Origin of the sequence: Pseudomonas sp. Irchel 3H7 (assembly GCF_900187605.1) — a bacterium.
Classification (GTDB): Bacteria; Pseudomonadota; Gammaproteobacteria; order Pseudomonadales; family Pseudomonadaceae; genus Aquipseudomonas.
This window is the reverse complement of record NZ_FYEA01000010.1, coordinates 224,038-319,554: the sequence shown is the minus strand read 5'-3', so window position 1 is coordinate 319,554 and position 95,517 is coordinate 224,038. Positions and strand designations below refer to the sequence as shown.

At 60.0% G+C, this 95,517-nt stretch carries 79 protein-coding genes and 1 pseudogene (1 of these 80 only partly in view); 42 read left to right on the top strand and 38 right to left on the bottom strand.

Features of this window, described 5'->3' with window-relative positions; all coding sequences use genetic code 11:
* A pseudogene (locus CKW38_RS30415) lies at nt 1–170 on the top strand (IS110 family transposase); the annotation flags it as partial.
* 151 nt (nt 171–321) lie between these two features.
* Nucleotides 322–1,248 (top strand): 1-aminocyclopropane-1-carboxylate deaminase/D-cysteine desulfhydrase, encoded by a 927-nt coding sequence (locus CKW38_RS20655; protein ID WP_095113726.1) that lies wholly within the window; start codon nt 322–324, stop codon nt 1,246–1,248.
* A 3-nt stretch (nt 1,249–1,251) separates the two neighbouring features.
* Here CKW38_RS20655 and CKW38_RS20650 read toward each other — a convergent pair whose 3' ends face one another.
* The 3 genes from CKW38_RS20650 to CKW38_RS20640 all read right to left on the bottom strand — a co-directional run bounded on the left by CKW38_RS20650 (nt 1,252) and on the right by CKW38_RS20640 (nt 4,072).
* Nucleotides 1,252–1,800 (bottom strand): cytochrome b, encoded by a 549-nt coding sequence (locus tag CKW38_RS20650; protein ID WP_007917296.1) that lies wholly within the window; start codon nt 1,798–1,800, stop codon nt 1,252–1,254.
* Nucleotides 1,801–1,989: 189 nt separating this feature from the next.
* On the bottom strand, nt 1,990–2,817 hold the full coding sequence (gene phnX / locus CKW38_RS20645; RefSeq protein WP_095113725.1) for a phosphonoacetaldehyde hydrolase: 828 nt from the start codon (nt 2,815–2,817) through the stop codon (nt 1,990–1,992).
* Between the two features lie 145 nt (nt 2,818–2,962).
* Entirely contained in the window at nt 2,963–4,072 is a 1,110-nt protein-coding gene (locus CKW38_RS20640) for a 2-aminoethylphosphonate--pyruvate transaminase (protein WP_095113724.1), read from the bottom strand.
* Nucleotides 4,073–4,184: 112 nt separating this feature from the next.
* On the opposite strand from CKW38_RS20640, the gene CKW38_RS20635 reads away from it, so the two are divergent.
* The gene (locus tag CKW38_RS20635; RefSeq protein WP_095113723.1) at nt 4,185–5,045 is read left to right on the top strand and encodes a LysR substrate-binding domain-containing protein; all 861 of its coding nucleotides are present in this window, start codon (nt 4,185–4,187) and stop codon (nt 5,043–5,045) included.
* A gap of 118 nt (nt 5,046–5,163) precedes the next feature.
* On the opposite strand, the gene CKW38_RS20630 is transcribed toward CKW38_RS20635, so the two are convergent.
* Entirely contained in the window at nt 5,164–6,036 is an 873-nt protein-coding gene (locus CKW38_RS20630) for a LysR family transcriptional regulator (RefSeq protein ID WP_095113722.1), read from the bottom strand.
* Nucleotides 6,037–6,317: 281 nt separating this feature from the next.
* On the opposite strand from CKW38_RS20630, the gene CKW38_RS20625 reads away from it, so the two are divergent.
* Nucleotides 6,318–7,643 (top strand): MFS transporter, encoded by a 1,326-nt coding sequence (locus CKW38_RS20625; RefSeq protein ID WP_007917286.1) that lies wholly within the window; start codon nt 6,318–6,320, stop codon nt 7,641–7,643.
* A gap of 74 nt (nt 7,644–7,717) precedes the next feature.
* Nucleotides 7,718–9,109: an FAD-dependent oxidoreductase gene (locus tag CKW38_RS20620; RefSeq protein ID WP_095113721.1), complete on the top strand. Its 1,392-nt coding sequence runs from the start codon at nt 7,718–7,720 to the stop codon at nt 9,107–9,109.
* 25 nt (nt 9,110–9,134) lie between these two features.
* On the opposite strand, the gene CKW38_RS20615 is transcribed toward CKW38_RS20620, so the two are convergent.
* Nucleotides 9,135–10,532 (bottom strand): type VI secretion system Vgr family protein, encoded by a 1,398-nt coding sequence (locus CKW38_RS20615; RefSeq protein WP_095113720.1) that lies wholly within the window; start codon nt 10,530–10,532, stop codon nt 9,135–9,137.
* Nucleotides 10,533–10,753: 221 nt separating this feature from the next.
* Between CKW38_RS20615 and CKW38_RS20610 the strand changes: the two genes are divergently transcribed.
* Nucleotides 10,754–11,458 (top strand): YebC/PmpR family DNA-binding transcriptional regulator, encoded by a 705-nt coding sequence (locus tag CKW38_RS20610; RefSeq protein ID WP_007917279.1) that lies wholly within the window; start codon nt 10,754–10,756, stop codon nt 11,456–11,458.
* 126 nt (nt 11,459–11,584) lie between these two features.
* Here the strand turns inward: CKW38_RS20610 and CKW38_RS20605 are convergent, their stop codons facing one another.
* Nucleotides 11,585–12,898, bottom strand: a complete 1,314-nt coding sequence (locus tag CKW38_RS20605; protein WP_095113719.1) for a leucine-rich repeat-containing protein kinase family protein — start codon at nt 12,896–12,898, stop codon at nt 11,585–11,587.
* 216 nt (nt 12,899–13,114) lie between these two features.
* Nucleotides 13,115–14,245 (bottom strand): cell division protein ZapE, encoded by a 1,131-nt coding sequence (gene zapE, locus CKW38_RS20600; RefSeq protein WP_095113718.1) that lies wholly within the window; start codon nt 14,243–14,245, stop codon nt 13,115–13,117.
* 305 nt (nt 14,246–14,550) lie between these two features.
* Here zapE and CKW38_RS20595 point away from each other — a divergent pair, with 305 nt between their 5' ends.
* The 7 genes from CKW38_RS20595 (at nt 14,551) to CKW38_RS20565 (ending at nt 20,976) form a co-directional block, all read left to right on the top strand.
* The gene (locus CKW38_RS20595) at nt 14,551–15,054 is read left to right on the top strand and encodes a spore coat U domain-containing protein (RefSeq protein WP_095113717.1); all 504 of its coding nucleotides are present in this window, start codon (nt 14,551–14,553) and stop codon (nt 15,052–15,054) included.
* 99 nt (nt 15,055–15,153) lie between these two features.
* Nucleotides 15,154–15,687 (top strand): spore coat U domain-containing protein, encoded by a 534-nt coding sequence (locus CKW38_RS20590; protein WP_007917274.1) that lies wholly within the window; start codon nt 15,154–15,156, stop codon nt 15,685–15,687.
* Nucleotides 15,688–15,707: 20 nt separating this feature from the next.
* Nucleotides 15,708–16,244 (top strand): spore coat protein U domain-containing protein, encoded by a 537-nt coding sequence (locus tag CKW38_RS20585; RefSeq protein ID WP_007949687.1) that lies wholly within the window; start codon nt 15,708–15,710, stop codon nt 16,242–16,244.
* A gap of 4 nt (nt 16,245–16,248) precedes the next feature.
* Nucleotides 16,249–16,749 (top strand): spore coat U domain-containing protein, encoded by a 501-nt coding sequence (locus CKW38_RS20580; protein ID WP_007917272.1) that lies wholly within the window; start codon nt 16,249–16,251, stop codon nt 16,747–16,749.
* 33 nt (nt 16,750–16,782) lie between these two features.
* On the top strand, nt 16,783–17,571 hold the full coding sequence (locus CKW38_RS20575; RefSeq protein ID WP_095113716.1) for a molecular chaperone: 789 nt from the start codon (nt 16,783–16,785) through the stop codon (nt 17,569–17,571).
* A 79-nt stretch (nt 17,572–17,650) separates the two neighbouring features.
* Nucleotides 17,651–20,008, top strand: coding sequence for a fimbria/pilus outer membrane usher protein (locus CKW38_RS20570; RefSeq protein WP_007917269.1), 2,358 nt, complete (start codon nt 17,651–17,653; stop codon nt 20,006–20,008).
* Nucleotides 20,005–20,976, top strand: a complete 972-nt coding sequence (locus tag CKW38_RS20565; protein ID WP_007917267.1) for a spore coat U domain-containing protein — start codon at nt 20,005–20,007, stop codon at nt 20,974–20,976. The genes CKW38_RS20570 and CKW38_RS20565 overlap by 4 nt, the downstream gene beginning before the upstream one ends.
* A 123-nt stretch (nt 20,977–21,099) precedes the next feature.
* Here the strand turns inward: CKW38_RS20565 and CKW38_RS20560 are convergent, their stop codons facing one another.
* Both CKW38_RS20560 and CKW38_RS20555 read right to left on the bottom strand, forming a co-directional pair.
* Complete coding sequence (locus tag CKW38_RS20560; protein ID WP_095113715.1) at nt 21,100–21,855, bottom strand: anti-sigma factor; 756 nt, start codon at nt 21,853–21,855, stop codon at nt 21,100–21,102.
* On the bottom strand, nt 21,852–22,358 hold the full coding sequence (locus CKW38_RS20555; RefSeq protein ID WP_007917263.1) for a sigma-70 family RNA polymerase sigma factor: 507 nt from the start codon (nt 22,356–22,358) through the stop codon (nt 21,852–21,854). Before CKW38_RS20555 ends, CKW38_RS20560 begins: the two co-directional genes overlap by 4 nt.
* A 157-nt stretch (nt 22,359–22,515) precedes the next feature.
* Between CKW38_RS20555 and CKW38_RS20550 the strand changes: the two genes are divergently transcribed.
* Together CKW38_RS20550 and CKW38_RS20545 are read left to right on the top strand one after the other, a co-directional pair.
* Nucleotides 22,516–23,622 (top strand): catalase family peroxidase, encoded by a 1,107-nt coding sequence (locus CKW38_RS20550; RefSeq protein WP_007917260.1) that lies wholly within the window; start codon nt 22,516–22,518, stop codon nt 23,620–23,622.
* Nucleotides 23,619–24,164, top strand: coding sequence for a cytochrome b (locus tag CKW38_RS20545; protein WP_095113714.1), 546 nt, complete (start codon nt 23,619–23,621; stop codon nt 24,162–24,164). The genes CKW38_RS20550 and CKW38_RS20545 overlap by 4 nt, the downstream gene beginning before the upstream one ends.
* On the opposite strand, the gene CKW38_RS20540 is transcribed toward CKW38_RS20545, so the two are convergent.
* Nucleotides 24,161–25,354, bottom strand: coding sequence for an MFS transporter (locus CKW38_RS20540; protein ID WP_095113713.1), 1,194 nt, complete (start codon nt 25,352–25,354; stop codon nt 24,161–24,163). The two genes, CKW38_RS20545 and CKW38_RS20540, sit on opposite strands and share 4 nt — an antisense overlap.
* A 148-nt stretch (nt 25,355–25,502) precedes the next feature.
* The gene (locus CKW38_RS20535; protein WP_095113712.1) at nt 25,503–26,654 is read right to left on the bottom strand and encodes a M14-type cytosolic carboxypeptidase; all 1,152 of its coding nucleotides are present in this window, start codon (nt 26,652–26,654) and stop codon (nt 25,503–25,505) included.
* A gap of 96 nt (nt 26,655–26,750) precedes the next feature.
* Between CKW38_RS20535 and CKW38_RS30220 the strand changes: the two genes are divergently transcribed.
* Nucleotides 26,751–26,915, top strand: a complete 165-nt coding sequence (locus CKW38_RS30220) for a hypothetical protein (protein ID WP_157279732.1) — start codon at nt 26,751–26,753, stop codon at nt 26,913–26,915.
* 220 nt (nt 26,916–27,135) lie between these two features.
* On the opposite strand, the gene CKW38_RS20525 is transcribed toward CKW38_RS30220, so the two are convergent.
* Complete coding sequence (locus tag CKW38_RS20525; RefSeq protein ID WP_007917252.1) at nt 27,136–27,474, bottom strand: DUF6124 family protein; 339 nt, start codon at nt 27,472–27,474, stop codon at nt 27,136–27,138.
* Nucleotides 27,475–27,604: 130 nt separating this feature from the next.
* On the opposite strand from CKW38_RS20525, the gene CKW38_RS20520 reads away from it, so the two are divergent.
* The gene (locus CKW38_RS20520; RefSeq protein ID WP_007917250.1) at nt 27,605–28,264 is read left to right on the top strand and encodes a LexA family transcriptional regulator; all 660 of its coding nucleotides are present in this window, start codon (nt 27,605–27,607) and stop codon (nt 28,262–28,264) included.
* Nucleotides 28,265–28,304: 40 nt separating this feature from the next.
* Here the strand turns inward: CKW38_RS20520 and CKW38_RS20515 are convergent, their stop codons facing one another.
* From CKW38_RS20515 to CKW38_RS20500, 4 genes are read right to left on the bottom strand one after another with little or no spacing between them, the layout of a single operon-like run.
* Nucleotides 28,305–30,254, bottom strand: a complete 1,950-nt coding sequence (locus CKW38_RS20515; RefSeq protein WP_095113710.1) for an acetyl/propionyl/methylcrotonyl-CoA carboxylase subunit alpha — start codon at nt 30,252–30,254, stop codon at nt 28,305–28,307.
* Nucleotides 30,254–31,069, bottom strand: a complete 816-nt coding sequence (locus tag CKW38_RS20510) for a gamma-carboxygeranoyl-CoA hydratase (RefSeq protein WP_095113709.1) — start codon at nt 31,067–31,069, stop codon at nt 30,254–30,256. The genes CKW38_RS20515 and CKW38_RS20510 overlap by 1 nt, the downstream gene beginning before the upstream one ends.
* A gap of 13 nt (nt 31,070–31,082) precedes the next feature.
* A complete protein-coding gene (locus tag CKW38_RS20505) occupies nt 31,083–32,690 on the bottom strand; it encodes a carboxyl transferase domain-containing protein (RefSeq protein WP_095113708.1) in 1,608 nt (535 codons plus the stop codon).
* A gap of 12 nt (nt 32,691–32,702) precedes the next feature.
* Nucleotides 32,703–33,866, bottom strand: coding sequence for an isovaleryl-CoA dehydrogenase (locus CKW38_RS20500; RefSeq protein ID WP_007917237.1), 1,164 nt, complete (start codon nt 33,864–33,866; stop codon nt 32,703–32,705).
* Between the two features lie 294 nt (nt 33,867–34,160).
* On the opposite strand from CKW38_RS20500, the gene CKW38_RS20495 reads away from it, so the two are divergent.
* A complete protein-coding gene (locus tag CKW38_RS20495; protein ID WP_095113707.1) occupies nt 34,161–35,858 on the top strand; it encodes an AMP-binding protein in 1,698 nt (565 codons plus the stop codon).
* Nucleotides 35,859–36,462: 604 nt separating this feature from the next.
* Here the strand turns inward: CKW38_RS20495 and CKW38_RS20490 are convergent.
* From CKW38_RS20490 to CKW38_RS20480, 3 genes are all read right to left on the bottom strand, one after another.
* Nucleotides 36,463–37,362, bottom strand: a complete 900-nt coding sequence (locus CKW38_RS20490) for a hydroxymethylglutaryl-CoA lyase (protein ID WP_095113706.1) — start codon at nt 37,360–37,362, stop codon at nt 36,463–36,465.
* A gap of 144 nt (nt 37,363–37,506) precedes the next feature.
* A complete protein-coding gene (locus CKW38_RS20485; protein ID WP_007917234.1) occupies nt 37,507–37,905 on the bottom strand; it encodes a MerR family DNA-binding transcriptional regulator in 399 nt (132 codons plus the stop codon).
* A gap of 152 nt (nt 37,906–38,057) precedes the next feature.
* Nucleotides 38,058–38,993: a LysR family transcriptional regulator gene (locus tag CKW38_RS20480; RefSeq protein WP_007917233.1), complete on the bottom strand. Its 936-nt coding sequence runs from the start codon at nt 38,991–38,993 to the stop codon at nt 38,058–38,060.
* A 157-nt stretch (nt 38,994–39,150) separates the two neighbouring features.
* Between CKW38_RS20480 and CKW38_RS20475 the strand changes: the two genes are divergently transcribed.
* Entirely contained in the window at nt 39,151–40,380 is a 1,230-nt protein-coding gene (locus tag CKW38_RS20475) for an acyl-CoA dehydrogenase (RefSeq protein ID WP_007917231.1), read from the top strand.
* A 138-nt stretch (nt 40,381–40,518) separates the two neighbouring features.
* Here CKW38_RS20475 and CKW38_RS20470 read toward each other — a convergent pair whose 3' ends face one another.
* Nucleotides 40,519–41,853 carry a substrate-binding domain-containing protein gene (locus CKW38_RS20470; protein ID WP_007917229.1) on the bottom strand — a complete coding sequence of 445 codons (1,335 nt, stop codon included), beginning with the start codon at nt 41,851–41,853 and terminating at the stop codon, nt 40,519–40,521.
* 188 nt (nt 41,854–42,041) lie between these two features.
* Entirely contained in the window at nt 42,042–42,854 is an 813-nt protein-coding gene (gene xthA, locus CKW38_RS20465; protein ID WP_007917227.1) for an exodeoxyribonuclease III, read from the bottom strand.
* A gap of 320 nt (nt 42,855–43,174) precedes the next feature.
* Between xthA and CKW38_RS20455 the strand changes: the two genes are divergently transcribed.
* The 8 genes from CKW38_RS20455 to CKW38_RS20420 all read left to right on the top strand — a co-directional run bounded on the left by CKW38_RS20455 (nt 43,175) and on the right by CKW38_RS20420 (nt 55,787).
* Nucleotides 43,175–43,825: an N-acetyltransferase gene (locus tag CKW38_RS20455; RefSeq protein ID WP_007912451.1), complete on the top strand. Its 651-nt coding sequence runs from the start codon at nt 43,175–43,177 to the stop codon at nt 43,823–43,825.
* Between the two features lie 66 nt (nt 43,826–43,891).
* Nucleotides 43,892–45,619 carry an autotransporter assembly complex family protein gene (locus CKW38_RS20450; protein WP_095113704.1) on the top strand — a complete coding sequence of 576 codons (1,728 nt, stop codon included), beginning with the start codon at nt 43,892–43,894 and terminating at the stop codon, nt 45,617–45,619.
* Nucleotides 45,616–49,290: a translocation/assembly module TamB domain-containing protein gene (locus CKW38_RS20445; RefSeq protein WP_095113703.1), complete on the top strand. Its 3,675-nt coding sequence runs from the start codon at nt 45,616–45,618 to the stop codon at nt 49,288–49,290. The genes CKW38_RS20450 and CKW38_RS20445 overlap by 4 nt, the downstream gene beginning before the upstream one ends.
* Before the next feature lie 118 nt (nt 49,291–49,408).
* Nucleotides 49,409–50,737, top strand: a complete 1,329-nt coding sequence (locus CKW38_RS20440; RefSeq protein WP_095113702.1) for a DUF308 domain-containing protein — start codon at nt 49,409–49,411, stop codon at nt 50,735–50,737.
* 223 nt (nt 50,738–50,960) lie between these two features.
* Nucleotides 50,961–51,443 carry a MarR family winged helix-turn-helix transcriptional regulator gene (locus CKW38_RS20435; protein WP_077573642.1) on the top strand — a complete coding sequence of 161 codons (483 nt, stop codon included), beginning with the start codon at nt 50,961–50,963 and terminating at the stop codon, nt 51,441–51,443.
* Nucleotides 51,433–52,902: an efflux transporter outer membrane subunit gene (locus CKW38_RS20430; RefSeq protein ID WP_095113701.1), complete on the top strand. Its 1,470-nt coding sequence runs from the start codon at nt 51,433–51,435 to the stop codon at nt 52,900–52,902. The genes CKW38_RS20435 and CKW38_RS20430 overlap by 11 nt, the downstream gene beginning before the upstream one ends.
* Before the next feature lie 15 nt (nt 52,903–52,917).
* On the top strand, nt 52,918–54,120 hold the full coding sequence (locus CKW38_RS20425) for an efflux RND transporter periplasmic adaptor subunit (protein WP_008082123.1): 1,203 nt from the start codon (nt 52,918–52,920) through the stop codon (nt 54,118–54,120).
* Between the two features lie 137 nt (nt 54,121–54,257).
* The gene (locus CKW38_RS20420) at nt 54,258–55,787 is read left to right on the top strand and encodes a DHA2 family efflux MFS transporter permease subunit (protein WP_007912465.1); all 1,530 of its coding nucleotides are present in this window, start codon (nt 54,258–54,260) and stop codon (nt 55,785–55,787) included.
* A gap of 291 nt (nt 55,788–56,078) precedes the next feature.
* Here CKW38_RS20420 and lpxH read toward each other — a convergent pair whose 3' ends face one another.
* Nucleotides 56,079–56,825 carry a UDP-2,3-diacylglucosamine diphosphatase gene (gene lpxH, locus CKW38_RS20415; RefSeq protein ID WP_095113700.1) on the bottom strand — a complete coding sequence of 249 codons (747 nt, stop codon included), beginning with the start codon at nt 56,823–56,825 and terminating at the stop codon, nt 56,079–56,081.
* On the bottom strand, nt 56,822–57,328 hold the full coding sequence (locus CKW38_RS20410) for a peptidylprolyl isomerase (RefSeq protein ID WP_007912469.1): 507 nt from the start codon (nt 57,326–57,328) through the stop codon (nt 56,822–56,824). Before CKW38_RS20410 ends, lpxH begins: the two co-directional genes overlap by 4 nt.
* A gap of 250 nt (nt 57,329–57,578) precedes the next feature.
* Between CKW38_RS20410 and CKW38_RS20405 the strand changes: the two genes are divergently transcribed.
* The 3 genes from CKW38_RS20405 to CKW38_RS20395 all read left to right on the top strand — a co-directional run bounded on the left by CKW38_RS20405 (nt 57,579) and on the right by CKW38_RS20395 (nt 62,356).
* The gene (locus CKW38_RS20405; protein WP_095113699.1) at nt 57,579–59,276 is read left to right on the top strand and encodes a glutamine--tRNA ligase/YqeY domain fusion protein; all 1,698 of its coding nucleotides are present in this window, start codon (nt 57,579–57,581) and stop codon (nt 59,274–59,276) included.
* A gap of 21 nt (nt 59,277–59,297) precedes the next feature.
* Nucleotides 59,298–60,680 (top strand): cysteine--tRNA ligase, encoded by a 1,383-nt coding sequence (gene cysS / locus CKW38_RS20400; RefSeq protein WP_077573639.1) that lies wholly within the window; start codon nt 59,298–59,300, stop codon nt 60,678–60,680.
* A gap of 458 nt (nt 60,681–61,138) precedes the next feature.
* On the top strand, nt 61,139–62,356 hold the full coding sequence (locus CKW38_RS20395) for an MFS transporter (protein WP_095113698.1): 1,218 nt from the start codon (nt 61,139–61,141) through the stop codon (nt 62,354–62,356).
* Between the two features lie 189 nt (nt 62,357–62,545).
* Here CKW38_RS20395 and CKW38_RS20390 read toward each other — a convergent pair whose 3' ends face one another.
* Nucleotides 62,546–64,384 (bottom strand): sigma-54-dependent Fis family transcriptional regulator, encoded by a 1,839-nt coding sequence (locus tag CKW38_RS20390; protein WP_095113733.1) that lies wholly within the window; start codon nt 64,382–64,384, stop codon nt 62,546–62,548.
* A 257-nt stretch (nt 64,385–64,641) separates the two neighbouring features.
* Here CKW38_RS20390 and CKW38_RS20385 point away from each other — a divergent pair, with 257 nt between their 5' ends.
* The 6 genes from CKW38_RS20385 to CKW38_RS20360 are packed head-to-tail and all read left to right on the top strand — an operon-like array spanning nt 64,642 to nt 70,591.
* Nucleotides 64,642–65,736, top strand: a complete 1,095-nt coding sequence (locus CKW38_RS20385; protein ID WP_095113697.1) for an ABC transporter ATP-binding protein — start codon at nt 64,642–64,644, stop codon at nt 65,734–65,736.
* Nucleotides 65,736–66,845: an ABC transporter ATP-binding protein gene (locus CKW38_RS20380; protein WP_007912482.1), complete on the top strand. Its 1,110-nt coding sequence runs from the start codon at nt 65,736–65,738 to the stop codon at nt 66,843–66,845. The genes CKW38_RS20385 and CKW38_RS20380 overlap by 1 nt, the downstream gene beginning before the upstream one ends.
* On the top strand, nt 66,842–67,708 hold the full coding sequence (locus CKW38_RS20375) for a carbohydrate ABC transporter permease (protein WP_007912484.1): 867 nt from the start codon (nt 66,842–66,844) through the stop codon (nt 67,706–67,708). The genes CKW38_RS20380 and CKW38_RS20375 overlap by 4 nt, the downstream gene beginning before the upstream one ends.
* A 9-nt stretch (nt 67,709–67,717) precedes the next feature.
* Nucleotides 67,718–68,518 carry a carbohydrate ABC transporter permease gene (locus CKW38_RS20370; protein ID WP_003192012.1) on the top strand — a complete coding sequence of 267 codons (801 nt, stop codon included), beginning with the start codon at nt 67,718–67,720 and terminating at the stop codon, nt 68,516–68,518.
* A gap of 10 nt (nt 68,519–68,528) precedes the next feature.
* A complete protein-coding gene (locus CKW38_RS20365) occupies nt 68,529–68,801 on the top strand; it encodes a DUF2160 domain-containing protein (protein ID WP_007912485.1) in 273 nt (90 codons plus the stop codon).
* A gap of 47 nt (nt 68,802–68,848) precedes the next feature.
* Entirely contained in the window at nt 68,849–70,591 is a 1,743-nt protein-coding gene (locus tag CKW38_RS20360) for an ABC transporter substrate-binding protein (protein WP_064389298.1), read from the top strand.
* Between the two features lie 1,327 nt (nt 70,592–71,918).
* Here the strand turns inward: CKW38_RS20360 and CKW38_RS20355 are convergent.
* Nucleotides 71,919–73,352: a heavy metal sensor histidine kinase gene (locus CKW38_RS20355; RefSeq protein ID WP_095113696.1), complete on the bottom strand. Its 1,434-nt coding sequence runs from the start codon at nt 73,350–73,352 to the stop codon at nt 71,919–71,921.
* On the bottom strand, nt 73,349–74,023 hold the full coding sequence (locus CKW38_RS20350; RefSeq protein WP_095113695.1) for a heavy metal response regulator transcription factor: 675 nt from the start codon (nt 74,021–74,023) through the stop codon (nt 73,349–73,351). The genes CKW38_RS20355 and CKW38_RS20350 overlap by 4 nt, the downstream gene beginning before the upstream one ends.
* Nucleotides 74,024–74,559: 536 nt before the next feature.
* On the opposite strand from CKW38_RS20350, the gene CKW38_RS20345 reads away from it, so the two are divergent.
* The 6 genes from CKW38_RS20345 to CKW38_RS20320 all read left to right on the top strand — a co-directional run bounded on the left by CKW38_RS20345 (nt 74,560) and on the right by CKW38_RS20320 (nt 81,913).
* Nucleotides 74,560–75,807: a TolC family protein gene (locus tag CKW38_RS20345; RefSeq protein WP_095113694.1), complete on the top strand. Its 1,248-nt coding sequence runs from the start codon at nt 74,560–74,562 to the stop codon at nt 75,805–75,807.
* A 49-nt stretch (nt 75,808–75,856) separates the two neighbouring features.
* Nucleotides 75,857–77,044 carry an efflux RND transporter periplasmic adaptor subunit gene (locus CKW38_RS20340; protein WP_095113693.1) on the top strand — a complete coding sequence of 396 codons (1,188 nt, stop codon included), beginning with the start codon at nt 75,857–75,859 and terminating at the stop codon, nt 77,042–77,044.
* Between the two features lie 14 nt (nt 77,045–77,058).
* Nucleotides 77,059–80,208 carry a CusA/CzcA family heavy metal efflux RND transporter gene (locus CKW38_RS20335; protein WP_095113692.1) on the top strand — a complete coding sequence of 1,050 codons (3,150 nt, stop codon included), beginning with the start codon at nt 77,059–77,061 and terminating at the stop codon, nt 80,206–80,208.
* A gap of 223 nt (nt 80,209–80,431) precedes the next feature.
* Nucleotides 80,432–80,635 carry a co-regulatory protein PtrA N-terminal domain-containing protein gene (locus tag CKW38_RS20330; protein ID WP_095113691.1) on the top strand — a complete coding sequence of 68 codons (204 nt, stop codon included), beginning with the start codon at nt 80,432–80,434 and terminating at the stop codon, nt 80,633–80,635.
* Nucleotides 80,636–80,713: 78 nt separating this feature from the next.
* Nucleotides 80,714–81,046 (top strand): DUF2790 domain-containing protein, encoded by a 333-nt coding sequence (locus tag CKW38_RS20325; protein WP_095113690.1) that lies wholly within the window; start codon nt 80,714–80,716, stop codon nt 81,044–81,046.
* 486 nt (nt 81,047–81,532) lie between these two features.
* Nucleotides 81,533–81,913: a DUF6124 family protein gene (locus CKW38_RS20320; RefSeq protein WP_007920171.1), complete on the top strand. Its 381-nt coding sequence runs from the start codon at nt 81,533–81,535 to the stop codon at nt 81,911–81,913.
* A gap of 459 nt (nt 81,914–82,372) precedes the next feature.
* On the opposite strand, the gene CKW38_RS20315 is transcribed toward CKW38_RS20320, so the two are convergent.
* The 12 genes from CKW38_RS20315 to nuoF form a co-directional block, all read right to left on the bottom strand.
* Nucleotides 82,373–83,698, bottom strand: coding sequence for an OprD family porin (locus tag CKW38_RS20315; RefSeq protein WP_095113689.1), 1,326 nt, complete (start codon nt 83,696–83,698; stop codon nt 82,373–82,375).
* Between the two features lie 173 nt (nt 83,699–83,871).
* Nucleotides 83,872–84,186 (bottom strand): DNA-binding transcriptional regulator, encoded by a 315-nt coding sequence (locus tag CKW38_RS20310; RefSeq protein ID WP_027614657.1) that lies wholly within the window; start codon nt 84,184–84,186, stop codon nt 83,872–83,874.
* Nucleotides 84,176–84,526 (bottom strand): toxin, encoded by a 351-nt coding sequence (locus tag CKW38_RS20305; RefSeq protein ID WP_093434372.1) that lies wholly within the window; start codon nt 84,524–84,526, stop codon nt 84,176–84,178. Before CKW38_RS20305 ends, CKW38_RS20310 begins: the two co-directional genes overlap by 11 nt.
* A 427-nt stretch (nt 84,527–84,953) precedes the next feature.
* On the bottom strand, nt 84,954–86,417 hold the full coding sequence (gene nuoN / locus CKW38_RS20300) for an NADH-quinone oxidoreductase subunit NuoN (RefSeq protein ID WP_007920173.1): 1,464 nt from the start codon (nt 86,415–86,417) through the stop codon (nt 84,954–84,956).
* A gap of 7 nt (nt 86,418–86,424) precedes the next feature.
* Complete coding sequence (nuoM, locus tag CKW38_RS20295; RefSeq protein ID WP_007920174.1) at nt 86,425–87,957, bottom strand: NADH-quinone oxidoreductase subunit M; 1,533 nt, start codon at nt 87,955–87,957, stop codon at nt 86,425–86,427.
* A 39-nt stretch (nt 87,958–87,996) separates the two neighbouring features.
* Nucleotides 87,997–89,850, bottom strand: a complete 1,854-nt coding sequence (gene nuoL, locus CKW38_RS20290; RefSeq protein WP_007920175.1) for an NADH-quinone oxidoreductase subunit L — start codon at nt 89,848–89,850, stop codon at nt 87,997–87,999.
* Nucleotides 89,847–90,155 (bottom strand): NADH-quinone oxidoreductase subunit NuoK, encoded by a 309-nt coding sequence (gene nuoK / locus CKW38_RS20285; RefSeq protein ID WP_003223790.1) that lies wholly within the window; start codon nt 90,153–90,155, stop codon nt 89,847–89,849. The genes nuoL and nuoK overlap by 4 nt, the downstream gene beginning before the upstream one ends.
* A 3-nt stretch (nt 90,156–90,158) precedes the next feature.
* Nucleotides 90,159–90,659 (bottom strand): NADH-quinone oxidoreductase subunit J, encoded by a 501-nt coding sequence (nuoJ, locus tag CKW38_RS20280; RefSeq protein WP_007920176.1) that lies wholly within the window; start codon nt 90,657–90,659, stop codon nt 90,159–90,161.
* A 9-nt stretch (nt 90,660–90,668) separates the two neighbouring features.
* Nucleotides 90,669–91,217: an NADH-quinone oxidoreductase subunit NuoI gene (nuoI, locus tag CKW38_RS20275; RefSeq protein WP_007920177.1), complete on the bottom strand. Its 549-nt coding sequence runs from the start codon at nt 91,215–91,217 to the stop codon at nt 90,669–90,671.
* Between the two features lie 11 nt (nt 91,218–91,228).
* Nucleotides 91,229–92,236 (bottom strand): NADH-quinone oxidoreductase subunit NuoH, encoded by a 1,008-nt coding sequence (nuoH, locus tag CKW38_RS20270; RefSeq protein WP_007920179.1) that lies wholly within the window; start codon nt 92,234–92,236, stop codon nt 91,229–91,231.
* A complete protein-coding gene (nuoG, locus tag CKW38_RS20265; RefSeq protein ID WP_095113688.1) occupies nt 92,233–94,947 on the bottom strand; it encodes an NADH-quinone oxidoreductase subunit NuoG in 2,715 nt (904 codons plus the stop codon). Before nuoG ends, nuoH begins: the two co-directional genes overlap by 4 nt.
* 136 nt (nt 94,948–95,083) lie before the next feature.
* Nucleotides 95,084–95,517: the 3' portion of an NADH-quinone oxidoreductase subunit NuoF gene (nuoF, locus tag CKW38_RS20260; RefSeq protein WP_007920184.1), read on the bottom strand. 922 nt of this gene lie beyond the right edge of the window; only the last 434 of its 1,356 coding nucleotides appear in the window; the start codon falls outside the window, past its right edge; its stop codon occupies nt 95,084–95,086.

Below are 95,517 nucleotides of genomic sequence, written 5' to 3'. Positions count from 1 at the left end.
ACGCAGCGATGTCGGCTAGCCGTACGAAAGCCTGGAAAGGGTTTTACGAAGCCCAAAGAGCACGGGGTTTCAGCACCACGCAGGCGTTGGTGATGCTGGCTCGCAAACTTGCTCGGGTGGTATTCGCCTTGCTGAAAAGGCAAAGCGAATATCAGACAAAAGTCAGTTGAGGGCTTCCCCTCAACCATAGAATCTCCCACAGGATTTGTGTTGTTCACAGATGCAGTGAGCACCACCAAACCAATGTAGGAGTGAGCCTGCTCGCGATGGCGGCTTGTGAGCGACTAGAATGCCGGCTCTGTCCAGATCGAATCGCCGCCCATGCTTTTGCCTCCCTCCAACTGGCTCCCCCAAGCCCCGCTACAACCGCTTCAACTCGACTGGCTCGCAACCGCCGGCATTGAAGTCGCCATCCTGCGCCTCGACCAGATCGACCCGCTGATCAGCGGCAACAAATGGTTCAAACTCGTCGAACACCTCAAGGCCGCTGATCGCGTGGGTGCCGAAGGCATCATCAGTCTCGGTGGGGCTCACTCTAATCATCTGCATGCGTTGGCGGCGGCGGGAAAACGGCTGGGATTCAAAACCGTGGGGCTGCTGCGTGGACATGCGCAGGAAACACCGACGGTGCTGGATCTGCAGGCATTCGACATGCAGTTGCATTGGTTGGGTTATGGTGGCTATCGCGCACGCAATGAACCGGGATTCTGGGAGCCTTGGCGCGCGCAGTATCCGCAGTTGTATGCGGTGCCCGAGGGCGGTGGCAGCTTAACGGGGGCGCTCGGTTGTGCGGCCATCAAACAGCAGGTGCAAGCGCAATTGCACACGCTGGGCTGGAGTGATTTTCACGCTTGGTGGCTGGCTTGCGGCACCGGCACGACATTGGCGGGATTGGTGCTCGCCGAAGCAGGGGCCCACCCGGTCTATGGCGCGCTGGCTGTGCCAGATGATCACGGCGTGGCGCCGCAAGTCGAGTCGATCCTGCAAGCCGCAGGGCAGGGCAACGGGCGCTATGAACTGATCGACGCCAGCCGCGGCGGTTTCGCCAAGGTTGATCCGGCGTTGCTTGAGTTCATCGAACAAACCGAACAGGCCAGCGGCGTTCCTCTGGAGCCGCTGTACACCGGCAAGGCGTTGCTGGCGCTCAAACTGCAAGTCGAGGCGGGCAGGTTCGCAGCCGGCACACGGCTGATCTTCATTCATACCGGAGGTTTGCAGGGGCGGCGCGGGTTTATCGCCAGCCCCTGACGCTCAACCGCGCTTGGGCATCATCCGCAGCAGGGTGTTATCGCGCACCACATAATGGTGATAGATCCCCGCCAGCGCGTGCAGGCCGATCAGCCAGTAGCCGATCGTGGCAATGAGCACATGCCAGTACTCGACCTGTTTGGCGAAATCCTTGTTCTCCGCGACCAGCAGCGGCAGATCAAAACCATAGAACATCACCTGATGCCCTTCGGCGCTGGTGATCAGCCAGCCGAGAATCGGCATGCTGATCATGAACAGGTACAACGCCCAGTGCATCAGCCGCGCCAGCACGGTTTGCCATTGCGGCGAGGCGGGGAAGATTTTCGGCGCCGGGCCAATGCTGCGCGCGAGCAGGCGAAACCACACCAGCACAAACACGGTCAGGCCGAGCATGTAGTGCACTTCGCGGATCAGCGTGCGCCCGCCACTGCCTTTGGGAAACAGGCCGCGCAACTCCATGCTGGCGTACACCAGCACCAACAGGACCAGCATCAGCCAGTGCAACAGGACCGAGACGGTGCTGTAGCGCGATTCGGAACTTGTCCACGGCATACGGTGTTTCCTCACAGATCAGGGTCAAAACGGCCGTTCTTGGGCGACGGCATGCTTTAACTGTAATCCGCTTTGGCGGATTTGCCTGAGGCTGATCGGACTTTCAATGCTCTGAATGGGGGCTTTGCCAATAAAAAACGCCAGCGTCGTGCAGACGCTGGCGTTTTTGTTTGCAGCCAGCGCCAGGAATCAGCTCGATTGAGGCATCTCGCCGTTGGCCAGGCGCTTGTTGATGTCAGCAATCACTTCCGGCAAATCGGTGATGGTGTCGATCATGTAGTGCGGGCGCGAACCTTCGAACAGCGCGTGAATGCGCTTGCGTTCGCTGGCCAGTTCATCGCTGCCCAAGGCGCGGAAACCGGCGTAATCCAGACCCAGCGCGTTGCCCGAGCAGATCAGTGCCACGGTCCACATCCCGGCGCGGCGGCCTTCGAGAATGCCCGGCACGGTGTCATCGATCTTCACGCACGCCGCGACATCGTCGATGCCCAGCGCGATGACGTTGGCCAGGGCCTGTGCCGGCCATGGGCGACCATTCGGCACTTCGTCGGTGGCAACCACGTGGTCGGCGACGTAGCCGTTGGTGGCAGCCAGTTCGACGACCTTGTCCATCACTTGCTTCGGATAACCGGAGCAGGAACCGATCTTGATCCCTTGCTGACGCAGATTGGCGATGGTTTCCAGTGCGCCGGGAATCAGCGCCGAGTGCTCGGCGATCTTCTCGATCTGCAGCGGCATGAAGCGCTTGTAGATCGCAGTGACGTCGTCATCGGTCGGCGTGCGGCCGAATGCCTTGCGATAACGCTCGGCCACTTGTGGCTGATCGCAGAGGGTGCGGATGTGGTCCCACTTGCCCATGCCCATCGGGCCGCGGGCTTCTTCGATGGAGACCTGCACGTCGAACTCGGCGAAGGCTTCGACGAAGATCTGCGTGGGTGCGAACGAGCCGAAATCGACCACGGTGCCGGCCCAGTCGAGGATCGCGGCTTGCAGCTTGTTTGGATTGATGTAGTTCATGTTGATCAAATTCCTGAGTTGGCAATGCAATTCAAACTGTAGGAATGAGCCTGCTCGCGATAGCGGTTGATTACTCAACAGCTTCGTCGACTGACACGGCCTCATCGCGAGCAGGCTCACTCCTACAAGGGATTGGTGGTGTGGCTCAGATTTCGAGGACTTCCATCTCGCGCAGCACTTCGCCGACCGCCGCGACGGCCTGGCGCATTTCGTCCGGGCTGACATGGCCGATGCAACCGACGCGGAAGGTTTCGACCTGGGTCAATTTGCCCGGATAGAGGATGTAACCCTTGGCCTTGACCCGCTCGTAGAAATCCTTGAACTGATAACGCGGATCTTGCGGCGCATGGAACGTGGCAATGATCGGCGCCTGAATCGCCGCCGGCAGGAAGCTGCGCAAACCGAGTTTGCCCATCTCATCCATCAATGCCTGACAGTTGGCGGCATAGCGCGCATGCCGCGCCGGCAGGCCACCTTCTTCGTTGTATTGCAGCAGCGCTTCGTGCAGCGCCGCGACCACGTGGGTCGGCGGGGTGAAGCGCCATTGCCCGGTTTTCATCATGTAAGCGTGCTGGTCGTACAGGTCCATTGCCAGCGAATGCGAGTTACCGGCGGCAGCGGCCAGTGACTCTTTGCGAGCAAACACGAAGCCCATTCCCGGTACGCCTTCCAGGCATTTGCCGGACGCGGCGATCAGTGCGTCGAACGGCACTTGCTGCGCATCCACCGGCAGTGCGCCGAAGGAGCTCATGGCGTCGATGATCAGGCGTTTGCCGTGTTGCGCGACGACCTGGGCAATCTCCGCCAGCGGGTTGAGAATGCCGGTGCTGGTTTCGCAGTGGATCAGCGCAACGTGGGTAATGTTGCTATCGGCGCGCAACAGGCGATCGACGTCAGCGGCGGTGGTCGGCTCATCTTCAGCGGTTTCAAAGGTGCTGAACGAGCGGCCGAGCACTTCGCAAATCTTCGCCAGGCGCTTGCCGTAGGCACCGTTGATCAGCACCAGCACTTTGCCGTCACGCGGCACCAGGGTGCCGATGGCCGCTTCAACAGCGAAGGTGCCGCTGCCCTGCAATGGCACGCAGTGGTGAGTGGCGGCGCCGTTGAGGATCGCCAGCAGTTGTTCGCACAGGCTGGCGGTCAGTTGATTGAAGCGGTCATCCCATGACCCCCAGTCGACCATCATCGCCTGGCGGGTGCGGGCCGAAGTGGTCAACGGGCCGGGAGTGAGCAGGATGGGTTCGGCGATACTCATTCGTGTGTCCTCGGATAGCGCTGTGGGATGAAGCTACGGGGCATACGTTGCAATTCGCCGTTGCATCAATCAAATTGTTTGTTGTTATGCCAGCCATCAGCGAGAGTTATTCATGAACCTGTTCCAGCTCCGCGCCTTCGACGCCGTGGCCCGTGAAGGCAGCTTCACCCGCGCCGCCGCACGGTTGTTCATCAGTCAGCCGGCGGTTACCGGGCACATCAAGGCGTTGGAGGAGCACTACCAGATCACTCTGTTGCGGCGCACCGCGCGTCGGGTGGAACTGACCGAGGAGGGCACCAAACTCGCGGCGATTACGCGCGCAATGTTTGGCCTGGCGGAAGAGGCGCAGACGATGCTTGAGGCCAACCGGCAGTTGCTCACGGGACGGCTGGAAGTGGCGGCGGACGGGCCGCATATGGTCATGCCGATGCTGGCCAGCCTGCGTGCACGCTATCCGGGAATCACGGTGAATCTGCGCTTGGGCAATGCTCAGGAAACCCTCGCGGCGTTGTTGTCGGAACACGCCGATGTGGCGGTGTTGACCGAAGTGGAGCCGCGCAAAGGCTTGCATCTGCAAGCGTTGAGCGAATCACGGATCTGCGCCTTGGTACCGGCAGGGCATGCGTGGGCGATGCGCACCGGGGAAGTGAAGCTCAAGGAGCTGGATCAAGTGATCATGGTGTTGCGCGAGCCGAGTTCGATCACCCGGCGCACGTTTGATGAGGCTTGCACGCAGGCATCGATCCATCCGCGGGTGTTGCTGGAACTGGACAGCCGTGAGGCGGTGACCGAAGCCGTTGCCGCTGAGTTGGGCGTTGGTGTGGTGTCCTCGGTGGAGGTCAGTCATGACCCGAGGGTGGTGGCGATTCCGATTGTCGGGGGCGGATTGGTCAATCGGCACATGATCGGCTGCATGGAGCGGCGCCGGGATTTGCGCTTGATTCAGGCGTTCTTTGGCTTGGCGCCGGCCTGATACACCGAGTCGCCCCAATCGCTGGCAAGCCAGCTCCCACAGTGATCTCGGTCGTTCAAAGGTGCTGTGTACAGCCAAGAAACCTGTGGGAGCTGGCTTGCCAGCGATGGGGCCGGTATTACACAAGGCTGTCGCGAACCATATCGAGGAAGGTCGCCACCACCCGTCGATTGCTTTGCTCACGCAAACACACCAGCGTCTCCGTCAGCCGCCGGGTGCAATCGACAATCGGCAACGCACACACTCGCGAATCCGCACCAAACTCCGCCGCCGAAACAACGCCAACACCAATCCCGACCACCACCGCCTCGCGTGCCGCTTCCCGGCCTTCCACCTGAATCGCCGGGCGAATGCGAAACCCCGCCCGGGCCATTTCCTCTTCCAGCGTCTGCCGGGTCACCGAACCGTGCTCACGCAAAACCAGCGGGGTGTCATTCAGGTCTTCCAGACAGATCGATTCACGCTCGGCCCACGGATGATTGCGCGACACGAACGCCACCATCGGATCATTGCGCAGCGGCACACACAGCAAGCGTTCATCACTGACATCACGCCCAAGCAACGCCAGATCGGCCTGATAGTTGAACAGGCGAAACAGCGATTCATCGGTATTGCCGGTCTCGATCTTCACGCTGATGCCCGGATAGCGCTCACAGAACCGCGCGATCTGCGGCAACACGTGCACCGGTGCATCCACCGCCAGAATCAGGCTGCCGGTCTGCAGGGCCTGGGATTCCTGCAGCAGTTCCTGCGCTTCGGCTTCAATTACAAACAGGCGCTGGGTGATCGCCAGTAAGCGCTCGCCCAGGTCGGTCAGGCGCACGGAACGTTTATTGCGGTGAAACAGCAAAACGCCGAAACGCTCTTCGAGTTTGCGCACTTGGTCGGATATCGCCGGTTGCGTGAGAAAAAGGCGCTCGGCGGCTTTGGTGAAGCTTCCATGCACGGCCACGGCGTGGAAGGCTTTGAGTTGGGCGTGGGACACCGACATGCAGTCACCTGATCGATAAGTCAGTAACAAGCTGAGCTTATGTGTGAAATACGATAAATCGATTTTATTTATTAAACAGTAATTGCTTTGATCGGCTCACGCCATCGCTGACTGCCCGCTCGGGCCGCACGGTGGCCATGAGCCTGTGCGTGCAACAGCAGGACTCATCTGACCGATATCGCCTTAGGGACGGGGTGATATCGCAGTGCTCAACAATAAAAACACAGGCGTTTTGCTTAACGATTCTGCCGGCACACTCACACCCTGAGGTCAGAACCACCATGAACAAGCACATCGGCACCATTGCGCGTTGGCGCGTGCAGATTTTCGCGATTACCTGGCTGGCGTACGCCGCTTTCTACTTCACCCGCAAAGCGTTTTCGGTGGCCAAACTGGGCATCGCCGAAGACCCCACCTTCATGCTCGACAAAATGGCCATGGCCAACCTCGATGCGATTTATCTGGCGGCTTATGCCCTCGGCCAGTTCACCTGGGGCATGCTCGCTGACCGCTTTGGCCCACGGGTCGTGGTGCTCGGCGGTTTGCTGATTTCCGCAGCGGCGGCGTTGGTGATGGGCAGTTTCGCCACGTTGCCGATCTTCGCTACCTGCATGCTGATTCAGGGCCTGGCGCAATCCACCGGATGGTCGGGATTGTGCAAAAACCTCGGCAGTTTTTTCCCTTCCCAACAACGCGGGCGAGTGCTCGGGTTATGGAGTTCCTGCTACGCGTTTGGTGGTCTGGTAGCGTCGCCGTTCGCCGGTTGGTGGGCTTATACCTTGATGGGCACCTGGCACGCGGCATTCATTTCCAGTGCGGTGGTGGTTGCCGTGGTGGCGGTGTTGTTCTTTATCTTCCAGCGCAATAAACCCGAAGACGTCGGCTTGCCGGCGGTCGAGCCGGAGCCTGAACTGACGGCGGAAGAAACCGAAGCCAACAGCAAGCTCAGTGTCTGGGAGCCGCTGAAGGAAATCCTGCGTAACCGCACGGTGCTGGTGCTGGGCCTGGCGTATTTCATGTTGAAGCCGGCGCGTTACGCGATTCTGTTGTGGGGCCCGGTGATTGTCTTTGAACAGATGCCCAGTGTCGGCAAGGTCGGCGCGGCGATCATTCCCACTTCGTTCGAACTGGCCGGGTTGCTCGGGCCGATTCTGATCGGCCTGGCTTCGGACAAACTCTTTGGCGCCCGGCGTATGCCGGCCTGCGTATTGAGCTTGTTGGCGCTGACCGTGACGCTGGCGCTGTTCATGGCTGCGTTGCAGAGCGGCAGTGTGTTGCTGGTGGTCGCCTTGTTGTTTGTCATGGGCCTGACCCTCTACGGCCCGGATTCAATGATCAGCGGTGCCGCCGCGATCGACTTCGGCAAAGCCAAGGCCGGCGCCACGGCGGCCGGTTTCGTCAACGGCTGCGGCTCGGTCGGCGCGGTACTCGGCGGTTTGCTGCCAGGCTACTTCGACTCGGTGACGGTGTTCATCGTCTTCGCCGGTTGTGCGCTGTTCTCGGCGCTGGTGCTGATTCCGCACTGGAACAGCCGTCCGGTCGGCGTGATGGAGCCGCGTGCCTCAATCCCCAATTGCCCGCTGACGATCAAACCCCTGCGTTCCTGAAACCCTTTGCCTCGCGGCCTGCTGCGGCGCTCGCGGCAGGCTGGGTCGTGGCCATCTGACTTGGAGAACCCCACATGAGACCGTTTTGGCTGGAGCAGGCCTTGCAGGCCGACAGCTCTGAAACCTGCCCGCCGTTGCACGGCGAAGTCCGCGCCGATGTGTGCATCGTCGGCGGTGGCTACACCGGGTTGTGGACGGCGATCATGCTCAAGCAACAGAACCCCGAACTCGATGTGTTGCTGATCGAAGCGGACATCTGCGGCGCTGGCGCCAGTGGGCGTAATGGCGGGTGTGCGCTGTCGTGGTCGGCGAAGTATTTCACCCTTGAGCGCTTGTTTGGCGTCGAGGAAGCGGTACGTCTGGTCAAGGAATCGGAACGCAGTATCCACGCGATCGGCGAGTTCTGTGAGCAGTACGGTGTCGACGCCGATTACCGTCTGGACGGCACGCTGTACACCGCGACCAACCGCGCGCAAGTCGGTTCGACCGACGCGGTGATTGCCGCACTGGAGCGCAACGGCATCAACTCGTTCACCCAGCGTCCGCTGGCCGATGTGCAGCGCATGGCCGGTTCGAGCAAACATCTGGAGGGCTGGTTCTCGCCGGCAGCGGCCAGTGTGCAGCCGGGCAAATTGGTGCGTGGCTTGCGTCGGGTGGCATTGCAGTTGGGTGTGAAGATTCACGAAAACACGGCAATGACCGGGCTGGAGGAGGGACGCCCGGCGCGGTTGCAGACGCCGAATGGCACGGTGATCGCTGATCGCGTGGTGCTGGCGATGAACGCGTGGATGGCCCGTGCCTTCCCGCAGTTCGAACGTAGCGTGGCGATTGTTTCCAGCGACATGCTGATCACCGAACCGCGCCCGGATCTGTTACAGGAGATCGGTTTGACCAGTGGCGTCACCGTGCTTGATTCGCGGATTTTCGTGCACTACTACCACAACACCCCGGACGGCCGGATCATGCTCGGCAAGGGCGGCAATACCTTCGCGTTTGGCGGGCGCATGCTGCCAGTATTCGATCAGCCATCGCCCTATGCCGGCCTGCTGAAAAACAGCCTCGCCGACTTCTTCCCGGCATTTGCCGATGTCAAAGTCGAGGCCACCTGGAACGGCCCGTCGGATCGCTCGGTCACCGGTTTGCCGTTCTTCGGCCAGATGAGCAGCGCCGGCAATGTGTTTTACGGTTTCGGCTATTCGGGCAGCGGTGTCGGCCCATGTCACATGGGCGGGCAGATTCTCGCTTCGCTGGTGCAAGGCCTGGACAATCCATGGACGCGTTCGCCGCTGGTCAACGGGCCGCTGGGCTACTTCCCGCCGGAGCCGATCCGTTACCTCGGCTCGCTGATGGTGCGCAACGCCATCCGCCGCAAGGAGCGCGCCGAGGATCACGGCCGGCGGCCTCGGCATCTCGATGTGCGCCTGGCCAAATTTGCCGCAGCGGCGGGCAAGGCTGACAAAGGTTGAAGCACGGCGTGTTGATGTAGCGTGATCAGCGGGCGTTGCTGTTGAGCAACCAGTCGAGCAACAAGTCGTTGTCGCGTGCGGTCGGTGGTTCGCGAGGCGTCGGGTTGGGTGAGTTGCCCAGACAGAGAATTGGCCGGTCCGGGTCGCTGTCGAGGAAACTCACCCACACTTCACTGCCGGCGCAGGGCAGTTCGTCCCGTGCGAATCGACCATTGGCTCGCGTCATGGCGATGGGCAGCCAGACCGCGTCGCTATCAAGTGTTTGCGATTGTTCCGAGGGCCACAGCCTGACGGCGACTCGACCTTGCTCATCGAGCTGCGCCGGTTGCCCGATGGGTCCGACCACCTGTGCCAGGTGATACCCAGCGATGGCCGGGCGGGTTTGTTTGAGCGCTGGACGGTAGTCGGTCGACCAGGGCTGGGCGGTGAAATCGTTGTGGTAGCGGTGCCGCGGCGGTGTCGGATCCAGAATCGACGGATGTTGCCCATGATGGCGTATTGAAGTGAGTCGCCATTGTTCGTTGAAGTGGCTGATCGGATGCGCCGACACTTGCAGCAGATGCCCACTGAGCAAGCCCACCCGGTCAGAGCGGCCGTTGATCGTGCGATGCTGGCAGCGTTGCCGTTCCAGATGTCGACGGCTGCGTTGTTCGTGGTGACGTTGTTCGAGAGAGGGTATCGGCGGCAGGGGATTGGCTGTGATGTGGTTGGCGGCATCGTCGCTGAGCGCTTGCTGCCCTCGATTACGCACCGCATGCAGTGTGGCGATGGGGGCAGCGTGATGATGCTGGTACAGCGCACTGACGCAGGGGGAGGGCGTTTGCTCGCAAGCCTTGAATGCAACCAGAACCGGCATTTGCGGCAAGCTCAGGCTGTCATCGGCAAACACGACAATGTGCCCGTCCACCCGGTGTTCGAAGTGATAGTGAATGCCTTCCTCTTCGCAAAGCCTGTCCAGCAGCGCCAGATCGCTTTCTTCGTACTGGATGCAAAACGGCCGGATCGGGTATTGCCCGACGCTCATTTCAATCCGGTAGCCGTCAGCGGGCAAGGCATTTTCCGTGAGCAATTGCTCAAGGATCTGCGGCACGCTCAGTTGCACGAACACGCGCCGTTTGCTCGGCTGGGCCAGCCTCTGCAGGCGCGGCACAACCGTCAGTCGATAGCCGATCCGGTGTGTGCCTCGATGTTCGCAACTGGCACTGTCGATCACGCCGTGAATCCCATGATGGTCGTCCAGGCGCAGAAATGCCGGTTGATGCAGAAATGTACCCGGCGCCATGGCGGGGGCCAGGCCGATCAGTTCGATGTCGAAACGGTAGGGCTGGTTGAGCGCTTCCTCGCCGTGAAAGCGCACCACTGGCAGGCACAGACCGCTGTCGGTCAGGGTCAGGGTAAAAGGACTTTCCTTGTCATTGAGCATTCGAACGGGCTCTGTCAGGCAATACGGGCCTGAGAGGGTACGAAACCGCAGCGTTGAATGGTCATGTCAAATCCGTTTTTCAGAATCGCCCTACACGCTTTGGTGAAGATGTCGATTCCACATTGCGTTTTTTTGGTCGATTGCCGACTTTAGGCCGTATAAACTTGGCGCCACGCGTCGGCCAATAGATGTCTCGGCGCCACAGATCAAGAGAGTGAGTAATGGGCGCACAGTGGAAGGTTAAACACAAAGAAGCGGCAGCCAACGCCAAAGGCAAGATCTTCGGCAAATTGGTGAAGGAAATCACCATCGCTGCCCGCAACGGTGCCGATACCACCACCAACGCACACCTGCGTCTGGTGGTCGAACAGGCCAAGAAAGCCTCGATGCCAAAAGAAACCCTGGACCGCGCGATCAAGAAAGGCGCCGGTCTGCTGGGTGAAACCGTGCAGTACCATCGCGTGACCTACGAAGGGTTCGCCCCGCACCAGGTGCCGCTGATCGTCGAGTGCGTGACCGACAACATCAACCGTACCGTCGCGGAAATCCGCGTGGCGTTCCGCAAGGGCCAACTGGGGGCTTCCGGCTCTGTGGCCTGGGACTTCAACCACGTCGGCATGATCGAAGCCTCGCCGGACACCCCGGACGCCGATCCGGAAATGGCCGCCATCGAAGCCGGCGCGCAGGATTTCGAGCCAGGCGAAGAGGGCGCGACGCTGTTCCTGACCGACCCTACCGATCTGGATGCGGTGCAGAAAGCACTGCCAGAGCAAGGTTTCACCGTGTTGTCGGCCAAACTCGGTTACCAGCCGAAGAACCCGGTGAGCGGTTTGAGCGACGAGCAGATGGCTGAGGTTGAAGCGTTCCTCGAAGGCCTCGACAACCATGATGACGTGCAGGACATGTTTGTTGGCCTGGCGGGCTGATCTGTTTCTCCGGTGATGGCCTCATCGCGGGCAAGCCCGCTCCCACAGGTTCAGAGGTGTCCACACATTTTGTGAGCGACTCGGACACTGTGGGAGCGGGCTTGCCCGCGATTGACTGCGCAGCAGTCAGCTTTGCCGCAGAACCGCATTAACTTCAGCAAACCCCGGCCGCGCCAGCACCTCCGCCTGACAGCAACGCCGCTCCAGCTCTTCGAGCACCGCACGCAATTCATCACTCAACCCCGAGTCGATGCGTGCCAGCAATTCCCCCAGCAAAATCCCGAACGCGCGCACTTCAATACGTTGTAACGCCCGTGTTTCTGCTGTGTCGGCAACCGCGTGAAACGACGCCCCACCAAAATCCCCGAGCAGGCAATCGCCGCGTTCATTCAACAGAATGTTGTGCGCGTAGAGATCGCCGTGGGTAATGCCTTGCCGATGCAAGTGTTCTGCCGCCGAGGCAATGCCTTTGGCAACGTTCAGCGCAACCTCGGCGCTGAACCGGCAATCATCGGCGTAAACATCTCGCGAGCAGGATGCCAGGCTTGGCAGGTCGGCGAGGTTGCGGAAAGACGGATCGATCAACTGCATCACCAAGCCTTGCTGGCCGTCGGGATGGCCATTGATGCGCCCCTCGATGCGGATCAGATTGGGATGCAGACCGGCGGTGATACAGGCATTCATTTCGTGCAGCGGTGAACCGTCGCTGGTCATTTCACCTTTGTACAGTTTCACCGCGACCGGCGTCACTGAGCCATCGTCGCGTTGCCAGCTCGCCCGGGAAATCACCCCCGAAGCGCCTTCACCCAGCCGTTGCTCCAGGCGCAGCGCTGACCAAGGGATGTGCGGCGTCGCTTCCAGCGCGGCGGCGTTTGCCTCGGTTTCCAGCGGATTACCGGCGTAGGCCAGCCACGTCAGGCTCGGCAGCGCGAGCAGCCACTGCGGCAGTTCGGTCAGGCGGTTGGCGGCAATGCGCAGCAGCTCCAGTCGATGGCAGTTGCTCAGCGAGAACGGCAGCGCTTGCAGGCGATTGCCGGACAGCATGAGTTTTTGCAGGGCCGGGCGCTCACCGAGTTCGCTTGGCAGGCTTTCGATGCAGTTGTCGGTCAGGATCAGCCAGCGCAACTGAGGCGGCAGCGCTTGAGCGGGGACGTTGACGATGCGATTGGCCCTGAAACCGATCATCGTCAGCGCCGCGCACTGGCCGAGACAGGCTGGCAGTTCGGTGAACGGGTTATCGGAGCAGAACAGCACGCGCAGGCGCGTCAGACGATGCAAGTCATCCGGCAGGCTGCTCAATTGGTTGCCGCTGAGGTTGAGGATTTCCAGGGTGTCGGCCAGGTCGAAAATCTCGCGCGGGAACTCGGTCAGTCCACAAGACAGATCCAGACGCGTAATGCCCGACAACTCGCCGGCGCGCAATTGAGCAAGGGTGTGCATGTTGGTGTTCGCTATTGTTCAGTGGAGCGACGCTGGGGCGCTGGGAATGGGCAGCATGATAACGGCAAAGCCCGGGTTTGAATTGGACAGATGGCGAAACTTCAGTAGCCCTTGGTGGGAGCGCGCCTGCTCGCGAAGGCGGAGTGTCAGAAGCTGATGTTTTGACTGATAGGGCGCTTTCGCGAGCAGGCTCGCTCCCACAGGGGAATAGCGTGCTCAGATCGTCCCGTGCACTTCTTGCAACTGCCCCAAGCGGCTGCGCGTGCGCGCCAGGTCGATGACATGGCCGTCCATGCTTTCGCGCAAGGGCAGTCGACCGAGCAGCGTCAGGTGCTTATCCTGGTCGTACAGCACGTCGATCAGGTTGATGAAACGCTGTTGCGCGGCGATCGAGCATTGCGCCAGTTCTGGCAGATCATCAATGATCCAGCGGTCGAAACGTCGACACAGTTCCAGGTAATCCATGACCGCCGTTGGCTGTTCACACAGGTCGTTGAAGGTGAAACCGACCCGCCGCTCCTGACAAAACCGCGCCTGAAACTGCCGGGTGCCGACTGTTAGCGTGACGGTTGGTGCGTCGGCAGGTGGCAAATCGAGGGCGGCGCGCTGTGCTGGCGTCGCCGGCCACACGTAATGCCCTTGGGTGAAGATCTGATGTGCAGAATGGCGCGTCTGGCTGCGGTAATCGTGCGGGCCGCCGACCTCCATCACCTGCATGCGCGTATTGATCAGTTCGATCACCGGTTTGAAGCGGGCGTGATAGAGCGGATTGGGCAGCAGGCCTTCAGGCGCGTAGTTGGAGGTGACCAGCAGCAGGATCCGCCGCTTGAACAGTGCCTTGAACAGCCGGGTGATGAGCATGGCATCGCCGATGTCATGCACATGAAACTCGTCGAAACACAGCACCCGGCAATCTTGCAGCAATTCGTCGAGGCAGACTTCGAGAGCATCGTCGTGCTCGCGATGACTGAACATGGCCTGATGCAATTGCGCGAAGAACTGATGGAAATGCAGACGCCGTTTCTGGGTGATCGGCAAGGCTTGAAAGAAACCGTCGAGCAGCCAGCTCTTGCCTCGCCCGACAGCGCCGAACAAATAGAGGCTCTGGGGTGTGCGAGCGCTTGCGCCGAGCAAAAGACTCGCCTGCTGCGCCATGCAATCGATGACGCACTGCTGGCTGTGGCTGAGGGTGTAGCCCTGACCACTGGCCTTTTGCCGAAAGTAATCGCGGATCGACTGGGCACTGGCATCATGGCCGGCACTGGCCGGAAAACCTTTGCCGAACCAGCGGCGCAACGCCGGCCAGCGCTGGATCAGTCGTGATCGTTTCGGCGGTTGGGCAGGCACTGTGGGCGTCTCCGTGTTCGTCAAGACCGGCTCCCGGGAGCGCGGCAACGTAGTGTAACCAGACGCCGACTTGGCCAGCCACCGCGACGATCCGAGAGTGGGCGGTTATTGGACAAATTCGTGCGGCATGTACAGCTATTTTTAGCGACATGGCTCGAGGTGTTGCCAACCTTTCGAAACATATCTCGGGCGATCCCTGGATCCAATCGACTGGCGGAATCGTCGACCATTGCTAACCTCAATCACAGAAACGACGTCGCAAGCGATCGCTGACAAGGAACGGCGCAGTGAATGTACAGGTAGTCATGGGCTTGCTGGTTGTACTCGTTGCGCCTGTTCATGCGGCGGATCTTCAAGTCGAAGTGCGCGTTGACGTGCAGCGCGGCTGCCAGTTGATCGGCCAGCAGCGTGGCGCCGGCATTGAGCAACTGGGTGTGCTCGACTTCGGCAGCACCGCACGCCTCGATGACCCCGCCGGGCCATTGGCTGCCGCATTGACCAATCAGCGCCTGCCACGGCTGGAGTGCAACCCGGACACGCCGTACCAGATGCGCGTCGATGGCGGCTTGCATGGCGGTGTCGGTGAAGTCCGCTACATGGCCGGTTCGTTCGGCAGCAAACCGATTCCGTATCGTTTGTATCAGGACGCGGCGCGCCGGGTACCGCTGGTGGTGGATGTGCCAGTCAGCGGGCGGGTGCCGGACAGTGGCACGGTAGAACTGCCGCTGTATGCGCGGATCGAACGCCTGGCTGGGGTGCCGCAGGTCAGTCGTTATTCGGATCTGGTCAAGGTGACGGTTACCTGGTGATCGCGGTATCAAGGCAACCGCTGGACGCGGGTGCACAAGGAAGGCGTTCAATCATGAGCGCGGTGATCGATTCAGCGTGAAGGAGCAGGGACGGGCGCAATGACAGGCAAACACTGGATGGTGGTGGCGGCAGGTACGCTGGCATTGCTCGCAGATGACGCGCAAGCGGCGATGAGCGGGCAGATCAATGCGCGGCTGATCCTGATTGCCGGCTGCGAAGTCACCAATACCAGCACGCCCGAGAGCCCGGTCAGTGCCCTCGGCACCCTCGATTTCGGCCTTCAGGGGCCCACCTGGAACGCACCGATCAAGGCCAGTCTCGACGGTGACAGCAGCGGTACACTCAACGTTGCCTGCAATCCTTCGGTCACCGGCTTCACCGTCACTATCGATGGCGGTACCCACGGTGACGGCAACACCCGGCGCCTGAGCAACGGCCGCCAAACCCTTCCCTATCAGCTGTTTGTCGATCCCTCCGGCGCCCGGAGCTACAGCATCGGCCAGCAACACAATTTCGCTGTCACCAGCGGTGCGCAGATACCCATTCCGGTATTTGGCTCGGTGGTGGCGAATACCCGCGCGGTGCCGGCAGGGGTCTATACCGACACCCTGACGGTGACGCTCGACTGGTAAACCCGTAGAGGACGGACACCATGCGTACGTTTGCATCAAGGATAGGTTTGTCGTTACTCGGCCTGGCGCTGGTTTCCAGTGCCAACGCCGCCACCACGGTCACCGGCCAGATCACCTCCAGCCTGATCCTGATCAGCAGTTGTCAGGTCAACGGCGCCGGCGGTTCCACCGGGCTGAACTTCGGTGCGTTGAATTTCGGCACCGCCAACAGCCTGTTCACCACCGCCACCGGGCAGGTGTTGGGCGGTGGTGGCGGGGCGCTGTCGATTCTCTGCTCCAGTGGCACCACGCCGACGGTCAAGGTGCGCGCGGGTTCCCATGACGGCATGTCGCCGGGCGGCACGCGAGCGTTGTATGACGGGGTGGCCAATTACGTGCCGTACGACTTGTACACCGATGCCGGGCACTCGCAACTGCTGGCGATCGACGGGACCATCAACCTTGCGGCCAGCACCGGTGTCGCGCAGACGGTGAACCTCTACGGTCAGGCGGTGGGCAAGGCCGGTTTGCCGGCGGGGACTTACACCGACACCGTCGCTGTTGAACTGACGTTCTGATGCCATGCGCTGCCATGGCTGCGCCGCGTTGCTCCTGCTTTGTGCGGGCAGTGCACCGCTGCCGCTGACCGCCGCGACCAGCCAGAGCTTTCAGGTCAGCGCCACGGTCACTGCCGGGTGTCTGGTGGTGGGCGGGGTATCGAATTATGGCGGGCTGAATTTCGGTTCACGTTCGGCACTGGCCACCGGCACCGTACAGGTCGCGCTGACCGGCGGGGTGCAATTGCAATGCACGCCGGGCGTAACGCTGAACATGAGCGTCGATGGCGGCCAGTACAACAGCAGCGGCCGGCATATGCAGGTCAACAGCGGCAGCGCGCGGGTGGCGTATGCACTGTTTCGTGATGCGGCTTACAGCCAGAGCCTGGGTATTGGCCAGAGTGTGGCGGTGGCTTACAGCGATGCGAACAACATCAGCCTGCCGATTTACGGTCAGGTGCAATTGCCGGGCAATCAGCCTGGGGGGACGTACAGCGACGTGTTGCAGGTGCAACTGTCGTGGTAAGGCGAAGTTGAATGGCCGACAAGGAGCAGGTTTATGGGGGCAGTTACGTCACGGCATTCGCTCGTGTGTTGCGCGATGTGCGCGGTGGTCATGTTCGGGGCAAGCAACGCACACGCTGCCAGTTCGGTGCTGATCTGGCCGATCGATCCGGTGCTGGAGGCTGATCAGCAGGCCAGTGCGCTGTGGCTGGAGAACCGCGGCAGCGAAACCGCCAATCTGCAGATCCGCGTGTTCGGCTGGAGCCAGAGTGGGTTCGCCGAGCAATACCAGAACCAGCGTGACGTGATCGGCAGCCCACCGGTGGCGAAAATCGAACCAGGGCAGAAACAATTGGTGCGTCTGACCCGGACCAAGGAAGTGCCGCCGGGGCAGGAACTGGCCTATCGAATCATCATCGACGAAATTCCCACTGCGCAACCAGCGACTACCGACGGCGGCAAAACCGCCGCCGCGATCCGCTTCCAGATGCGTTATTCGGTACCGCTGTTTGCCTATGGCGCCGGGCTATGGAGCAAGGAAGACAGCAGCCGCGCGCGGGATCCCAAAGGTGTCGGCCTGCCGCAGTTGAGCTGGCGCACGGTGGCGGTGGACGGCAAGCCCTATGTCGAAGTGCGCAATCAGGGCGCGGTGCATGCCCGGCTGACCGACGTGGCCATCAAACAGGCCGGGCAGAGCAAGCCATTGGCCGAAGGGTTGTTGGGTTATGTGCTGCCCGGTGCGGTGATGCGCTGGCCGGCACCGACGCCGCTGACCAGTGATTCAGCGTTGCAGGTACGAGTAAATGGCGCGGCACAGGTGCAGAGCATCACGCCAGCCAAGTGAGTGAGTCGTAGCGCAGGCATCTGGCGTCGACGCAAGCGGTATCAGGAGGATTGAGTCCATTGACGGACGTAAAGCGCGTATGAGCCCAGGACGGGTTCGCCGTATTCAGCGTCCGTTGTGGCTCATCACCGGCGCGTGTTGCCTGATGTTCATTCAACCATCCGGGGCCGGCGATCTGCCGCCGCCACCCAGCGGCATGGAGGCCGTGAGTGATGCACAGTTGTTTCTGGAACTGGTGGTCAACCAGATGAATACCGGGCGCGTAGTGGCGGTGCAGCAGCGCGACGGGCGCTTGTTTGTCCCGGCGACGGCGTTGCGTGAAACCGGCATGAAACTGCCCGACAGTCTCGGCGCCGAGGTCGATCTCGACAGTCTGGCGGGGCTGCACTCTGACTACGACAGTGTTGGTCAACGCCTGCTGCTGGACGTGCCGCCGGACTGGCTGCCGGAACAGTTCATCGGTAATCGACAAGCCTATCCGCGCACCCCGGCGCTGAGCAGTTTCGGCGCGCTGTTCAACTATGACCTGTACCTCAACGACACTGACGATGCCGGCACTTACCTGGCGGCGTGGAACGAAGTGCGGCTGTTCGACAGTTGGGGCACGTTGTCCAATACCGGGCAATACCGGCGCACCTTGTCCGGTGATTCGCTCAACACGCTGGACAACGGCTACTTGCGATACGACACCACCTGGCGTTACTCCGACGACGAGCGAATGCTTACCTATGAGGCCGGCGACGTGATCAGCGGCGCTTTGCCGTGGAGCAGTTCGGTGCGTCTGGGCGGCGTGCAGTTCTCGCGGGATTTCGCGGTGCGCCCGGATCTGGTGACCTATCCGTTGCCGCAATTTGCCGGTGAAGCAGCGGTGCCGTCCTCGGTGGATCTGTTCATCAATGGCTACAAGTCCAGCAGTGCAGACTTGCAGCCCGGGCCGTACACACTGACCAATATTCCGTTCATCAACGGCGCTGGCGAAGCTGTCGTTGTGACCACTGATGCGCTCGGTCGGCAGGTCTCGACCACGGTGCCGTTCTATGTCACCAGCACCTTGCTGCAAAAAGGCTTGAGCGACTTTTCCGTGGCCGCCGGTACGTTGCGTCGCGACTACGGCTTGAAGGATTTCAGTTACGGGCCGGGTGTCACCTCAGGCAGCCTGCGTTACGGCATCAGCGACAGTTTCACTCTGGAAAGCCATGCCGAAGCGGCCGATTCGCTGACACTGGGCGGCCTCGGCGGCAACCTGCGTCTGGGCAATTTCGGCGTACTCAACAGCGCGATGAGTCAAAGCCGCTTCGACGGCGAGGGCGGGCAGCAATTAAGCCTGGGCTATCAGTACAGCAACCAGCGTTTCAGCTTTTCTTATCAGCGGCTGCAACGTCACGCTCAATACGCCGATCTGACCGTGGTCGACAGCCCGTACATCAGTCTTAGCCGGCGTAGCGAGCAAGCGACCCTGAGCCTCAACCTAGACCGCTGGGGCAGTCTCGGCGCCGGTTATTTCGATGTGCGCGCGGCGGACGATTCGCGCACGCGGCTGCTCAACCTCAGCTGGAGCAAGCCGCTGTGGCGCAACAGCAGTTTCTACCTCTCGGCCAACCGTGAGATCGGCGACAGCAACTGGGCGGTGCAGGCGCAACTGGTGATTCCATTCGATCTGCGCGGCAGCCTGGCGATCAGCAGCGATCGCAGTAAAACCGGGCAGAGCCAGCAGCGGGTCAACTATAGCCGCGCGGTGCCGACTGAGGGCGGCGTGGGTTTCAATCTGGGCTACGCCAAGGGTGATGGTGCTGATTATCGTCAGGCCGACGTCACCTGGCGTCTGCAATCGGTGCAGTTGCAGGCCGGCGTCTACGGTACTTCCGACGCCGAAACCCGTTGGGCCGATGCCAGTGGTTCGCTGGTGTGGATGGACCGTCAGGTGTTCGCCGCCAACCGCATCGACGATGCATTTGTGGTGGTCAGTACTGAGGGTTTTGCCGACATTCCGGTGCGCTACGAAAATCAGCAGGTCGGCCAGACTGACAAGAATGGGCATCTGCTGGTGCCATGGAGCAGTGCCTATTACCGCGGCAAGTATGAAATCGATCCACTGAATCTGCCGGCCAACGTGCGCAGCCCCAACGTCGAACAGCGTATCGCTGTGCGGCGTGGCAGCGGTTATCTGCTGGAATTTCCGCTGACCCGAGTGATTGCCGCGAGCATCGTGCTGGTCGACGCGCAGCAGCGCGAGTTGCCGCTGGGCGCGGGTGTGCTGCATGAGCAGAGCGGGACGCGGACGGTGGTCGGTTGGGATGGGCTGGTGTATCTGGAAAACCTGCAGGCGCAGAACTCGTTGCAAGTGACGCTGGCCGACGGCAAGACCTGTCAGGCGCAGTTCAGTGTCGATCTGAATCAGGATCAGGTGCCGTTGATTGGCCCGTTGGTGTGCCAATGATGTTCCGGCGATGGCTGTTATGTCTGGCACTGCTTATACCCGGGGCGGTGCAGGCCGCGTGCTCGGTGGTCAGCACCACGCCAGCGGCGTTTGGCACGCTCAGTTCGATTGCCGTGCGCACAACTTCGCAACCCAGTTCCACGTTGAATGCGGGTTTGAGTTGCACCGGTTCGCTGCTGTCCCTGCTGACCAGCAACGACCACTTCTGGGGCACCGTTTCATCGACTCAAAGTGGTCTGGTCGGGCCGACCGGCGATGTCATCAATTACACGATCTACGCCAACAACAGCACCAGCTATCCGCTGACTCGCGGCACTGCCTATGACTTTGCGCGCAACGGCATCATCGATGCTCTGGGCCTGCTCAACGGTACGACGCCGAAAACGGTGCCGCTGTATCTCGGTACCACCATTGGCAGCAACGTCGCCGCCGGGGTGTATACCGAAACCCTGAGTATTTTCTGGAACTGGAATTACTGTTCGGGCATCGGCATCGGTGCTATTTGCCTCGGGCGTGATATCGCCAACGGCACGACGTCGTTGACGGTGAACTTGACGGTGTCCAACGACTGTACGATTACCGCACCGAACATTGCCTTCGGCAGCGCGCCGGTGGTCAGCGCGTTCACCCCGGTGACCGGACAGACGATCAATCTGGCCTGCACCAAGGGCAGTGCCTACACCGTGGGGCTGAGCGACGGGCAGAACGCGGTGAGTGTCGGTGGCCGGCGCCGGATGATTTCCGGAAGCAATTATCTGGCCTACGACATTTTCAAAAGTGCCGGCACCACGCGTTGGGGCAGTGTCGGCGCGGCACGGCGGGCGAGTACCGACGCCGAGGTCAATCCGGGAAACGGCTTGGGCACGGGCAGTCAGATCTTCAACTACAACGCGAAGATCTACACCGACCAGACCACGCCGCCGGCGGGCACGTATCTGGACAATGTGGTTTTGGACGTGGGTTTCTGAGCTGACACGATCCTTTGTAGGAGCTGTCGAGTGAAACGAGGCTGCGATCTGTTGATCTTGCCCTTAAGAACAAGATCAAAAGATCGCAGCGTGCCGCAGCTCCTACATAGAACAGCGGTGTTTTCAGAATTGCAGTGATTGCTTGAGCTGTTGCGCCGCTGGTGTATCGACCGGGCTGACCATCGCATAGTTGTAGCCACCACCCGACCAGTATTCGGCCTGCAAGTCGCCATCACTGCGGCTTCCACGCGGCAAAAAAGTGTTCTTCGGCCCCGGCGGGCGCACGTAGAAACTCACCTTGTGGCCACTGCCATCCTCATACATCACCATCGCTGCCGGGCCTTCGTCGGTGCTGAGCAGGCGTCCGCTGACCGGTTCAAACCCGGCCGCCTTCAGATCCGGTAAACGACTGGCCCGGTTGAAATAACGGTCGAGCCAGCGCTGCATGTCGCCATCACTGTCGACCTTGTAATCAGCCGGCAGCATGCCTTGCTGGGCAATCAGGCGATAGGCTTGCAAGGCGTCGGTCATCGGCAACATGGACGGGCGCACCAGGGTCATTTCCCGAGCCTGCCAACCACTGAATCCGCCGACGCTGACCGCTATCAGCAACACCGCTGCGCTGGCCAGATGGCGACGCGATTGACGCTGGCGGCGCTGGCGAATCATCGCCGGATCAAGCGCCGGGTTGGCCGGTTGCTGCAATGCGCCGCTGAGTGCCGCGCGCAATTGCTGGGCATCCTGTTGCCAGGCGCGAACCTGCGCCGCTTCATCCGGGTGACTGGCCAGCCAGGTCTCCAGCACACGCCGGTCGGCGTCGCTGAGCTGGTGGTCGACATAGGCGTGCAGGTCACGCTCGTTGGGAGGCAGGCTGATCATTTGAGTATCCGCAAAGAAGGGCTGCTGATTTCGCCGTCGCTGAGTTGGCGCAAGGCCTGGCGGGCGCGGGACAGGCGCGACATCACGGTGCCGATCGGGGCGCCGAGAATCTCGGCGACCTCTTTATAGGAAAGGCCTTCCACTGAGACCATCAGCAACAGGGCGCGCTGTTCGCTGGGCAGGCGATCGAAGGCTTGCAGGGTCGACTGGGCGATGACGGTGCGCTCGACCGAGGGTTCGGCATCGTCGCGGCCGGTGAAGAATTCGAGCATGCGCGCATAGCGTCGGGAGCGCCGATGGGCGTCGAGAAACTGCCGATAGAGGATCGCAAACAGCCAGGCGCGCAAGTCGCCGTCGGCGCGTTTATCGCCCCAACTCGACAGTGCCCGCTCGAGGCAAGCCTGTACCAGATCGTCGGCACTGCTGCTGTTGCGTGTCAGTGACACGGCAAAGCGGCGCAATCTGGGAATGATTTCTCTCAACTGTTCGTCGAATTCGCTCATGAAATTCTGCTAGTCACTACGCTGTGGACTAGGGAGACGCCCGTCGTTGGAGGTTATTCCACGTTCGGAAAAATAAATACCGTCGCGTGGAATAAATCCGGACGAGGCGCGTCTTGCTGATTCTTCCTACTTGTGGCCGATGGCCCTGGAGTTTTTCATGGTTGATCGTTCATCACCCGATGCTGCACCGCCCGGCGGGCCGCAGCGTCCGCCACTGAGTGCGGCGAGCCTGGTTCTGCGTCTGGGCGGCATTGCTGTGGTAGTCGCCGCAGTGGCCGGAGCATTCGCCTACGTTCACGGCAACTTTGACCCACAACGCCTGACGCCAAAAGCGTTGGTCGATGTGCTGGAGAAGAACAACGGCGTGCACCCCGGGTTTCGCCGTAACCACGCCAAAGGCGTGTGCGTGATCGGGCATTTCGAGAGCAGTGGTGAGGCACGGGCGTTTTCTACCGCGCAGGTGTTCAACGAGCCGCAGACCCCGGTAGTCGGGCGATTCGCCTTGCCAGCCGGCAATCCGTATGCACCGGACAGCAGCGTGCCGATTCGCAGTCTGGCGTTGCGATTCACCCAGGCCAACGGGCAGCAGTGGCGCACCGGGATGAACAGCATGCCGGTGTTCCCGGTCGGTACGCCTGAAGCGTTTTATCAATTGCAGCAGGCACAGTCGCCAGATCCGGCCACCGGTAAACCGGATCCGAGCAAGGTGCCAGCGTTCTTCGCATCGCATCCGGAAGCCGTGCCGTTTCTGACCTGGGTGAAGACCGCCAAACCCTCGGCCAGTTACGCCACCGAAACCTACAACAGCGTCAACGCGTTTTATCTGGTCGACGCCAGCGGTAAAAAACAGGCCGTGCGCTGGAGCATGACGCCGTTGGCGCGAGACGCTGCGGGCGCCACTGCGCCTGAGGGCGGCGATTTTCTCGAGAAGGATCTGGTGCAGCGGTTGGCGTCTGCGCCGTTGCGTTTTCAGTTGAACATCACCCTGGCCAATCCTGAGGACCCGGTGAACGATGCCAGCAAGACCTGGCCCGACGGCCGCAAAGTGTTGAACGCCGGCACACTGGTGCTGGAAAAAACCCAGCCACAACTGAGCGGCGAATGCCGTGATATCAACTACGACCCGCTGGTGCTGCCGGCCGGGATTCAAGGCTCCGACGACCCGTTGCTCGCGGCGCGTTCCGCCGGTTACGCCAATTCCTATCTGCGTCGCACCAGCGAAGTCAGCCAGTTGCCCGCTGCCAAACAGGAGGCTCGTCCATGAGCACTCAACCGACGCATTTCGCCCTGTTGGCGCGCCTGCTGCACTGGCTGATGGCAATCATGATCATCGCCATGCTGTTTATTGGTGCCGGCATGGTCACCTCGGTTTCCGAGCGGCATGAATGGTTGATCCATCTGCACAAACCGCTGGGCATTGCGATTCTGGCGCTGGTGATTGTCCGTTTGCTGGTGCGGTTCACTACGCGCCAACCGCCGCTGCCGGCGGATTTGCCAAGTTGGCAAGTGATGGCGGCGAAGGCTTCGCATCTGCTGCTGTACGCGTTGATGCTGGTGTTGCCGTTGCTGGGCTGGGCGATGATCAGTGCTTCGGGTGAACCGGTCATGCTCAGCACAACGTTGCAGTTGCCAGCCATTGTTCCGGCTGATGCGCAGTTGTTCGCGATTTTGCGCAAGGCTCACGGGTATCTGGCCTATCTGTTGTTTCTGACGGTGCTGCTGCACCTGGCGGCGGCGCTGTTTCATGGCTGGATCCGCCGCGACGAGGTGCTCGACAGTATGTTGCGCGGTCGCGACCGCGGTTAACTCGCTTGAGTGGCGCAGCGTGCCGGTGCGCCGCTTTTCAGGGTCAGCCACCAGTACGCGAGCGCCACGGCGTTGATGCCCGCGCCGAGCAGGCACACGCCGATCCATCCGGCCCACGCGTACATCGCGGTCGAGCCGATGGAGCCGAGCGCGCTGCCGATCGAGTAGAACAGCATGTAACCGGCGGTGAGACGGCTTTGCGCTTCGGGGCGCACGCTGTAGATCATGCTCTGGCTGGTGACGTGCACCGCTTGCAGACCCAGATCCAGAGTGATCACGCCGAGTAGCAATGCCCACAGCGAAGATTGGGTGAGGGCGATTGGTAGCCATGAAGCGAGCATCAGCAACAGCGAAAGACTGCTGACCCATTGTCCGAGGCCGCGATCAGCCAAGTGTCCGGCCCGTGCGGCGGCCAGCGCACCTGCGGCACCGGCCAGCCCGAACAGTCCGATTTCACTGTGTGACAAAGAAAGTGGCGGCGCGGCCAGCGGCAACACCATCGGCGTCCACAGCACCATTGCGCTGGCAAAGGTCAGCAGCGCGAGGATCGCGCGTTGACGCAGTACCGGTTCCTCTTTGAACAGACCGAATACCGAAGCAATCAGTGCGGTGTAGCCAGTCGCCGGTTGTGGGGCTTCATGCTTGGGCAGGACGCGAAACAGCAGCAGCGCCATCAACAATGTCAGCCCCGCTGACAGGAAATAAATCGCTCGCCACCCAGCCAGATCGGCCATGCCGCCGGCAACCGTGCGTGCCAGCAGAATTCCTACCACGATACCGCTGGTGACCACCCCGACCACGCGCCCGCGCTGGGCCGGGAGCGCCAGCGTGGCGGCGTAAGCCACCAGCACCTGCGTCACTACCGCGAGCAGCCCTGTCAAGGTCATGCCAAGCAGCAGCCACGCACTGTTGGGCGCCAGCGCGATCATCAACAATGCCGCTGCCGATAGCAGCGTTTGAGTGACGATCAATCGGCGCCGGTTGAGCAGATCACCGAGGGGCACCAGTAGTACCAGACCGATGCCGTAGCCGATTTGCGTCAGGGTGATGACGATGCCGATGGTCGCCGGCGACAGGGCAAACGCCTCGGCCATGGCGTCCAGCAATGGCTGTGCGTAATACACGTTGCCCACGGCCAGACCGCAGGCCACAGAGAAAAGCAAAACGGCGCTGCTTTTGAGAGGTTTCATATCCCGCATCCTTTTAGGTTTCAAAATAAAACCTTGATCACGGTATGGGTGCGGGTTTTATTTTGCAACCTGTTTGCGCGAGTGTGTGAACGGCAAAAAGCAAAAGATCGCAGACAAGCTGCGATCTTCTAAGGGACGGAGGAGGGGATCAGCGCAGGGTATCAACCATGTCAGCGATGGTGGTCAGCACATCTTTGCCCAACTGTTTTGAGCGCTTGCCCGACCAGCCGGTTGCTTTGTCGGGATGGTCGTCGTGATCCTTGAACGGCATTTCCAGGGTCAGCGACAAGCAGTCGTATTTCTGCCCTACGCTGTTGCACGCCAGGGTCATGTTGGCCTGGCCCGGTTCGTCGCGGGTGTAGCCGTGCTTGGTCTGGAAATCTTTGGTGGTGTGTTTAAGGTGGCTGCGAAAGTGCTCTTCGAGCTTCTCGATTCGTGGCGTGTAGCCCGGATTGCCTTCGCAACCGGCGGTGAACACATGGGGGATTTCTTCATCGCCGTGTACGTCGAGGAACAGGTCGACGCCATACTTTTCCATCTGTTGTTGTACGAAAAGTACTTCGGGGCTGACGTCCTGACTGGCGTTCTGCCAAGCGCGGTTCAAGTCCTGGCCCATCGCATTGGTGCGCAGGTGACCGTGGAAGGCACCGTCCGGATTCATGTTCGGCACCAGGTACAGATCGGCACTCGCCAGCAGCTTGTTCAGCACCGGATCGTCATGTCTTTCCAGGCGTTCGATCACGCCTTCCATGAACCATTCGGCCATGTGTTCGCCCGGATGCTGCTGAGCAATGATCCAGACTTTGCGCTGGCCTTCGGCACCGGTGCCTTTGCGCAGCAGCTGAATGTCGCGACCTTCGACGCTCTTGCCGGTTGCCAGCAATTCGGTGCCGGCCTTGCTCAGTGCCTGATCGATCAACCAGTCGTGACGGCCACGGCTGTAGGGTTCGAAGTAGGCGAACCATGCATGGGTTTGCTCGGCTTCGAGGCAAAAGCGCAGGCTGTCACCTTCAAAACTGGTTGGAATGCGGAACCAGTTGACGTGGTCGTAGGACGCGACTGCCTGATAGCCGGTCCAGGCTTTGTTATAGGAAGACTGGCTGGCGTTGACCAGGCGAAACCAGTGTTCCTGATGAACATGCAGGCCGCTGGCCTTGAAGTGGAACCACTGAAAGTGAGCGCTGCGGGTGTCCGGGCGAATGGCCAGAACCGGATTGAGCGGGTTGCTGATGTCGATGACTTGGATATTGCCGCTGTCGAAGTTGGCGCTGATGTCGAACGAAGATTTGGCCACGGTCATAATCGATTCCTGAATATGATTTTTATGGCCGTTACTTTACACGCAGGCAGGGCTGAAACCGAGGGGAATTGCGGGGTGTGGCGGGGGGCGTCCTCCATGACGCGCAAGCAGCTTAGAGACTGTGCGATTGATTCTCAAGTGCTAATTGTCATTAGTTTGCCCCAATCTGGCCGGGCCTCGCTTGCCAAGCGATATTCTTTTGATATTATCCGCGCCATCGAATTTGCAGCACTTAAAGACTTCATTAGCCTGAAGCCATAAGCCCGAAAAACGGGCAAAAAAAGACCCGGCAAAAAGCCGGGTCAAAAACCGTGATTAGCCTGATGAGGAGATAGTCCAGAAGACCGACCTAAGGTCTCTGGTCCATCGACTGATCTCGCGACCAGCTGCATGCAATAATAATCATTATCATTTGCAAGTCAAATGTTTTTAGCTGCGCGATTGGAAAATTCTTTTCCGTCCGCCCGCACTCGCGTTCCTCTCAGGCTTCATCGCCATCGAGCGAATGGTCGACCATCGCCCGCGCCATATCCACCATGTGCACCACTGAAAATGCCAGATCGCGACTCGCGCCTTGCAGGCTTTCGGCTGCCTTGAACGCAGTGGCTGCCGCACAGCGCAACAGGTCCGAGGCATGCACCAGGGCTTCTTCGCCACTGAGATGGCGCCTGACATCGAAAAAACGCTCGTCGACCTCTGGTTCTGAAACAGCTGGTTTCAAGTAATAGTCCAGCGCTCGCTGCGCTGCCGCATTGCCCTGAGGGGAGGTGAAGCTGGTGTCCATTTGCAGGTCTGGCAAGTCTTTGCTGCTGATATTCATGATGAAGAAGCACTCCTTGGTCGATTGTAAATCCGTGCTTTCAGAATAGTACTCTGTGTAGTTGTGACCAGAACTTAAATACTACAATATGTGTTTTGTTGGCCGAAGGCGTCGACGTAAGGTGCTGCACATGGATAAATGGATTGAGTTGGTCAAGGCCAAGATGAGTGAACTCAAAATCACTCAAACAGAGCTCGGAGAGCGCGTCGGCATGTCCCAGGGCGGGATAGGCCATTGGCTGAACAAGCGTCGCGAACCCGGCATCACGGAAATGAACCGCGTGCTGCAGGCGCTGGGCATGGATTTCCTCGAAGTGGTGCTGGTGATCCGTGAACCGCAACCAATGGCGGACGACGAGATGCCGCTGGCGCAGAAGTACAACCCGTACTTCCGTTACCCGGTCAGCGATTGGCAGACGACCTGCGAGGTGCGCGAGAACGATCCGGCGTCTTACACCAAGGCATCCGGCAAGCAGCGCTTCGAACTGACGGATTACCATGCGCGTGGCCCGGCGTTCTGGCTGACGGTGACGGGGGATTCAATGACCGCCCCCAGTGGCCAGAGCATCGCCGAAGGCATGCTGATTCTGGTCGACCCGGCGGCCGAAGCGGTGCCCGGCAAACTGGTGATCGCCCAGTGGCCCGACAGCCCTGAAGCGATCTTCCGCAAACTCGACGAAGAGGGCGGCCAGCGTTACCTGGTGCCGCTCAATCCGACCTGGCCGAAAGCCCTGCTGACCGATGAGTGTCGAATCATCGGTGTTGTGGTTCAGGCAACGGCGCGTTACTAGTCAGATCGATCCGCGCCCGGCGTAGGATCGATCCTCCCCATCACACTGCCTCCAGTTCAACCAAAGCGCTGCCTTCGCCGACCATTTCGCCTTCCTGGCAATACAGCGCTTTGATCACTCCCGCATGCGGCGCGCGGATGCTGTGCTCCATCTTCATTGCTTCCAGCACCACCAGTTGCGCACCGGCCTCGACCGATTGCCCGGCCTCGACCAGCACACGGACAATGCTGCCGTTCATGGGCGCAGTCAGGCCACCCTGATGACTGTGACTGGCTTCGACGGCGCTGATCGGGTCGTACGTTTCGATGCGCCGCAATTCGCCTTCCCATTGCAGGTACAGCGAATCGCCCTGGCGAATGGCACGCAACGTACGACGGACGCCCTCGTGTTCGACGATGAGCGCTTCGCCGGACAGTCTGGCGTGATCATCGGTACTCAGCGTCAGTGCTCGATCCTGTCCCTCGCAACTCAAATGCAGGGTGATTTCCCGAGGCAATCCCGCACGCAAACCGCTGTTGAGTGACCATGGCGAAGCCGGGTCATCCTGGCGCGCCAACTGCGGCAGGCTCTGCGCCACCGCCTGAGCCGCCGCGTTCCAGAACGCATCGCTCAACGCGCCCGGCGCAGGCAGCAATTGCTCCTGATAACGCGGAATAAATCCGGTATCCAACTCCGCCGCCGCGAACGCCGGATGGGCGATGATCCGCCGCAAAAAGTTTATGTTGGTTTTCAAACCGCCAATCGCAAACTCGTCGAGCATGCTCAACAACCGCAACCGAGCCTGTTCGCGATCTTCGCCCCAGGCAATCAGCTTGCCCAGCATCGGGTCGTAGAACGGCGAAATTTCATCGCCTTCTTCAACTCCGCTATCGACCCGGCGCCCAGGCCCTTCAGCCGATTCGCGATACAACGCCAAACGCCCGGTCGCCGGCAGGAAGTCATTCGCAGGGTCTTCGGCGTACAAGCGCACTTCAATCGCATGACCGTTTAACGGCACCTGCGCCTGGGTGATCGGCAGCGCTTCACCACGGGCTACGCGGATCTGCCACGCGACCAGGTCCAGACCGGTGATGGCCTCGGTCACTGGATGCTCCACTTGCAGGCGCGTATTCATCTCCATAAAGAAGAACTCACCGCGCGCATCCAGCAAAAATTCCACAGTACCGGCGCCGACATAACCGATCGCCTGCGCCGAACGCACCGCCGCTTCGCCCATGGCGCGACGCAGCTCCGGGGTCAGGCCCGGTGCCGGCGCTTCTTCGACGACTTTCTGATGGCGTCGTTGAATCGAGCAGTCACGCTCGTTGAGGTACAGGCAGTTGCCATGTTGATCGGCGAACACCTGGATTTCCACGTGACGCGGTTTGAGCAGGTATTTCTCCACCAGCATCCGCGAATCGCCGAACGACGACTGCGCTTCACGCTGAGCGGAGGCGAGGGCTTCGGCCAACTGGCTGACGTCCTCGACCACTTTCATGCCTTTGCCACCACCGCCGGCCGTGGCTTTGAGCAGCACTGGATAACCGATGCGTTCGCAGGCATCACGGAAGGTGTCGAGGTCCTGTGCTTCGCCGTGATAACCCGGCACCAGTGGCACACCGGCGGTTTCCATCAGCGCTTTGGCGGCGGACTTGCTGCCCATCGCATCGATGGCCGAGGCGGGCGGGCCGAGGAAAATCAGCCCGGCCGCTTCGATGGCACGAGCGAAGCCGGCGTTTTCCGAGAGAAAACCGTAACCCGGATGAATCGCCTGCGCGCCGCTGGCCTTGGCCGCTGCGATCAGTTTGTCGATTTGCAGATAACTGTCGGCGGCTTTGCTGCCGCCCAGGTCGACGCGAATATCCGCTTCCCGGCTGTGCCGCGCCTCGCGGTCGGTGGCGCTGTGCACGGCGACCGTGGTCAGGCCCAGCGCTTTGGCGGTGCGCATCACGCGGCAGGCGATTTCGCCACGGTTGGCCACCAGCAGGGTGGTGAGAACGGGTGCGCTCATCAATGCGGCTCCTTGGTGGTGGTTGCGGCTTGCCAGCTCGGTGGACGTTTTTGCAGAAAGGCGCGCAAGCCTTCCTGACCTTCCGGGCTGACGCGGATACGGGCGATGGCATTTTCGGTGTAGCGGCGCAGCGCCGGGGTCAGTGAGCCGTTGCCGACTTCACGCAGCAGGTCCTTGCTGGCGCGCATGGCGGCGGGGCTGTTGAGCAGCAAGTTGTTGATCCAGTGCTCGACTTGCTGATCAAGTTCAGCGGCCGGATAGCTCTCGGACAACAAACCGATTTCGCGCGCACGCTGCCCGCCGAAACGCTCGGCGGTCAGGGCATATCGACGTGCAGCGCGTTCGCCGATGGCCTGCACCACAAACGGGCTTATTACCGCCGGCGCCAGACCAATGCGTACTTCCGACAGGCAGAATTGCGCGTCATCGGCGCCAATCGCCATGTCACAGCAACTGATCAACCCCAGCGCGCCCCCGAATGCCGCGCCTTGTACCACAGCCACGGTGGGGATCTTCAGCTTGGCGAGGTTGTACATCAACTCTGCCAGTTCACGGGCGTCGTCGAGGTTGGTGTGGTAATCGAGTTCGGCCGATTGCTGCATCCACGCCAGATCAGCGCCGGCACTGAAGTGCTTGCCACGGCCACGCACCAGCAGGAAACGCAGGCTGGCGTCGCTGGCGACTTTGTCCAGCGCGAGGATCAGCTCGCGGATCATCTCGGCGTTGAAGGCGTTGTTCTTTTCCGCGCGGTTGAGCCACAGCGTGGCGAAACCCCGTGGGTCGCTTTGCAGTTCGAGGGTGTTGAAATCACTCATGAGATTCTCCCGATCACATCCGGAACACGCCGAAGCGGCTCGGTTCGATTGGCGCGTTCAGCGACGCGGACAGGGCCAGGGCCAGCACATCGCGGGTCTGCGCCGGGTCGATGACGCCGTCGTCCCATAGCCGTGCGCTGGAATAGTAGGGGTGACCCTGCTCTTCATACTGGTCGAGGATCGGTTGCTTGATCTCGGCTTCCTGCTCGGCACTGAAACCCTGACCGCTGCGCTCAGCCTGCTCACGTTTGACCTGCACCAACACGCCCGCCGCCTGCTCGGCGCCCATCACGCCGATCCGCGCGTTCGGCCACATCCACAGGAAACGCGGATCGTAAGCGCGCCCGCACATGCCGTAGTTACCGGCGCCGAAGCTGCCGCCGATGATTACGGTGAATTTCGGCACTTTCGCGCAAGCCACCGCCGTGACCAGTTTCGCGCCATGTTTGGCGATGCCACCGGCCTCGTATTTCTGGCCGACCATGAAGCCGGTGATGTTCTGCAAAAACAGCAGCGGAATGCCGCGCTGGCAGGCCAGTTCGATAAAGTGCGCGCCTTTCTGCGCGGCTTCGGCGAAGAGGATGCCGTTGTTCGCCAGAATCGCGATCGGGTAGCCGTGCAGATGCGCAAAGCCACACACCAGCGTGGTACCGAACAAAGCCTTGAATTCATCGAACACCGAACCGTCGACCAGTCGCGCAATCACTTCGCGCACGTCGAACGGCTGCTTGGCATCAGCCGAAACCACGCCGTACAACTCATCGCTGGCGTACAGCGGTGCGATCGGCGCGCGTTGCTGCACTTCGCCGAGTTTGCGCCAGTTAAGGTTGGCGACGCTGCGGCGGGCGAGGGCGAGGGCGTGTTCGTCGCTCTCGGCGTAATGGTCGGCGACCCCGGAAATCTTGCAGTGCACATCGGCGCCACCCAGATCCTCGGCGCTGACCACTTCACCGGTCGCAGCTTTCACCAATGGCGGGCCGGCGAGAAAAATGGTGGCCTGATTGCGCACCATGATCGCTTCGTCGGCCATCGCCGGCACATAAGCGCCGCCAGCGGTGCAGGAGCCCATGACCACGGCGATCTGCGGAATGCCCATCGCGCTCATGTTGGCCTGGTTGAAGAAGATCCGCCCGAAGTGCTCGCGGTCCGGAAACACTTCGTCCTGACGCGGCAGGTTGGCGCCGCCGGAATCCACCAGATAGATGCACGGCAAGCGATTCTGTTGAGCGATGGTCTGTGCGCGAAGATGTTTTTTCACGGTCAGCGGGTAGTACGAACCGCCCTTCACCGTCGCATCATTGGCGACGATCATGCACTCGACGCCTTCGACCCGACCGATCCCGGCAATCACGCCAGCGGCGGGCACGTCTTCGCCATACACGGCGTGGGCGGCCAATTGGCTGATTTCCAGAAACGGTGAGCCCGGATCGAGCAAACGGTTGATGCGTTCGCGCGGCAGCAGTTTGCCGCGCGAGGTGTGGCGTTCCTGGGCTTTCGCGCCGCCACCCTGCGCCACTTGGGCGAGCAGGGTGTGCAGGGCGTCGACCTGTTTGAGCATCGCCGCGCTGTTGGCGGCGAACTCCGCTGAGCGGGGATTGAGCTGAGTGTGCAGGGTAGCCATGGCCAGCTCCGTTTAGCGGGTTTCGTTGAACAGTTCGCGACCGATCAGCATGCGACGGATCTCACTGGTGCCAGCGCCGATTTCGTACAGCTTGGCGTCACGCAGCAGACGACCGGCCGGGAACTCATTGATGTAACCGTTACCGCCGAGAATCTGGATCGCGTCGAGGGCCATTTGCGTGGCGCGCTCAGCGGTGTAGAGGATCACCCCGGCGGCGTCTTTGCGGGTGGTTTCGCCACGCTCGCAAGCCTGTGCCACCGCATACAAGTAGGCGCGGCTGGCGTTGAGCTGGGTGTACATGTCAGCGACTTTGCCCTGGATCAGCTGGAATTCGCCGATGCTCTGGCCGAACTGTTTGCGGTCGTGGATGTACGGCACGATCAGGTCCATGCACGACTGCATGATCCCGGTCGGGCCGCCGGACAACACGACGCGCTCGTAATCGAGGCCGCTCATCAACACTTTTACGCCGCCGTTGAGCACGCCGAGGATGTTTTCTTCCGGCACTTCGACGTCATCGAAGAACAGCTCGCAGGTGTTGGAACCGCGCATGCCGAGCTTGTCGAACTTGTTGCTGCGGCTGAAGCCTTTCCAGTCGCGCTCGACAATGAATGCGGTAATGCCGTGCGGGCCTTTCTCCAGATCGGTCTTGGCGTAGATCACGTAGGTGTTGGCGTCGGGGCCGTTGGTGATCCAGGTTTTGCTGCCGTTGAGGACGAAACGGTCACCGCGTTTGTCGGCGCGCAGTTTCATCGAGACCACGTCGGAGCCGGCGTTTGGCTCGCTCATCGCCAGTGCGCCGACGTGCTCGCCGCTGATCAGCTTCGGCAGGTATTTGGATTTCTGTTCGTGGTTGCCGTTGCGGTTGATCTGGTTGACGCAGAGGTTGGAATGCGCGCCGTAGGACAGCGCCACCGAGGCCGAACCGCGACTGATTTCTTCCATCGCCACCACGTGCGCCAGGTAACCCAGGCCTGCGCCGCCGTACTCCTCCGGCACGGTGATGCCGAGCAGGCCCATGTCGCCGAATTTGCGCCACATGTCGGCGGGGAACAGGTTGTCGCTGTCGATCTGCGCAGCGCGCGGAGCAATTTCCTTGGCGACAAAGGACTGAACCTGATCGCGCAGCATGTCGATGGTTTCACCGAGGGCGAAGTTCAGGGATGGATAGCTCATGGGTCACCTTTTGGCTTTTTTGTAGGGTGGGGAGGGCGGTCATTCAGCTCTCACCTTTACGTTAACGTAAGCCTGCGATGAAGGGCTGTCAATCACCCTTTACGTTAACGTCAACTTGAGCGACAGTAGGGGCAGTTCAAGATTGAAAGCTGATTAGATTTTGTAGGAGTGAGCCTGCTCGCGATCGCGTCGTGTCAGTCGACGTAAGTGTTGACTAATGGATCGAGATCGCGAGCAGGCTCACTCCTACAAGTGACCGTCGGCAACCCATAAATAAAGACAATAGGGGTCGTCATGGATCAACCCAGTGCAAACCCGCCGCGCAGCTACACCCGTGGTTCACAGGACAAAGCCTTGCTGGCGATGACCATCGGGCAGAAGTTCGATCAGACTGTCGCGCAATACCCCGACGGTGAAGCGCTGGTGGTCCGCCATCAGCAGTTGCGTTATTCCTGGCGACAACTGGCCGAAGCGGTGGACCTGCACGCCAGGGCGCTGCTCGCTTTGGGTTTGCAGGCCGGCGACCGCCTCGGTATCTGGGCGCCGAACTGCGCGCAGTGGTGCATCACGCAAGTCGCCACCGCAAAAATCGGCGTGATCCTGGTCAACATCAACCCGGCCTACCGCAGTTCCGAACTGGAATACGTGCTCAAACAATCCGGCTGCCAATGGCTGGTCTGCGCCGGGGCGTTCAAGTCCTCCAACTACCACGGCATGCTGCAAGGCCTGATGCCGGAACTGGCCGAGCAACCCCTCGGCCAACTGCGCAGCGAACGCCTCCCCGAACTGCGCGGCGTGATCAGCCTCGATGCGCAGCCACCCTCAGGTTTCCTGCCGTGGTCGGAGCTGGCAGATCTCGCCGCCAGTCTCTCCCCCGAACAACTACACGAACGCAGCAACAGCCTGCACTTTGATCAGCCGGTGAACATCCAGTACACCTCCGGCACCACCGGTTTCCCCAAGGGCGCGACCCTCAGCCACTACAACATCCTCAATAACGGTTACATGGTTGGCGAAAGCATCGGCCTGACCCCGCGCGATCGCCTGGTCATCCCGGTGCCGCTGTACCACTGCTTCGGCATGGTCATGGGCAACCTCGGCTGCATCACCCACGGCAGCACGATGATTTACCCCAACGATGCCTTCGATCCTTTACTGACCCTGCAAACCGTCGCCGAAGAGAAAGCCACCGGCCTTTACGGCGTACCGACCATGTTCATCGCCATGCTCGACCAGCCACAACGCGCCCAATTCGATCTGTCGAGCCTGCGCACCGGGATCATGGCCGGCGCGACGTGCCCGATCGAAGTGATGCGCCGGGTGATCAGCGAAATGCACATGAGTGAAGTGCAAATTGCTTACGGCATGACCGAAACCAGTCCGGTGTCACTGCAGACCGGGCCGAACGATGAGCTGGAATTGCGCGTGACCACCGTCGGCCGCACCCAGCCACAGCTGGAGAGCAAGATCATCGACGAGGCCGGCAACCTGGTGCCACGCGGCACCATCGGCGAACTGTGCACTCGCGGTTACAGCGTGATGCTCGGCTACTGGAACAATCCGCAGGCCACCGCTGAAGCCATCGACGAGGCGGGCTGGATGCACACCGGCGACCTGGCGAGCATGAACGAGGAGGGTTACGTCAATATCGCCGGACGTAACAAGGACATGATCATTCGTGGCGGCGAGAATATTTACCCGCGTGAGCTTGAGGAGTTTTTCTTCACCCATCCGGCGGTGGCGGATGTGCAGGTGATCGGCATTCCGTGCTCGCGTTACGGTGAGGAGATTGTCGCCTGGATTAAACTCCACCCCGGCCACAGCGCCACGGAGCTGGAGCTGCAAACCTGGTGCAAGGAACGCATCGCGCACTTCAAGACGCCACGGCACTTCAAGTTTGTCGAAGAGTTTCCGATGACGGTGACGGGCAAGATCCAGAAATTCAGGATGCGTGAGATCAGTATCGAAGAACTGAAAACAATCGAGCGTTAACCACCACCCCTGTGGGAGCTGGCAAGCCAGCTTCCACAGGGATTTGCGGTGAAAACAGGAATCACAGAAAGCACAAAGGGGAGCCGAAGCTCCCCTTTAATTTTGTCGTCGAGTGCTCTTTTTTATTATTGAGGGTCGGTCTGTTGTTGTTTTTGGCAACCGTGGCCCTTTACCGCTGTTTTTGGCGACCCCCATCCGGGGTCAAGAGCAAACGTATTTTTTTGAGCGCTGATCTGCTTTCTCGCTAAGCGATCCAACCGATTCGGGAGCTACCTGAAGGTAGTTTTATTGTTCTCTGCCCGGTTGCGGGTCACTCCTGAGAGCACCCTGAAAAGCACACCTTCTCCAAAAAAATCTGTTAGCTGCGTCTCTGCCGTGTTGTTTTTGTTATGTCAGAGTCGGTACGTCTTATTTTTATTGGTTTGCTGCTTTTTATTCTTGTTATGCCATAGAGATAGCAGAAGCCGTGCCAACTTTTAAAAAACCTTATAAATCAAAGGTTTGAAAATTTCGGCAGATTTTCGCTCCAGCGAAACCAGACAATTTGTTTCCGTGTTACTCGCTTAAACCCACATTCCGGACACAGCGGTAACACCTTCCCCCCTTACTGCGCGCTACGAGCCTTGGCCACGCGTGAACCGCTCGGGCGACCGAGCACCGCGCTGATCTGCTGACCCGCGGCAATCAAGGCGTCCAGGTCGATACCGGTCTCGATACCCAGGCCGTTGAGCAGGTACATCACGTCTTCGGTGGCAACGTTACCGCTCGCGCCTTTGGCGTACGGGCAGCCGCCGAGGCCCGCGATAGAGCTGTCGAACACCGAAATCCCTTCAAGCAGGCTGGCATAGATGTTGGCCATGGCCTGACCGTAGGTGTCGTGAAAATGCCCGGCGAGTTTTTCCCGTGGCACTTGCGCCGACACCACTTCAAACAAACGGCGCGTCGCGCCCGCGGTGCCAGTGCCGATGGTGTCGCCCAGCGAAACTTCGTAGCAGCCCATCGCATACAACTCGCGCGCGACCATCGCCACTTGCTCCGGCGCGACCGTGCCTTCGTACGGGCATCCGAGCACACACGACACGTAACCGCGCACGGTAACGCCGTGCTGCTGCGCGGCTTCCATGATCGGCGCAAAGCGCGCCAGGCTTTCGCTGATCGAGCAGTTGATGTTGCGTTGCGAGAACGCTTCGGAGGCGGCGGCGAACACCGCGACTTCCTTGACCCCGGCAGCGATGGCGTCTTCAAATCCGCGCAAGTTCGGCGCCAGTGCGCCGTAGGTTACGCCGGGCTTGCGCTGAATCTGCGCGAACACTTCGGCGGAACCGGCCATTTGTGGCACCCATTTCGGAGAGACGAAACTGCCGACTTCTATATAGCCGAGGCCAGCGGCGCTCAAAGCATCGACCAGTTGCACCTTGTCAGCGACGCTGATCGGTTGGGCTTCGTTCTGCAAGCCATCGCGCGGGCCGACTTCGATCAGGCGTACTTGGGAGGGGAGGGACATGGGCTGACCTGCTCTTTTGAATTTGTGGAGAACCCCTATAGGAGTGAGCCTGCTCGCGATCGCGGAGTGCCAGATGAAAATTGCGTGACTGATACACCGCTATCGCGAGCAGGCTCACTCCTACAGGGGGATTTATGTTGTTAGTCAGATCGCCTGCTGGCTCTTCAGCGTCTGCTCCAACGCCTGGACGCAGCGCTCTTCAGCGGTATCGAGTTCCAGTTTCATCTGTTCGATATCCAGCAACTGCTGTTCCAACTGCTCGCGACGCTCAGTGATTTTCGCCAGCATGCTGTTGAGCTGTTTGGTGTTACCGCTGGACGGGTCGTAGAGTTCGATCAATTCGCGGCATTCGGCCAGCGAAAAACCGATGCGCTTGCCGCGCAGGATCAGCTTCAGGCTGACCTTGTCGCGCGGCGAATAGATGCGTTCCTGGCCACGGCGCTCAGGGCTGAGCAGGCCTTGTTCTTCATAAAAGCGGATCGCCCGGGTGGTGATGTCCAGCTCGCGGGCGAGGTCGGAGATGCTGTAAGTCTGGCTGCTCATGGAAGCGCTCGGAAAAAGGTCTTGGCGCTAAGCTAATGGCAGGTTGACGTTTACGTCAAGCAAGAAAAAGATCGCAGCCTTCGGCAGCTCCTACAGGGGTGATAGATTCCAAATGTAGAAGCTGCCGAAGGCTGCGATCTTTTGATCTTTCCTTACACCACCTGCTTATCCAGCTTCTTCTCCTGCGCCGTCACCTGCTGGCACAACTCGATCATCTGCTCGCGCATCCAGCGATTCGCCGGATCCTGGTCAGTGCTTTCATGCCAATACAGATGCGTCTCCACCGGCGGCACATCATTCACCGGCAGATTAAACGCCTGCAGTTCATGGCGACGGGCAAAGCGCTCCGGCACGGTCATGACCATGTCGGTCTGCTGCATCACTTGCGATGCCATCAAATAGTGCTGCGAACGCAGGGCGATCTTGCGTTGAATGCCCATTTTGCCCAGCGCCAGATCGACATAACCCAAACCACTGCGGCGGCTGGAAATGTGGATATGGGTCAGCGACAGGTAATCATCCAGCGAGAGCTTTTCCTTGCCCGCCATCGGATGCCCTTTGCGCATCGCGCAGACGTAGCGGTCTTCCATCAGCTTGACGTGGCGCACCTGCGGGTCGGTGTTGAGCGGCGCATCCACGGCGAAATCCAGACGCCCGGCGGCCAGCTCTTTGGTGGTCTCGCGGCGTTTGGACAGAAAACTTTCGATGATCACCGTCGGCGCCAGGCGGCGCAGGCGCTGAAACAGCGGCGGCAAAATCACCGCCTCGGTGAGGTCGGTCATGCTGATGCGGTAAGTCTTGACCGCTTGTGCCGGGTTGAAAATGCGGCTTTCCTGTACCGACACACGCAGCAACGACAGCGCGTTACGCACCGGGCCGATGATGTTCTGTGCCATCGGTGTCGGCACCATGCCCTGAGCCGTGCGCACGAACAGCGGATCGTTGAAGGTCTCGCGCAACCGCGCCAATGCGTTGGACACCGCCGGCTGAGTGATGCCGACAATCTGCCCGGCGCGGGTCAGGTTGGCTTCGGTGTAAATCGCGTCGAAGACGATGAAAAGGTTGAGGTCGACCTTGCTCAGATTCATAACGCGGCTTCTCTTGTTTTTAAGGGCTGACGATCACTGGATCATATATCGGTGATGAATGTTTATACACGCCGAGAATAGGCTAGGTAAATTATCAGCGCTGTTCTAGCATCGATTGCATGACTTGAACAACCTCTGCCCAAGAAGGTAATTGATCATGGATTTCGCTTATTCGCCCAAGGTGCAAGAACTGCGTGAGCGCGTGACCGCGTTCATGGACACTTACGTTTATCCGGCTGAGGCGGTGTTCGAACGCCAGGTTGCCGAAGGCGATCGCTGGCAGCCGACCGCGATCATGGAAGAGCTCAAAGCCAAGGCCAAAGCCGAAGGTTTGTGGAATCTGTTCCTGCCGGAGTCGGAACTCGGTGCCGGTCTGAGCAACCTCGAATACGCGCCACTGGCAGAAATCATGGGCCGCTCGCTGTTAGGCCCGGAGCCGTTCAACTGCTCGGCGCCGGACACCGGCAACATGGAAGTGCTGGTGCGTTACGCCAACGAAGAACAGAAACAGCGCTGGCTCGAACCGTTGCTGCGCGGCGAAATCCGCTCGGCATTCGCCATGACCGAACCTGACGTAGCCTCGTCCGACGCCACCAACATGGCCGCCCGCGCCGTGCGTGATGGTGACGAGTGGGTGATCAACGGTAAAAAATGGTGGACCTCCGGCGCCTGTGATCCACGCTGCAAAATCCTGATTTTCATGGGCCTGAGCAATCCAGATGCGCCGCGCCACGCCCAGCACTCGATGATCCTCGTGCCGGTCGATACTCCCGGGGTAAAAATCGTTCGTCCGCTGCCGGTGTTTGGTTACGACGACGCTCCGCACGGCCACGCCGAAGTGCTGTTCGACAACGTGCGCGTGCCGTACGAAAACGTCCTGCTCGGCGAAGGGCGCGGCTTCGAAATCGCTCAAGGTCGTCTTGGCCCAGGCCGGATTCACCACTGCATGCGCTCGATCGGCATGGCCGAACGTGCACTGGAATTGATGTGCAAACGTGCGGTGAGCCGCACTGCCTTCGGCAAACCGCTGGCACGTCTGGGCGGTAACGTCGACAAGATCGCCGACTCGCGGATGGAAATCGACATGGCACGTCTGCTGACGTTGAAAGCGGCGTACATGATGGACACCGTCGGTAACAAAGTGGCGAAGAGCGAAATCGCGCAGATCAAGGTTGTTGCGCCGAACGTCGCGCTGCGCGTGATCGACCGGGCGATCCAGATGCATGGTGGGGCAGGGGTCTCGAACGATTTCCCGCTGGCCTACATGTACGCCATGCAACGTACTTTGCGCCTGGCCGACGGCCCGGACGAAGTGCACCGCGCAGCGATTGGCAAGTTCGAGATCGGCAAGTATGTGCCGAAGGAGATGCTGCGTAGCGAGCGCTGATCCGGCACCGCGTTATCGTTCTTCGCGAGCAGGCTCGCTCCCACATGGGATCGCATTCTTCCAATTGGAATGCGGTTAAATGTGGGAGCGAGCCTGCTCGCGAAGGGGGCCTGAACATTCAGTACATAACCATCAGACTCAATACACCCAAACCTCAACCCGCCGATTCTTGATCCTGCCCTCATCCGCATTGTTCGCCGCCACCGGCATCAACGCGCCAAAGCCACGAACCTCACGCAACACCACGCCGTTTTTCACTAACTCCCGCCGCACCGCCATCGCCCGCAGCTTCGACAGCAGATCCGCCCGCGCCGGGTCGTCCTTGGCATCACCAAACCCGACCAATGTCACCGCGCGCTCGGTCTTGTCATGGCGCTTTATATAGTCGAACACCCGTGCCAGATCCTGCCGCGCCTTGTTATCCAGACTCGCGCTGCCTTCTTCAAACCGGAAATTCACCGTCAGACGCTGGGCGTGACGGCTGAGGGATTGATAACCCTCGGGCATCAGCGCATTCGGCGCGACGCTCATCGCATGCACGGTCTGACTGATGAAACCGTTGGCGGCGACAATTGCCTGGCCCTGACGACTTTGCGCAAATGTCACCAATGCCTTTGCCCACGGATTCTTGCTGTCGGGCGGCAGATAGAAGAACAAGCGCCGCGACAGTGGATAGTCTTCGGTGGCGATCAGGCTGTTCAGCGGCAACATCGATTGCGACGCACCATCGGCAATGGCCACGGCTTTGGCCTGGCGCACGTAGGGTAAACCGATGAAGCCGATGCCTTGCGGATCCGCGCTGACTGCGTCGGACAATTGCTCGCTGGACTCAAACCTTTTCGCGTTGCTGCTCAGACTTTTCCCACGCCGGCTGAGGACCAATTCCTTAAACGTGTCGTAGGTACCGGACTGATCATCGCGCGCGTATAAATGAATGGCGCCGCCACGTCCGCCGAGGTCTTCCCAGGTTTTCACCTCACCACTGAAGATCCGCGCCAGTTGCTCTGTGTCGAGTTGATGCAGTGGATTGTCGGGATGAAGGATGATCGCCAGGCCATCGATGGCGATGACTTGCTCGGCGGCCGGGCTTTTCAGATCGCCAAGCGTTTGCAGGCTGAGCAGCTCACTGTCCTTGATCTCGCGAGAGGACGCCGCCAGGTCGGCGCTGGCATTTTTCAACGCGGTGAAACCGGTGCTGGAACCGTGGGCGGCGACTTCAACGACCACGCGTTTGCCTTCGTGGGTCTGGCCGACGATGCGCAATTCATTAGCGGTGTCCGGGGTTTCGCGGTGGATTTTCAGCAGGCCTTGCTCTTGCAGCAGGCCCTCAACGAGTGCTGGGCCGAGTTCGGCGCCGATGGTGTTGGAGCCTTGAATGCGCAGCGCCGGGCCGTTTTCAGGCAGGGGCAGGGCGGCGGCCGAAACCGTCAGCCACGCACTCAAGAGAAAAACGCACAGAACACGCAGGGTCATGCCGGCACCGAATCAAGCCAAGGGGATTGCCGGGGAGATTAAGTCAGGCGCATGACCGAAAGATGACACCGATTCAATGTAGGAGTGAGCCTGTTCGCGATAGCGTTGTACCGGTCAACATTTATGTCGTCTGATTCACCGCTATCGCGAGCAGGCTCACTCCTACAGGTATTGCGTAAGGCTGGGGATCAGCTGAGCTCAAGCCAGATCGGCGCATGATCGGACGGTTTTTCCATCCCGCGCAATTCATAGTCAACACCGGCGGCCTTCACCCGTGGCAACAAACCATGCGACGCCAGAATCACGTCAATGCGCAGGCCACGCTTCGGCTCATCCTCAAATCCACGGCTGCGGTAATCGAACCAGCTGAACATGTCGGTCACGTCCGGGTTCAAGTGGCGATAGCTGTCGGTCAAACCCCAATTTTTCAGGCGCGCCATCCACTCGCGCTCTTCCGGCAGGAAGCTGCATTTACCGGTTTTCAGCCAGCGCTTCATGTTGTCCGGGCCGATGCCGATGTCGCAGTCTTCCGGGGAAATGTTCACATCGCCCATCACCACCAGCGGCTGCTCGTTGTGGAACTGGCTTTCCAGTAGCGTTTGCAGATCGCTGTAGAAACGCTGCTTGGCCGGGAATTTGGTCGGGTGGTCGCGGCTTTCGCCCTGTGGAAAATAGCCGTTCATGATGGTCACCGGCACGCCATTGGCGTCGGCGAAGGTGCCCCAGATAAAGCGGCGCTGGGCGTCTTCTTCGTCGGTGGCGAAGCCTTTGTGGATGGCGATCGGTTCCTGACGCGAGAGCATTGCCACGCCGTAATGGCCTTTCTGGCCATGGAAGTACACGTGGTAGCCGAGGGCGCGGACTTCTTCGAGCGGGAACTGGTCGTCGTGGACTTTGGTTTCCTGCAGGCCGATGACGTCCGGCTGATGTTTTTCGATCAGCGCTGCCAGCTGATGCGGACGGGCGCGCAGTCCGTTGATGTTGAAGGAAACGATCTTCATGGTCGGCAGTCCTGGCAAAAGGGCGATGCTAGCTGACATGTGGGATGGGGGCCAGTGTGGGAGAAATCATTTTGGCCTGTGGGACATGTGTTGCCTCGGAGGGCCCCATCGCTGGCAAGCCAGCTCCCACAATGTCCGCGTCGTTCATAACATTCATGTACACCAGAGAAACCTTTGGGAGCTGGCTTGCCGGCGATGGGGCCAACCCGGTCGATGAAGATCCCGAGTTGGTCTATACCTGTGGGGAACTGTGTCACTGCCAAAAGGTTCGTACCAACAAGAGCGCCGCCATTTGAACGCGCCCGGGGAGAATCACCGTCATGCCTGAAACCCAGACCGCCATCGCCGACATTCATATGCTCGACCGCGGCTACTCGCGCGAAGCCCGCTCGCTGCTTTATCAGGCCTATCGCCACGAACCGACCTTCGGCTACCTGTTCGAAGCTGAGCGCCCCGGCTACGAACAGCGCGTGCGGGCAACGGTGCGCGAACTGGTCAAACAACACTTTCTGCAGGATCTGCCGGCCATCGGCCTGCTGGTCAACGACCGCCTGATCGGCATCGCCCTGATCGCGCCACCGCAACGCCGTTTGGGCATCACCGAAAGCTGGGCGTGGCGCCTGCGCATGGTGCTCAGCACCGGTTTCCGCTGCACCCGCCGCTACCTTGAATACCACGATGCCGTTGCCGCCTGCGTGCCCAGCGATTCCGTGCACATGCTGCCGCTGCTGGGGATTCACCCGCAGTTCCAGGGCAAACATTTCGGCGAGCAATTGCTGACGGCGGTACACAACTGGTGCGCGGTCGACGAAACCTCGCAAGGTGTGGTGCTCGACACCGGCAACCCGCGTTATCTGGAATTCTATAAAAGGCAGGGTTACGAGGAGATCGGCGAGGTTGCCGTCGGACCGGTGCGCGAACACGTATTTTTCCACGCCAACCCGCAGGTGTTACAAACTGCAACAGCATAACAATCGAACTTCTTGGGAAATTTCCTGTTCTATCACGCTCCCAAGCCCGTGATAGCATCCGCGCCTATGAAGTTTCCAGGAAGATTTACCAGTGGCGTGCTCATGCTGTTAACCAGCTGCGCGGCGCTGGCGCAAAGTGAATTGGATGTGCGGATCAAACCGTCCAACGATGAACTCAAGGCCAATATAGAAGGCTATATCGGCAGTCTCGGCGACCGTGACGAAGAAGCCCTGCAGCGCTTCAGTCGCGGTGCCGAAGAGCAGGCGCGCAAGGCGGCCCAGGCGTTGGGCTACTACCAGCCGCAGATTGAAAGTGACGTCAAGGGCGGCGACAAGCCGCGCTTGGTGTTGAACATCGATCCCGGCGAGCCTATTCACCTGCGCAACGTCACCATTCGTGTCGACGGCCCGGCTGCCTCCCTCAAATCCTTTCGTGTACCGAAAAGCGACGCGCTCAAGTCCGGTGCGGTGCTCAACCATGGGCGTTACGAAGACGCCAAAAGACTTATTCAGAATCAGGCTTCACGCTTCGGTTTCTTCAGTGGCCATTTCACCAGTCAAAAACTCATGGTCGACCCGCGCGCCGGGGTGGCCGACATCGAACTGATCTACGACAGCGGCCCGCGTTATGCGCTGGGCAAAGTCAAATTCGAAGGTGACACGCCGTTCGACGAAGACCTGCTGCAACGCATGGTGCCGTTCAAGGAAGGCGAACCGTACGACTCCGAGCTGATCGCCGAGCTGAACCGCGATCTGCAATCGAGCGGCTATTTCGAAGGCGTGCGCGTCGATGCCGCACCGACCACGGCGAAAAATGACGTGATCCCGGTGGAGGTCAAACTCGACACGCGCAAGCCACGGACCATGGGCTTGGGCCTCGGTTATTCGACTGACGTCGGCCCGCGCATCAAAGCCAACTGGACCCGCCACTGGGTCAACCCGCAAGGCGACAGCTATGGTTGGGAAGCCGAACTCTCGGCGCCACGGCAAAACGTCGGCTTGTTCTACGACATCCCGCTCGACCCGCCACTGACCGACAAACTGCGCTGGGCCGGTGGCTATCAATTCGAAGACATCGACGGCTCCGATACGCTGAGCAAGCTGCTGACCTTTGGCCCGGAATGGCACAGCAAATTGCCGAGCGGCTGGCAGCGGGTGATCTCGCTGAAATGGCAGCGCGAAGAATATGAACTCGGCGACGATTCGGGCCTGAGTACTTTGCTGATGCCCGGCATCAGCTACTCGTACCTGAAAAGCGACAACCGTATCGACCCGCACAACGGCTATCGCCTGAGCTTCGAGAGCAAAGTGGCGAAGGAAGGCCTCGGCTCGGACAACAACCTTTTATATGGCACCGCGCTGGTCAAAGGCCTGACCACGGTATTCGACAAACACCGCTTCCTTGGTCGTGTGCAGGTCGGCGGCAGCGCCACCAACGGCTACAACTCGGTGCCGCCGTCGCTGCGCTTCTTCGCCGGTGGCGATCAGAGCGTGCGCGGTTACGATTACCAGAGTCTGTCGCCGAAAAACTCCGACGGTGACCGGATCGGCGGGCGTTACATGGTCGCCGGCAGCGTCGAGTATCAATACTCGATCGCCGAGAAATGGCGCGTCGCGACTTTCGTCGACCAGGGCAACTCTTTCAACAAACTCGAACTGCCGAACCTCAAGACCGGGGTCGGTATTGGTGTGCGCTGGGTCTCGCCGGTCGGGCCGATCCGCCTCGACCTGGCCCACGCACTCGACGACGATGGCGGCATCCGGCTGCACTTTTCCATGGGGCCTGAGCTGTGAAGCGTGGTTTGAAAATTACGGCGCTGGCGTTGTTGGCGCTGGTGTTGTTGATTGTATTGAGTGTCACCGCCGTACTCGGCACGGCGGCCGGCAGCCGCTGGGTGTTGGGCCTCGTACCGGGTCTGACAGTGGAGAATTTCCAGGGACGCCTCGGCGGACAATGGAGTGCCGATCATCTGCTGTGGCAGCAGGACAGCAGCCGTGTCGAACTGAACAAGGCAATCTTCGCCTGGTCACCGCTGTGCCTGACCCGTATGACCCTGTGCATCGAAAAGCTCAAGGCCGATCAGGTCATTTTGCAATTCCCGCCGAGCGAAGAAACCTCCGAGAGCGGCCCGATCAAACTACCGGATCTGCAATTGCCGGTGGCCATCGAACTGGGCGACGTGCAGGTCGGCAGCCTGTTGTTCAACGGCAGCGAACAGCTCAAGGGCTTGCAACTGGCGGCGCACTGGACCGCTCAGGGCATGCAGATCGACAGCGTGAAATTGCAGCGCGACGACCTCAGCCTGAACCTGTCCGGCACACTCGCGCCGACCGGCAACTGGCCGCTGAACATCGCCGGTGACCTGACGTTGCCATCTCCCGGCACGGGACCGTGGACATTGGCGTTGAAAGTCGACGGCGACCTGTTGAAAACCCTCAACCTGCACGCCGACAGCCGTGGTTACCTCGACGGCCAGTTGAGCGGCGAACTGCAACCGCTGGTTGAAAACCTGCCGGCGAAAGTGCGCATCACCTCCGAGGCGTTCAAACCGAGCGCTGATTTACCGGACACTCTGCAACTCAATCAACTGGTGTTGACCGGCGAAGGCGACCTGAAAAACGGCTACCAGCTCAACGGCAACGCCACGCTGCCCGCCGACAAAGGCCCGGTGGCGCTGTTGCTCAAAGGCAAAGTCGACGCCAGCGGCGCGCAGATTGCCGGCCTCGACCTGACGGCCAACGATAAACAAAGCCTCAAGCTCACCGGCAGTGTCGACTGGAGCAAAGGCCTCAGCGCGCAAGCCAATATCAACTGGCAGGATTTTCCGTGGCACCGGCTCTATAACGAAATCGACGAGCCACAAGTCGCCTTGCGTACGTTCACTGGTGAAGTCTCCTACACCGACGGCCAATATCTCGGTAACTTCGCCGCCGCACTGGATGGCCCGGCGGGCGCGTTTACCCTGAGCAGTCCGTTCAGCGGCAGTCTTAAACAGATCGCTTTACCGCAACTGAAAATGCAAGCCGGGCAGGGCAAGGCTGAAGGCCATGTGAATGTGCAGTTCGCCGACGGCATCGCCTGGGACACCGCACTGGAGTTGTCAGCACTCAACCCGGCGTACTGGGTCGCCGAGTTGCCGGGCACTTTGGCCGGGCCACTGAAAAGCCAAGGCGAAATGAAGAATGAACGGCTGAGCCTCACCGCCGATCTCGACTTGAAAGGCAAACTGCGTGGCCAACCGGCGATTCTCCAGGCCAAGGCTGACGGCGCGGGTGAGCAGTGGAACCTGAATGCCCTGCAAATCCGCCTCGGTGACAACAGCATCCACGGCAAGGGCAGCCTGCAACAGAAACTCACCGGGCAGATCGACATTAAGCTGTCGCGCCTGGCTCAGCTCTGGCCGCAACTGCGCGGGCAGGTCAACGGTCAGGTCAACGTCGCCGGTACGTTGAAGGCGCCGCAGGGCAAACTCGACCTGCAAGGTTCGCAACTGGTCTTCCAGGACAATCGCCTGCAAAGCCTCAACCTCGATGCGACCCTCGACAGCGCACAGCGGGCGAAAATCGATGTGAAAGGCGCGGGCATTCAGGCCGGCGACACCTCGCTGGGCACGCTGACCGCCAGCGCCCAAGGCGACATCAAGAACCAGAAACTCAACCTCGATTTGATCGGGCCGAAACTGAAACTGGCCCTCGGTCTGGATGGCAATCTGGACAAGGGCAACTGGCGCGGGCGTTTAGCCAGCGGCGACATTCAGGCCGGTGGCCAGGACTGGAAACTGCAGAATCCGGCAAAACTCGAACGCTTGGCTGACGGCAAAATCAACTTCGGCGCGCATTGCTGGATGTCCGGTAATGCCAGCCTGTGCGGTGAAGATCAGCGCCTGATGCCGGAACCGAAACTGCGCTATCACCTCAAGCAATTCCCGATCGAAAGCCTCGCGCAATGGTTGCCGAAAGACTTTGCCTGGAAGGGCAAGCTCAACGCCGATCTGCAATTGGATCTGCCGGCCAGCGGCCCCAACGGCGTGGTCAGCGTTGATGCCAGTGGCGGCACCTTGCGCATGAAGGAAAAGGATCAGTGGCTGGACTTCCCGTACCAGACGCTGAAACTCACCAGCAAACTCACGCCCAAGCGCGTCGACACCGAACTGAATTTCGTTGGCGGCAAACTCGGCGAGTTGCTGGTGCAAGCGCAGCTCAATCCACTGCCGAAAAACAAACCGCTAAGCGGCTCGTTCCGTCTGAGTGGGCTGGATCTGTCGGTGGCGCGGCCGTTTGTGCCGATGGTCGAAAAACTCACCGGACGCCTGAATGGCAGCGGCACGATTTCCGGCGGACTGCTGGCGCCGCTGGTCAACGGCACCGTGCAACTCAGCGACGGCGAAGTGTCCGGCGCCGAGTTGCCGATGGAGCTGCAGAACCTGCAACTCACCGCCCTGATTGCCGGCGAATCGGTACGCCTCGACGGCGGCTGGAAAAGCGGCAAGAGCGGGCAGGGCAGCCTCAACGGTAACGTCGCCTGGGGTCAGGCGCTGGTGGTCGATCTGGCGTTGAAAGGCACGCAATTGCCGGTCACCGTCGAGCCGTACGCCAAGCTGGAAGTCGCGCCGGACCTGAAGATTTCCATGGCCGGCGACGAGCTGAAAATCGCTGGCAAAGTGCAGGTGCCCAGAGGCGAAATCACCGTGCGAGAGCTGCCGCCATCCACGGTGAAAGTCTCCGATGACACGATCATCGTCGGTGCGCAGACCGAAGAGGGCAAACCACCGCTGGCGATGAAAATGGACATCGACGTGGTGGTCGGCGAAGACAAACTGGCCTTCGCCGGTTTCGGCCTGACCGCCAATGTGCAAGGTCATGTGCACATCGGCGACAACATGGACACCCGTGGCGAGTTGTGGCTCAACGACGGCCGCTACAGTGCCTACGGCCAGCGCCTGCAAGTGCGCCGTGCACGTCTGTTGTTCGCCGGCCCCCTCGATCAGCCGTATCTGGACATCGAAGCGATTCGCCAGACCGACGACGTGATCGCCGGTATTCGCCTGAGCGGCAGCGCCGAGCAGCCGACCACACAGATCTTCTCCGAGCCGGCGATGAGCCAGGAGCAGGCGCTTTCCTATCTGGTCCTCGGCCGACCGCTGAGCACCAACGGCGAAGACAACAACATGCTCGCTCAAGCGGCGTTGGGTCTGGGCTTGATGGGCAGTTCCGGGGTCACCAGCAGTCTGGCCAAGGATCTGGGGATTCAGGACTTCCAGCTCGACACGGCGGGCAGCGGCGATGCCACCAGTGTTGTGGCTAGCGGCAATATTACCGAGAAGCTCAGTTTGCGTTATGGCGTGGGCGTGTTTGAACCGGCCAGCACCATTGCGCTGCGCTACAAGCTGAGCAAGAAGGTTTATGTCGAAGCGGCGAGTGGCGTCGCCAGTTCGCTGGATATCTTCTACAAACGCGATTTCTAACGCGCGTTTCCCATGGCCGGGTCGCGTCGCTGCGATCCGGCTTTTGCAGAATGAATTAGACTCAGCGCTACTTGAATGCTGCGCGATTGGCGGCTGCCCGAAAACAACAGAGACGCCTATGATCCGCTTGAGTATGGTCTTGCTCGGTCACGAATTCGTCCGCAAGCGTTGGTCCGCGCTGGCGCTGACGGGCATCGTCTGGGGCGCGGCCGGTGTGGGCATCTTCATTGATGCGCTGGACGGCGTGCTGTATTTCCCGCTGCATCTCTTCGGCTATCTGTTGCTGCTCGAAGCGCTGATCCTGCTGCTGGTGCCGGCACCGCAAGCCGGAACTGCTGCGGCCCTGCGCAGAGCGCGCGGACTGGCTTTTCTCTTGCTGGGGCTGCTGATCGTCGACCGGCAACATGCCGCCGGGCTGATTCTGGCGGTGCTGTTTGGTGGGGCTTTTCTGCTCGATGGCGGCTTTCGGTTGGCGGCGGCGCTGGTGGTGCGCTTTGTCGGTTGGCAGGTGTCGTTGCTGGCGGGGTTGTTCGAAATCGGCTTTGGCGTGTTTATCCTCGAGCCGTATCCGACGCTGTATAAGGGCACGGTGCCGTTTTGCATTGGCATGAGCCTTTTCCTGACCGGTTGCGCCTTGTTGCGGCAAGCCGTACGCTTCAAAAACCAGCTGCCGCTGACGAGTCCTGCTGCAGTGAGTGCGCCGACCAGCAGCGACGCGATGGTGATTCACGTCTGGACCCCCAGTGGCACCGTCGACGACACCTTAGTGCGCAATCGTCTGCTCAACCGCTACATCGCGGCGGTCGACATCAATGGCGTGATCTCCGCCGGTCACGCGGCACTGGAATGTGGCCCGGACATTTACATCAGCCATTACCCGCAGGACGACATCGATCGTTCGGCGGGGGATTTTGTGCGACTGCTGCGGGCGACGCCGAACAACGATGTTGCCGGCAGGTTTTTGCCGGATTATGCGGGGGAGGTGGCTGACTGGTGTCCGTCTTCGGTGCAGGTCAGTTTTGCCCACTACGACGCCCGGCGTTTGCATGCGTTCTGGACTGCGTATCGGCAGAACAGCACGTACAACCTGACCAGTCGCAATTGTTCCAGCGCCGTCGCTCATAGCCTCGAAGCGGCCTTGGAAGGGGCGATGAACCGGGGGCATTCGAGCATGCTGGATTTCGCCCGGGTCATTTTCAGCCCCGAGTTCTGGGTTGCCGCGCAAGTGCGCAAACGGGCAGAGGCGATGGCGTGGACGCCCGGACTGGTGCTCGATTATGCGCGGGCGTTGCATGCCGCCATCGAGCCGGCACCGCCGGGTTGGCACAGCATTTATGCGGTGAGCAAGCGTGCGTTTGGGTATGTGGGCGCTGCGTTGCGGGGGCGCGAGGTACATCCTGTGCAGCCGCCTGCGCATCCTTCCGACGAATCCTCGACATCCTCATAAAGGTCAAAAGATCGCAGCCTTCGGCAGCTCCTACATGTTTCACATCCCTGTAGGAGCTGCCGAAGGCTGCGATCTTTTGATCTTCGTCACCCCTCTTCAACACAAAAACCAACTCCACTGGTCAACTAATTGCAAAGCAACCTAACTATTGCGTTGACATTCGCTGCCTAGGCAGTAACATCTCGACATACATTCACTGCCTAGGCAGTTATTAGGTGAGCAAATGAAGCATTTCACCCCGGACGAATTCAAACATTGCCATCTCGGCCTGTTGCTTGGCCGTGCTGCGCTGCTCAAGGACCGGATCATCGACACCCACATGGAACCCCACGGCATCACCGCCGCGCAGTTCAAGGTGTTGATCATCATGGCCCAGTTCGGCGTCGACACCCCGGCCGAGCTGTGCCGGCATCTGTCGCTCGACAGCGGTTCGATGACACGCATGCTCGATCGTCTGGAGCAGAAAGGCTTTCTGGCTCGCCAGCGCAGCGAAGGCGATCGCCGTCAGGTGCAACTCAAGCTGACCGAGCAAGGCCAGCAACTGGCCGATCGCCTGCCGCACATCGGCGCCGACGCGATGAATGAACTGGCCGGCGCCGTCACTCCGGACGAGTTGAAAACCCTGGAATACATCCTCAAGAAAATCCTGCTGGCAGCCGGTGACCCGATCACCATCCAGCGCTTAGGTGAACACAATGAGCGGTAAAACCTTGCGCAGCAGCCTGACGCTGGTGCTGTCGGCGATGATCCTCGCCGGTTGCGCCAACTACAGCGGCCTCGATACTTCAGGTGCGAGCCTCGATGCGAAAACCCTGAAAACTGGCCAATCGCTTAGTGGCGTAACGCTGTCGCCGGCCGCGTGGCCGAAAAGCGACTGGTGGACCAGCCTCGGCGATCCGCAACTCGACGGTCTGATCCGCGAAGCCCTGCACGACAGCCCGGACATGCAGATCGCCGAAGCGCGCGCCCATCAGGCCAGCGCCGCCGCGTATGCCGCCGATGCCGAACGTTATCCGACCCTCGACGCCAGCGCCGGCATCAGCCGTTCGCGTCTGGCCAAGGATCAGGATCCGCTGGGGCAGGGCGATGCCTACGCCACCGTGCGTAACGTCAGCGCCGGGTTCAATTACAACTTCGACCTCTGGGGCGGCCAGCGTGATGCCTGGGAAGCTGCACTCGGTCAGGCCCGCGCCGCTGAAGTTGATCGTCAGGCTGCGCAGTTGACCCTCGCCGCTGATGTCGCTCGCGCTTACAGCGATCTCGGTCAGGCGCACATCGTTTATGACCTGGCGAACGAAGACCTCAAGCGCACCAAGCAGATGCTCGACCTGAGCCAGCGTCGCCTCAGTTCCGGGATCGACAGCCAGTACCAGTTCCAGCAAACGCAAAGTCTGGAAGCCAGTTCCGAGGCCAGCCTGATCGACGCGGAAAAACGCCTGAACAGCGCGAAAATCGCCCTGGCCGTGCTGCTCGGCAAAGGCCCGGATCGCGGCAACGAAATTGCTCGGCCGAAAGTCCTGCAAGCCAGCGCGGTCGCCGTGCCGTCAGTGTTGCCGGCGGAACTGCTCGGTCGGCGCCCGGATCTAGTCGCTGCGCGCTGGCGTGTAGAAGCGGCGAGCAAGGATATCGACTCGGCGAAAACCCAGTTCTATCCGAACCTGAACCTGACGGCCTCGGCCGGCGCCGAATCCCTTTTGGGTGACGCGATGTTCGGCTCGGCCAGTCGCTTCTTCAACATTGCCCCGACCATTTCGGTGCCGATCTTCGACGGCGGACGCCTGCGCGCCAACCTCGATGCGCGCGACGCCGATTACGACCTGGCGGTGGCGCAGTACAACAAAAGTCTGGTGAAAGCACTGGGCGATGTCAGCGACACGATCAACCAGTTGCGTGACATCGGCCGGCAGATCGGTGCGCAGCAACACGCCACCAACATTGCCCAAGACTCTTACAACACCGTCGTCCAGCGTTACGGTTCCGGCATCGGCAACTACCTGGACGTGCTCAGCATCGAGCAGCAATTGCTGCAGGCCCAGCGTCAACTGGCCACCCTCAATGCCGAGCAGATCGACCTGTCGATTCAACTGATGCAAGCGCTGGGCGGCGGCTTCCAGGGTGACACCCTGACCGCAGCCAACGCCAGCCCAGCCACGCCGCACAACTAATTCAAGGTACTTGTCATGGCCACTGCCGAAAACACCCAAGCTCAAGGCAACACCCCGGACACCGGCAACCCGCGCAAACGCAAAGTCATGCTGCTGGTGCTGGCCGTTGTGGTTGCACTCGCCTGCGCCGGCGTCTGGGCGTATCACGAATTCATCGGGCGCTTTAACGAAAGCACCGACGACGCCTACGTCAACGGCAACGTCGTCGAAATCACGCCGCTGGTGACCGGCACCGTGGTCAGCATTGGCGCTGACGATGGTGATCTGGTGCACGAAGGTCAGGTGCTGATCAACTTCGATCCGAACGACGCTGAAGTCGGCCTGCAAAGTGCCCAGGCGAAACTGGCGCGCACCGTGCGTCAGGTGCGCGGTCTGTATAGCAACGTTGATGGCATGAAAGCTCAGGTCAACGCGCAGCAGGCCGAAGTGCAGAAAGCCCAGGACAACTACAACCGCCGGAAAAACCTCGCGCAGGGCGGGGCGATTTCCCAGGAAGAACTGTCCCACGCTCGCGACGACCTGACCTCGGCGCAAAACGCCCTGGCCAACGCCAAACAGCAATTGAAAACCACCAGCGCGCTGGTTGATGACACCGTGGTGTCGTCGCATCCGGACGTGATGTCGGCCGCTGCCGATCTGCGTCAGGCGTACCTGACCAATGCCCGCAGCACCTTGATCGCGCCGGTCACCGGTTACGTCGCCAAGCGCACCGTGCAACTCGGTCAGCGCGTGCAGCCGGGCACGGCGTTGATGGCGGTGATTCCGCTGGATCAACTGTGGATCGACGCCAACTTCAAGGAAACCCAACTGCGTGATATGCGCATCGGTCAGCCGGTCGATATCGAGTCCGACATCTACGGCAGCGACGTGAAGTACAGCGGCACCGTCGACAGCCTCGGCGCCGGCACCGGTAGCGCGTTTGCTCTGCTGCCAGCGCAGAACGCCACCGGTAACTGGATCAAGATCGTGCAGCGTGTGCCGGTGCGGATTCACATCAACGCCGAAGAACTGGCCAAGCATCCGCTGCGCGTCGGTCTGTCGACCAACGTTGAAGTGAACCTGCACGACCAGAGCGGCCCGGTGCTCGCACAGCAGCCACCGCAGAAAGCGTCGTTCAGCACCAACGTCTACGACCGCCAACTGGCCGAAGCCGACGCGATGATTGCGCAACTGATCCACGACAACAGCGCAGCGGTCAGCAAAACCGCGCAACGCTGACCTGCACTGACTTTGTAGGAGTGAGCCTGCTCGCGATAGCGGTGTGTCAGACCCAATTCCTCGACTGATACACCGTTATCGCGAGCAGGCTCACTCCTACAGGGCTGCGGCGACCATCAGGTTTCATAGGATTCACAATGAGCAATAACGCCTCTTTCACGCCGCCCAGCCTGTTGCTCAGCACCATCGGCCTGTCGCTGGCGACGTTCATGCAAGTGCTCGACACCACCATCGCCAACGTGGCACTGCCGACGATTTCCGGCAACCTCGGGGTGAGTTCGGAGCAGGGCACCTGGGTGATCACCTCGTTCGCCGTGAGCAACGCGATTGCGCTGCCGCTGACCGGTTGGCTTAGCCGTCGGTTCGGCGAGGTGAAGCTGTTTCTCTGGGCCACCATTCTGTTCGTGCTGGCCTCGTTTCTCTGCGGTATCTCGACGTCGATGCCGGAACTGATCGGCTTCCGTGTGCTGCAAGGTCTGGTCGCCGGCCCGCTGTACCCGATGACGCAGACCCTGTTGATCGCAGTTTATCCGCCCGCCAGGCGCGGCATGGCCCTGGCGTTACTGGCGATGGTCACGGTGGTCGCGCCGATTGCCGGGCCGATTCTCGGTGGCTGGATTACCGACAGTTACAGCTGGCCGTGGATCTTCTTCATCAACGTGCCGATCGGCATCTTTGCGGTGATGGTGGTGCGTTCGCAACTGGCCAAACGTCCGGTGGAAACCAGCCGTCAGCCGATGGATTACGTCGGCCTGATCACGCTGATCATTGGTGTTGGCGCGTTGCAGGTGATCCTCGACAAGGGCAATGATCTGGACTGGTTCGAGTCGAACTTCATCATCATCGGTGCGGCAATTTCGGTGATCGCGCTGGCGGTGTTCGTTATCTGGGAAATGACCGACCAGCATCCGGTGGTGAATCTGCGGTTGTTCGCGTACCGCAACTTCCGCATCGGCACGTTGGTGTTGGTGCTGGGTTATGCCGGGTTCTTCGGCATCAACCTGATCTTGCCGCAATGGCTGCAGACGCAAATGGGCTACACCGCAACCTGGGCGGGTCTGGCCGTGGCGCCGATCGGCATTCTGCCGGTGCTGCTGTCGCCGTTTGTCGGCAAGTACGCGAACAAGTTCGACCTGCGATTGCTGGCCGGATTGGCGTTTCTGGCGATTGGTTTGAGTTGCTTTATGCGGGCGGGATTCACCAATGAGGTGGACTTCCAGCACATCGCGTTGGTGCAGTTGTTCATGGGTATTGGTGTGGCGCTGTTCTTCATGCCGACCTTGAGTATTCTGATGTCGGACTTGCCGCCGAGCCAGATTGCCGATGGCGCAGGTCTTGCGACTTTTCTGCGGACATTGGGCGGTAGCTTTGCGGCGTCGCTGACCACGTGGATCTGGATTCGCCGCGCGGATCAGCATCATGCGTATATGAGTGAAAGCATCAGCACTTTCGAACCGGCGACCCGCGAGACCTTGAATCAGTTGGGCGGGGCGAGCCAGTCGGCTTATGCGCAGATGGATCAGATCCTCACCAGCCAGGCGTACATGCTCTCCACCGTGGATTACTTCACGCTGCTGGGCTGGGGGTTTATGGGGTTGATTCTGATTGTGTGGCTGGCTAAGCCACCGTTTGCCGCGAAGGCGGGGCCGGCGGCTTCAGGGCACTAAAGTCAAAAGCCCCTCACCCTAACCCTCTCCCGGAGGGAGAGGGGACTGACCGTGGTGGATGTTCGAGATACACCGACTTGCAATACCGAGTCGAACTCAGGTTTGAAAAGCACAGAGATCGGCTCCCATATCCCCTCGCTCACTAGGGTAGAGGGGACTGACCGAGTTGATTGTTTGAGGTACACCGACTTGCAATACCGAGTCGAACTCAGGTTTTGAAAAGCATAGAGATCGGCTCCCTTTCCCCCTCGCCCCCTTGGGGGAGAGGGCTGGGGTGAGGGGGGAAAGCTTTTAGCCGTGCGGCAAAGCCAGCGGCGGAGCGAAGTCGAACGGCGCCAATGCGTAACCGCTTTCATCCACCTGCAACGCCCAACCCTGCCGATCCCAATCCCCCAACACAATCCGCTTCGCCGCCTGCTCACCGAGCTGCAGCTTGTGAATCGCCGGGCGATGGGTGTGCCCGTGGATCAGGGTTTTCACGCCAAATTCCTGCATGATCCGCGGAATCTCTTCAGGCGTGACATCGACAATGTCATTGGCCTTCATCCGCGTCTGTGCCTTGCTTTCGCTGCGCAGCTTGCGCGCCAGTTTGTGGCGGCTGCTCAAGGGCAGGTTACGCAGGATGAACAGCGTGATCGGATTACGCAGATAACGCCGCAGCTTCATATAGCCGACGTCGCGGGTGCAGAGGCTGTCGCCGTGCATCAACAGCACCGGCTCGCCGTAAAACTGCACGACACTCGGATCCTTCAGCAAGGTGCAGCCGGCCTGTTTACAGAAGGCCTTGCCGAGCATGAAGTCGCGATTGCCGTGCATCAGGAAAATCGCCGTGCCGCTGTCGTTGAGTTCGCGCAGGGCCTGGCAGATGGAACGCTGGAAGGGCGTCATGGCGTCGTCGCCAATCCACGCTTCGAAGAAGTCGCCGAGAATGTACAGCGCACTCGCCGAGCGGGCGCGTCCGGCGAGCAAATCCAGAAACGCCCGGGTAATGTCCGGGCGCTCCTCTTCCAGATGCAAGTCTGAAATCAGCAATATCACGCTTCGATGATCTCGGCTTTCTCGATGATCACGTCGTCTTTTGGCACGTCCTGGTGACCGGCCTTGGAGGTAGTGGCAACGCCTTCGATCTTGTCGACGACATCAGTGCCGGCAACCACTTTACCGAATACGGCGTAGCCCCAGCCCTGAGCGGTCTTGGCGGTGTGGTTGAGGAAGCTGTTGTTGGTGGCGTTGATGAAGAACTGCGCCGAGGCCGAATGCGGGTCCATGGTGCGAGCCATGGCCAGGGTGTACTTCTCGTTCTTCAGGCCGTTGTCGGCTTCGTTCTGGATGCTTGGGCGCTTGTCTTTCTTTTCTTGCATGCCAGGCTCGAAACCGCCGCCCTGGATCATGAAGCCCTTGATCACGCGGTGGAATACCACGTTTTCGTAGTGACCGTTTTTAACGTATTCGAGGAAGTTGGCAGCGGTGATCGGCGCTTTTTCCGCGTCCAGTTCGATGACGATGTCGCCGTAGTTGGTGGTCAGTTTGACTTGAGTCATGATCGCTACTCTTTATAAGGAATTCGTGGGTAATGGGACATTTCGACCCGTTACCGGTTCAGCCCATCGGCCAAGGTGCGCAGTTTAGCGTGACAGGCGCGAATTTCGAGGCAGTTTTTCCAAATCCCTGCGATTAAATGCGCTCCTTTATAGGCCGTGCTCTGTCAGCCCCTTGACAGCATCGGCTATGATAGCGGCTTTGTTTTGTCTGGCCCCCTCTGCGGCCGCGCACCTGTAAGTCAAGGATCCTATGAGCAAGCCCACTGTCGACCCTACCTCGAATGCCAAGTCCGGCCCTGCCGTGCCGGTCAATTTCCTGCGGCCGATCATCCAGGCAGACCTGGACTCGGGCAAGCACACCCAGATCGTCACCCGTTTCCCGCCGGAGCCCAACGGCTACCTGCACATCGGCCACGCCAAGTCGATCTGCGTGAACTTCGGCCTGGCCCAGGAGTTCGGCGGCGTCACGCACCTGCGTTTCGACGACACCAACCCGGCCAAGGAAGATCAGGAATACATCGACGCGATCGAAGCCGACGTCAAATGGCTGGGCTTTGAGTGGTCCGGCGAAGTGCGCTACGCCTCGCAGTATTTCGACCAGTTGCACGATTGGGCCGTCGAGCTGATCAAGGCTGGCAAGGCTTATGTCGACGACCTGACCCCGGAGCAGGCCAAGGAGTACCGTGGCAGCCTGACCGAGCCGGGCAAGAACAGCCCGTTCCGCGACCGTTCGGTAGAAGAAAACCTCGACTGGTTTGCGCGTATGCGCGCCGGTGAGTTCGCCGACGGCGCCCGCGTGCTGCGTGCGAAGATCGACATGGCCTCGCCGAACATGAACCTGCGTGACCCGATCATGTATCGCATCCGTCACGCGCATCACCACCAGACCGGTGACAAGTGGTGCATCTACCCGAACTACGACTTCACCCACGGTCAGTCGGACGCCATCGAAGGCATCACCCACTCGATCTGCACCCTGGAATTCGAAAGCCATCGTCCGCTGTACGAGTGGTTCCTCGACGCCTTGCCAGTGCCGGCGCACCCGCGTCAGTACGAGTTCAGCCGTCTGAACCTCAACTACACCATCACCAGCAAGCGCAAGCTCAAGCAACTGGTCGATGAAAAGCACGTCAACGGCTGGGACGATCCGCGCATGTCCACGCTGTCGGGTTTCCGCCGCCGTGGCTACACGCCGAAATCGATCCGCAACTTCTGCGAAATGGTCGGCACCAACCGTTCCGATGGCGTGGTTGACTTCGGCATGCTCGAATTCAGCATCCGTGACGACCTCGATCACACCGCGCCACGCGCCATGTGCGTGCTGCGTCCGCTGAAAGTCGTCATCACCAACTACCCTGAAGGCCAGGTCGAAAACCTCGAACTGCCGCGCCACCCGAAAGAAGACATGGGCGTACGCGCGCTGCCATTCGCTCGGGAAATCTACATCGACCGTGACGACTTCATGGAAGAGCCACCGAAGGGCTACAAGCGCCTGGAACCGGCCGGTGAAGTGCGTCTGCGCGGCAGCTACGTGATCCGTGCCGACGAAGCGATCAAGGGCGCCGATGGCAACATCGTCGAACTGCGTTGCTCGTACGACCCGGAAACGTTGGGCAAGAACCCTGAAGGCCGCAAGGTCAAAGGCGTGATCCACTGGGTGCCGGCCGCGGCCAGCGTCGAGTGCGAAGTGCGTCTGTACGATCGCCTGTTCCGTTCGGCCAACCCTGAGAAGGCTGAAGACAGCGCGAGTTTCCTCGACAACATCAACCCTGATTCGCTGCAGGTACTCACCGGTTGTCGTGCTGAGCCATCGCTTGGCAACGCACAGCCGGAAGACCGTTTCCAGTTCGAGCGCGAAGGTTACTTCGTCGCTGATTTGAAGGACTCGAAACCAGGTCAGCCGGTATTCAACCGTACCGTGACCCTGCGTGATTCGTGGGGCCAGTGATTCAGCGTCAAAGGAAATAACGTGCTAACGATCTACAACACGCTCACCAAGAGCAAAGAAGTCTTCAAGCCGCTGGATGGCAACAAGGTGCGCATGTACGTCTGCGGGATGACCGTGTACGACTACTGCCACCTCGGCCACGGCCGCAGCATGGTCGCGTTCGACCTGGTGACCCGCTGGTTGCGGTTCAGCGGTTACGACCTGACCTACGTGCGCAACATCACCGACATCGACGACAAGATCATCAATCGCGCCAACGAGAACGGTGAATCGTTCGAAGCGTTGACCGAGCGCATGATCGCCGCGATGCACGAAGACGAAGCGCGCCTGAACATCAAGAAGCCGGACATGGAGCCGCGCGCCACGGATCATATTCCGGGCATGCACGCGATGATCCAGACCTTGATCGACAAGGGCTACGCCTACGCTCCGGGCAATGGCGACGTGTACTACCGCGTCGCCAAGTTCATGGGCTACGGCAAACTGTCGCGCAAGAAAATCGAAGACCTGCGCATCGGCGCCCGCATCGAAGTCGACGAGTCGAAACAGGACCCGCTTGACTTCGTCCTGTGGAAAGCCGCCAAACCGGGCGAGCCGAGCTGGGAATCGCCGTGGGGCGCCGGGCGTCCGGGCTGGCACATCGAGTGCTCGGTGATGTCCACCTGCTGCCTCGGCGAGACCTTCGACATTCATGGCGGCGGCAGCGATCTCGAGTTCCCGCACCACGAAAACGAAATCGCCCAGAGCGAAGCGGCCACCGGCAAGACCTACGCCAACGCGTGGATGCATTGCGGCATGATCCGCATCAATGGCGAGAAGATGTCCAAGTCCTTGAACAACTTCTTCACCATTCGCGACGTGCTGGAAAAGTACCACCCGGAAGTCGTGCGTTACCTGCTGGTGTCGAGCCACTACCGCAGCGCGATCAACTACTCGGAAGACAACCTCAAGGACGCCAAAGGCGCGTTGGAGCGTTTCTACCATGCGTTGAAAGGCCTGCCGAACGTGGCTCCAGCCGGCGGCGAAGCGTTTGTCGAACGTTTCACCACGGTGATGAACGACGACTTCGGTACGCCGGAAGCCTGTGCCGTGCTGTTCGAGATGGTGCGTGAGATCAACCGTCTGCGCGAGAGCGATCTTGATGCAGCGGCAGGTCTGGCGGCACGTCTGAAAGAGCTGGCGAGTGTGCTGGGTGTGTTGCAGTTGGAAGCGGATGACTTCCTGCAGGCGGGCGCTGAAGGGCGTGTCGATGCGGCTGAGGTTGATGCGTTGATTGCGGCGCGTCTGGCGGCACGTGCGGGTAAGGATTGGGCCGAGTCGGATCGGATTCGTGATCAACTGACGGCGATGGGCGTTGTGCTGGAAGACGGCAAGGGTGGGACTACCTGGCGTCTGGCTGACTGAAAGCTGTACTTGTTACAAACAAAACCCGCCGTGTGCGGGTTTTTGTTTGGCCGCGAGAAAAGCCCCTCACCCTAACCCTCTCCCAGAGGGAGAGGGGACCGAATGGGGGATGCTTGCGAGATACGCCGACCTGAGCGATTTCTGCCGAATCCATAATCGACACAATCTTTCAGGTCGATGCACAACGCCAGACACCTCACCCCAGCCCTCTCCCTCTGGGAGAGGGCTGGGGTGAGGGGAATGGTGTCAAAGCGATCCACCGACCTCAACGCTCCGTACCAAATCCATAATCGACTGGTTCTTTCAGGTCGATGGATGACTCGAGACACCTCGGTCAGCTCCCTCTCCCACCGGGAGAGGGCTGGGGTGAGGGTTGCTTTTGACGTTCGCGTAGGTCTTGATGTCGGCAACGCGTTCAGCCGGATGCTGAGCGGCGATGAATATCGAATGGAGACACCATGGCCAATCACTACCGCGAGCTGCTAACGACCCCCGGCGCCACCGGGTTAGTGCTCGCGAGTTCTATCGCCCGCTTGCCACAGGCAATGATCGGCATCGGCATCATCACCATGCTGGTGCAGCAGACCGGGGTTTACTGGCTGGCCGGCACCGTCGCCGGGACGTTCACCCTGGCCAACGCACTGCTCGGCCCGTACATCTCGAGACTGGTCGATCAACATGGCCAGAGCCGTGTGCTACCCGTTGTCACGGCGTTCAGCATTGCCATGTTGCTGGCCCTGATCCTTGCGGTTTACATGCGGGCACCGGCCGCGCTGCTGTTTGTTCTGGCCGCACTGGCGGGGACGATGCCGAGCATGCCGTCGATGATTCGCGCGCGATGGTCGCAGTTGTTCCGGGGCAAGCCGCAGTTGCACACGGCGTTTTCGCTGGACACGGTCCTCACCGAAATGGCCTACATCGTCGGTCCGCCGCTGGCGATCGGCTTGAGCGTGAGTTTTTTTGCCGAGGCGGGGCCACTGGTCGCGGTCGGGTTGCTGGCCGTCGGGGTGACGGCGTTTCTCCTGCAACGCCAGACTGAACCTAAATTTGTCGTGGGCCACGCCAGTCATGGCGGCTCAACCCTGCGGATTCCCGGCGTACGCACCATTGTGCTGGCGCTGTTGGCGATGGGTGTCATTGGCGGAGCAATCGATGTGGCCGTCGTCGCGTTCGCCAATGCGCAGGGCTGGCCAGCGTCGGCGACCTTTATCCTCGCCGCCTATGCGTTCGGTTCACTGGTGGCGGGTTTGACGTTCGGTGCGATGAGGGTTTCCCTGGCGATTGAAAAACAGTTTCTGATCGGGATATTGGTGACGGCGTTCACCGGTGTACTGCCTGTTTTTGCAACGGATGTTTATGTGCTGACAGCGGCGCTGTTTATCGCCGGCATCTCATTTGCGCCGACGATGGTCGTGGTGATGAAAATGGGGACGATCATTATTCCTCCGTCGCGGATCACGGAGGGGCTGACATGGATGACTACCGGTATCAGCGTTGGTGTTGCGCTCGGCGGCATGCTGGCAGGGTTGGTTATTGATGCCTTCGGCGCGCGCGCGGGATTTGCGGTGGCTATTGGTGCGGGATTGATGATGGTGGGGGTTGTGCTGGTGGGGTTGCGCACATTGGAGGCGGCTTCGGTTGCGCATGTTGAGCCAGAACTTTCGCCCTCACCCTAGCCCTCTCCCCCAGGAGAGGGGACTGATTGGGGGATGTTCAAGAGATACGCCGACCTGAACGTGCTGTACCGAATCCATAATCGACCGGGTGTTTCAGGTCGATGTACAACGCCAGACACCTCGGTCGGCCCCCTCTACCTCCGGGAGAGGGATGGGCGGGCGGCGTTCCGATGAGGGGAAGGGGTTCACTCAACCTTCAATCTGCCGCAACCGTTTATAGAGCGTATTGCGGCTAACACCCAAACGTCGCGCCAGATGCGAAATATTGCCCCCGGAAGCCTTCAACTCCCGGTTCAACGCTTCCACATCATTCAAATCCAGCCCCAACGGCGCCGCGCTTTCAACCGGCTCCATCTCCAGATCCACAAAAAAATCATCCGGCAAATGCTCCAGCCTCACCGGCTGTTCCTCAGCCATCGCCAACGCCACCTGCATCACACTACTGACCTGACGCAAATTCCCCGGCCACGGATGACGGCTGAACAGCTCCAGCACTTCCTGGCTCAACCCCGCCCACTGCGCCGGTTCACGATGCTGTTCCCACAATCGCTTAAACAACGCCTCCTTGTCACTGCGCTCCCTCAGCGGCGGCAGTTCCAGGGTCAAACCACCAATGCGGTAATACAAATCCTCACGAAACCGCCCCAACTGCACTTGTTCACGCAGAGAACGGTTAGTCGCCGAAATAATCCGCAAATCCACCGGGAACAATTCGCTACTGCCCACCGGTTGCACGCAGCGCTCCTGCAACACCCGCAACAACCGCGCCTGCGTCGGCAACGGCATATCGCCAATCTCGTCGAGAAACAGCGTGCCTTTGTCCGCCTTGCGAATCAGCCCGATGCTGCCTTTCTGATTCGCGCCGGTGAACGCGCCTTTCTCGTAGCCAAATAACTCGGACTCGACCAGCTCGGCGGGGATCGCCGCACAATTGACGGCAATGAACGCCTGTTTGCTCCGTGAGCTGGCCTGGTGCAGGGCTTTGACGAAGAACTCTTTGCCGACCCCGGTTTCGCCATGGATCAGCAGCGGAATGTCTTTCTCCAGTAACCGCTCAGCCTGCCGCACGGCTTTTTCCACGCGACTGTCGCCGAAGTGCAGGGTGTTGAGGCTGATCGCGGTGGGCGCGGCGGTTTTGGGTTCGGCAGCAAAAACGCGCGGCTGAATTGACGCCTGTTTCGGCCGCTTCAACAAACACTGGAATCGGTTGCGCCCAGAGGTCTGCAAGGCAAACGGCAAGCCGTCCGGCTGGTTGATCAATTCCAGCAGCGACACTTTGAACAGGCTCTCAACGCTGACCCGCGACAACCGCACGCCGAGCAGATTGTCGGCCCGCCGATTGGCCGACAGCACCTGACCGCTCTCATCAAAGATCAACAACCCGGCCCACTGACTGTCGAGGTTGTTCAACCCGGTGTTGAAGGTCAGTTGAAAATGCTGGCCATGGAACAGGTTGAGGATCAGCCGGTTCTCCACGGTCTGGCTCATCATCTTGACCATGCCCAGGGTGTGTGAGGGCGGCAGATAGCTGTCGCTGGACACGTCGAGCACCGCAATGACCTTTCGTTCGGCGTCGAAAATCGGCGCGGCGGACCCGGTCATGAAGCGGTTGGCTTTCAGAAAGTGCTCATCGTGTTCAATGTGCACCGCTTGCTCACACGCCAGTGCCGTGCCGATCGCATTGGTACCGCTGCAGCGCTCCATCCAGCTCGCCCCAGCCTGAAAACCCCGCGCCAGATTCGGTTCGATAAAGCGTTGCGTGCCCCACGAGGTCAGCACCTGGCCCTGATTGTCAGCGAGCATGATCAGGCAGTTGGAATTACTCAGGATGTTTTCGTAGTAGGGCAGGACTTCCTGGTGCGTGGTCTGCACCAGCGAATGATGGCTGTCGAGCAACTGCGCAATGCCGGCGGCGGGCAGTTGATCGAAGGCTGGCGTGCTTTGGTGGTCGAGACCGAACGCGCGGCAACGTTGCCAGGAAGTCTGGACGATCGCGTCGTGGGACAGCGGCGGGGCAGGTGCGGCCATGGCAGTCAGCCTCTGATGCAGCATTCTTATTATTGTTATTCGATCCTACAGGGGGATCGGTTCGCAAAAAGCGTTCATAGAGTGTTGTTCACTATTGTTCATTGTCAATCGGTCAACTGTTCAAATGTGTTCAGCAATGAACGCCGTTTCCCCACGCTTTCACCGATTTTCGCGTCAAATCAATCACTTAGTATTTTTGGCACGAAACTCGCTCCCGTGCACAGGTCGATTGACTCCAATAATAAAAAGGCCGAGCCATGTCACTCACCCTGGAGCACGTCAGCCGTACCGTCGAGGGCCAGACCTGGATCGACGATGCGTGCCTGAAATTCGAACCCGGTTCGTTCAACGTTTTGCTCGGCCGCACCCTGTCCGGCAAAACCAGCCTCATGCGTTTAATGGCCGGGCTCGATAAGCCCGACAGCGGTCGCATCCTGATGAACGGCGTCGACGTCACCCAGCGCCCGGTGCGTTTGCGCAACGTGTCGATGGTTTATCAGCAGTTCATCAACTACCCGACCATGACCGTGTTCGAGAACATCGCCTCGCCGCTGCGGCAGGCCGGTGTCTCGAAAGAGATCATCCATAGCAAAGTGCAGGAAACTGCGAAGATGCTGCGCATCGAGAAGTTTCTGCAGCGCTATCCGCTGGAGCTGTCCGGCGGTCAACAGCAGCGCACGGCCATGGCCCGCGCGTTGGTCAAGGACGCCGAGCTGATCCTGTTCGATGAGCCGCTGGTCAACCTCGACTACAAACTGCGCGAAGAACTGCGTCAGGAAATGCGCGAGCTGTTCAAGGCGCGCCACACCATCGCGATCTACGCCACCACCGAACCCAACGAAGCGCTGGCACTCGGCGGCACCACGACGATTCTTCACGAAGGCCGGGTGATTCAGAGCGGCCCGTCGACTTCGGTCTATCACCAGCCGCAAACCGTGCTCGCCGCCGAATTGTTCTCCGAACCGCCGATCAACCTGATGCCCGGGCGCATTGCCGGTAACGAAGTGAGTTTTGCCAACTTCGTACACTTCCCGTTGAACGTCGATCTGCGCCCGGTGGGCGAGGGCGCGTTCCGCTTTGGCGTGCGCCCCAGCCACATCTCGCTGGTGCCGAGCAACGATGACGACCTCGAACTGGCAGTCACCGTCGAAGTCGCCGAGATCAGCGGTTCGGAAACCTTCCTGCATGTGCGCAACGAGCATTTCCTGCTGGTGCTGCACTTGCCCGGCGTTCACGAATACGACGTCGATGCGCCGATCCGCATTTACATCCCGACCCACAAACTGTTCGTTTTCGATGCGCAGGGTCGTCTGGTGCAAGCACCGGGCCGGCGTGTCGCGAGGGTTGCCTGATGGCCGAAATCCGTTTGCAGCACCTCGCCCACAGCTACAGCAAAACTCCGAGCGGCGCGGAAGACTACGCGATCCGCGAGATGGATCACGTCTGGGAACAGGGCGGCGCTTACGCCTTGCTCGGGCCGTCGGGTTGCGGCAAATCAACTTTGCTCAACATCATCTCCGGCCTGCTCAGCCCTTCGCAGGGGCATGTGTTGTTCGACGGTAAAGCGGTCAACGACCTGACGCCGGAGAAGCGCAACATCGCCCAGGTTTTCCAGTTTCCGGTGGTCTACGACACCATGACCGTGTTCGATAACCTGGCTTTCCCCCTGCGCAATCAGGGCATGGCCGAGGCGAAAGTGCACAGCAAGGTGCAGGAAATTGCCGAAGTGCTCGACCTGCAAAACCTCTTGAGCAAAAAGGCGCGCAACCTCACCGCCGACGAAAAACAGAAAGTCTCGATGGGCCGTGGTCTGGTGCGTGACGATGTCTCGGCGATCCTCTTCGATGAACCGCTGACGGTGATCGACCCGCACCTGAAGTGGAAACTGCGGCGCAAGCTCAAGCAGATCCACGAGCAGTTCAACATCACCATGGTCTACGTGACCCACGATCAACTGGAGGCCTCGACCTTCGCCGACAAGATTGCGGTGATGTACGGCGGTCAGATCGTCCAGTTCGGCACGCCACGGGAATTGTTCGAGCGGCCGAGCCACACCTTTGTCGGCTATTTCATCGGCAGCCCCGGGATGAACCTGATCGAGGTGCAGCCGCAGCCCGGCGGCGTCGGTTTCGCCTCGACGCACCTGCCGTTGTCCGACGCCATGCAGCGCCATATCGAACACGGTCAGTGGAAAAATCTGAAGGTCGGCATCCGCCCGGAGTTTATTCATGTCTGGGATGAGCCGTTTGATGACGCGATGCAGGCCAGGGTCGTACACGTCGAAGACCTCGGCACCTACAAGATCATGACCCTCGACCTCGATGGCGCGCCGTTGAAAGTGCGACTGGCCGAAGACAAACCGGTGCCGCAGGGCACGGCGTACATCAGTTTCCCGGCGCAGTGGTTGATGGTTTATGCCGATGAGTTTCTGCTCGAAGCCGACGATGAGGTGCAGCCATGAACAAGGTGCAGAACAACAAGGCTTGGTGGCTGGTGTTGCCGGTGTTCCTGCTGGTGGCATTCAGTGCGGTGATCCCGATGATGACCGTGGTCAACTATTCGGTGCAGGACATCTTCGACCAGTCCAGCCGCTACTTCGTCGGCGCTGACTGGTACAAGCAGGTTCTGCTCGATCCACGTTTGCACGACTCATTACTGCGCCAGTTCATCTACTCCGCGTGTGTGTTGCTGATCGAAATTCCGCTGGGCATTGCCGTTGCGCTGACCATGCCGACCAAGGGCCGCTGGTCGTCGGTGGTGCTGATCATTCTGGCGATTCCGTTGCTGATCCCGTGGAACGTGGTCGGCACCATCTGGCAGATTTTCGGCCGTGCCGACATCGGTCTACTGGGTTCGAGCCTCAACGCGATGGGCATCAGCTACAACTATGCGGCCAACACCATGGACGCCTGGGTGACAGTGCTGGTGATGGACGTCTGGCACTGGACTTCGTTGGTGGCGCTGCTGTGCTTCTCCGGGTTGCGGGCGATTCCCGACGTGTATTACCAGGCCGCGCGGATCGACCGGGCCTCGGCCTGGGCGGTGTTCCGCCATATCCAATTGCCCAAACTGAAGAGCGTGCTGCTGATCGCGGTGATGCTGCGGTTTATGGACAGTTTCATGATCTACACCGAGCCGTTCGTGCTCACCGGCGGCGGGCCGGGCAATGCCACGACCTTCCTGAGTCAGACGTTGACCCAGATGGCCGTAGGGCAATTCGACCTCGGTCCGGCAGCGGCGTTTTCGCTGGTGTACTTCCTGATCATCCTGTTGGTGTCCTGGCTGTTCTACACCGCCATGACGCACTCCGACGCCAACCGCTGAGGCCCGGCCATGAGCAAGAGAAAGCTGATTCCATTGCTGGTGTACATCCTGTTCCTGCTGGTGCCGATCTACTGGCTGCTGAACATGTCGTTCAAGAGCAACACCGAAATCCTTGGTGGCCTCACACTTTTCCCACAGGACTTCACGCTGGCGAACTACAAGGTGATCTTCACCGATCCGAGCTGGTACACCGGATATCTGAACTCGCTGTATTACGTCAGCCTGAACACGGTGATCTCGCTGAGCGTGGCGTTGCCGGCGGCGTATGCGTTTTCGCGCTACCGTTTTCTCGGCGACAAGCACCTGTTTTTCTGGCTGCTGACCAACCGCATGGCGCCGCCGGCGGTGTTTCTGCTGCCGTTTTTCCAGTTGTATTCGTCGATTGGGCTGTTCGATACGCACATCGCCGTGGCCTTGGCGCATTGCCTGTTTAACGTGCCATTGGCGGTGTGGATTCTGGAGGGCTTTATGTCCGGTGTGCCCAAAGAAATCGACGAAACCGCCTACATCGACGGCTACAGTTTTCCCAAGTTCTTCGTGAAGATTTTCATCCCGCTGATCGGTTCCGGCATCGGTGTCACGGCGTTTTTCTGCTTCATGTTTTCCTGGGTCGAACTGCTGCTCGCACGTACGTTGACCTCGGTAAACGCCAAGCCGATTGCGGCGGTGATGACGCGTACGGTTTCAGCATCGGGTATCGACTGGGGCGTGCTGGCAGCGGCGGGGGTGTTGACCATTCTGCCGGGCATGCTGGTGATCTGGTTTGTTCGCAACCACGTGGCCAAGGGCTTTGCCCTCGGTCGGGTCTGAGGAGCTGATGATGGAATGGATGAGCTGGACCACGCCTACCGCAGCATTCTTCATCGTCATCGGCCTGATTCTGGTCGGCATGACCACTTGGGAATTGCGCTCGCCGAGCATCCTGCGGCGAGGTTTTCTGCCGATTGCCACCACCCGTGGCGATCGCTTGTTTATCGGTCTTCTCGGCAGCGCCTACCTGCATTTGCTGGTGATCGGCGCCACCGACTGGAGCATCTGGGTGGCGTCCGCGTTGTCCCTGGTGTGGCTGTTGGCTGTGATGCGTTGGGGCTAGTCGAGTCGTTCGGCAATGCGGCTCCACAACTTAAACAGGAGGTCTCTATGTTCGACAAAAACAATAAGCTGCGACATAGCATTTCATTGGCAGCCATGCTGGCACTCAGCGGTTTGAGCGCATCCGCCTGGGCCGATGCCTACGAGGACGCGGCGAAAAAATGGATCGGCAGTGAATTCAAACCGTCGACCCTGACGGCCGAGCAGCAACTCGAAGAACTGAAGTGGTTCATCAAGGCCGCCGAGCCGTTTCGCGGCATGGACATCAAGGTCGTTTCCGAGACCCTGACCACCCACGAATACGAGTCGAAAGTGCTGGCCAAGGCCTTCAGCGAAATCACCGGGATCAAACTCACCCACGACCTGCTGCAAGAAGGCGACGTGGTCGAGAAAATGCAGACGGTGATGCAGTCCGACAAGAACATCTATGACGGCTGGGTCAACGACTCGGACCTGATCGGTACGCACTTTCGCTACGGCAAGACCGAATCGATCACCGACCTGATGGCCAACGAAGGCAAGAACTTCACTTCGCCGACGCTCGATATCAAGGACTTCATCGGCATCTCGTTCACCACCGCGCCGGACGGCAAGATCTATCAATTGCCCGACCAGCAATTCGCCAACCTCTACTGGTTCCGCGCCGACTGGTTCGAGCGCGCCGATCTGAAAGCCAAGTTCAAGGAAAAGTACGGCTACGAATTGGGCGTGCCGGTGAACTGGTCAGCCTATGAAGACATCGCCAAATTCTTCAGCGAAGACGTCAAGGAAATCGACGGCAAACGCGTTTACGGGCACATGGATTACGGCAAGAAAGACCCGTCGCTGGGCTGGCGCTTCACCGATGCCTGGTTCTCCATGGCCGGTGGCGGTGACAAGGGCATCCCGAATGGTTTGCCGGTGGACGAGTGGGGGATTCGCGTTGAGGATTGCCATCCGGTCGGCTCGAGTGTGACTCGCGGCGGCGACACCAATGGCCCGGCGGCGGTGTTCGCCACCACCAAGTATGTCGACTGGTTGAAGAAGTACGCGCCACCGGAAGCGGCGGGCATGACCTTCTCCGAGTCCGGGCCGGTGCCGTCGCAGGGCAACATTGCTCAGCAGATCTTCTGGTACACCGCGTTCACCGCCGACATGACCAAACCGGGCCTGCCGGTGGTCAACGCCGACGGCACGCCGAAATGGCGCATGGCGCCGTCGCCGCGCGGGCCGTATTGGGAGGAGGGCATGAAGCTCGGTTATCAGGACGTGGGTTCGTGGACGTTCATGAAATCCACGCCTGAAAAGCAGAAACTCGCGGCTTGGCTGTACGCGCAGTTTGTGACCTCGAAAACCGTGTCGCTGAAGAAAACCATCGTTGGCCTGACGCCGATTCGCGAGTCGGACATCAACTCGCAGGCGATGACCGATCTGGCGCCGAAACTCGGTGGCCTGGTCGAGTTCTACCGCAGCCCGGCCCGCGTGCAATGGACCCCGACCGGCACCAACGTGCCGGACTACCCGCGTTTGGCGCAACTGTGGTGGAGCCACATCGCCGAAGCGGCCAGCGGCGAGAAGACCCCGCAACAGGCGCTGGATGGCTTGGCCAAGGATCAGGACGCGATCATGACGCGTCTGGAACGCTCCAAAGCCCAGGCGGTTTGTGCACCGAAGATGAATCCGGAGCGCGATGCTCAGTACTGGTTTGATCAACCGGGCGCACCGAAACCGAAACTGGCCAACGAGAAGCCGAAAGGCGAGACCGTGAGCTACAACGAACTGCTGAAATCGTGGGCGGATGCGCGTAAGTGATAGTGGAACTGTGAAAGGCGAACGGCACCGGAAGGTGCCGTTTTTTTTTGCTGCCTGATCTACCGCTTTCGCTTGCAGGCAAGCTCCCACAGGTTTCTGTGATGTTCACAAACTCCGGGCACGCCGCAGATCACTGTGGGAGCTGGCTTGCCAGCGATTCGATCTGACATTCAACATTGATATCGACTGACCCGTCGCCATCGCTGGCAAGCCAGGCTCCCACAGTTTTCTGTGATGTTCACAAACTCCGGGCACGCCGCAGATCACTGTGGGAGCTGGCTTGCCAGCGATTCGATCTGACATTCAACATTGATATCGACTGACCCGTCGCCATCGCTGGCAAGCCAGGCTCCCACAGTTTTCTGTGATGTTCACAAACTCCGGGCACGCCGCAGATCACTGTGGGAGCTGGCTTGCCAGCGATTCGATCTGACATTCAACATTGATATCGACCGACCCGCCGCCATCGCTGGCAAGCCAGGCTCCCACAGTTTTCTCTGATGTTCACAAACTCCGGGTACGCCGCAGATCACTGTGGGAGCTGGCTTGCCAGCGATTCGATCTGACATTCAACATTGATATCGACCGACCCGTCGCCATCGCTGGCAAGCCAGGCTCCCACAGTTTTCTTTGATGTTCACAAACTCCGGGCACGCCGAAGATCACTGTGGGAGCTGGCTTGCCAGCGATTCGATCTGACATTCAACATTGATATCGACCGACCCGCCGCCATCGCTGGCAAGCCAGGCTCCCACAGTTTTCTTTGATGTTCACAAACTCCGGGTACGCCGCAGATCACTGTGGGAGCTGGCTTGCCAGCGATTCGATCTGACATTCAACATTGATATCGACCGACCCGTCGCCATCGCTGGCAAGCCAGCCCCCCACAGTTTTCTTTGATGTTCACAAACTCCGGGCACGCCGCAGATCACTGTGGGAGCTGGCTTGCCAGCGATTCGATCTGACATTCAACATAGATATCGACCGACCCGTCGCCATCGCTGGCAAGCCAGGCTCCCACAGTTTTCTTTGATGTTCACAAACTCCGGGCACGCCGCAGATCACTGTGGGAGCTGGCTTGCCAGCGATTCGATCTGACATTCAACATTGATATCGACTGACCCGTCGCCATCGCTGGCAAGCCAGGCTCCCACAGGTTTCTGTGATGTTCACAAACTCCGGGCACGCCGCAAATCACTGTGGGAGCTGGCTTGCCAGCGATTCGATCTGACATTCAACATTGATATCGACTGACCCGCCGCCATCGCTGGCAAGCCAGGCTCCCACAGGTTTCTGTGATGTTCACAAACTCCGGGCACGCCGCAGATCACTGTGGGAGCTTGCCTGCAAGCAAAGGGGCCATTGGCGGCACCGCAGGAAACCCAAGCCGGAACACGGTCATCGCCCCCGGCAAGCTCTTAACCTCCGCTACACCCTGATGCAGGCTCATGATCGAGCGCACTATCGCCAGGCCCAGCCCGGTGCTGCCCTGCGAGCGTGAGCGGCTGCTGTCGACGCGGTAGAAACGGTCGAACAGATGTGGCAGGTGTTGCGCCTCGATCCCGGCACCGGGGTTGCTGACCAACAGGGAGGCCTGGGTCGCACCTTGTTCGATCAGCAACGTCACGGTTTTCCCGTTCGGGCAGTGGCGCAGCGCATTCGACAACAGATTGGAAATTGCCCGCTGAATCATCAGCCGATCGCCCATTACCGTCGCACTGCCAACGACATTCAAGTGAATGTTCTTATCCTGCGCCGACAGCGAAAACATCTCAGCGACCTTCGCCGCCTCGTCCTCCAGCGCCACCGATTCAAACGGCGCCAGCGCCGACGGATGACTGACCTGCGCGAGAAACAACATGTCCGAGACAATCCGCGCCACGCGCTCCAGTTCCTCGGTGCACGACACCAGCACGTCCTTGTATTCCTCGGTCGTGCGCTCGCGGGACAAGGTCACCTGCGCTTTGCCCATCAGGTTGTTGATCGGCGTGCGCAGCTCATGCGCCAGGTCATCGGAGAACTGCGACAACTGCTGCACTCCTGCATCGAGCCGATGCAGCATGAAGTTGATGCCTTGCGCCAATTCGCTCAACTCCTGCGGCATGTTCACCACGGACAGCCGGTGTTCCAGATCCTGGGTCGAGACCATCGCTGCGACTTTGCGAAACTCGCGCAACGGCGCCAAGCCACGCTGCACCGCACCCCAAGCGGTCAGACCGATAAACACCAGCAACAACGGCAAGGCAATCAGCGTTGAGCGCAGATAGGCGCTGAGCAGCGCCTCATCGTGGGCGTTATCCACTGACAGCAGCACCGGCACGCTGCTGCTGTCCTTGAGGCGAATCAGTTTCGAGGCGGTGAGGAATTTCTTGCCTTCCGCGTCGGTGCTGTCGCTGTAAGTCAGTTGATCGGTGGTGGCGCGCACCGCTTTCAATTCGACGCGCGGATCGCTCAATCCCGAGCCGGATTTGAGCAGCGGCGAGCGCTGATTGAGGCGGTCATAAATGGTCAGCGTGAGGTTGTCATGCCCCATCACCTGATCGAGCAGAATATGCGGCTTGCCGGTGATTTCATTGGCATCGACGTACAACGACAGGCTGTGTTCGACCTGCGCCATCTTCTTTTCCAGGCTGTCGCGCGACAGCGCGTTCAGTTCATGGGTCAACGCGAAATAGGCAAGGATCGCGAGGAACACCACCAATAGCGCGCCGAGAATACTCACCGTCAAACCGAGGCGCATCGACAGGCTGGAGGGCTTCATTCCCGTGCCTCCAGCACATAGCCGACACCGCGCAGGGTGTGAATCAGTTTGCTGTCGAACGGGTCGTCGATCTTAGCCCGCAAACGGCGGATCGACACCTCGACCACATTGGTGTCGCAGTCGAAATTCATGTCCCACACCAGCGAGATAATTTGTGTGCGCGTCAGCACTTCGCCGGACTGACGCATCAGCAGATGCAGCAGGGCGAACTCCTTGGTGGTCAGGTCAATACGCTGCGCGCCTCGAAACGCGCGATGGCGGCCCGGATCGAGTTCCAGATCGGCGACTTTCAGTACCTGTGGCACCGGGATGTTTTCACTGCGACGCATCAAGGTGCGCACCCGCGCCAGCAGTTCGGGGAACTCGAACGGCTTGACCAGATAATCGTCAGCGCCCAGATCAAGACCACGAATCTTGTCGGCCACGCGCCCGCGCGCGGTGAGCATCATCACCCGCGTCGAATGGGTGCGACGCAGTTGTTCCAGCACGCCCCAGCCGTCGAGTTCCGGCAGGTTCACATCGAGAATGATCAGGTCATAGGCTTGTTGTTGCGCCAGGTGCAGGCCATCGGCACCGGTGGCCGCGTGGTCAACGACATAACCACTTTCGGTCAAACCCTGATGCAAGTATTCGGCAGCTTTAAGCTCGTCCTCGACGACAAGGATTCGCATGATCTTTCACCACTTTTATTTAATGGGTATTTAATTAAAAAGGCCCCTCACCCTAGCCCTCTCCCGGGGGGAGAGGGGACTGAATGCGGGATATTTCAGAACTACGCCGACGTGAAAAAACATTACTGAATCCATAATCGACTAGATGTAACAGGTCGATATATAACGCCAGACATCTCGGTCGGCTCCCTCTCCCTCTGGGAGAGGGCTGGGGTGAGGGGAAGTCCGGACGATAAAGGTTGAAGTGGCTACAGGGTCAACCACCAAGCGCTTTAAAACGGTGCTCTGCGACAGTCGGTCGCAGCACAAACCATAAAATTCCCATCAGTTTGATTCCGGCAAGTGCAATTCAGCAGATAACTACCGTGTTTTTGTTTCGATGTATTTCGATAAAACCATTTGCACTTCGCATCCTAGAACAAAACAACTTCGGCAAACCGTGGATAACGGATTTGTAATGTTCCAGTCACCTTGTCGATAAGTTCAAAACCCTACCGTGGCGGCATCCGAGATTCTTTAATAAAGGAAGTCTTCCATTGCCCGGTTTAATAGAACTGACGGCGCGATCACGCCTGAAAAAAACCGCCAGCGGCATCCTGTTGTTGGCCTGTACCAGCCTCGCGAACGCAGCGACCTTGACGCTGGAGCAAGCCCTGCAAAGCGCCTTCGCCGGCAACCCGGAACTGGCCGCTGCGCAATGGGAAATCGGCATCGCCGAAGGTGACCGCCAACAGGCCGGCCTGATCCCCAACCCCGAAGTGTCGTGGGAAGCCGAAGACACTCGCCGCGAGTCGCGCACAACCACGGTGATGCTCAGTCAGCCGATCGAACTGGGTGGCAAGCGCGGCGCACGGATCGACGTTGCCAGCCGCGCGCAGGACGCTGCCGGCATCGAACTGGAGCGCAAGCGCAATGCTTTGCGTGCCGATGTGATTCAGGCGTTCAACAGTGCGCAAACCGCGCAGCAGCGTTTGCAGCTGTCCCGGCAATCCCTGCAATTGGCCGAGCACGGAGTGCGCGTGGCGCAAGGACGGATCGAGGCGGGTAAATCGTCGCCGGTCGAGGGCACGCGGGCGCAAGTGCAGCTCTCGGAAGTGCGCCTTGAACTGAGCCGCGCCGAACGTGATCAGGCCACCGCGTACCAACAACTGGCGCAGGTCATGGGCGCGCCTCTACCGACCTCGACCAAGGTGCAGGCGCCCACGCAAAGCATGCCGGCCGTTCCACCACCGACAAGATTGCTCGAGCGTCTGAACGAAACCGCCGAACTGCGTCTGGCCAAGTTGCAGATCGATCAGCGCGAAGCATCGCTGGGCCTGGAAAAGTCCCAGCGCATTCCCGACCTCACCGTGAGCATCGGCAGCCAATACAGCGAAACCGAGCGCGAGCGGGTCAACGTGGTCGGGCTGTCGATGCCGATTCCGCTGTTCAACCGCAATCAGGGCAACGTCCTCGCGGCCGCCCGCCGAACCGATCAGGCGCGGGATCTGCGCAACGCCACCGAGCTGCGACTGCGCACGGAAATCCAGACCAGCCTTGAGCAATGGCAGACCGCCAACGGCGAAGTCACCGCGTTCAACCAAACCATCCTGCCCGCCGCGCAAAGTGCGGTCGACAGCGCCACACGCGGTTTCGAAATGGGCAAGTTCGGCTTCCTCGATGTACTCGATGCGCAACGCACATTGATCAGCGCTCGTAGCCAGTACATCCAGGCCGTCAGCGAGGCGACCGACGCCCGCGTACGCATCGAACGAATTTTTGGCGACCTCAGCGTCAGCCGTTGAATTTCATTTTTCAGACAACTGCGCGATGGCTCGGCGCAGAGGAGTTTCCATGGATAAAAAACTGATGGTGGTCGCGGTGGCGACGTTGGCGCTGGGCATTGGTATCGGCTCGCAGTGGTCAGGTAACGCAAGCATCGACGCGCATGCCGACGAGACTTCTGAGCATGCCGATCACGCCGAAGAAGGTGCAGCGGCTGAACATGCCGAAGAAGGGCACATCGAATTGAGCGCCGAGCAGATCACGGCTGCCGGTATTCAACTCGCCGAAGCAAAGGCGCAGAACATCAGCCGCGGCCTGCCATTCCCCGGCGAAGTGCGCTTCGACGAAGACCGCACCGCCCACGTCGTACCGCGCGTTCCGGGCGTGGTCGAATCGGTGGCGGTCAACCTCGGGCAAACGGTGAAAAAGGGCCAGTTGCTGGCGGTGATCGCCAGTCAGCAGATCTCCGATCAACGCAGCGAACAGGCCGCCGCGCAACGTCGCCTGGCCCTGGCGCGCACCACCTACGAGCGCGAGAAAAAGCTGTGGCAGGACAAGATCTCCGCCGAGCAGGATTTCCTCCAGGCGCGCCAGGCGTTGCAAGAAGCGGAAATTGCCGTGAGCAATGCGCAGCAAAAGATCAGCGTGCTCAGCGGCAGCGGGGTCGCCACTGGCGGCAACCGCTACGAATTGCGCGCACCGTTCGACGGCGTGGTGGTGGAGAAACACCTGACGCCGGGCGAGGTCGTTGATGAAAGTACAGCGGCGTTCACCCTCTCGGATCTGTCGCGAGTGTGGGTGACGTTCGGCGTGTCACCGAAGGATTTGAACAAGGTTCAAGTAGGCAAAGCGGTCACCGTCAGCGCCCCGGAATTGAACGCGGAAGTGGTCGGTAGCGTGGCTTACGTCGGTAGCTTGCTCGGCGAACAGACCCGCACGGCGACCGTCCGCGTCACTCTGGAAAACCCGCAAGGCTCGTGGCGCCCCGGTCTGTTCGTCACCGCGCTGGTGGCGACCGACAGCCGCGAAGCGAAAGTCGCCGTGCCGGAAACCGCGATCCAGACCGTCGAGGACAAATCCACGGTGTTCGTGCGTACCGACGACGGTTTCGAAGCGCGCGCGGTTGAGCTGGGCAGCCGCGCAGCCGGCCATGTGGAAATTACTCAAGGGCTGGAACCGGGCGCGCAAGTCGCCAGCGCCGGCAGCTTCGTCCTCAAGTCGGAACTGGGCAAAGCCTCAGCCGAGCACAGCCACTGATCCGGAAGAATCCCATGTTCGAACGCCTGATCCAGTTTGCCATCGAGCAGCGCATCATCGTCCTGCTCGCCGTTCTGCTCATGGCCGGCCTCGGCATCGCCAGTTATCAAAAACTGCCGATCGACGCCGTGCCGGACATCACCAACGTCCAGGTGCAAATCAACACCGGCGCCGCCGGGTTCTCGCCGCTGGAAACCGAGCAGCGCATCACCTTCCCGATTGAAACCGCGATGGCCGGTTTGCCGGCACTCGAACAGACCCGTTCACTGTCGCGCTCGGGCCTGTCGCAAGTCACGGTAATCTTCAAGGACGGCACCGACCTGTTTTTCGCCCGCCAATTAGTCAACGAGCGTCTGCAGATCGCCAAGGAGCAATTGCCCGAAGACGCGGAAGCGGTGATGGGGCCGATTTCCACCGGTCTCGGCGAGATCTTTCTGTGGACGGTCGAGGCGAAGGAGGGCGCGCTCAAGGACGACGGCAGCGCGTACACACCGACCGATCTGCGGGTGATTCAGGACTGGATCATCAAGCCGCAGTTGCGCAACGTACCCGGGGTCGCCGAGATCAACACCATCGGCGGTTTCGCCAAGGAATACCAGATCGCGCCGGACCCGAAACGCTTGGCCGCGTACAAGCTGACGCTGACCGATCTGGTCACCGCGCTGGAGCGCAACAACGCCAACGTCGGCGCCGGTTACATCGAGCGCAGCGGCGAGCAATTGCTGATTCGCGCGCCGGGCCAAGTGGCGAGCACCGAAGACATCGCTAACATTGTCATGGCCAATGTCGACGGCACACCGATCCGGGTGAAGAACGTCGCCAGCGTGGAAATCGGCCGCGAATTGCGCAGCGGTGCGGCCACGGAAAACGGTCGCGAAGTGGTGCTCGGCACGGTGTTTATGCTGATCGGCGAGAACAGCCGCACGGTCTCGCAGGCGGTCGCCAGCAAGCTCGAACAGATCAACAAGTCGTTGCCCGTCGGGGTGATCGCCGTGCCGGTGTACGACCGCACGCACCTGGTCGACAAAGCCATCGCCACGGTGAAAAAGAACCTGATCGAAGGCGCGATTCTGGTCATCGCGATTCTGTTTCTGTTCCTCGGCAACATTCGCGCGGCGCTGATTACTGCGATGGTGATTCCGCTGTCGATGCTGTTCACCTTCTCCGGGATGTTCAGCAACAAGGTCAGCGCCAACCTGATGAGCCTAGGCGCGCTGGACTTCGGGATTATTGTCGACGGCGCGGTGGTTATCGTCGAAAACACCCTGCGTCGACTGGCCCATGCGCAGCAGCATCACGGTCGCTTGCTGACCCGCGCCGAGCGTTTCAAGGAAGTCTTTGCCGCAGCGAAAGAAGCGCGGCGACCGCTGATTTTCGGCCAGTCGATCATCATGGTCGTGTACCTGCCGATCTTCGCGTTGAGCGGCGTCGAAGGGAAAATGTTCCACCCGATGGCGTTTACCGTGGTCATCGCTTTGCTTGGCGCGATGTTGCTTTCCGTGACCTTTGTGCCGGCGGCGATTGCGTTGTTCGTGACCGGTAAGGTCAAGGAAGAAGAGGGCGCGGTGATGCGCGGCGCACGTCGCGTTTATGCGCCGGCGCTGGCCTGGGTCATGTCCCATCGCGCAATCGCAGTGGGCGCGGCGTTGGGTGTGATCGTGCTTAGCGGCGTGCTCACCAGTCGCATGGGCAGCGAGTTTGTGCCGAGCCTCAGTGAAGGCGATTTTGCCCTGCAAGCGTTGCGTGTGCCGGGCACCAGCCTGACGCAATCGGTGGACATGCAGCAGCGCTTGGAGACGTTGATACTGGCGAAGGTGCCGGAAGTCGAACGTGTTTTTGCCCGCACCGGCACCGCCGAAATCGCCTCCGACCCGATGCCGCCGAACATCTCTGACAGCTACGTGATGCTCAAGCCGAAAGAGCAGTGGCCGGATCCGGGCAAGTCCCGCGAAACCCTGATGGCCGAACTGCAAGCTGCGGCCGCGATGTTGCCGGGCAGCAATTATGAGCTGTCGCAGCCGATTCAGTTGCGTTTCAACGAATTGATCTCCGGTGTGCGCAGTGACGTTGCAGTGAAGGTGTTCGGTGATGATATGGACGTGCTCAATGCCACGGCGGCGAAGATTGCTGCGGCGATGCAGAAGGTCAACGGTGCCTCTGAAGTGAAGGTCGAACAAACCACCGGGCTGCCGGTGCTGACCATCAACATTGATCGCGACAAGGCTGCGCGATATGGGCTGAATGTCGGTGATGTGCAGGACACCATTGCGGTCGCGGTGGGCGGGCGGCAGGCCGGGACCTTGTATGAGGGCGATCGGCGTTTCGACATGGTTGTGCGTTTGTCCGATGCCATGCGCAAGGACATCGACGGCTTGTCGGCATTGCTGATCCCGGTGCCAGCACTGAGCGGCGCTGCGAATCAGATCGGCTTCATCGCGCTGCAAGACGTCGCCAGCCTCGACCTGGTGCTCGGGCCGAATCAGGTCAGCCGCGAAAACGGCAAGCGTCTGGTGATCGTCAGCGCCAACGTGCGCGGGCGTGATATCGGCTCGTTCGTCAGCGAGGCCGGCGAGGTGATCGAGCGTGATGTGCAGGTCCCGGCGGGTTACTGGACCAGTTGGGGCGGGCAGTTCGAGCAACTGCAATCAGCGGCCAAACGCTTGCAGATTGTCGTGCCGGTGGCGCTGCTGTTGGTGTTCGGGTTGTTGTTCATGATGTTCAACAACTTGAAGGACGGTTTGCTGGTGTTTACCGGGATTCCGTTTGCGCTGACCGGTGGGGTCATGGCGCTGTGGTTGCGGGATATTCCGTTGTCGATTTCGGCGGGTGTCGGGTTTATCGCGTTGTCCGGTGTGGCGGTGTTGAACGGCTTGGTGATGATTGCGTTTATTCGTAATTTGCGGGAAGAGGGGCATTCGCTGTCGGATGCGATTCATGAAGGCGCGCTGACGCGTTTGCGGCCGGTGTTGATGACAGCGCTGGTGGCGTCGCTGGGCTTTATTCCCATGGCGCTTGCGACCGGCACCGGCGCCGAAGTGCAGCGGCCGCTCGCCACCGTAGTGATCGGCGGAATCCTGTCTTCCACGATCCTCACGCTGCTGATCTTGCCGGCGCTCTATCAACTCGCCCATCGCCGGGATGAGGACACCGTTCCATCTAACTAGGCAATCCCCCCTGTAGGAGTGAGCCCGCTCGCGATAGCGGTCTATCAGTCAGATCTACATTGACTGACCCACCGCTATCGCGAGCAGGCTCACTCCTACAGGTTTTGTGTTCGACTTCAGAAGAGTGCCGGGCACATAACGGATATGTAATTTCCCCGCCACCGTCACGAAAGGTTCGGATTGTTACCTTGATCCCGTCAGTTACTTAAACGAGGAATCAACGATGAAACTTGCCCAACTCACTGCCTTCGCAGCCGCTCTGGCGATCTCTTCCGTGGCCCTGGCCGAAGGCGGCGGTGACCGCACATTCGAGCGGATGATGACCAGCAACGAGCGCTCCATGGAGCTCTTCGTCGCCAAGGAAAAAGCCGCCGGCAACCCGGTGGTCGTCACCGACAAGAAGGACGACAAGACCCGCGATCTGTAAGCCTGCTGCACCTGAACAAGCCCGATATCGCGCATCGATGCCGGGCTTTTTTTACGCCCGGACGGGAAGCAAATGGATATGAAAGTACTCAACTTGATCGCATTCGCGGCTGTCATGGCGACGTCGGTAAATGTGCTGGCCGAAGGCGGTGGTGACCGCACTTTCGAACGCGCGCTCAGCGCCAACAGCAAAGCTATGGAACAGTACGCCGCCAACCAGGGCAAAGCGCCGCCGGTGGTAAAGGATTACGAATACGGAATGAAGCTGGACGTTGCCAAAGTGGTGAGCGTGGTCAAGCCGCAGCCTGCGTGCAAAGTGGTGCCAACGGTCATGACCTACGAGGACTCCAAGGGGCAGCTCAACACCATCAAGTACAACGTGATGGGCGTGTGTCGCAACGACGGGAGCTGAATCTGTAACGTCTGAACGCGGTCCCCTGTAGGAGCTGCCGAAGGCTGCGATCTTTTGATCTTGATCTTAAAAATCAAAGTCAAAAGATCGTCCGAACGCGGCCCGAGCCTTCGGCAGCTCCTACAGGGCCGAATTTCAATATCACGATGCGTATTTCAATTCGTGATGTTTAAAGGCTGTGTTGGAAATACGGAACCTTCCCACAATGTTTTCAGGTTGTCCGTCGGACTTCAGCTCTCTAGCCTGTGCGGGTCGCTGCCAATTCAGCGATCGGGTTTGGAACCCCGGGACCCAAGAAGCGCAAAAGTGGCTTTCATGACGTATGCTTGCGCACCTTCATGGTGTGCTCTCTGTTATGGCGGCTGTGCGCGGGAGACTTCGAGTCTGCCGGGTTTTCTCTGGTCCCCGGGTTCCAACCTGCGTACAGCTGCCACCCCTCGCGTGGAACCGAAAGGGCCAGCTCCACCGCAAGACTGGAGATACACCATGAAAAAGCCAACCCCAAATCCCCCAGAAACAGACGCAATCCCCGACGCCAACTCAACATCCCCTTACGCCTCCGTCGACACCCGAAAACTCCACGAAGCCGCCGACCGCGCCCTCGATTTCTACCTCAAACCCTCAGCCGCCATCATGTCCGCACCGTACATCCCCAACCAGATGTTTCTGGTCAATCCCAAAGCCGACACCGAATCACTACTGGCCAACGCCAGCGAATCCCTGGCCTCGGCCACGGTAATGCTCGGTGACTTCGCCGCGCTGCTAGGCGGCACCCATCGCAAGACCCTGCTCGGCATCGCGCAGGTCGTCATGCTTGGCGAACTTGCGGTGAACAAGGCATTGGATAACGTAGATCCTGCGTCGTAGCTATCAATGGCCGGGTTTTATCCGTTGTTTTTGCGTTGACCTCAAAATCCTGCCCCCTCACCCCAGCCCTCTCCCCCGAGGGGGCGAGGGAGAAGGGAGCAGATCTTCAAGCCATTCAAAATCAGAGTACGCCTCGGTTTTTCAGGTCGATGTATCTTCAACAACCAGCTCGGTCAGTCCCCTCTCACCCATGGGGCGATGGGGAAAGGGAGCAGGCTTTCAAGCCATTCAAAACCAGAGTACGCCCCGGTTTTTCAGGTCGATGTATTTCCAATAAGCAGCTCGGTCAGTCCCCTCTACCTCTGGGAGAGGGCTAGGGTGAGGGCCGGGCCTAAACCTGGAAAACATAACCACGGCAAAACGCAATGCAAAAAAAGGCGCCCCGAAGGACGCCAAAAGATTCACCTCTTACCAAAGGAGCAAGGAGCTTCTAAAGGTGAATTTGCATCAACCGCGTAATCAGAGAATCGCCAACGGATACTCGACAATCACCCGCACTTCATCCAGATCCGACTCGAACGCCGTGGCGCGGGTCGTGGCTTGGCGCAAGCGTAGCGACAGGTCTTTCATCGAGCCGCTCTGCACCACGTATTTGACTTCGATATCGCGCTCCCAACGTTTTTGATCGGTCAGTGGATTACCCTCGGCATCGCGGCGCATGTACACCGCGTTGGCGTTGGAATAATCAGCGTCGGTGCCGCGCGCGTAGCGAGTCATGAACGACAGACCCGGTACGCCATAGGTGCTCATGTCGAGGTCATAGCGCACCATCCACGAACGCTCTTTCGGCGAGTTGAAGTCGCTGTACTGGATCGAGTTGTCGAGGAAGATCGAGTCGGACTGGCGCAGGTAATCGAAGTCATCATTGCCGTTGTTGCGCTGGTGGGAGAGGGCGACGGAGTGCGCGCCAAGTTTCATACCGACGCGGCCGCTCCAGATGTTGTTGTCGAATTCGCCGAGCAGTTGTTTGCCTTCATCGACGGCTTTGTAATAGTTCAGGCCACCGAACAGCGACAGATCATCGGACAGCGGATAGGTCCAGGCAGTACCGGCGTAATACTGATTCCACGCATCCTTGAGACGGCTGGAGTACAGGCTGAAACTGAGATTCTTGTTCAGCACATAATCGCCGCCGCCATAAGCGATCCACGGCGAGTTGACCGGTCCGGCGTAGAACGTGGCGAAGTTCTCGCGCATGTCGCTGGACACCGGTTGGCTCATCGCGTGCAGTCGACCGCCCTGAACCGATAAACCTTCAATGCTGGTGTTGGTCGCCGTCACCCCGCGAAAGCTTTCCGGCAACAAGCGCGAGTCACCCGCCGCCACCACCGGATTGGCCGGGAACACATCACCGACCTTGACCACCGTATCGAACGCCCGGATTTTCGCGGCGCCGCCGACCTTGGTGTATTCGTCCCGTGCCTCGCCGTCACTGTTGACCGGCAGTACATCAAACGAACTGAGCCCACCGTTGCGCCCGTCACCGGTGTCGAGTTTCAGACCAATCATCGCAAATGCATCGACACCGACCCCGACGGTGCCTTGGGTAAAACCGGATTCGAACTTGCTGATGACCGCATGCGACCAGGCTTCGGAATAACCGTTGCCGGTCGGGCTGGACTGACCATTGCGATGATCACGATTGAAGTAAAAGTTGCGGTTGAGCACCGTCAGGCTGCTGCCTTCGACAAAGCCCTCGGGTTTGTCTTCTGTAAACACCATGGACGGCCCGGCGCCGACCACCACCGCTAAAGCGGCCATCGATATTTTTGTAGGGTTAACCATCAAACACTCCTTGGGTTCGGCAGAACGGGAACGTGCGTCGGCGTGGGTTTTATTGTTCGGCGGGGCAGGGCCCGCCGGCATGGTCGCCGGGTGACATCGTTGCAAGCTGCGGATAACGCCAAGGTGATGAGGGAATTACAATTTCGTCATGTGGCTGGAATTAAAACCCTGTGTCAGGTCAGGGCTGCGAGTTGTTCGATTGTCTGTGGAAAACGCTCGACCAGACGGATCAGGGTTGTGGCCTGAGCATTGGGCGTTGCTCGTCCTTGCTCCCAGTTTTCGAGCGTTCGCGTGTTGGTGCGTAGATACATCGCGAATACTGACCGGGAAAGATTAAGTTGCTGACGGATGGCTATCACTTCTTCAGCAGTGATCGGCATCAGTTTTGGCAGTTGAACTTTGTGGGTACGTAAGGTGATTTTGCCTTGGCGTTCATCGGCCAGTGCTTCCAGTCCATCCATCAGTTCGGAAAAAATGTCACGTTTCATAGTGGGTTCTCGCGTTGAGTTCTCTATCCAGCGTTTTTCTGAAAAGTTTTTTCTGGGCAGGCGTCAAATCGTCCTGCTCGTTTTTGTTGTAGACGGTAAAGAGCCAGAACTGATCGAAGCCTGACCACCAGTAATAAATCACTCGTAATCCGCTGCGCTTACCTTTCCCTCTTCGTTGGTCGCCAAAGCGAATTTTACGAAGCCCGCCTGTGTCCTCGATGAGATCGCCCGCTTCCGGATTTTTCAGCAGCTCCAGTTGAAAGCTGCGAAACAGATCGTCATCCAGATAGTCGTCTCGGTGCTTCTGAAATACAGGCAATTCGATAAATAGAGCATCCATGTTCTGTACGCTACCTACGTATAGTGTTGTCTCGATAATCGAATCGGTCAAGGCCTCCTAGCCTTGCTTTTCGTCCCTTTTTCAACGGTAGACGCCGCTCGTAAAAACACCTGTAGGACGAATCGCCGCGTGTGGTGAGAACGTTCGATTGATCTATGAAGAGGCTTCGCAGCTGCCGTGTCGGAACAATCCCGCAAGCAGTGCCCAACGCCGAATGGTGATAGCGGCGGGGTGTCAGGCGAAGAAGAGGTTGAATGTGCCGACGCCTTCGCGAGCAGGCTCGCTTGTATGTTTAGACTTGAAGGGGTGGGCGGGACTACAGACTTTGTGAACACCATCGAAACCTGTGGGAGCCGGGCTTACCCGCAAAAACAAAAACGGCACCCGAAGGTGCCGTTTCTATTTGTAGCTAAAAGCGACGGAGCAATCAGCCCGCCAGACCCGCCTGCTGAACCAGTGTCAGCAATGGCTGCGGGTACACACCCAGGAAGAACGCGACCAGGGCGATGGCCAGCAGCATCACGCCGCCTGCCTTCTGTTCCCAGTGCAGTTGGGCGTCGTGGCGACGCAGGTTTGGCTCGATCAGGTACAGGGTGACCATCACGCGCAGGTAGTAGAAGACGCCGATGGCGCTGCCCAGTACCAAGGACCCGACCAGCCACCATTGGTGCGATTCAACACCGGTAGCGATGATGTAGAACTTGCCGATGAAGCCTGCAGTCAGCGGGATACCTGCCAGCGACAGCATCATTACGGTCAGCACGGCGGTCAGGTACGGACGGCGCCAGAACAGGCCGCGGTATTCGTACAGGGCATCCGCGTCACGGCCGTTGTACGGCGAGGACATCAGGGTGATCACGCCGAAGGCGCCGAGGCTGGTGATCACGTAGGTGACCAGGTACACGCCGATGGCTTCCACCGCCAGACCCTTGCTCGCCACCAGCGCGATCAGCAGGTAGCCGAAGTGCGCGATGGATGAGTAACCGAGCAGACGCTTGAGGTTGCTCTGGGTCAGGGCCAGCAGGTTACCGAACAGGATCGAGGCGATGGCGATAACGGTCAGCACGTCGCTCAGTACGCCGCTGCTGGCAGCAGGGGAGATCTGGAACAGACGCACCATCACCGCAAACACCGCAACCTTCGAAGCGGTCGCGAGGAACGCAGCCACCGGTGCCGGAGCACCTTCGTAAACGTCCGGCGTCCACAGGTGGAACGGTACCAGCGACAGCTTGAACGCCAGACCGATCAGCATCATGCCCAGGCCCAGTTGTGCCAGCGAGCTAGGCAGGCCAGTCGCAGCCAGCGCCTGACCGATACCGACGAAGCTCAGCGAACCCGAGTCTGCGTACAGCAGCGCCATACCGAACAACAGGAATGCGGAACCGGCGGCCGACAGCACCATGTACTTGATGCCGGCTTCCAGCGAACGCTTGTTGAAGAATGCGTAAGCCACCAGACCGTAAACCGGTACCGAGAGCAGTTCCAGACCGATGAACAAACCGGCCAGGTGCTGCGCGCTGACCAGAACCAGACCGCCGGCGGCGGCCATCAGGATCAGCAGGTAGAGTTCTTCACGGTTGCCCGGGTAACCCGAACCGCCATCACCCAAGTAGGCGTGGGCGAGGGTGACGCAGGCGAGGGTGGCGACCAGGATCAGCGCCATGTACAGGCAAGCGAAGGTGTCGATTTGCAGCAGTGGAGTCACGGCCAGAGGCGCGACTTTCAGGGCTGGCAGGATCGACAGCAAGGCCAGGTTCAGACCGGCGACCGAGATCAGGAAGGTCTGCGAGTGGTTGCGGCGCCAGGCGATTGCCAGCATCACCACGATAATGGTGAGGCTGGTGATCAACAGTGGCGCAAGCGCAATAAAGTGTTGAATCGTGAATTCCATAGCGCTCTTACCGGGCCGAAGCGAGTTGAGTGAAGGCGGTGCCGAGCCACTGCTGAACGCCATGCATCGTGGCGGCAGACGTGTCGAGGAACGGTTGCGGGTAGACGCCGATGTAGATCAGCAATACCGCAAGGCCTAGCACCATGATCAGTTCGCGAGCGTCCATACCGTGCAGGATCGAATCCGATTTCGCCGGACCGAAGTAGGCACGGTGGATCATGATCAGCGAGTAGACCGAACCGAACACCAGACCGGAGGTGGCAATCGCGGTGATCCACGGCCAGCTTGCGAAGGAGCCGATCAGGATCAGGAACTCACCGACAAAGTTACCGGTACCCGGCAGACCCAAAGACGCGGCTGCAAAGAACAGGCTGATTGCCGGCAGGTAAGCGATACGCGACCACACACCGCCCATCTCACGCATGTCACGAGTGTGCAGACGCTCGTACAACTGACCGCTGAGGATAAACAGTGCCGCCGCCGACACACCGTGCGCCAACATCTGGATCACTGCACCTTGCAGGGCCAGTTGGCTGCCGGAGTAGATGCCGATCAACACGAAGCCCATGTGGGAAACGGACGAGAAGGCAATCAGACGCTTGATGTCGGTTTGTGCGAAAGCGAGGAAAGCACCGTAGAAGATCCCGATCAGACCGAGGGTCATGGCGATCGGCGCGAACTCGGCCGAAGCATTCGGGAACAGCGGCAGGGCGAAACGCAGCAGACCGTAGGCAGCGGTTTTCAGCAAGATACCGGCGAGGTCGACGGAACCGGCAGTCGGCGCCTGGGCGTGGGCATCAGGCAACCACGAGTGGAACGGTACGACCGGCAGCTTGACCGCGAAGGCGATGAAGAAGCCGAGCATCAGGATGTACTCGGTGGTCATCGACATCTTGGTTTTCAACAGGTCGGCGTAGTTGAAGGTAATCACGCCAGTGTTGTTGAAGTTGACCAGCACCAGACCGAGGATCGCCACCAGCATGATCAGGCCGGAAGCCTGAGTGAAGATGAAGAACTTGGTCGCCGCGTAGATCCGGGTTTTCTTGCCGTCCGAAGAACTGTGACCCCAGAGCGCGATGAGGAAGTACATCGGCACCAGCATCATTTCCCAGAAGAAGAAGAACATGAACAGGTCGAGGGCGAGGAACACGCCGACAACGCCGCCCAGGATCCACATCAGGTTCAGGTGGAAGAAGCCAACGTGACGTTGAATCTCTTTCCACGAGCAGAGTACCGAGAGGATACCCAGCAGACCGGTCAGGAGGATCATCAACAGCGACAGGCCGTCGAGGGCCAGGTGCACGTTGATGCCGAAGCGCTGGATCCAGACATGCTTGAACTCAAGCGCCCAGGTCGGATCGGCGCCAGGCGCCGGCGCAAATGAATAGTCACCGTGGGCCCACAGCCAGAGGCCGAGGGCGAGTTCCAGGGTCATGGTCAACAGCGCAATCCAGCGCGGGAGGGTAGCGCCGAAGCGCTCACCCATCCAGCACAGCAGGCCGCCGATGAAGGGGATCAGGATTAGCCAAGGCAGAATCATGACGGGCTCGTTTCCTTTCGCAAATTCGCAAGGTTCATATCAGACCGCTACCAGCACGATGGCGCCGATAACCAGCACGGCACCAGCAGCCATCGAAGCAGCGTACCAACGCAGTTGACCGGTCTCGGTGCGGCTCAGGGCGGTGTGACCACCCTTGGCCATACGCGGGATCAGACCGATGGTCTGGTCGAGCGGGTCTTTGCGCAGTACGTGGCTGATCGCCAGGTAAGGTTTGACGAACAGTTTGTCGTAGATCCAGTCGAAGCCCCAGGCAGCGAACCACCAGGCCGAAAGGAAACGGCCGATGCCGCTGTTGGCGATGGCCGTGACGAAGCGACGCTTGCCGAGGAACAGCAGCGCTGCCAGCAGGATGCCGGCCAGGGCGATGGCGCCCGAAGCGATTTCCAGACTGTGCTTGGCTTCGCCACCGGCATGGCCAACGCTTTCTGGCAGAACGCCGTGCAGCGGTGGCACGATCATCGCGCCGACGAACGTCGACAGCACGATCAGCACCGACAGTGGCAGCCAGTGCGAGATGCCGTGACCGGCGTGGGCTTCAGTCTTGGCTTCACCGTGGAACGTGATGAAGATCAGGCGGAAGGTGTACAGCGAAGTCATGAACGCGCCGACCAGACCTGCATAGAGCAGACCGTGGTTGCCGCTGGCGAACGCTTCCCAAAGGATTTCGTCCTTGGAGTAGAAGCCGGCGGTAACCAGTGGCAGAGCGGCCAGAGCGGCACCGCCGACGATGAAGCTGGCGTAGGCCAGTGGCAGTTTTTTCCACAGACCGCCCATCTTGAAGATGTTCTGCTCGTGGTGGCAGGCAACGATCACCGCACCGGAAGCAAGGAACAGCAGGGCCTTGAAGAAGGCGTGGGTCATCAGGTGGAAAATCGCGCCATCCCAGGCGCCAACGCCCAGCGCCAGGAACATGTAGCCGATCTGGCTCATGGTCGAGTAGGCGAGGATACGTTTGATGTCGGTTTGCACCAGCGCGGCGAAACCCGCCAGAACCAGGGTCACACCACCGACGATGCCGACCAGGTGCAGGATTTCCGGCGCCAGGGTGAACAGACCGTGGGTACGGGCGATCAGGTAGACACCAGCGGTCACCATGGTGGCGGCGTGGATCAGTGCCGAAACCGGGGTCGGGCCAGCCATCGCGTCCGCGAGCCAGGTTTGCAGCGGCAGTTGTGCCGATTTACCGACCGCACCACCCAGCAGCATCAGCGTTGCCAAGGTGATCCAGAAGTCGCCGACCTGGAATTTCTGCGGTGCCAGCACCAGCAGTTCCTGGATGTTCAGCGTGCCCACTTGCTGGAACAGGATGAACAGGCCGATGGCCATGAACACGTCGCCGATCCGGGTCACGATGAAGGCTTTGAGTGCGGCGTTACCGTTGTTGCGGTTGCTGTAGTAGAAACCGATCAACAGGTACGAGCACAGGCCCACGCCTTCCCAGCCGAAGTACAGGAACAACAGGTTATCGCCGAGCACCAGGAACAGCATGCTGGCGATAAACAGGTTGGTGTACGAGAAGAAGCGCGAGTAACCCGCTTCGCCACGCATGTACCAGGACGCGAACAGGTGGATCAGGAAACCCACGCCAACGACCACGCCGAGCATGGTGATCGACAGGCCATCGACGTAGAGGGCGAAGTCAGGCTTGAAGCCTTCGACCGCCATCCACTTCCACAGCACCAGGGTGTAGTGACCGCCTTCCGGTGGCGCGACGTTGAATTGCCAGATGACGTAGGCGGCGACAATCGCCGACAAGCCAATGGAACCCACGCCGATCAGCGCCGAGAGGTTTTCCGACCAGCGTCCACGGGAGAACGACAGCAGCAGGAAACCGATCAGAGGGAATACGAAAGTCAGAAAGATAAGATTCATCCGCGCATCTCACTGGCAGCGTCGATATCGAGCGTGTGGAAGCGGCGATACAGTTGCAGCAGGATCGCCAGACCAATACTGGCCTCGGCGGCTGCAAGGCTGATCACCAGGATGAACATGATCTGTCCATCCGGTTGGCCCCAACGGGCGCCTGCAACAATGAACGCCAGTGCAGAGGCGTTCATCATCACTTCCAGACTCATCAACACGAACAAAATGTTGCGGCGGACCATCAGGCCGACCAGACCAAGGCAGAACAGGATGCCGGCAACCGCCAGACCATGTTCGAGAGGGATAGCAGGCATGTCTTACTCCTTCGCCTCGTTACGGCCCAAATGGAACGCCGTGACGGCTGCAGCAAGCAGCAGCATCGAGGCGAGTTCGACCACCAGCAGGTACGGGCCGAACAGGCTGATGCCCACGGCTTTCGCGTCTACGGTGGTGTGGCCGATGGCCTGACCGCTCTGGTGAGCGAACAGCACATACAGCAGTTCGGCCAGCAGCAGCGCGGCGAGAATCACCGGACCGGCCCAGATGCCGGGCTTGAGCCAGACGCGTTCTTGCTGAACCGAGGCGGGACCCAGGTTCAGCATCATCACCACGAACACGAACAGCACCATGATGGCGCCGGCGTAAGCGATCACTTCCAGCACGCCGGCGAACGGTGCGCCGAGTGCGAAGAAGGTCATGGCCACGGCGATCAACGAGATGATCAGGTAGAGCAGGGCGTGCACAGGGTTGGTGTTGGTGACTACGCGAAGCGTGGACACAACAGCGATACCCGATGCGAAATAGAAAGCGAATTCCATCGTTCTTCCTTAAGGCAGCAAGCTCTTCACGTTGATCGGTTCGGCTTCGTTCTGCGCGGAGCCTTTCGGCTTGCCAGCGATTGCCATACCTGCAACACGATAGAAGTTGTAATCAGGGTTTTTGCCGGGGCCGGAGATCAACAGATCTTCTTTCTCGTACACCAGGTCCTGACGTTTGAACTCGGCCATTTCGAAATCCGGTGTCAGCTGGATCGCGGTGGTCGGACAGGCTTCCTCGCAGAGACCGCAGAAAATGCAGCGCGAGAAGTTGATACGGAAGAAGTCCGGGTACCAGCGACCGTCTTCGGTTTCAGCTTTCTGCAGCGAGATGCAACCCACCGGGCAAGCCACGGCGCACAGGTTGCAGGCAACGCAACGCTCTTCGCCATCGGGGTCACGGGTCAGGACGATACGACCACGGTAGCGTGGTGGCAGGTAGACCGCTTCTTCCGGGTATTGCAGGGTGTCGCGCTTGCGAAAACCATGGCCGAAGACCATGACCAGGCTGCGCAACTGGGTACCAGTACCCTTAACGATGTCGCCAATATATTTGAACATGGGTCAAATCCTCACTGAACCGCGACTGCAGGCGTGTTCCACAACACGACCGCAGCGGTCACCAGCAAATTGATCAGGGTCAGTGGCAGGCAGAATTTCCAGCTGAAATCCATCACCTGGTCATAACGCGGACGCGGGATAGAAGCGCGCAGCAGGATGAACAGCATGATGAAGAACGCGGTCTTCAGTGCGAACCAGACGAAGGCCAGTTGCGGCAGGATGCCGAACGGACCGTGCCAGCCACCGAAAAACAGGGTGACCAGCAGCGCCGAGATCAGGATGATGCCGATGTATTCACCGACGAAGAACATGCCCCATTTCATACCGGCGTATTCAATGTGGTAACCGTCGGCCAGTTCCTGTTCCGCTTCCGGCTGGTCGAACGGGTGACGGTGAGTCACGGCGACGCCAGCGATGAAGAAAGTACAGAAGCCGAAGAACTGCGGAATGATGAACCACAGGTTCTGCGCTTGGTACTCGACGATGTCGCGCATGTTGAACGAGCCGACCTGAACCACGATGCCCATCAGGGCCAGGCCCATGAACACTTCGTAGGACACGGTCTGCGCCGACGCACGCAAGCTGCCGAGCAGGGCGAACTTGTTGTTACTCGACCAGCCGGCGAACAGCACCGCGTAGACCGACAGACCGGCCATGGCGAAGAAGAACAGCAGGCCGATGTTCAGATCCGCGACGCCCCAGGTCGGGGTGATCGGGATGATCGCAAACGCGATCAGCAAGGCCGACATCGCCACCACCGGTGCCAAAGTGAAGATCACTTTGTCGGCAAACGGCGGGGTCCAGTCTTCCTTGAAGAACATCTTCAGCATGTCGGCGGCGATCTGGAACATACCAAACGGGCCAACGCGGTTCGGACCGTAACGGTCCTGCCACCAGCCCAGCAGGCGACGTTCGACAAAGCTGAGCAACGCGCCCGCGACCACCACGGCCAGCAGAATCACGATGGCTTTGACGACCGAGAGGATCACATCGATCACTTCAGGGGTGAACCAGGTCATTGCGCTGCCTCCTGCAGACCGTCGACGGATACGCCGGCGAATGCCGGTGGAATGCCGGCGATGCCCGCAGGCAATGCCACCAGACCGGCGCCCAGTTCTTCATTGATACGCAGCGGCAGACGCAGGGTCTGACCGGCGACGTTCAGGCTCAGCAGTGCACCGTCGTTGACGCCCAGACGATCCGCTTCCGACTTGGCCAGTGCCACGTAAGGAGCCGGAATACGCTCTTGAACCGGCGCGGCTTTCGAAGAGTTTTCTTCGCTGCCGAACAGGTGGAAGAACGGCACGGCTTGCCAGGTGCCCGGCGCCGGGTTGAATGCGCGCGGTGCTGCAGCGAACCACTTCAGCGAATCACCGGTGCTTTCGATCAGGCGGGTGCCCGGGTCGCCAGCGCGGATGTGACCACCGACTTCGTCCTGGAACTTGTTCCACGCTTGTGGCGAGTTCCAGCCCGGCGACCATGCAAATGGTACCTGCTGACGCGGTTCGGTAGAGCCCGAGTAACCTTCCATGGAGAAGGCGAACGCGGTGTCTTTGTCTTGCGGGGTGCGCGGTTCGTGAACGCTGATGTCGGCGCGCATTGCGGTGCGACCGGAATAACGCAGCGGCTCACGCGCCAGTTTCAGACCCTTGATGCGGAATGCCGCCGAAGGTGCAGCGTCGACGATGCGCGCCAGTTGCTCGGTGCTCGAAGCAACGGCAGCGGTGACGTGGTCGAGTTGCGTCCAGTCGATCGGCTGGTTCAGCAGGGTCGCGCGCAGGGCGTGCAGCCAGCGCCAGCCTTCGTGAACCAGGATGCTCGCATCCATGTATTGCGGGTCGAAAACCTGGAAGAAGCGCTGCGCGCGACCTTCCTGGCTGACCAGCGTACCGTCGCCTTCAGCGAAGCTTGCGGCTGGCAGAACCAGGTGCGCGCGGTCGCTGGTAGCCGTCTTCTGATGGTCAGCAACGATCACCACTTGCGCAGCGTTCAGTGCAGCATCGACTTTCTCTTTGGCGGTGCGGGTGTACAGATCGTTTTCCAGCACGACAATGGCGTCGGCCTTGCCGTCGATCACAGCTTGCAGCGCCGCGTCGACCGATTCGCCACCGAGCATGGCCAGGCCAAGGCTGTTGGCTTCCGGCACGATCAGGCTGATCGAACCGTTCTTCTCGCGCAGCTTTAGGGCTTTGGCGATGTTCGCGGCGGCTTCGATCAAGGCTTTGGAGCCCAGCGAAGTACCGGCGATGATCAGCGGACGTTTTGCAGCGAGCAGGGCGTCAGCGATGCGCTGAGCCAGTTCCAGTGCTTCAGCGTCCAGACCTTCAACGGCCGGGGCGCTGGCGTCCAGTGCGTGAGCAACGGCGAAACCGATGCGCGCCAGGTCATCCGGAGCAGCGTGTACGCATTCTTCAGCGATGTCGTCGAGCTTGGTTTCCGCCAGGCTGGCGATGAACAGCGGGTTCAGCGCGTGCTGACCGATGTTCTTCACCGCCGCGTCGAGCCAAGGCTGAACGCGCATGGCTTCGGCCATGTCTTCGGCTTTGCCCTTGACCGACTGACGCAGCGACAGCGCCACACGGGCGGCGGTCTGGGTCAGGTCTTCACCGAGCACGAAAATCGCGTCGTGGTCTTCGATGTCGCGCATGTTCGGCACTGGCAGCGGGCTGTCTTTCAGCACTTGCAGGACCAGACGGATGCGTTCCAGTTCGGAGGCTTCGATACCCGAGTAGAAGTGCTCGGCGCCGACCAGTTCGCGCAACGCGTAGTTGCTTTCGAGGCTGGCGCGCGGCGAACCGATACCGACGATGTTGCGCCCGCGCAGCAGATCAGCAGCTTTATCCAGCGCAGCATCCAGACCGAGCTTGGTGCCGTCGGCCAGCAGTGGCTGACGAGGACGGTCGGTGCGGTTGACGTAGCCATAACCGAAACGGCCACGGTCGCACAGGAAGTACTGGTTCACCGAACCGTTGAAACGGTTTTCGATGCGACGCAGTTCGCCGTAACGCTCGCCCGGAGAGATGTTGCAACCGCTCGAGCAGCCGTGGCAGATGCTCGGCGCGAACTGCATGTCCCACTTGCGGTTGTAGCGCTCGGAGTGAGTCTTGTCGGTGAATACACCGGTCGGGCAGACCTCGGTGAGGTTGCCGGAGAACTCGCTTTCGAGGGTGCCGTCTTCAACGCGACCGAAGTACACGTTGTCGTGGGCGCCGAACACACCGAGGTCGGTGCCGCCGGCGTAATCCTTGTAGAAACGCACGCAGCGGTAGCAAGCGATGCAGCGGTTCATCTCGTGGGAAATGAACGGGCCCAGTTGCTGGTTCTGGTGGGTGCGTTTGGTGAAGCGATAACGGCGCTCGTTGTGGCCGGTCATCACAGTCATGTCTTGCAGGTGGCAATGACCGCCTTCTTCGCACACAGGGCAGTCGTGCGGGTGGTTGGTCATCAGCCATTCGACAACACTGGCGCGGAACGCCTTGGATTCTTCATCGTCGATGGAGATCCAGGTGTTGTCGGTGGCCGGGGTCATGCAGGACATGACGATGCGACCACGGGTGTCGTTCTCGTCGGTGTACTGCTTGACCGCGCACTGGCGGCAAGCCCCGACGCTACCGAGCGCGGGGTGCCAGCAGAAATAAGGGATGTCGAGGCCCAGCGACAGACATGCCTGTAACAGGTTGTCTGCCCCGTCGACTTCGAGCGCTTTGCCGTCTACGTGGATAGTGGCCATGGTTCAAAGGTCTTCGTTGGCCCGGTGTCAGCGGGCGTGGCTAATGGAATCTTGTTATCCGTCCGAATCCAGTCAGCCCCGAAAGGCGTCATCGGACGAAAGGCGAAGGGCACGGACCCTTCGCCTTTTTAAGCGTTTACGCGCCGATTACGATCGGCCTTGCCAGAGGCGGGACGGCGGCGCTGACTGGCGCGATACCGGCTTCGAACTCTGGACGGAAGTATTTGATGGCACTGCCCAACGGCTCCACGGCACCCGGTGCGTGAGCACAGAAGGTCTTGCCCGGGCCGAGGAAGTTGACCAGACCCAGCAGGGTCTCGATGTCGCCTGGCTGACCACGGCCTTGTTCGATGGCCATCAAGAGCTTGACGCTCCATGGCAAACCATCGCGGCACGGGGTGCAGAAACCGCACGACTCGCGAGCGAAGAACTGCTCCATGTTGCGCAGCAAGGAGACCATGTTGACGCTGTCGTCCACCGCCATGGCCAGGCCGGTACCCATACGGGTGCCCACTTTGGCGATGCCGCCGGCATACATTTGCGCGTCGAGGTGTTCTGGCAGGAGGAAAC

Coding starts and splice junctions, on each gene's coding strand:
- CKW38_RS20625 (WP_007917286.1), top strand. CDS start 6,318: ATGAACAAGCACATCGGCACCATTGCGCGTTGGCGCGTGCAGATTTTC.
- CKW38_RS20495 (WP_095113707.1), top strand. CDS start 34,161: ATGGATCAACCCAGTGCAAACCCGCCGCGCAGCTACACCCGTGGTTCA.
- CKW38_RS20490 (WP_095113706.1), bottom strand. CDS start 37,362: ATGTCCCTCCCCTCCCAAGTACGCCTGATCGAAGTCGGCCCGCGCGAT.
- CKW38_RS20580 (WP_007917272.1), top strand. CDS start 16,249: ATGCGCTGCCATGGCTGCGCCGCGTTGCTCCTGCTTTGTGCGGGCAGT.
- nuoG (WP_095113688.1), bottom strand. CDS start 94,947: ATGGCCACTATCCACGTAGACGGCAAAGCGCTCGAAGTCGACGGGGCA.
- CKW38_RS20455 (WP_007912451.1), top strand. CDS start 43,175: ATGCCTGAAACCCAGACCGCCATCGCCGACATTCATATGCTCGACCGC.
- CKW38_RS20505 (WP_095113708.1), bottom strand. CDS start 32,690: ATGGCTACCCTGCACACTCAGCTCAATCCCCGCTCAGCGGAGTTCGCC.
- CKW38_RS20355 (WP_095113696.1), bottom strand. CDS start 73,352: ATGAAGCCCTCCAGCCTGTCGATGCGCCTCGGTTTGACGGTGAGTATT.
- CKW38_RS20635 (WP_095113723.1), top strand. CDS start 4,185: ATGAACCTGTTCCAGCTCCGCGCCTTCGACGCCGTGGCCCGTGAAGGC.
- CKW38_RS20325 (WP_095113690.1), top strand. CDS start 80,714: ATGAAAGTACTCAACTTGATCGCATTCGCGGCTGTCATGGCGACGTCG.
- CKW38_RS20565 (WP_007917267.1), top strand. CDS start 20,005: ATGATGTTCCGGCGATGGCTGTTATGTCTGGCACTGCTTATACCCGGG.
- CKW38_RS20595 (WP_095113717.1), top strand. CDS start 14,551: ATGGGCTTGCTGGTTGTACTCGTTGCGCCTGTTCATGCGGCGGATCTT.
- CKW38_RS20395 (WP_095113698.1), top strand. CDS start 61,139: ATGGCCAATCACTACCGCGAGCTGCTAACGACCCCCGGCGCCACCGGG.
- CKW38_RS20570 (WP_007917269.1), top strand. CDS start 17,651: ATGAGCCCAGGACGGGTTCGCCGTATTCAGCGTCCGTTGTGGCTCATC.
- CKW38_RS20370 (WP_003192012.1), top strand. CDS start 67,718: ATGAGCAAGAGAAAGCTGATTCCATTGCTGGTGTACATCCTGTTCCTG.
- CKW38_RS20480 (WP_007917233.1), bottom strand. CDS start 38,993: ATGAATCTGAGCAAGGTCGACCTCAACCTTTTCATCGTCTTCGACGCG.
- CKW38_RS20610 (WP_007917279.1), top strand. CDS start 10,754: ATGGGCGCACAGTGGAAGGTTAAACACAAAGAAGCGGCAGCCAACGCC.
- CKW38_RS20340 (WP_095113693.1), top strand. CDS start 75,857: ATGGATAAAAAACTGATGGTGGTCGCGGTGGCGACGTTGGCGCTGGGC.
- nuoK (WP_003223790.1), bottom strand. CDS start 90,155: ATGCCTGCTATCCCTCTCGAACATGGTCTGGCGGTTGCCGGCATCCTG.
- CKW38_RS20640 (WP_095113724.1), bottom strand. CDS start 4,072: ATGAGTATCGCCGAACCCATCCTGCTCACTCCCGGCCCGTTGACCACT.
- CKW38_RS20585 (WP_007949687.1), top strand. CDS start 15,708: ATGCGTACGTTTGCATCAAGGATAGGTTTGTCGTTACTCGGCCTGGCG.
- nuoL (WP_007920175.1), bottom strand. CDS start 89,850: ATGAATCTTATCTTTCTGACTTTCGTATTCCCTCTGATCGGTTTCCTG.
- CKW38_RS20385 (WP_095113697.1), top strand. CDS start 64,642: ATGTCACTCACCCTGGAGCACGTCAGCCGTACCGTCGAGGGCCAGACC.
- nuoM (WP_007920174.1), bottom strand. CDS start 87,957: ATGATTCTGCCTTGGCTAATCCTGATCCCCTTCATCGGCGGCCTGCTG.
- CKW38_RS20450 (WP_095113704.1), top strand. CDS start 43,892: ATGAAGTTTCCAGGAAGATTTACCAGTGGCGTGCTCATGCTGTTAACC.
- CKW38_RS20380 (WP_007912482.1), top strand. CDS start 65,736: ATGGCCGAAATCCGTTTGCAGCACCTCGCCCACAGCTACAGCAAAACT.
- CKW38_RS20545 (WP_095113714.1), top strand. CDS start 23,619: ATGAGCACTCAACCGACGCATTTCGCCCTGTTGGCGCGCCTGCTGCAC.
- nuoN (WP_007920173.1), bottom strand. CDS start 86,417: ATGGAATTCACGATTCAACACTTTATTGCGCTTGCGCCACTGTTGATC.
- CKW38_RS20405 (WP_095113699.1), top strand. CDS start 57,579: ATGAGCAAGCCCACTGTCGACCCTACCTCGAATGCCAAGTCCGGCCCT.
- CKW38_RS20330 (WP_095113691.1), top strand. CDS start 80,432: ATGAAACTTGCCCAACTCACTGCCTTCGCAGCCGCTCTGGCGATCTCT.
- CKW38_RS20435 (WP_077573642.1), top strand. CDS start 50,961: ATGAAGCATTTCACCCCGGACGAATTCAAACATTGCCATCTCGGCCTG.
- CKW38_RS20440 (WP_095113702.1), top strand. CDS start 49,409: ATGATCCGCTTGAGTATGGTCTTGCTCGGTCACGAATTCGTCCGCAAG.
- CKW38_RS20605 (WP_095113719.1), bottom strand. CDS start 12,898: ATGCACACCCTTGCTCAATTGCGCGCCGGCGAGTTGTCGGGCATTACG.
- CKW38_RS30220 (WP_157279732.1), top strand. CDS start 26,751: ATGACGCGCAAGCAGCTTAGAGACTGTGCGATTGATTCTCAAGTGCTA.
- CKW38_RS20420 (WP_007912465.1), top strand. CDS start 54,258: ATGAGCAATAACGCCTCTTTCACGCCGCCCAGCCTGTTGCTCAGCACC.
- CKW38_RS20470 (WP_007917229.1), bottom strand. CDS start 41,853: ATGACCCTGCGTGTTCTGTGCGTTTTTCTCTTGAGTGCGTGGCTGACG.
- CKW38_RS20525 (WP_007917252.1), bottom strand. CDS start 27,474: ATGAATATCAGCAGCAAAGACTTGCCAGACCTGCAAATGGACACCAGC.
- CKW38_RS20630 (WP_095113722.1), bottom strand. CDS start 6,036: ATGTCGGTGTCCCACGCCCAACTCAAAGCCTTCCACGCCGTGGCCGTG.
- CKW38_RS20655 (WP_095113726.1), top strand. CDS start 322: ATGCTTTTGCCTCCCTCCAACTGGCTCCCCCAAGCCCCGCTACAACCG.
- CKW38_RS20320 (WP_007920171.1), top strand. CDS start 81,533: ATGAAAAAGCCAACCCCAAATCCCCCAGAAACAGACGCAATCCCCGAC.
- CKW38_RS20365 (WP_007912485.1), top strand. CDS start 68,529: ATGGAATGGATGAGCTGGACCACGCCTACCGCAGCATTCTTCATCGTC.
- CKW38_RS20430 (WP_095113701.1), top strand. CDS start 51,433: ATGAGCGGTAAAACCTTGCGCAGCAGCCTGACGCTGGTGCTGTCGGCG.
- CKW38_RS20560 (WP_095113715.1), bottom strand. CDS start 21,855: ATGATCAGCCTGCCTCCCAACGAGCGTGACCTGCACGCCTATGTCGAC.
- CKW38_RS20575 (WP_095113716.1), top strand. CDS start 16,783: ATGGGGGCAGTTACGTCACGGCATTCGCTCGTGTGTTGCGCGATGTGC.
- nuoJ (WP_007920176.1), bottom strand. CDS start 90,659: ATGGAATTCGCTTTCTATTTCGCATCGGGTATCGCTGTTGTGTCCACG.
- CKW38_RS20350 (WP_095113695.1), bottom strand. CDS start 74,023: ATGCGAATCCTTGTCGTCGAGGACGAGCTTAAAGCTGCCGAATACTTG.
- CKW38_RS20315 (WP_095113689.1), bottom strand. CDS start 83,698: ATGGTTAACCCTACAAAAATATCGATGGCCGCTTTAGCGGTGGTGGTC.
- CKW38_RS20390 (WP_095113733.1), bottom strand. CDS start 64,384: ATGGCCGCACCTGCCCCGCCGCTGTCCCACGACGCGATCGTCCAGACT.
- CKW38_RS20590 (WP_007917274.1), top strand. CDS start 15,154: ATGACAGGCAAACACTGGATGGTGGTGGCGGCAGGTACGCTGGCATTG.
- xthA (WP_007917227.1), bottom strand. CDS start 42,854: ATGAAGATCGTTTCCTTCAACATCAACGGACTGCGCGCCCGTCCGCAT.
- CKW38_RS20550 (WP_007917260.1), top strand. CDS start 22,516: ATGGTTGATCGTTCATCACCCGATGCTGCACCGCCCGGCGGGCCGCAG.
- CKW38_RS20410 (WP_007912469.1), bottom strand. CDS start 57,328: ATGACTCAAGTCAAACTGACCACCAACTACGGCGACATCGTCATCGAA.
- CKW38_RS20485 (WP_007917234.1), bottom strand. CDS start 37,905: ATGAGCAGCCAGACTTACAGCATCTCCGACCTCGCCCGCGAGCTGGAC.
- CKW38_RS20515 (WP_095113710.1), bottom strand. CDS start 30,254: ATGAGCGCACCCGTTCTCACCACCCTGCTGGTGGCCAACCGTGGCGAA.
- CKW38_RS20520 (WP_007917250.1), top strand. CDS start 27,605: ATGGATAAATGGATTGAGTTGGTCAAGGCCAAGATGAGTGAACTCAAA.
- CKW38_RS20615 (WP_095113720.1), bottom strand. CDS start 10,532: ATGCTCAATGACAAGGAAAGTCCTTTTACCCTGACCCTGACCGACAGC.
- CKW38_RS20535 (WP_095113712.1), bottom strand. CDS start 26,654: ATGACCGTGGCCAAATCTTCGTTCGACATCAGCGCCAACTTCGACAGC.
- CKW38_RS20650 (WP_007917296.1), bottom strand. CDS start 1,800: ATGCCGTGGACAAGTTCCGAATCGCGCTACAGCACCGTCTCGGTCCTG.
- CKW38_RS20375 (WP_007912484.1), top strand. CDS start 66,842: ATGAACAAGGTGCAGAACAACAAGGCTTGGTGGCTGGTGTTGCCGGTG.
- CKW38_RS20555 (WP_007917263.1), bottom strand. CDS start 22,358: ATGAGCGAATTCGACGAACAGTTGAGAGAAATCATTCCCAGATTGCGC.
- CKW38_RS20310 (WP_027614657.1), bottom strand. CDS start 84,186: ATGAAACGTGACATTTTTTCCGAACTGATGGATGGACTGGAAGCACTG.
- nuoI (WP_007920177.1), bottom strand. CDS start 91,217: ATGTTCAAATATATTGGCGACATCGTTAAGGGTACTGGTACCCAGTTG.
- nuoH (WP_007920179.1), bottom strand. CDS start 92,236: ATGACCTGGTTCACCCCTGAAGTGATCGATGTGATCCTCTCGGTCGTC.
- phnX (WP_095113725.1), bottom strand. CDS start 2,817: ATGAACTACATCAATCCAAACAAGCTGCAAGCCGCGATCCTCGACTGG.
- CKW38_RS20500 (WP_007917237.1), bottom strand. CDS start 33,866: ATGAGCTATCCATCCCTGAACTTCGCCCTCGGTGAAACCATCGACATG.
- CKW38_RS20510 (WP_095113709.1), bottom strand. CDS start 31,069: ATGAGTGATTTCAACACCCTCGAACTGCAAAGCGACCCACGGGGTTTC.
- CKW38_RS20425 (WP_008082123.1), top strand. CDS start 52,918: ATGGCCACTGCCGAAAACACCCAAGCTCAAGGCAACACCCCGGACACC.
- CKW38_RS20475 (WP_007917231.1), top strand. CDS start 39,151: ATGGATTTCGCTTATTCGCCCAAGGTGCAAGAACTGCGTGAGCGCGTG.
- CKW38_RS20360 (WP_064389298.1), top strand. CDS start 68,849: ATGTTCGACAAAAACAATAAGCTGCGACATAGCATTTCATTGGCAGCC.
- CKW38_RS20540 (WP_095113713.1), bottom strand. CDS start 25,354: ATGAAACCTCTCAAAAGCAGCGCCGTTTTGCTTTTCTCTGTGGCCTGC.
- CKW38_RS20620 (WP_095113721.1), top strand. CDS start 7,718: ATGAGACCGTTTTGGCTGGAGCAGGCCTTGCAGGCCGACAGCTCTGAA.
- CKW38_RS20335 (WP_095113692.1), top strand. CDS start 77,059: ATGTTCGAACGCCTGATCCAGTTTGCCATCGAGCAGCGCATCATCGTC.
- CKW38_RS20305 (WP_093434372.1), bottom strand. CDS start 84,526: ATGGATGCTCTATTTATCGAATTGCCTGTATTTCAGAAGCACCGAGAC.